Below are 112,009 nucleotides of genomic sequence, written 5' to 3' on the forward strand. Positions count from 1 at the left end.
CTCATGATCGACCCCGCGGCATCCGACGATGCGCGCACCGATTTCGCCGACACGTTCAGCGAGATCGATCCCTCCGCTCCGGCGCTCACCGTGGGGGAGTTGAGCACGCAGCGCGGCGACGGGATCTTCGAGTCGATCGGAGTCGTCGACGGTCATGCGCAGGAGGTCGAGCCGCACCTCGCGCGGCTGGCTCATTCCGCGGAGATCTGCGAGCTGCCCGCGCCGAACCTCGAGCAGTGGCGCGAGGCGATCATCCGCGCGCAGGCGGCGTCGGGCGAGGGCGAGGCGGTCATCAAGCTGATCCTGAGCCGCGGTGTGGAGCACGGCCCCACCCCGACTGCGTGGGTGACGGTCGCGCCGGCGGCGGACTTCACGAAGCCGCGCACCGAGGGGATCGCCGTGGCGGTCCTCGATCGCGGATACAGCATCGACCTGCCCGGGCGGGCGCCCTGGCTCCTGCTCGGCGCGAAGACGCTGTCGTACGCCGTGAACATGGCGGCGATCCGCGAGGCGAAGCGCCGCGGTGCCGATGACGCGGTGTTCGTGAGTTCCGATGGCTTCGTGCTCGAGGCGCCGACCGCCTCCCTCATCATCCGGCGAGGCGACACGTTCGTCACGCCGGCGCCGAACGGCGGCATCCTTCACGGGACCACCCAGCTGAGCCTGTTCGACCACCTCGCCGAGCGCGGCTTCGAGACCGCGTACGAAACCCTGCCCGTGTCGGCGCTCCACGACGCGGATGCCGCCTGGCTCGTCTCGAGCGTCCGCCTCGCCGCGCCCATCACGGCCGTCGACGAGCGGTCCCTGCCCGTGGACGCCGAACTCACGGCATCCTTCAACCAGTACCTGCTCAGCCCGCGCGACTGACCCGTCGGCCCCGTCAGCGGGTTCGCGGATGCAATAGTCCCGCCCCGACACGCCGAGTGGCGGGCCCCGGATGCCGCGTGTCGCCGCCGATCCATTGCATCCGCACACGGCGGCCCGGTCGCTCACAACCCCGCGAGCGCCCCGAGGATCGCGCGCTCGACAATGTCCCAGTCGTGCACGATCAGCGCGTAGTCGAACCGAAGGGTCAGGTACCCCCACATCGCCGCGTTGGCGTCGCGCACGAGGTCCTTGTGGCGCAGCGACGGCCCGTTGTGGTTATCGCGACCGTCGACTTCGATGATCAGTCGGTCGCCGATCAGCGCGTCGACCACGCCGACGCCGGCGATGCGTACCTGCGTCTGCACGCGCAGCCCGCGCTCCCGCAGCCGCCAGCGCAGCATCGATTCGAGTCCGCTGTCGGCGTCGTCCCGGCTGAGCGCCAGCGCATCCCGCCCGTCCTGATTCACGTTCCGGCTCAGCCAGCGCATGTCGTCGCCGTCGAGCAGATCCTGCCGTCGCGCGGATTCCAGCGCGACGAAGAACGCCTCACCGCCGTGGCACGTCAGGATCTGTCGCAGGATCCTCGCCAACGACGGTTCCCGTCGGTCCTCCCCAGGGCCGGCGGCATCCCAATGCTCGGTGCAGTCGCAGGAGTCGTCGTACGTGCGCTGCCCGGGCCGCATCCAGACATGCGGCATCCGATCGTCGTCCAGCACCCAGAGCCCGCGGTGCCGCGCCGCCGTCACGCACGCCAGCGCCCCGCCGTGCTTCGCAGCCAGGCGGGCTTCCGCACACGTCTCGGGCCAGGCGTACACGCCGATCCGCACCCGCACGAGCTCGCCGGAACGCAGCGCTCGCTGCACCCGCCGTTGCGACCACCCGGCATCCAGCAGCTGCCGCAGACGGACGATCGGATGCCGGAGCTCGCACATACCCGCGAGCCTCGCCCGCGCCCGACCCACTCGTGCCTCACCCAGCGCTGGTCGGGGAGAACCGGCATCCCACCCCCGCGGGGGAGAAGTCCGCGGATGCAATAGTCCCGCCGCGACACCCCGCCGTTCAGGCTCGGGATGCCGCGTGTCGCCCGCCACATATTGCATCCGCGAACGCCACGCCGCCCACGCCACGCCACGCCCGAACGCTACGCCGCCCGCACCCCCACAAACCACAACGAGGGACACCACGCTCCCGCGCAGCATCCCTCGTCCCGAACTACGGGATCACCCGAAGCGACCCGAGACGTAGTCCTCGGTGGCCTGCACGGACGGCTTGGTGAAGATGGTGCCGGTCTCGTCGTATTCGATGAGCTTGCCGGGCTTGCCGGTGCCGGCGATGTTGAAGAACGCGGTCTTGTCCGAGACGCGCGACGCCTGCTGCATATTGTGCGTGACGATGACGATCGTGTACTCGCTCTTGAGCTCCTGAATGAGCTCCTCGATCGCGAAGGTCGAGATGGGGTCGAGGGCCGAGCAGGGCTCGTCCATCAGCAGCACGTCGGGTGACACGGCGATCGCACGTGCGATGCAGAGGCGCTGCTGCTGACCGCCCGACAGGCCCGAGCCGGGCTTCTCGAGTCGGTCCTTGACCTCGTTCCAGAGGTTCGCACCCCGCAGCGACTTTTCGACGAGGGCGTCGGCGTCGGACTTCGAGATGCGCGAGTTGTTGAGCTTCACACCGGCGAGCACGTTGTCGCGGATCGACATCGTGGGGAACGGGTTCGGACGCTGGAAGACCATGCCGATCTGACGGCGCACGAGCACGGGGTCGACGCCGGGACCGTACAGGTCCTCGCCGTCGAGCAGCACCTCGCCCTCGACGCGGGCGCCTGGGATGACCTCGTGCATGCGGTTGAGTGTCCGCAGGAACGTGGACTTGCCGCATCCGGACGGCCCGATGAAGGCGGTGACGCTACGGGGCTCGATGTCGAGGGACACGCCCTCCACGGCGAGGAACTCGCTGTAGTAGACGTTGAGGTCGTTGACTTCGATGCTCTTGGACACTTCGGGGTGCTTTCTGTCGGATGCCGCGGGTCAGCGGCCGAACTTGGGGGCGAACTTCTTCGCGACGAAGCGTGCGATGAGGTTGAGCGCCATGACGATGATGATGAGCGTGAGCGCTCCGGCCCAGGCCCGCTCGAGCGCGGCGGGAATGTTCGTGCCGGGGTTCTGGAACTGGTCGTAGACGAACACCGGGAGCGTCATCATAGGGCCGTCGAACGCGTCCATGTTCAGCGACTGGGTGAACCCGGCCGTCAGCAGCAGGGGCGCGGTCTCACCGATCACGCGCGAGATCGACAGCATGATGCCCGTCGTGATGCCGGCGATCGAGGTGGGGAGGACGACCTTCACGATCGTCAGCCACTTCGGCACACCGAGGGCGTAGCTCGCCTCGCGCAGCTCGTTCGGGACGAGGCGCAGCATCTCCTCGCTGGAGCGCACGACGACGGGGATCATCAACACCGACAGGGCGAGCGAGCCCATGAAGCCCGTGTTGAGGCCCGGCCCGAACAGCAGCGCGCAGACGGCGACGATGAACAGACCCGCGACGATCGACGGGATGCCGGTCATCACATCCACGAAGAAGGTGATGAGCTTCGCGACCCGGCCGCGCCCGTACTCGACGAGGTAGATCGAGGTCATGAGACCGATCGGCACCGAGATGACGGTGGCCCAGCCGGTCACGATGAGCGTGCCCCAGATCGCGTGCACGGCGCCGCCGCCTTCACCCACGATGTTGCGCATCGAGTTGGAGAAGAAGGTCGGGTCGAACCGGGCGATGCCGTTGACCACGACGGTGAACAGCAGTGAGATGAGCGGGAGCAGCGCGATCGTGAAGGCGATCGACACCAGCACGGTCGCGAGCCGGTCGGCTGCGCGGCGCCGCGTCTCGACGACGCTCGACAGGATGACGAGGACGATCGCGAACAGCACGACACCCACGAAGGTGGCACCCGCGATGTTGAACTCGGCCACGTCGCCGCTGCTGTTCATGATGGCGAACAGGATGCCGGAGAGCACGAGCGCGCCGGCGAGCAGCACCCACGGCATCCACTTCGGCAGCTGTCCCGCGGTGAGCGAGTTGCCCACGGGCGTGCGGGTCTCGGAGCGGGTGAGGGTGGTCATCAGTTCGCTCCAGAGAACTCGGCACGGCGGTTGACGACCCACCGGGCGATCGCGTTGACCGCGAAGGTCACGATGAAGAGGATGAGGCCCGTCGCGATGAGGACGTTGACGCCGTCGCCGTACGCCTCACCGAAGTTCAGGGCGATGTTCGCAGGGATGGGCGTCGGGTTGCTTGAGTTGAGCACCTGGAAAGTGACCGCGCCGGTGGCCGAGAGGACCATCGTGACGGCCATCGTCTCGCCGAGGGCACGGCCGAGGCCGAGCATCGCACCCGAGACCATGCCGCCGCGGGCGAAGGGGAACACGGCCATCCGGATCATCTCCCAGCGCGTCGCGCCGAGGGCGAGTGCCGCCTCTTCGTGGAGGACGGGAGTCTGCAGGAAGACCTCGCGCGTGATGGCGGTCATGATCGGGAGGATCATCACCGCGAGGACGAGGGATGCGGTCAGGATCGTGCGGCCGCCGGGAGAGACCGCGCCGGCGAAGAACGGGATCCAGCCGAAGTTCTCGTTCAGCCAGACGTAGAACGGCTGCAGGAGCTGCGAGAACACCAGCGCACCCCAGAGTCCGTACACGACGGAGGGGATGGCGGCGAGCAGGTCGATGACGTAGCCGAGCACCGAGGCGAGCCGCCGCGGTGCGTAGTGCGAGATGAAGAGGGCGATCCCGATCGCCAGCGGCGTCGCGACGACGAGCGCGATGACCGAGGCCCAGAGGGTGCCGAAGACGAACGGCCAGACGTACTGCCAGAACGGTTCCCCGTTCAGGAACTGCGTCTCATCGGGTTTCGCGGTGAAGGCCGGGATGCTCTCCACGATGAGGAAGAGCGTGACGGCGGCGAGGACGATGAGGATGATGATGCCCGCGCCCAGCGCGGTGCTCGAGAAGACGAGATCGCCGCGTCGGCGCACCGGTCGCCGGGCGGTGTCCTGGTCGGCGACCAGATCGGTGGTGGGGGGCATCGCAGTCCTCGGGTCGGAAGCGGGGCGGACGTGAGTGCTGCTGGTGGCTCCCGACGAGCGGGAGCCACCAGCAGCGAGGGTCTTACTTCTTGGCGCTGATCATGTCGATCGCGGTCTGGGCCTTCTCGGCGACCTCGGTCGACAGCGGAGCGGAACCGGCGGCCTCGTTGGCGACCTTCTGGCCCTCTTCGCTGACGATGTAGGAGAAGTACGCCTTGACGATGTCGGCGGTCTCGGGCTTCTCGTACTGCGCGCAGCCGATGAGGTAGCTCACCAGAGCGATCGGGTACGAGCCGGCGGGAGCCTTCGCGGGGTCGACCTGGAAGACGAGGTCACCGCCGTTACGGCCCTCCTCGAGGGGCGACGATGCGACGAGCTCGGCGGCGGCCTCCGAGGAGAACGGCACGAAGTCGTCGCCGACCTTGATGGCGGCGGAGCCCAGCTCGCCGACGCGCGAGGCGTCGATGTAGCCGATGGTGCCCTTGCCGCCGTTGACGGTCGCTTCGACGCCCGAGGTCTGCTGTGCGGCCTCGGAGCGCGTGGTCTTGACGGGCCAGGCGTCGTCGTCCTCGTACGGCCACTCCGTCGGGGCGACCGAGGCGAGGTACGAGGTGAAGGTGCCGGTGGTGCCCGACTCGTCACCGCGGAAGACGGGCGTGATGGCGAGGTCCGGGAGCGTGACGTCCTTGTTCAGGTCGGCGATCGCCGGGTCGTTCCACTTCTCGATCTTCTCGTTGAAGATGTCGGCGATGACCTCGGGGGTGAGGTTGAGCTTCTTCACGCCGTCCAGGTTGAAGACGACCGCGACGGGCGAGATGTACGCGGGGACCTCGATGATGTCGGGGGTCGCGCAGGCGCCGAACTTGCCGGCGGCGATCTCGTCGGCCGTGTACGCGCGGTCCGAGCCGATGAAGTTGCTGGAGCCGGCGATGAAGTTGTCGCGGCCCGTTCCCGATCCGGTCGGCTGGTAGTTGATCGTGACGTCCGGGTTCGCCTTCTGGAAGGCGGCGGTCCATGCCTGCTGGGCGGCGCCCTGCGAGGAGGCGCCGGTGGCCTTGACGGTGCCCGACAGAGCGGTTCCGCCGTCGGAGGGCTGGCTGCCGCCAGCGGGGGTGCCCTCGTTCGCCGCGCAAGCGGAGAGCGACAGAACGGCGACTGCTGCGACAGCGCCCACGCGGGCGATGCGGTTGAGCTTCACGTGTGATTTCCTTCGGGTGATCGGGACACCCCGGGTGCGGGGCTGGCTCGACGCTAAGAGCCGCCGGTGACCAGGTTCCGCTCCAGAGGTGAACGACAGGTGAACGAACCCGGTCCGAACGGATTCGTCTGGCCGATCACACCTGGGGGGCGTGCGTCTCGATCGCCACGATCCCCGATCCGGGGTTGGTGGCCGAGAGATGGACCACGGAGAACGCACCCGGCTCGAGGGCGGAGGACTCGCCCAGATAGGAGCCCTTCACCGTGCCCGTCGCGAGGGCGATCTCGTGCATCAGCTCGGGCAGGACGGGCCGGTGCGAGCACAGCACGGCGGACTTGCGCGCGCGCACCCGCTTGCCGACCAGCGTCCGCGGATCCGCATCGCCGGCATCCCAGGCGTCCTGCGAGATCGTCGAGGTGCGGTGGATGTCGCGGCGCAATGCTTCCGCCAGCGGTGCGACGGTGTCGACGCAGCGCACCGCGTCGCTCGAGTACACGCGCCGCACGCCGAAGGCGCGGAGCGGTCCGACGATCGACTTCGCCTGCTTCTTGCCGCGACCGGCGAGGGGACGCTCGGCATCCGCTCCCGACCATTCCTCCCGCGGCGTCGCCTTCGCGTGACGGAGGACGACGAGGGGGAAGGTCTCGAGCACGCCGTCGTCGACGAGGCGCAGGAAGTTCTCCAGGATCTCCACGTCGACCGGGTAGCTCATCTTCGCGAGGGCTTTTCGCGCCGGCATCCATTCGACTGCGGCGATCTCGCGATTCGGGACGAACGCCGATTCGCGGATGGCCTTCCCGGTGGCCTGCGCGCTCCAGTAGTGCACGATCTTCGTCCGCTTGCTGGGCATGCGGTACGTCGAGACGCCGACGGGGACCCCGAGGTTGACGCGGATGCCGGTCTCCTCGTGGATCTCGCGCACGGCAGTCTCGGCGAGCGTCTCGCCGGGATCGACCTTGCCCTTCGGCAACGTCACATCGCGGTACTTCGTGCGGTGGATGGCGAGGACGAGGAGCTTGCCGTCGAGCATCCGCCACACCACGCCGCCTGCGGCGTAGACCGCGGTCTCCGTCATCGCACCGCCCGCTGGCGTCGCCGACGGAGCACCGCCGCCATGGTCTTCTCCTGCAGGTCCACCAGCGGCGTGCCGTCGGCGGCCAGGTGATGACGCGTCCACTCGCCCTCGGAGCCGAGGTGCCACGAGCTGGTCGAGTCGTCCATCGCGAGGTCGAACAGCTCGATGAGCTCGTTCACGTGGGCGGGCGCGGTCACTCGTACGAGCGCCTCGACGCGGCGGTCGAGGTTGCGGTGCATCATGTCGGCGCTGCCGATGAAGACCTGCGGCTCGCCGCCGTGGCCGAACGCGAAGATCCGGGAGTGCTCGAGGTAGCGACCGAGGATCGAGCGGACCGTGATGTTATCGCTCACCCCGGGCAGATCGGTGCGCAGCGAGCAGATGCCGCGCACCCACACGTCGACCTTCACCCCCGCCTGGCTGGCGCGGTACAGGGCGTCGATGATCTGCTCGTCGACCATCGAGTTGACCTTGATGCGCACGTACGCGGGCTTGCCGTCGAGCGCATTGCGACGCTCGGCGTCGATGAGACGCAGCAGCCCCTTGCGCAGGTGGAGGGGAGCGACGAGGAGCCGCTTGAACTTCTTCTCGATCGCGTACCCGCTGAGCTCGTTGAACAGACGGGTGAGGTCGCGACCGACCTGCTCGTTCGCGGTGAACAGGCCGTAGTCCTCGTAGATGCGACTCGTCTTCGGGTTGTAGTTGCCCGTGCCGATGTGGCTGTAGCTGCGGAGCGCGCCGTCTTCTTCTCGGATGACGTGCAGCAGCTTGCAGTGGGTCTTCAGGCCCACGAGGCCGTAGACCACGTGAACGCCGGCCTTCTCGAGCGTGCGCGCCCAGCCGATGTTCGCCGCCTCGTCGAAGCGCGCCTTCACCTCGACCAGGGCCAGCACCTGCTTGCCGTTCTCGGCCGCGTTGATGAGCGCCTCGACGATGGGGCTGTCGCCCGAGGTCCGGTAGAGGGTCTGCTTGATCGCCAGCACGTGCGGATCGCGCGCGGCCTGCTGCAGGAACGAGACGACGCTCGTCGTGAACGACTCGTACGGGTGGTGGACGAGGATGTCCTCCTTGCGGATGGCCGCGAACAGATCCGCCCGGCCGTTCTGCTCCGCGGGCTGGAACGGTGTCGCCGTCTTCGGCACGTGCGCCGGGTAGCGCAGGTCGGGCCGTTCGATCTGCGACAGCGAGAACAGGCCGCGGAGGTCGAGCGGGGCGGGCAGACGGTAGACGTCGTTGTCGGTGATGTCGAGCTCGTCGAGCAGCAGCGACAGCGTCACGTCGTCCATGTCCTCGGTGATCTCGAGGCGGATCGGCGGGCCGAACCGGCGACGCAGCAGCTCGGCCTCGAGCGCCTGGATGAGGTTCTCGGTCTCATCCTCCTCGATGACGACGTCCTCGTTGCGGGTGAGGCGGAACGTGTGGTGCTCGAGGATCTCCATGCCGGGGAAGAGGTCGCCGAGGTTCTCGGAGATCAGCTCTTCGAGGGGGAGGTACCGGACGGTGTTGCCGTCCTTCCGGACCTCGACGAGTCGCGGCATCATCGGGGGCACCTTCAGACGCGCGAACTCCTGGCGGCCGGTGCGCGCGTTGCGGATGCGGATCGCGAGGTTGAGCGAGAGTCCCGAGATGTACGGGAACGGGTGCGCCGGGTCGACCGCAAGCGGCATGAGGACCGGGAACACCTGCGAGGAGAAGTAGTCGTAGAGGATCTCGCGCTCCTCGTCCGAGAGGTCGGCCCACGAGACGACCTCGATGCCGGACTCGGCGAGCGCGGGACGCACCTGCTCCGACCAGACCGCGGCGTGTCGCTCCTGGAGGGCGTGTGCGGCGGTCGCGAGGTCGGTGAGCACGTCGAGCGGTGCGCGCCCCACGTTGGTGGGGATCGCGAGTCCGGTGAGGATGCGGCGCTTCAGTCCGGCGACCCGCACCATGAAGAACTCGTCGAGGTTGCTGGCGAAGATCGCCAGGAAGTTCGCGCGCTCGAGGGTCGGCAGGTTCGGATCCTCCGCCAACTCCAGAACCCGCTGGTTGAAGGCGAGCCAGCTGAGCTCGCGGTCGAGATAGCGGTTGTCGGGGAGCTGCGAGTCGTACGCTTCGACGACGTCATCGAAGTCGTCGTCGTCCGCGTCGCCCAGTCCGGAGTCGTGAACCTGGGTGTCGATCATCCCCACATCATTGCAGGGGGACGTGTCCCGTGCGTGAACACGACGAGCGGATGCCGCTGTGTCGCGCTCAGGCGGGGGAGCCTGGCAGCTGCTCGTCCTCGTACACGTTGAAGCGGTAGCCGACGTTGCGGACCGTCCCGATGAGCTGTTCGAGGTCGCCGAGCTTGGCGCGCAGCCGCCGCACGTGGACGTCCACGGTCCGGGTGCCGCCGAAGTAGTCGTAGCCCCAGACTTCGCTCAGGAGCTGTTCGCGGGTGAAGACGCGGGACGGATGCGTCGCGAAGAAGTGCAGGAGCTGGAATTCCTTGTACGTGAGGTCGAGCGGTCGGCCGTGGACCTTCGCGGAATAGGAGGACTCGTCGATCGTGATGCCGGAGGTCTGGATGCGGGTCGAGACCTGCTCCTTGGACACGCGCCCCACGGCGAGGCGGATCCGGGCATCGACCTCAGCGGGGCCGGCGGCCACGAGGATGACGTCGTCGATGCCCCAGTCGGGCGAGACGGCGGTCAATCCGCCCTCGGTCACGACGAGGATGAGCGGTGCATCGTGCCCGGTGGTCGTGAGGATCTTGCAGAGCGACTTCGCTCCGACGAGGTCTTTCCGCGCGTCGACGAAGACGACGTCTGCGTGGGGGGCGTTGACGAGCTGCGCCGCCTCTGCAGGGATCTGCCGGACGCGGTGGCTCAGCAGTTCGAGAGCGGGCAGGACGGAGTCGCCGCCGGCGGCGGAGCTCAGAACGAGCAACTGTGCCAAGGGGGACCCTCCGGTGCGGACTCGGAACCGCGTCTCATCTTAGGGGTAGCCCCGGTGCCGCCTGCGCCGCGTCCCTGCGCACCGCCGGGACGTGCGCAACAATGGGGGGATGACCTCGCCCGAGATCCTTCCCCGCTCGCGGGCCGCCGGTGTCATCGCCGTCTGGGTGGCGGCGGCTCTCATCGCCCTGGCCATCGGGATCTTCGTCGAACCGGACTGGCGCGGGGCATGGCTGCTCGTGGGCCTCGGGCTCTCCTTCTTCCTGGCTTTCGCCGTCCAATTGGCGACGGGGCGCTCGCAGGGCTTCATCCTCCGGATCTCGGCCAGTGTGCTCGGCGCGCTGGTGGTCATGGGGCTGCTGGGCGCGGGCTTCGCGCTGGCCGAACTCCTTGCCTCGGTGTGACCGCGTCGTCCGCCGACCGTGAGGCCGCATCCGGCCGCTAAAGTGGACGGCATGGATCTCGTCGCACTCGAACTCTTCTTCGTCGGGCTGCTCGGCCTCGCATCGCTCGCGATCGCGTTCGTGTCCGGCGTCGTCGTCTGGAACCTCTACCGCGGTCAGCGCTGAGCTCGTGATCGATCTGCCGACGGACCTTCCGGCTGATCTGGTCCCGCTCTCCTGGTTGCTGGGTGTCTGGGAAGGCACCGGCGTTCTCGAGTACGACGCGCAGGGCCGGACGATGTCGGGTGAGTTCTCGCACCGCGTGAGCTTCAGCCACGACGGCGACGACGCCCTGAACTACTCGGCGACTGCCTGGTTCGAGGATGCCGACGGTAACCGCACCGACCTCGTCGCCGAGACCGGCTACTGGCGCCTCTCGCGTCCTGCGACCGAGGCGGACGCCGGTCCCGCGCTCCTTCCGGCCCTCGCCCCTCGCTCCGAGCCGCGCTCCGTCCATGACGTCGAGGAGCTTCGCACCGAGGCGGGCGGCTTCGAGATCACGGTGGCCCTCGTCCACTCCGACGGGATCAGCGAGCTCTACCTCGGTCAGGTCCGCGGACCTCGGATCGACATCGCGACGGACGCCATCGTGCGCCCCGCCGGCGCCAAGGAGTACGCGTCGGCGACCCGGATGTACGGGCTCGTCGACGGGCACCTGCTCTGGGCGTGGGACGTCGCCGCCCTCGGGTCCGCACTCTCGTCGCACGCCTCCGCTCGGCTCGCGAAGGTCCAGTGATGAGCGACGCCTTCGCGGCCGTCCCCGGCGCCGTCGTCGATGACCGGGGCCTCGCCCACCTCGGGAACCCGGTCCGCGAGCAGCGCGAGCTCGCCGCCGGTGCGGCGATCGTGCCCCTTGAGGACCGGGTCGTCCTGACCGTCGCCGGTGAGGATCGGCTCACGTGGCTGGATTCGATCACCTCGCAGGCGCTGACCTCGCTGGCCCCCGCCGTCGGCACCGAGCTGCTCGTGCTCGACCCGCAGGGGCACGTGGAGCACGCGGCATCCGTCGTCGATGACGGGGAGCGGACGTGGCTCATCGTCGACCGGGACCGCGCCCAGGGGCTGCTGACCTGGCTGACGCGCATGCGGTTCCGGCTGCGCGTGGATCCGCAGGATGCGTCGGCCGACTTCGGCGTCGTGGCGGGTACCGGTGCAGCGGTCGGCGTGCTCGGTGCCGCGGTCGTCTGGCGTGACCCATGGCCGAACGTCGGCGTCGGCGGGTGGGGGTACGCGGCGACGCAGCCGCATCCCGGGGCGGACCGAGACTGGGCCGAAGCCGTCGTCCCGCGCGCCGCCTGGGACGATCTCGCCGCGGCGGCCGTCCGCGGCGACGTCCGACTGGCCGGCTACCTTGCGGCCGACGCGCTGCGCGTCGCGGCCTGGCGCCCGAGCGCGAGCGCCGAAGCCGACGGACGCACCCTTCCGCACGAGGTCGACTGGCTGCGCACGGCCGTCCACCTCGACAAGGGCTGCTATCGCGGGCAGGAGACGGTGGCGAAGGTCCACAACCTCGGGCATCCGCCGCGTCGCATGGTCTTCCTCCAGCTCGACGGGTCGGATGCCGAGCTCCCGACCGTCGGCAGCGCCGTCCGCCTCGACGGTGCCGACGTCGGCGCGGTCACCTCGGTCGCCCGTCACCACGAAGAAGGTCCCATCGCGCTGGCGATCGTGAAGCGCTCGGTGCCCGTCGACGCCGCACTGACCGTCGAGGTCGGCGACGGCGAGGTCGCTGCCGCGCAGGAGGTCGTCGTGCCACCGGATGCGGGGCGCGCGGCATCCGTCCCTCGTCTGCCCCGACTCTCCCAGCGCCGCTGACGATGACGGGGGAACCGACCGCCACGGCTCCGGTGCCCACCGTCCGGAAGTATCCGCGGGAGGGCTGGGCGCGCCTGCGCGGGTCGGCCGTCGCGATCGTGCAGTTGGTCGTCGCCGCGAGCGCTGCGTTCTCGATCGCGCATTACGGGCTGGGGCATCCTGCCCCGCTGATCGCGGCGACCGTCACGATCTCGAGCCTCGGCCTGGTCCGCGACGCCCGGCCGTGGCGGGTGCTCGAGACCGTCATCGGGATGGTGCTCGGCGTGTTCGTCGCGGAGCTCGTCGTCGTCACCGCCGGGAGCGGCTGGTGGCAGCTGGCACTGACGCTCGCGGTGAGTCTGTCGATCGCCCGGTTCGTGTCTCCGCAGGCGGGGTTCGCGATCGCGGCGGCGATCCAGTCGATCATCGTCGTCGTCGTACCGGCGCAGGTGCCGTTCCTCCGTCTTCTCGACGCCCTCATCGGCGGGGCGATGGCCCTTCTGGTGACCGCCCTCATCCCGCGGAGCCCTGTCCGCACCGCGCTGACCGACGCGGCCCGGCTGTTCGACGCGTTCCAGGGCGCGGCGGGCACCGTCGCGCAGGGGCTGCGTCGCGGCAGTCGTGTGCGCGCGGAGCGCGGGCTCGAGAAGGCGCGGAGTCTGCAGACGCTCGTCGACGACTGGCGGACGTCCGTCGAATCCGGCATCGCCATCGCGCGCATCTCGCCGTTCCTCCGGCGGCAGCGGTTCGAACTCGCACGCTACGAGCGGATGCGGATCAGCATGGACCTCGCGGTGCGAAACCTCCGCGTCGTCGCCCGTCGTTCGGTGTACCTCGTCGACGACGGTCGCACGCGCGACGTCGCAGCGGATCTGCTCCTCGACCTCACGCGTGGCGCCGATCTCCTGCAGTCCTCCCTGACCGACATCACCTTCGAGCCCGCCGCGCGCGAGCTGCTCACCGCCGTCGCCGCCCGCCTCGACCCGGTGGCGCTCGTGCCCGACGGTTCGCTGGGCGATCAGACTCTCGTCACCGCGCTTCGCCCTCTCGCGACCGATCTCCTGTGCGCGGCCGGGCTGAGCCCGGCCGACGCGAGGGCGCTGCTCCCGCGAGTGTGACACGCACACCGCGTCACCGCGGTGCGACGGCCTCCCGCACCCCGTCACCGCGGTGCGACGGCCTCCCAGGGCACGGTGAACTCACCCAGCCGCCAGCGCGAGCGCGAGCCGATCGGCCAGCCGGCGCCGGCCAACGCCTCGAGAGTCGAGCGCCATCGCTGGACGGGACCGAACGACGAGGCCGCGACGGCGCGCGTCCACTCCCGCTCGAGCGCATCGATCACCTCGTGCACGCGCTCGCCGGGGACGTTCCGATGGATCAGCGCCTTCGGCAGACGCTCGGCGGCGATCGCGGGGGAGTCGAGCTCCGCGAGTCGCAAAGAGATCGTGAGGCTGCGGGGTGCGGCATCCGGTCCCACTTCGATCCACGTCGAGATGCGCCCCAGCTCGTCGCACGTCCCCTCGACGAGCATGCCGTCGGGACGCAGTCGCGCCGCCATTCGTGCCCACGCCCCGGGGACGTCCTGCTCGTCGTACTGCCGCAGCACGTTGAACGCTCGGATGACGGCGGGCCGACGGTCTCCCGGCACCGGCACCTCGAAGCCACCGCGCGCGAACGACACCCGCGCGTCCGGGGCGAAAACCCCGTCGCCGGCTCGCACGCGCGCGAGCTGCTCCCGCGCCCGAGCGACGCGCGCCGGTTCGATCTCGAGCCCCAGCACCTCGACGTCGGGCCGAGCGTGGCGGAGCCTCGCCTCGAGCTCGAACGCGGTCACGCCGCTCGCCCCGTAGCCGAGGTCGACCACGAGCGGATCCGCCGTCCGTCGCAGGATCGGATGCCGCGCGATCCAGCGGTCCACACGGCGAAGCCGGTTGGTGTTCGTCGTCCCTCGGGTCACCTGCCCCACGACCGGCTCGGAACGCGTCATGACCCCATGATCCCATCGCCTGCGCCGGTAGGATTGCGAGCATGACAGCCCCCTACACGTTGATCCTTCTTCGGCACGGTCAGAGCGAGTGGAACAAGTCCAACCAGTTCACCGGCTGGGTGGACGTCCGCCTCACCGACCAGGGCAAAGCGGAGGCCCAGCGCGGCGGCGAGCTGCTGAAGGAGTCGGGCCTGCTCCCCGACATCCTCCACACGTCGGTGCTGTCGCGAGCCATTCAGACCGCCAACATCGCGCTCGACGCGGCCGACCGTCTCTGGGTCCCGGTCAAGCGCTCGTGGCGTCTCAACGAGCGTCACTACGGCGCGCTGCAGGGCAAGGACAAGGCCCAGACCCTCGACGAATTCGGCGAGGAGCAGTTCATGCTGTGGCGCCGGTCGTTCGACGTGCCGCCGCCGGACATCTCCGACGACGACCCCTACACGCAGGTGGGCGACGTCCGGTACGCCGGCATCGACGGCGAGGTTCCGCGCACCGAGTCGCTCAAGATCGTCATCGACCGTCTGCTTCCCTACTGGCAGAGCGAGATCGTCCCCGACCTGAAGTCCGGAAAGACCGTCATGGTCACCGCCCACGGCAACTCGCTGCGCGCACTGGTAAAGCACCTCGACGGCATCAGCGACGACGACATCGCCGAGCTGAACATCCCCACCGGCATCCCGCTGGTGTACCGCCTCGACGAGAACCTCGAGCCCCTCGGGCCGGGCGAATACCTCGACCCCGAGGCCGCCGCCGCCGGCGCCGCCGCGGTCGCCTCGCAGGGCAAGAAGTAAGCCGCACACCTCGGAAGACACGAAGAGCGGATGCCTCGCGGCATCCGCTCTTCGTCGTCCGGGCGGACCCGGAGCGAGATCAGACCTCGGCGTCGACACCTTCAGGGTCGGCCGCCCACGTGCCGGTCGCCAGGTATGAGACCTTCTTGGCGACGGAGAGGGCGTGGTCGCCGAAGCGCTCGTGGTAGCGCGAGGCCAGGGTGGCGTCGACCGTCGCGGAGGCCTCGCCCTGCCAGTTGTCGCTCAGCACCTTCTCGAAGACGGCGAGGTGCAGGGCGTCGAGCTGGTCGTCGAGTTCGTGGAGGCGGTTCACGAGCGAGAGGTCCTCGGTGCGGAGGAGATCGGCCAGTGTGCGGGCCACCTCGGTGTCGATCTCGCCCATCTTCGTGAACGTGTTCTTGAGCCCCTTGGGGACGGCGCGCTCTGGGAAGCGCATGCGCGTCAGCTGGGCGATGTGCTCCGCGATGTCGCCCATCCGCTCGAGCGACGCGCTGACGCGGAGCGCGGCGACGACGATGCGCAGGTCGCGCGCGACCGGCTGCTGGCGGGCGAGGATCTCGATGGCGAGCTCATCGAGCTCGATGGCCCGGTCGTCGATCACCTTGTCGTTGTCGATGACCTCTTCGGCCAGGGCGACGTCGCTCGTCGCGAAGGCGCGGGTCGCCTGCTCGATCGCGACGGTGACGAGGTCGGAGATCTCGACGAGACGGGTCTGCACGTCCTCGAGGGACTGGTGGAAAACTTCGCGCATGGAGCACCTTCTCTTCGTGCGGGCGGGTGAGGGGCGCGACCTGTCGCGCGGAGACCTCGGCGATCCTCCCGCGCTCAGGTTAACGGTCGGTGCCGACACGGTGAACAGTCGGCGGTGCGGGGCGCACGGCCCGATATCCGTCCGATTGCGGGGGTGCGACCACCTTACGCTGGGGGCATGGATTCGACGCAGCTCGAGCTGCTGGCGCTCGTCGTGGGGCTCCTGGTCGGCGCCGGCGCCGTGGGCCTCGTCGTCTACGCCGTACGGGCGCGAGAGCGCACCCGACTGGTGACGTCGACGGATCTGCCGGAGGGCACGGCCTCGGTCCTGCAGGGGATGGATGACGCGGCCGTCGTCGTCGATCCGTCGATGCTCGTCCTCGCCGCGTCGGCGACCGCCGAGGTCTTCTCTCTGCGCGTGAACGACAGCCTGGACTCGGATCGACTGCGCCTGCTGGTCCGGAACGCCCGTCAGACGGGTCTTCCGGCCTTCGAGAACATGACGCTCAAGCGTGGCGTCGAGCCGCGTGTCGTGGCTGCCCGCGCCAGTGTCATCACCCCGCGGCTCACCCTCATCGTCATCCGCGACATCACCGAGCGCGAACGTGTGGAGCAGATGCGGCGCGACTTCGTCTCGAACACGTCCCACGAGCTGAAGACGCCGGTCGGCGCGGTGACGCTGCTGGCCGAGGCGATCGAGTCGGCCTCGGACGACCCGGAGCAGGTGCGTCACTTCGCGCGCCGTCTCAGCGCCGAGGCGAATCGCCTCGGACAGCTCACCTCCCGCATCATGAACCTGTCCCGCCTGCAGTCCGCCGACGAGATCGCCGAGATGCGCGACGTCTCGGTCGACGAGGTGGTGCGGTCGGCCATCGAGTCGCAGGCGGTCACCGCCGAATCCGCCGGCATCACTGTCGCGCGCGGCGGCGACAAGGGCTTGTTCGTCCGCGGCGATCCGCAGATCCTCACCGAGGCCGTCAGCAATCTCCTCGCCAACGCGATCGCCTACTCGCCGGCGGGAGCGCAGGTGGGCGTCGGGGTCCGCACGGCGGACGGAGCGGTCGAGATCGCCGTGGCGGACCACGGCATCGGCATCCCCGAAAGCGATCAGCAGCGCATCTTCGAGCGGTTCTACCGCGCCGACCAGGCACGATCCCGCCGCACGGGCGGGACGGGCCTCGGTCTCTCGATCGTGAAGCACGCCGTGCAGCGACACGGCGGCTCCGTCGAACTGTGGTCCCGCCCCGGACGGGGGTCGACTTTCACCATCCGCCTGCCTCTCGTCGCCACCTCCGAGCTCACCATCCCCCGCAAGCACAAGAAACCGAAGAAGACCGGCGCGAAGGCGCCCGCCAGAAGGAACGCACCATGACCCGAGTCCTGATCGTCGAAGACGAACCCGACCTCGCCGACCCGTTGGCCTACCTCCTCCGTCGGGAGGGTTTCGAGGTGGAGATCGCCGAGGACGGCGGCCTGGCCCTCGACGCCTTCACGTCCCGGGGCGCCGACATCGTCCTCCTCGATCTGATGCTCCCCGGGATGCCGGGAACCGAGGTGTGCCGCGTCATCCGATCCACCTCGAAGGTGCCGATCATCATGCTGACGGCCAAGGACAGCGAGGTCGACATCGTCGTCGGTCTCGAGCTGGGGGCGGACGACTACATCACGAAGCCCTACTCCTCGAGGGAGCTGCTGGCGCGCATGCGGGCGGTCCTCCGCCGCAGCGAGAGCGACGACCTCGACGTCGACGACCGCGTCATCGAGGGGGGTCGGGTGACCCTCGACATCGACCGTCACACGGTCTCCGTCGCCGGCAAGGAGATCTCCATGCCGCTGAAGGAGTTCGAGCTCCTCGAGCTCCTCATGCGCAACGCCGGCCGTGTCCTCACCCGCGGGCAGCTCATCGACCGAGTGTGGGGGAGCGACTACTTCGGCGACACGAAGACGCTCGACGTGCACATCAAGCGCATCCGATCGCGGATCGAGGAGAACCCGAGCGAGCCGGTCATGCTTCTGACGGTACGCGGCCTCGGATACCGATTCGAGTCCTGATCGCCCGACACGAAGTAGGCCCCCACCGCTGCGGTGGGGGCCTACTTCGTGTGCGCGCGGGTCAGCTCGCGGGCGTCGCCGTCGCGGCCGGGGTCGGAACGAACTGCGTGTAGTAGGGGAGCGTGCCGTCCAGGATCGGCACGCTGATGCGGACGCCTTCACCCTCGCCGGACTGGAAGGACACGTCGACATCCGCGCCGGGCTTGCCCACGTCGTCGAAGAGCATGGCGGCCGAGTCGACGCCGAGCGAGACGGACGAGTTCGCACCGACCTCGAGCTTCTGCGCCTGGCCGTCGATCGAGACGTTCAGCGTCAGGTCGTCCTCGGTGCTGTTGACGACGGCGGCGACCAGGTTGCCGAGCGTGCCGTCCTCGTTCGCGATGATCAGAGCGTTGCGCACCTTGAGCGGGCCGGAGTCGGGGACGTTGACGCCGTCGGACGCGGAGTACTGGATGGTCGTCGCCTGCGGTGCCAGCATGTTGCAGCCGGTGGTGCCCAGAACGACAGCAGCGCCCAGGGCGAGGGACGCGATGAGACGCGATTTCACGGATCCTCCAGATGACACGAACGGCGACCCTCTCATCCTATGGGGTCGCGGCGAGGGCGTCGGGCAGGAGGGCGGCGAACTCTAGCGTATGTCGCCTGTGGTATTCTGGAGGTTGCCGAAAGGACACAACTGCATGCTTTTTGAGGTTGGCGAAACCGTCGTCTATCCGCACCATGGCGCTGCGACCATCATCGAGGTCAAGGATCGCGTCATCAAGGGCGAGACGAAGAAATACCTGAAGCTCAACGTCACCCAGGGAGACCTCATCATCGAGGTCCCCGCGGACAACGTGGATCTCGTGGGCGTCCGTGACGTGATCGGGAAGGACGGGCTCGAGAAGGTCTTCGACGTCCTTCGCGCTCCCTTCACCGAGGAGCCGACCAACTGGTCGCGTCGCTACAAGGCGAACCTCGAGAAGCTCGCGTCGGGTGATGTCATCAAGGTGAGCGAGGTCGTGCGCGACCTCTGGCGCCGTGATCAGGACCGCGGTCTCTCCGCGGGTGAGAAGCGGATGCTCGCGAAGGCGCGGCAGATCCTCATCTCCGAGATCGCCCTGGCTCTGAAGGCCGACGAGGAGAAGGCATCCGCCGTCCTCGACGAGGTCCTCGCCTCCTGAGACGTCGACAGAACGGCCGGCCCACCAGCCGGCCGTTCTTCGTTGTCCGGGCGCATTCCGATGCGGAGTGAGCAGGGGACCGGCATGATGAGGCGGTGACCACCCGCGCCGCGCCCGCCGCCGTCGACCTCTCACGCCGCGATCTCACGCTCGATCTCGCGCGGGTCGTGTGCGTCCTGTTCGTCATCGTCGTCCACCTCGTGCAGGTGGGGATCGGCCCCGGACCGGACGGCGGCCTCGTGGCATCCCGTCCCGCCGAGGAACAGCCCTGGTTCAACGCCGCGACCTGGGTCGGGCAGATCATGCCGCTGTTCTTCGTCGTCGGGGGTTTCGCCGCCGCGACCGGATGGCGGTCGTGGACGACGAAGGGCGGGGATGCCGCGGGCTTCATCCGCACCCGCACGCTCCGACTCGCTCAGCCGGCCCTGCCGCTGTTCCTCTTCTTCGCGATCGTCCTCGGCGTCGCGACCGCTGCCGGTCTGCCGCCGCAGTTGGTGGCCGACGCCGCGATCGGCGCGGGATCGCCCCTCTGGTTCCTCGCGGCGTATCTGCTGTGCCAGGCCGCGGTTCCGTTCCTCGCCGCGTGCCACGCGCATCGTCCCGTCCTCACCCTCGCGGTCCTCGCCGCCGGGGTCGTCCTCGTCGATGCGGCCCGTTTCTCGATCGGCATCCCCGAGATCGGTCTCCTCAACCTGCTCTTCGTGTGGCCGCTCGTCCAGCAACTTGGGTTCTGGTACGCGGACGGATGGTTCGACCGTCGGCATCCGCTCGTCCTGGTCGGCGTCGCGGCCGCGTGCTACGCGGCGCTCTGGCCGCTCACCGCGATCGGGCCGTACTCGGCGAGCATGCTCGGCAACCTGAACCCTCCCACCGTGCCGCTGGTCGTGCTGGGCGTCGCGCAGGCATGCCTGCTCAGGCTGCTCAAACCGCTCCTCACCCGCCTCATGTCGCTCCGGCCGATGCAGGGTGTCGTCTTCGTGCTGGGGTCGCGCCTCATGACGATCTACCTGTGGCACCTGCCCGTCATGCTCGCTCTGACCGGTCTCAGTCTGCTGATCCCGGGCGCGGCTCCGACTCCGGCCTCCGCGGAGTGGTGGTGGTCGCGACCGGTCCTGTTCGTCGCGGTGCTCGGGGTGCTCCTGGCGTTGTCGCTCGCGATCGCGAAGTGGGAGGCTCTCGGCACGCTCGGTCCCACCCCGCATCCGATCGTCGTCGGCCTCGCGTGGGTGTGCGCCTTCCTTCCGCCGTTCGCGGTCATGGAGTGGTTCCTCGATCTGCCGATCGCCGCGGTCGGCGCACTCCTCCTGGGCGTCGCCGTCCTGCTCCTGCGCCGCCGTCCGTCGCCCGATCGCTCGGTACGCTCGAAGGCATGAGCATCATCCCCGTTCCGCGTGTGGCCGTGATCGTCGTCGCGGCGGGATCGGGGACGCGTCTTGGAGCAGGGTCGCCGAAGGCCTTCGTCGGCATCGACGCGCACACGATCCTCCGTCACGCCCTGCGCGGCGTCTTCGACGCTCCCGAGGCGCAGGTGATCGTCGTCGCCCCGGACGACCGCGTCGGCGACGCCACGACGGAGGCCCTGGGCGCGGCCGGTGGGCGCCGTGATCTGGTGTCGGTGGTGGCAGGCGGGGCGACGCGTCAGGAATCGGTCGCGGCGGGCCTCGCCGCGGTCTGGGCGGATGTCGAGATCGTGCTGGTCCACGATGCGGCGCGGGCGCTCACCCCGCCGGACGTCTTCGCGCGCGTGATCGACGCCGTCGCGGAGGGTTCGGACGCGGTCATCCCGGTCCTCCCGGTCGTGGACACGCTCAAGCGCGTCGCGGACGATGTCGTCGTGGAGCCGGTCGACCGCTCCGTCCTCGCCGCGGCGCAGACGCCCCAAGGGTTCCGACGCGCGGTCCTCGACGGCGCGTATCGGGATGCCGCAGCCGACCACACCGACGATGCGGCCCTCCTGCAGTCCGCCGGCACGCAGGTGCGTACGGTGCCGGGAGACGAGCGAGCGTTCAAGATCACGACGACCGCCGACCTGGACCGCGCCCGCGCGCTCGTCGAGCCGGTCCCTCGCGCCGCGTCGCCGGCCTCGCCCTCGATCCCGCGCGTCGGGATGGGGACGGACGTGCACGCGTTCGGCGGTGACGACACGCTCTGGCTGGCCGGTCTGGAGTGGCCGGGCGAGCCCGGGCTCAAGGGGCACTCCGACGGGGATGCCGTGGCCCACGCCATCGTGGACGCGGTTCTCGCCGCGGCCGGGCTCGGCGACATCGGCACGCATTTCGGGACGGCTCAGCCCGAGTACGCCGGGGCGCACGCGGCGGCGTTCCTCGCGCGGACGCGCGCCCTCGCAGCCGAGGCGGGGTGGGTGGTCGGCAACGTCAGTGTCCAGGTGCAGGCCAACCGTCCGCGCTTCGCCGCCCGCCGGGTCGAAGCCGAGCGAGTGCTCTCCGAAGCCCTCGGGGCACCGGTCTCGGTGTCGGCGACCACGACCGACGGGCTCGGTTTCACCGGCACCGGCGACGGTGTCGCGGCCTTCGCGGTGGCTGTCGTCTTCCCCGCCTGAGCGGACGGGTCAGAGCGCCCGCGTCATGAACGTCGACGCCGGATCGGGCAGGTAGTCGCCGAACGCAGGGCACTCGATGAACCCCTCGCTGGCGTACAGCGTGCGCGCGGCCAGGAACCCGGCATCCGATCCCGTCTCGAGCCACACCCGGGTGAGCCCGCGCGACCGAGCATCGGTGAGGATGTGGCGGAGGATCGCGCGACCCACACCGGTGCCGAGGTGGGCGGCGGCGACGCGCATCGACTTCAGTTCGCCGTCGGTGTCGCCGAGGAATGCGAGGGCACCGATCCCGGCGAGTTCTCCGCCGCGCCAGGCGGACCACACCGTGACGGACGGCTCCTGCAGCTGCGCGACACCGAGCGCGTGGACGCTCTCGGCGGGGCTGAGTTCGTGCATGCCCGCCAGGTGCTGCCGGACGAGTGCGACGGATGCCTCCCCGGTGAGGTCGTCCACGCGGATGTCGAGATCCTCGGGCGCGGCCACCTCAGGCCTCCACGGCGTACGGTCGAGGGTCGCGAGGGCGGCGGGACCCCCACGCGAGCGTCGCGAGTCCGACGGCGAGGACCGCGAGGCCTGCGACGGCGAGCGGTGACAGGGTCTCGCCGAGCGCGGTGACGCCCAGCACGGTCGCCGTGAGCGGTTCGGCGAGGGTCAGTGTTGCCGCGGTCGCCGCCGTCAGACCCTGCAGTCCCCAGGTGAAGAGCGCGTAGGCGACGGCGATCGTCGCGAGGCCGAGCCACAGCGCCATCGCGATGCCGGGGGGCGTGAGGGCCCACGACAGATCCACGAACGGGATGACGGCCGCGCACACGAGCGCAGAGCCGACGCCCATGGCTCCGACGACGGTGAAGGCGTCCCAGCCGGCGTCGAGCAGACGACGCTGGGCGTTCGCGATCACCGCGAAGCACGCGCCCGCGCCGACGGCGGCGGCGAGGCCGAGCGCGTCGACACCGCCCGTGCCGCCTCCGCCTCCGAGGCCGAGCAGGACCACCCCGATCGCGGCGAGGGCGGTCGCGGCCATCCACAGGGGCGACGGCACACGGCGCGAGAGTATCCATTCGAGGATGCCGGCAAGGACGGGCGCGGAGCCGAGCGCGATGACCGTGCTCACCGCGACACCGTTCGTCTGCGTCCCGAGGAAGAAGAGGGGCTGGTAGAGGCTGAGAGCCACTCCGGTGACGGCCATCAGAGCCAGCGGTCGCCAGGACAGGGCGGGCCGCGGCCCGTGTGGCGCCCGGCGGCGATGGGCGGCGGCGAGCCCGAAGGCCAGGACGGCCAGGGCCGTCCCGCCGACCACCGAGCGCGCGACGCCGACGGAGAGCGCGGACGCCCCGTCGGGGCCGAGTGCTCGGGCGGTTCCCGTCGTCCCGAACAGGAGGGCGGCGGCCAAGACGGCGAACACGTGCAGCACCCGTCCTTTCTATCGTCTCGGAGCGGGCTCGGATGCCACCCCCCGGTAGCATGGACCGGTGACGGTTCGGCTCTACGACTCCCAGGCTCAGGCGCTGCGCGACTTCGCGCCCGCCGACCCCGAGAACGTCACGATGTACGTCTGCGGGCCGACGGTGCAATCCGGCCCGCACATCGGCCACGTCCGCGCGGCGCTGAGCTTCGACATCCTCCGCCGGTGGCTCGCGCACCGGTTCGGCCGGGTCACCTTCGTGCGGAACGTGACCGACATCGATGACAAGGTCCTCGCGAACGCGAGCGATGCCGAGCCGTGGTGGGCACTGGCTTACCGGATGGAGCTCGAGTTCTCGCGCGCGTATGCCGCGGTCGGCATCCTGCCCCCGACGTACGAGCCGCGGGCGACGGCATCCATCCCGCAGATGCAGGAGCTCATCGAGCGGCTCATTCAGGCGGGACACGCGTACGCGGCAGCCGGCGACGTGTACTTCGAGGTGCGCTCCTGGCCGCAGTACGGAGCCCTCACGCACCAGTCGGTCGACGCCATGGAATCGGCTGCCGACGCCGATCCGCGCGGCAAGCGGGACCCGCGCGACTTCGCGCTCTGGAAGGGGACGAAGGCCGACGAGCCCGCGGACGCCGCATGGGACTCTCCCTGGGGCTCAGGACGACCGGGCTGGCACATCGAGTGCTCGGCGATGAGCCGCCGTTACCTCGGCCCGGAGTTCGACATCCACGGCGGTGGCCTGGACCTCCGCTTCCCGCACCATGAGAACGAGCTCGCACAGTCGACCGCGGCCGGTGACGCTTTCGCCCGTTACTGGGTGCACAACGGTCTCGTCACCGTCGGCGACCAGAAGATGTCGAAGTCGCTCGGCAACTTCCTCCTCGCCGACGACGTCCTCCGCGACACCGACCCGTTCGTGGTCCGTTATGCGCTCATCTCGGCGCACTACCGCTCGAACCTCGACATCACCGAGTCGACGTTCGCCGAAGCGGATGCTGCGCTCGGCCGCATCCGCTCGTTCCTGCAGCGCGCCATCCGCGCCGGTGACGGATCCGTCGGGTGGTTCGCGGGAGCGGACCTTCCGGCCGAATTCGCGGCCGCGTTGGACGACGACCTCGGCGTGCCGCAGGCTCTCGCGGTCCTCCATGAGACGGTGCGCCGCGGCAACGCGGCCCTCGACGCGGGGGATTCCGTCGCCGCGGACGACGCGCTCCGTCAGGTGACGGCGATGATCCGCCTCCTCGACATCGACCCCATGGATGCGAAGTGGTCGGGGGCAACGGCGCAGTCCATGGCCACCGCCCTGGACCGCCTCGTCACCACCATGATCCACCAGCGCGCGGACGCCCGCGCGACGAAAGACTGGGCGGCAGCCGACCGCATCCGCGACGCGATCGCGGCGGCCGGTGTCGTCCTCGAAGACGGTCCCTCGGGGACCCATTGGAGTCTGAACAATGGCTAAGCCTGGAAACCCCTCCGCGGGACGCGGCAAGAAGGGCCCCACGAAGGGGACCGGCGGCAAGAACAAGCGCTCGCTCGAGGGGCGCGGCCCGACCCCCAAGGCCGAGGACCGCGCCTGGCACCCCGCCGGCAAGCGCAAGGCCGCCAAGGAGCGCTTCGTCGCGGCGGGCGGCAAGCCGCAGATCCGCCAGACCACGGGCGGCCGCGCGCCCAAGGCGAAGTCCGGGGACGACACCGAGACCGTGACCGGGCGCAACAGCGTCCTCGAGGCCCTCCGCGCCAAGATCCCGGCGACCGCGTTCTACATCGCGCAGCGCGTCGAGATGGATGACCGCGTCAAGGAGATGCTCTCCATCGCGACGAACCGCGAGATCCCCGTCCTCGAGGTCACCCGACAGGAGCTCGACCGCATGGCCGGCTTCGACGGCGTCCATCAGGGCGTCGCGCTCAAGGTCCCGCCCTACGAGTACGCGCACCCGCAGGACCTGCTCGAGCAGGTCATCGAGCGCGGCCAGCTTCCGCTGTTCGTCGCCCTCGACGGCATCACCGACCCCCGCAACCTCGGCGCGATCATCCGCTCGACGGCCGCGTTCGGCGGACAGGCGATCATCCTGCCGCAGCGGCGTTCGGCGGGCGTCAATTCCGCCGCGTGGAAGACCAGCGCCGGTGCTGCCGCCCGCATCCCGGTGTCGATCGCCCCGAACCTGACGACGACGCTCAAGGAGTTCAAGAAGCAGGGCGTCTTCATCCTCGGTCTCGACGGCGGCGGCGACGTGTCGCTGCCCGCGCTCGAGCTGGCCGACCGTCCGGTCGTCATCGTCGTCGGCTCCGAGGGCAAGGGGCTCTCGCGCCTGGTCACCGAGACGTGCGACCAGATCGTGTCGATCCCCATCAACGCGGCGACCGAATCGCTGAACGCCGGGATCGCGGCATCCGTCGCGCTCTACCAGGTGTCCACCCTCCGGGCAGCGAGCGAGTGACGCATCTCCGCCGCCGCTGGGCGGACGGATAGCGCGACCACAGGGAGACGGGTAAGACTGGCACTCGACTGTCCAACCGCAGGAGAGGAACCATCATGACCCGTATCGCCGTCATCGGAGGCACCGGCTACGCCGGCAGCAACATCGTCGCCGAGGGTGTCCGTCGAGGGCACACCGTCGTCTCCGTCGCGCGCAAGGTCCCCGCCGATCGGATCGAGGGGGCGACCTACATCGAGGGCACGATGCTCGACGCCCCGGCCCTCGCGGCGGAACTCGACGGAGTCGACGTCGTCGTCTTCGCCACCTCGCCCCGTGGTGACATGGTCGGCAAGATGCGCGAGGCCGTCGACGGCGTCATCGCGGCTCTGCCGCTGTCCGTGCGCGTCGGTGTCATCGGCGGAGCCGGCGGCAGCCTCGTCGCCCCGGGCGGCCCGCGCGTCATCGACAGCGGCTTCCCCGACGAGATCAAGCCCGAGGCGATGGAAGCCATCGGCATCCTCGAGGACCTCCAGGCCGACACGAGCGGCCGCGACTGGTTCTACATCCACCCGGCCGGCGGCTTCGGTGCCTGGGCACCGGGGGAGCGCACGGGCTCGTACCGCACCGGGGGCGACGTGATCGTCACCGACGACAAGGGAGAGTCCTTCATCTCCGGCGCCGACTTCGCCGTCGCCGTCCTCGACGAGATCGAGTCGCCCGCGCACGTACGGGAGCGGTTCACCGTCGGGTACTGACGCCGTTCAGACGAGGTCGCGCCAGTCGACCTCGTCCTCGTCGTCGTCGCTGACGGGCACGTCGGACGTGATGACCGGGAGCGCCGTCGTCTCGGTCGGCGGGCCCATCACGGTCGCCTCGTCCCGGCGGTGCCGCAGCACGCCGTCGATGTAGGAGGACAGGACCTCCGCGATCGGGATCGAGCGCCCACGCGCCTGCGACATGTACCACCGGTGCTCGAGCACCTGATGGAACACCTCGGCAGGCTCGAGCTTGCTGCGCAGCTCCCAGGGGATCGCCTTGACGACGGGCTCGAAGACGCGGGTGAGCCATTCGTGGGCGACCATCTCCTCGTCGCTGCCGAGACGTGAGACGCGCGCCGCGAACTCGTCGAGGTCGTTCAGCAGCCGCCGGGCCTGGTTCTCTTCGACATCGAGTCCGGTGAGTCGCAGCAGGCGACGCTGGTGGTGGCCGGCATCCACGACCTTCGGCTGGATGAGGACCTTCGTGCCGTCGGCAGTCTCGTCGATCGACATCTCGCCGATGTCGAAGCCGAGGCCGTTCAGGCGCTGCACGCGTTCGGTGATGCGCCAGGTCTCGTTCGCCGCGAACGTCTCGGTCTCGGTCAGGGCACTCCACAGCGACCGGTAGGATGACATGATGCCGTCGGCGATCGCGACGGCATCGACGCCGCCCTCGAGTCGGCCGCCGGCCTCGAGATCCATGATCTCGCCGGCGATGTTCGTGCGCGCGACGTCGAGGTCGTGCTCGCGCTGACCGCGAGTCAGCCCGCCCTCGTGCAGCTCACCCGTCTCGGCGTCGACGAGGTACGCCGCGAAAGCCCCGGCATCCCGTCGGAACAACGTGTTCGACAGCGACACGTCGCCCCAGAAGAAGCCGACGTTGTGAAGACGGACGAGCAGCGCTGCGAGCGCGTCGACGAGACGCGTCGCGGTGTCGGGGCGCAGCGTCTGGGTGAAGAGGGCTCGGTAGGGGAGGGAGAAGCGCAGGTGCGCTGTCACGAGGGCAGCCGGGAGCGGCTCGCCCTTGGAGGTCCGCCGACCGTCGATCACGGCGACGCGACTCACGCAGGGGACATCGAGACGCCCGAGCGACCCGAGCATCTCGTACTCGCGTCGAGCCATCTCGGCGGTGGTCTCCTTCACCGCGACGACGCGGCCCGACAGGCTCGCGAAGCGCACGAGGTGACGGGAGAGTCCCTTGGGGAGTGAGACGATCGCGTCGCTCGGCCACTCGCCGAGGGGCGTCGACCATGGCAGGGCGAGAAGCCCGGCGTCGACGCTGCTGGCGGTGATGCTCAGGGAATGGACCACGCGGGAACCTCCGACTCACGCACCGCGGCGCGGGAGGTCCGGAGACCCACCCGCGCCGCGGTCCTGCTGATGATGACGATCAGGCCGAGACGACCGGCTTGTCGTTGAGGCGTTCGCCCGACTCGATGTCGAACGCGTGCACGTGGCCCGGCTTGGCGGCCAGGGTGACCGTCTCGCCCGCGTTCGGGTGGTTGCGGCCGTCGACGCGAGCGACGATGTCGGTGCGCTTGCCGTTGATGTCGACGTGGCCGTAGAGGTAGCCGTCGGCGCCGAGCTCCTCGACGAGGTCGACCTGGACCGCGAGGCCCTTGCCGTCGGCGGGACCGACCTCGATGTCCTCGGGGCGCACACCGACCGTGACCTGGCTGCCGTTGGCGCGGCCGACCGTGTCGCGGTCGAGGGGAACGACCTCGGAACCGAAGCGGATGCCGCCCTCGGCGAGGTCCGCCGGGAACAGGTTCATGGCGGGCGAGCCGATGAAGCCGGCGACGAACACGTTGTTCGGCTTCTCGTACAGGTCACGCGGGGTGCCGACCTGCTGCAGGAGGCCGTCCTTCAGGACCGCGATGCGGTCACCCATCGTGAGGGCCTCGGTCTGGTCGTGGGTGACGTAGACCGTGGTGACGCCGAGGCGACGCTGGAGCGACGCGATCTGCGTACGGGTCTGGACGCGGAGCTTCGCGTCGAGGTTCGACAGCGGCTCGTCCATGAGGAACACCTGGGGCTGACGCACGATCGCGCGACCCATGGCGACACGCTGACGCTGACCACCCGAGAGTGCCTTCGGCTTGCGGGTCAGGTACTCCTCGAGGTCGAGAAGCTTGGCGGCCTCGAGGACACGCGATGCACGCTCCTCCTTGCCGACACCGGCGATCTTGAGCGCGAAGCCCATGTTCTCGGCGACGGTCATGTGCGGGTAGAGCGCGTAGTTCTGGAACACCATCGCGATGTCGCGGTCCTTCGGCGGGACGTCGGTGACGTCGCGGTCGCCGATCCGGATCGAGCCGGAGTTGACCTCTTCGAGGCCCGCGAGCATGCGGAGCGAGGTGGACTTACCGCAACCGGAAGGGCCGACCAGGACGAGGAACTCGCCATCGGCGACCTCGAGGTTGAGCTTGTCGACCGCCGGGCGGGTGCCACCGGGGTACAGACGGGTTGCGTTGTCGAATGTGACGGACGCCATCGTTTCTTCTCCTTCACCGGCAGGTACGTGCCGGACGATCCGTAGTGAAGCGAGCGGGGGGACTCCCCGCACACCCATCATCGGGTGCGTGTTCAGTATGCCACGGTCGCGGCCAGGGGAGGGATGCGGTCTCGTCAGCCTTTTTCCAGCGCGTCTGACTAACATCGGAGCGTGCGCCACCCCCGGGCGCCGGGCCCGTTGGCCGCACCACAGAACTTTCCCGAGGTTTCATGTCCACCGATTCCGGCGACACTCCGTCATCCGCGACCGACCGTCGCGAAGCCGTGCGCGAGAAGGCGAAGCGCGTTCACGTCCGACAGTCGCGAGCACGCCTGGCTCGCCGCATCTCGCTCGGCGTCCTCGCCACGGGTGCTGTCGCCGCTGTCGCCGCCGTCGTCGTGTGGTCGGTCACGTCGACGATGGGCGGGCGCGACCTGACGCCCGAGACGGCCAGCTCGGACGGGTTCGCCGTGAGCGACGTCACCGGCGTGGCATCCGACCAGGGCGCCATCGACGACAGCGCCGTCGAAGCCACGCCGGGTTCGGACAAGGCGGCCACGCCGGCACCGACGGCATCCGCTACGGCGCCCGTCGACATCCGCGTCTACGTCGACTACCTCTCGCCGGGCGCCCGTGAATGGCAGCTCGCGAACGTCGATCAGCTGACGACGTGGGTCGACGAGGGAGCCGCGACGCTGAGCTACCACCCCGTCTCGATGCTGACGGCCAAGTCGAACGGCACGAAGTACTCGTTGCGTGCCGCTGCGGCCGCCGCCTGCGTCGCGACCCACGACGAGAGCGTGTTCTTCGCTTACAACACCGAGCTGCTCACGCGGCAGCCCGCCATGGACACCGACGGCTTCTCGGACGTCGAGCTCGCCGATCTCGCGCAGGCCGTGGGCGCGGGCGACCCCGACACCCTCCGCTCGTGCATCGAGGACGGCGACTACGTCCAGTGGGCGAAGGACGCCACCGAGCGCGCCATCGCCGGGATCCCCGACACCGACGGACTGCAGCTCACCGGGACCCCGATGATCCTCGTCAACGGCCAGCCGTACATGGGCGCGTTGAAGGATGCCGCGGAGTTCTCGCAGTTCGTGCTGACGAGCGCCAGCGACGCGTTCTACACGGACCAGACCCCGACCCCGACGCCCACCGCTCCGGCAACCCCCGCCGCACCCGCCACGCCCGAAGGCTGACCCCGCGGCCCGGTTAGACTGGGCCCTCTGCCGGCTTGGCGCAATTGGTAGCGCACCGTACTTGTAATACGGGGGTTGCAGGTTCAAGTCCTGTAGCCGGCACCGTCGACACGTCACGCGAGAGAGCCCCCGCTCCTGTTCAGGATGCGGGGGCTCTCTTCGTGCGACGGCTCAGTAGATCTGCGCGTCCGGGACATGCTCACCTCGTCGCGGGTGGCACAGCCGCTCGGTCAGTCCTGGTCGGGGTCGGCGCTTTCGCGCGTCGTGACCCGGACCTCGGCGATCCGTCGACGATCGAGCGCCGTGACCTCGATGGTCGCGCCGTCGACCTCGATCGCGTCGCCGACGACGGCGAGGCGGCCGAGCCGCTCCATGACGAATCCGGCGACCGTGTCGGACGCTCCGCGGGGAAGCACGATGCCCGTCGCCTCCGAGAAGTCCTGCAGGTTCAGACGTCCGTCGATGATCTCGCGGTCCGCGTCGGGCGCGACCGCGGTGTCGTATTCGTCGAAGATCTCGCCCACGACCTCCTCTACGAGGTCCTCGAGGGTGACGATTCCGTCCGTCCCGCCGTACTCGTCGACCACCACCGCGATCTGGTGCCCTTCGGCGCGCATCTTGGTGAGTGTCGGCAGGACGCGCGCCGTCGACGGGAAGTAGGGGATCGGTCGCACGATGCCCGACAAGGGGGCATCCCGACCCTCGGCGACCGCCTCGAAGAGGTCACGGACGTGCACGAACCCGACGATGTCGTCGATCGAGGTGTCCGCGACGGGGTAGCGCGAGAACGGCAGCGCTCGGGCGTGCGCGACCGCCTCGCCGATGGTCGCGGTGTCGTCGAGCGCGGTGACCTCGGGGCGGGGGCGCATGACCTCGCTGAGCTGACGGCCACGCAGCGACAGGACGTCCTCGAGGATGCGGCGCTCGTCGTCGGGCAGCCCTTCGTGACTGGCGACGATGTCTCGGACTTCCTCGTCGGTCATCTCCTCACCCGTCTTGTGCGGGTCGCCGCCCAGCAGACGGACGAGCGCGTTCGTCGAGACGGAGAGCAGCCAGATCACCGGCCGCATGACCTTTGCGAACCCGTCGAGGACGGGCGCGACGGCGTAGGCGAACTGGGCGTTCCGTTGGATCGCGAGCCGCTTCGGCACGAGTTCGCCGAGCACGAGCGAGAGGTAGGCGATAAGCAGCGTGAGGAGAAGCGTCGCCAACGTCAGGGCGAGTCCCGGATCGGCCCCCAGCGACTCGATGAGGGGGGCGACCGATGGGGCGATCGAGGTGGCGCCGTACGCGGCGGACGCGAAGCCCGCCACGGTCACGCCGATCTGTACGGCGGAGAGGAAGGTGTTCGGGTTGCGGGCCAGACCCGCCACCTTCGCTCCTCGCTTGCCCCGTGCGGCGATCGCGTTGATCTGGCTCTCGCGGAGCGTCACGAGCGCCATCTCGGTGGCTGCGAAGACGCCCCCCACCAGGACGAACACCACGACGAGGGCGATGTTCAGGGCGAGGTCGTTCATCGGGTCTCCTCGATGTCTGCGGCCTCAGTGAGGGGCGTCCGCGTATGGTCGCTGTCCATCGGTCAGCTGTGCTCCTTCTTCTGCTCCGGGGTCGACGTGGGCGTTCCGCTCGCGAGAGCCTTCGCGTCGTCGCGACGCGTCTTGGCGAGGCTCGCGACGGTCGCCACGACGATCGTGGCCGCGATAAACAGCAGCGAGAGCCAGATCGGGATCTCGGGTACCCACAGCAGCGGCTCGCCGCCGTTGATGAAGGGAAGCTCGTTGACGTGCAGAGCGTGGAAGAGCAGCTTGACGCCGATGAAGGCGAGGATGACCGCCAGGCCCTGAGCCAGGTAAACGAGACGCTCCAGCAGACCGCCGATGAGGAAGTAGAGCTGACGCAGACCCATGAGGGCGAAGGCGTTGGCGGTGAAGACGATGTACGCCTCGTTCGTGAGGCCGTAGATGGCGGGGATCGAGTCGACCGCGAAGATCAGGTCGACGAATCCGATGGCGACGATGACGAGCAGCATCGGGGTAACGAAGCGCTTGCCGCCCTTCTTCACCGTGAGCTTGTCGCCGTTGTACTCGTCGCTGACGGGCAGGATGCGGCGGACGAACTGCATGAACCTGCCGTTGGCCGGGTCGGAGTCGCCGTGGGCGAACGCCTGACGGTAGGCCAGGAACAGCAGCAACGCCCCGAAGATGTAGAAGATCCACGAGAAGTTCTCGATGAGGGCGGCGCCCACCGCGATGAATCCACCGCGCATGATCAGGGCGATCACGATGCCGATCATCAGCACCTTCTGCTGATAGATCTTCGGCACGGCGAACCCGGCCATCACGATGAGGAAGACGAAGAGGTTGTCGATCGACAGCGCCTTCTCCGTCAGGTACCCGGCGAAGTACTCGCCGGAGTACACCCATCCCCAGCCGGGCACGAAACCGATGACGACGCCGAACAACAGAGCGAGCCCGATGTAGAAGGCCGACCAGCGGGCGGACTCACCGACCGACGGCTCGTGCGGCTTGCGCACGTGCGCGAAGAATTCATAGACGAAGAATGCGATCGTGACAGCGATCGTGATGCCCCAGACAAGGGGGGTGATTTCCACAGGAGTCTCCTCGATGGCGTGAACGAATGACGCCAGAGTCTTCTCCATCCCGAACATTCGAGACCGGTGGTCCGGGATGCGCCTTCACATCCGTAATGACGAACCGACCGTAGCGGAGTACTCCCCCTGGGGATTCCGATTTTATGGGATGCCGGACGCGGAAACTGACAATTGCCTCGACGCGGTCCATCGTGCTATCGGCCGGCGGGCTCTTTGAGGTCGTCGCTGGCGTAGGGAGCCGGAGCGGGGGCGTGCGCGTAGGGGATGAACCAGCTCGCGAAATCCAGGGGAGGCGTGGCGGCCGCGGCATCCCGCTTCGTGGTCTCGTCTTGGTCGGCGAAGAGCGATTCCACGTCGAGGTCCTGGAAGAGGACCGTGTCGAGGTGCTCACGCCAGCCCGAGGGCAGGTCGCCGCCGAGGCGGTCGGCGTTGCGCTGTGCTTCGTCGAGCACGAGCTTGAGCGCGAGTTCGTGGGCGACGGTCGGCGGGTAGACGGGCGAGGCGCTCAAGCGGGACGTCACCTCGATCGTCGCGGCGAGGAACTTCTGAGCGAACATCCGGTCGTAGTGGGTCGCGTACTGGGGCGGCAGCTGCGAGATCACATGGGTCTCGCGCCACGCGGAGCGGTCGTCCGCGGCATCCGCCAACTGCATCACGTCGTCGAACAGGCAGTCCACCACCATGACGGACGCGTTCCAGACGAGACCCTTGATGATGGTGCGCTGACGCAGTTCGGACGCCGAGGCGTCGCCGGTCGCACCACCGAAGAGCTCGTTCAGGGCCCAGTCGATGCCCTCCAGTCGCGCGCCGGCCTGCGCGACCTTCGCCGTGTCGGAGGACCCGGCCGGCACGCTGCCCGACGTCCCCTGCCACTGCGAGTCGACGATCGCGACGCTCGACGATTCGATCCGGACGAGGTCTTCGGCTCCCGGTGCGACGGAGACCCCGATCATCGACAGCAATGCGTCCTCGGCTGTCAGGGCCGACGCCGACATCCGGGATGCGTCGTCCGGGCCGTTCACCAGGTCGTCGGGATGAGCGCAGACGAGGTCGAGATCGATTCTCACCGACGCACGGTATTGAGGATCAATGGGCATGGCGGCATCGTACCCAGCGGGCCGCCGGAATCGCGACGATCAGCCGTTCTCCGCGAGTCCCATCACGTCCAGGAGCCAGGCGAGCTCGAAGGCGCGCTCGCGCCACGAGTTGTACCGGCCGCTCACTCCGCCGTGTCCGGCGACCATCTCGCACTTGAGGAGCGCGTCCGCACCGACCTCGCGCAGACGTGCCACCCACTTCGCCGGTTCGACGTACAGAACACGGGTGTCGTTGAGGGATGTCACCGCGAGGATGCGGGGATAGCGGACCCCCTCCTGCACGTTCTCGTACGGCGTGTACGACTTCATGTAGGCGTACACGTCCGCGTTGTGCAGCGGGTCGCCCCACTCGTCCCATTCGATGACGGTGAGGGGGAGGGATGGGTCGAGGATCGTCGTGAGCGCATCGACGAAGGGCACCCCGGCCAGGATGCCGGCGAAGAGGTCCGGGGCGAGGTTCGCGACGGCGCCCATGAGAAGCCCGCCGGCGGAGCCGCCCTCGGCGACCAGCCGGTCGGGCGACGTGTAGCCCTCGGCGACGAGATGGCGCCCGACGGCGACGAAGTCGGTGAAGGTGTTGCGCTTGCGGAGGAGCTTGCCCTCCTCGTACCACTGCCGGCCCATCTCCCCGCCGCCGCGGACGTGGGCGATGGCGAAGATCACGCCGCGGTCGAGCATCGACAGGCGCGCCACCGAGAAGCCGGGCTCGATGGAGTGCTCGTACGACCCGTAGCCGTACAGGTGCAGTGGTCGGGGCGAGACGCCGGGCTCTCCGAACGAGCGCTTCCAGACGAGGGACACGGGGATGCGGGTGCCGTCGTCGGCGACGGCCCACACGCGTTCCTGGCCGTAATCCGCGGGGTCGTAGCCGCCCAGGACGGGCTGGCTCTTGCGCAGCAGCAGTTCGCCCGTGGCGACCTCGAGGTCGTAGACGGTGCCGGGGGTGGTGAACGAGGCGTAGCCCAGCCGGATGACCGGCGGTGCCCACTCCGACGACCCGCTCGCGCCGACCGCGTACAGCGGCTCGTCGAAGCCGATCTCACGCACCTCGTCGGTGGCGTAATCCAGGATGCCGACCCGCGCCAGGCCATCACGCCGGTACTCGACGACCGCCCAGTCCCGGTAGGCCGAGGCGTCGAGCAGGCGCCGGCCCGGCAGGTGGGGCAGGACGACGTGACGGTCGCCGGTGGGGTCGGATGCCGCGACGCGGACGAGTTCGAAGTCGAGCGCGCCGTCGTTGTGGAGGATGTAGAGGACGTCCTCGCCGTCGACGACCGCGTGGGTAAGCGAGTACTCGACGCCCTCGCGCCGCGGCCACACCGAGCGCGGCTCGGAGGTGAGGTCGTCGGCGGGAACCAGGAACTCCTCGGACGTGATCGACGAGCCGACCCCGATCACCAGGTAGCGGTCGCTTCGCGTGAAGCCCGCTCCGACCCAGTAGCGCTCATCGGGCTCGGTGAAGATCGCCTGATCGGATGCGGCATCCGTCCCCACTTCGTGCAGCCAGACCGTGTCGGGACGCCACGCGTCGTCGACCGTCGTGTAGACGACGTGACGACCGTCGGGGGAGAACACGGCGCCGGAGGAGGTGTTCTCCACGACGTCGGGGAGGTCGTCGCCGGTCGCGAGGTCGCGGATGCGGAGGGTGTAGCGCTCGTCGCCCGCGACGTCGACGCCGTAGAGCAGGCGCGTGCCGTCGTTGGAGACGTCGAGGCTGCCGAGGGAGAAGAAGTCGTGCCCGTCCGCTTCGACGTTGCCGTCGAGGAGGACCTGCTCGCCGGGGACCTCGGTCTCGGGGGAGAGGACGGGCGGGGTCCAGTCGTCCGGGTCGCTGATCGGCGCTCGGCAGTTGATCCCGTACTGCTTGCCCTCGACCGTCCGGCCGTAGTACCACCAGTGGCCGCGCCGCGAGGGGACCGAGAGATCCGTCTCGAGGGTGCGTCCCTTGATCTCGTCGAAGAGGCGGCCCCGGAGTTCCTCGAGGTGAGCGGTGCGTTCGTCGGTGTACGCGTTCTCGGCCTCGAGGTGGCCGATGACGTCCTGGTCGTCCTTCGCGCGCAGCCATTCGTAGGGATCTGAGACGGCGTCGCCGTGGTGGGTCCGGGTGAGGGGGCGGCGGTCGGCGACGGGCGGCGTCACGGCTTCGGAAGTCACCCGACCACGCTAACCGACCCTCGCGGGCGCGCGCGGGTTATGCCGTGGCGGAACCTGTGCGAGGATTTTCCAGGCCCGACTGAACTGCTGATGACGTCTGGGTGAACTTTTCGTTCGCAACGCCGATCGCCGCGGCACCCGTTCCCCCGATTCCCGACGGAAAGCGAACTGTGGAAACCGCAGCACTCATCGTCGTCCTGGTCATCGCACTGGCACTGTTCTTCGACTTCACCAACGGCTTCCACGACACCGCGAACGCGATGGCCACGCCCATCGCGACGGGTGCCCTGAAGCCCAAGGTCGCCGTCCTCCTCGCGGCTTGTCTGAACCTCGTGGGCGCCTTCTTGTCCACCGAGGTCGCTAAGACGATCTCGGGCGGCATGATCCGCGAAGATCAGCTCTCGCAGTCGATCTTCCCGGCCATCATCTTCGCCGGCCTCATCGGCGCCATCACCTGGAACATGCTGACGTGGCTCCTGGGTCTCCCCTCCAGCTCGTCGCACGCCCTGTTCGGCGGCCTCATCGGGGCGACGATCGTCGGTGCCTCGATCAGTGCGATCGACACGGGGGTCGTGCTCTCGAAGGTCGTCCTGCCGGCGCTCATCGCCCCCCTCACCGCCGGGATCATCGCCTTCGTGGCGACCAAGATCGCCTACGTCGTGACCCGCCGCTACGACAACAAGCCCGACGGACGCGACGGCTTCCGCTGGGGGCAGATCTTCACGTCCTCGCTGGTCGCGCTGGCCCACGGCACGAACGACGCGCAGAAGACGATGGGTGTCATCACCCTCGCCCTCATCACGGTCGGCTGGCAGACCCAGTCGGACCCCCAGCTCTGGGTCATCTTCGCCTGCGCGCTCACGATCGCCCTCGGCACCTACATGGGCGGCTGGCGCATCATCCGCACCCTCGGCAAGGGCCTCACCGACGTGAAGCCGGCGCAGGGCTTCTCGGCGGAGGCATCCACCGCCTCGACGATCCTCGCCTCGAGCGCCCTGGGCTTCGCACTGTCCACGACCCAGGTCGCCTCGGGCTCCGTCATCGGCTCGGGTCTCGGACGCCGCGGCGCGATCGTCCGCTGGGGGACGGTCGGGCGCATCACCGTGGGCTGGGTGCTGACCCTCCCCGCTGCCGGCATCGTCGGGGCGCTCGCCGCGTTCCTCATCGTCGGGTTCGAGAACCTGTTCGGCCAGGGCGTCGGCGAACTCATCGGCGTAATCATCGGCGCGGTCATCGCCGTCGCGATCGTCCTCGCGATCTTCCTGCGCTCGCGGCGCAACGAGATCACCGCGGCGAACGCGATGAGCGAGGTCGCCGACTCCGGTGCCGCCGTGGACCTCACCGAGGAACCGCCGCCCACCCGCCGCCAGCAGCGCGTCGCTCAGGCGGCCGCCGCATCCGACGAGGAGAACGCCCGATGAACCTCACCATCGACTGGCTCGCCTTCGTCCAGGTCTTCGTCGCCGCGCTCCTCGCGGCGTCGGTCGTCGTGTCCTTCTACGCCGTCGGGCTGCGCCTGCTCGTGCGCGCCGGACGGGTTCCGGTGGTCATCCCGGCGACCTTCACGGACGCGCTGACGGTGATGACGCCGAAGGAGCAGAAGCGCGCCGCGAAGGCCGCGAAGAAGGCGTCCAAGAAGAACCCGCTCAGTGTCGCGCAGAAGCGTGTCGCCCTGATCGGCGCCTACGCGTCCTTCGCCGTGTGCGGCCTCGTCGTGCTGGGCGGCCTCCTGCTCATCCTCTTCAACCACTGATCGCGCGCCGTCCGCAGCGGTCAATAGGCTGACGGCATGCAGTCCGTCTCCTTCGGCCGGCACGCGCCCGCCCTCCGCTCGATCGTCCATCTGAGCGACACGCACCTGTTGGCCGGCGACCGTCGGCTCGGCGGCGCGTACGACTCGACCGGGGGAGCGGCGGCCGCCCTCGCGGCGATCGAGCGCACCGGCATCCGTCCCGATGCCCTCGTCGTGACGGGTGACCTCACGGACCTCGGCGAGCCCGACGCCTATCGACGGCTGCGCGAGCTCGTGGAGCCCGTGGCGGAACGGCTCGGCACGCCCGTCGTCTGGGTCGCGGGCAACCACGACGAACGGCCGGCGATGCGAGAGGGACTCTTCGACGAACCCGGATCGCTCGAGCCGATCACCGCCGTGCACGACCTCGACGGACTGCGGCTGGTCGTCCTCGATTCCACCGTGCCGGGATGGCACCACGGCGAGATCGATGCGGCGCAGCGCGAGTGGCTCCGCGGCGTCCTCGCCGAGCCCGCCCCGCTCGGCACGCTCCTCGCGCTGCACCACCCGCCACTGCCGAGCCATATCCCGTTCTTCGACATCCTCGAGCTCCGCGATCAGGACGCCCTCGCCGAGGTCATAGCGGGAACGGACGTGCGCGGCATCCTCGCCGGCCACCTCCACTACTCGACGAACGGCACCTTCGCCGGCATCCCCGTCAGCGTGGCATCGGCGACCTGCTACACGATGAATCTGCAGCGTCCCGCGACGGAGGTCAACGGAATGGATGCCGCGCAGTCCTTCCACCTCGTTCACGTGTACGACGACACGATCACCCACACGGTCGTGCCCGTCGTCGACGCCCCGACCGGCGACTACTTCTCCGCCGAGTGGGTCGAGAAGATGGCCGCGCTGAGCCCCCAGGAGCGGCTCGAGGCGTTCTCGCGCAAACCTTCCTGAGCGCCCGCTTGACTTCGAGCGCGCTCGAAGTTCTACCGTGAAGGCATGACCCTCCTCTCCGGCTCCGCCGGCGCCTCGATCGCCGAAGCGGCCGATGCCACCGGCGTGAGCGCACACACCCTGCGCTATTACGAACGCGCCGGGTTGATGCTCCAGCCCGTCGACCGGGCCTCGTCATCCCACCGGCGCTACTCCGACGCGGATCTCGCCTGGATCCGCTTCCTGGCACGGCTGCGGTGGACCGGGATGCCGATCGCCACCATGCGCCGCTACACCGAGCTCGTGCGTGATGGGGAATCGACCGTCGCCGAGCGGCGACGACTGCTGGTGGAGCATCGCGAGGTCGTTCGCCGCCAGCTCGACGAGGTGACCCTGAGCCTCGCCGCCATCGACCACAAGATCGACATCTACGACAAGGAGATCAGCCCCTCATGAAGACCACCACTCTCGGAGCCCACGGACCGCAGGTCGGCCGCATCGGCCTCGGCCTCATGGGCATCAGCGCGTTCTACACCGGTGCCGGCCAAGATGACGCCGGGGGCGAGCGGACCATCCTCGGCGCCCTCGACCGCGGTGTGACCCTGCTCGACACCGCGGAGATGTACGGGCCTCACACGAACGAGGAGCTCCTCGGGAAGACGCTCGCCGAGTCGGGCCGCCGGGATGAAGTCGTGCTCGCCACGAAGTTCGGGATCGTGCGTCATTCGGACGGCCGCTCCGGAGTCGACGGCAGCGTCGAGAACGTCCGGCGCTCGGTCGAGGGATCGCTGCAGCGTCTGCAGACCGACCGCATCGACCTGTACTACCAGCACCGCATGGACCCGGCCGTCCCCATCGAGGAGACCGCGGGCGCGCTCGCCGAGCTGGTGCAGGAGGGCAAGATCCGCGGGTACGGGCTGTCGGAGGCATCCGTCGCCACGATCCGTCGCGCGCACGCGGTCCACCCCGTGACAGCGGTGCAGACCGAGTACTCCCTGTGGACCCGCGATCCCGAGGCCGAGCTGCTGCCGGCACTGCGCGAACTCGGCATCGGCTTCGTCCCGTACTCGCCGCTCGGACGCGGCTTCCTCACCGGCGCCATCCGGTCGGCCGATCAGCTCGACGACGACGACTTCCGTCGCAGCAACCCGCGGTTCGAGGACGAGGCGCTCGCCGCCAACCTGCGGATCGTCGACGTGATCGAGGGCATTGCCGCCGAGGTCGAGGCGACACCCGCACAGGTGGCCCTCGCGTGGCTGCTCGCCCAGGGGGAGGACATCGTCCCCATCCCCGGTACGCGCAAGCTCGAGCGGCTCGAGGAGAACATTGGCGCCGCCGATCTGACGCTGAGCGATGACCAGCTCCGCCGTCTCGGCGACGTCGCGCCCGCGGTCGGGGATCGTTATGCCGACATGTCCAGCGTGAACCGCTGAGGTCCAGGGGTGCGGGGATAGGCTCGATCCATCCCTGCACCCCTGTGACCCACGAGGACACCGCACATGGCATCTGACGCGACGACGCGCACCGAATCCGACTCCCTGGGATCGATGGAGATCCCCGCCGACGCCTACTGGGGCATCCACACGGCGAGAGCGCTGGAGAACTTCCCCATCTCGATGCGACCGATCTCGGTCTACCGCGACCTCGTCGTCGCCCTCGCGATGGTCAAGCAGGCCTCCGCGCGCGCCAACAAGGAGATCGGGGCGCTCGACGCATCCCGCGCCGATCTCATCGACCAGGCGGCCCAGCGCGTCATCGACGGCGAGTTCCACGACCAGTTCGTCGTGGGCGTCATCCAGGGCGGCGCCGGAACCTCGACCAACATGAACGCGAACGAGGTCATCACCAACATCGCGCTCGAGATGGCGGGCCGCGAGAAGGGCGATTACGCGTTCCTCTCGCCCATCGACCACACCAACCGCAGCCAATCCACCAACGACGTCTATCCGACGGCGATCAAGGTGGGGCTCGGGCTCGACCTGCAGTCGCTGCTCGAGGAGCTGGACCTGCTGCGGCAGTCCTTCCTGAAGAAGGCCGACGAGTTCCACGACGTCCTCAAGGTGGGACGCACGCAGTTGCAGGATGCCGTCCCCATGACCCTCGGGCAGGAGTTCCACGGCTTCGCCACGACGCTGGGGGAGGACCACCACCGTCTCCGCGAGAACGCGCACCTCCTCTACGAGATCAACATGGGTGCGACGGCCATCGGCACCGGGATCACGACCCACCCGGATTACTCACGTGCCGTGCTGCGGCACCTGCGCGAGATCAGCGAGCTCGACCTCGAGACGGCCGAAGACCTCGTCGAGTCCACCAGTGACACGGGCGCCTTCATGTCGTTCTCGTCGTCGCTCAAGCGCAACGCGATCAAGCTGTCGAAGATCAGCAACGACCTGCGCCTGCTCTCGAGCGGGCCGCAGGCGGGCTTCGGCGAGATCAACCTGCCGCCTCGACAGGCGGGGTCGAGCATCATGCCCGGCAAGGTGAACCCCGTCATCCCCGAGGTCGTCAACCAGGTCGCGTTCGCCGTCGCCGGTGCGGACCTCACGGTGACGATGGCCGTCGAGGGCGGACAGCTGCAGCTCAACGCGTTCGAACCGGTCATCGCGCATTCGATCTTCCAGTCGATCACATGGATGCGGCGCGGCATGCGCACCCTTCGCGTCAACTGCGTCGACGGCATCACCGCCAACCGCGAACGCCTCGGCACGATGGTCGGGTCGTCCGTGGGCGTCATCACGGCGCTGACGCCGTTCATCGGCTACACCGCCGCGGCCGCGCTCGCCAAGACCGCGCTCTTGACAAAGCGGAACGTGGGCGACCTGGTCGTGGAGGCCGGGCTCATGTCGCGTGACGAGGTCGACAAGCAGCTCTCGCCGGCACGGTTGTCGGGGCTTCAGGCGGTCACCCGAGCGATTCCGATTATCACAAAACCGGGTGCCGTGGAGGGTCCGTGATTGCGGGTTGTCTGAGAGAACGCCGGACGCTAGCGTCGGGGTCGTATCCCGGCCCATCAGCGACCTGAAGGACTTCACATGACCGACCCCAACCAGCCGAACTCGCAGAACATCCCGCCCGCGCCGCCGGCATATGAGGCGCCGGCCTACGGCAACGCACCGCAGTACAACGCCGGCGCTCCGGCTGCCGGCCCCGTCCCGGGGCGCACGATGGCGATCGTCGCCCTGATCCTCGCGATCATCCCCGGAACCCAGCTCATCGGTCTGATCCTCGGCATCGTGGCGCTGGTGCAGAGCCGCAAGGCCGGCACGAAGAATGGTCTCGCGATCGCCGCGATCATCGTGAGCATCGTCCTCATGATCATCGCGATCATCATCATCGTGGTCGTCGTCGCGAGTTTCGCGAACTCCACCGCGGATCTGTACCAGCAGTACCAGACCAACTGTGTCGCTGGTGGATCTGGTGTCGTCGAGTACCTCGGCCAGACCATCCCCTGCGACCAGCTCGACCAGTCGCAGCTCAACAACTGACCTGCGCGACAAGAAGCGGCGGCCACCCTCGGGTGACCGCCGCTTCGTGCTGTCTCGCGTTGTCTCAGTCGGTGATGCGACAGAAGGTCGTCAGTTCGCCGATCCCGTCCACTCCGACGGTCACGGTGGAACGGTCGCGGAGGAAGATCTGCGGGTCGCGCGAATAGCCCGCGCCACCGGGGGAGCCGGTCGAGATCAGGGTTCCCGGCAGAAGGGTCGCGGACTGCGACAGGAACGCAACGAGCTTCGCCACGGGGTGGATCATCTGGTCGGTCGAGGCGTCCTGCACCATCTTCCCGTCGACGATCGCCCAGATGTGCAGATCCTGCGGGTCGGGGATCTCGTCCGCGGTGACGACGAACGGTCCCGTCGGGGTGAAGCCGTCGAACGACTTGCAGCGCGACCACTGCGCCTCGGAGAACTGGATGTCGCGGGCCGTGATGTCGTTGACCACGGTGTAGCCCCAGACGTGGTCGAGGGCATCCTCGAGGGCGACGTCGCGGGCAGGCGCCCCGATGATGACGCCGAGCTCCGCCTCGTAGTCGACGGACTGGCTGAGCGAGCGCGGCCAGGTCGTCGTCTGACGGTGACCCGAGAGCGAGCCCGGCCACAGGATGAAGACCGTGGGCGCCGCGTCGGCCTTGAGGCCGAGTTCGCTCGAGTGTGCCGAGTAGTTCAGCCCGATCGCGATGGTGATGGGGGTGTCGAGTACCGCCGAGGCGAAGACGGGGTCGCCGAGCGGCATCCACTCGGCGGTCGCAGCGCTCTCCCGAACGCGGTCGAGGAGGGCGTCGCCTCCTTCGATGAGCGGCTGAAGACGCGACGGTGCTCCGTCGAAGAGCTGCGACACCAGGGCGGCACGGTCCCCTTCGACCAGGACCAGCTGCGGCTCGTCTACTCCGTCAGGGACAACGTGGGCGAAGCGCATTGGTCCAGGGTATCGCCCTCGCCTGCGGCGGGGCACGATCGGGGGCGCCCTAGGCTGAGCGCATGTCGTTCCCGTCGCCCCTCGCACAACCGGCGCGTACGACGCCCACCGCTCCGCCGCCGGCCCCACCGCGGACCGACCTCCCCGTCCCCGCACCGACCGGCGGCCGCGTGATCCTCTGGATCGTGGCTGCCGTCATCGCCGTCGCGTCGCTCGGCCTGGCGGCTTACTTCCTGGCGTTCCTCGGCACGGCGGCCTCCATCGTCTCGGGGCTCCTCGCCCTCATCCCCTTGGTCCTCGTCCTCGTCGCCATCCGGATGATCGACCGGTGGGAGCCGGAACCCCGCGGCCTCGTCGTCCTCGCGCTCGCATGGGGAGCAGTGGCATCCGTCGTCATCGCGCTCGGGGTCGACCTCGTCATCACGCTGGTCGCGCCGGGCCTTCCCGACACCGTCTCCGCCGTCCTCCAGGCGCCGATCGTCGAAGAGGTGGCCAAGGGCGCGGGAGTCCTGCTCATCTTCGTCGCCGCGAGGCGTGCCTTCGACGGCCCTGTCGACGGTGTCGTCTACGGGGCGCTCGTCGGTGCGGGCTTCGCGTTCACGGAGAACATCCTCTATTTGGCCGACAGCCTCGTCACGGGTGGGGCCGAGAGCGCGGCCTACACGTTCTTCCTCCGCGGCATCCTCTCGCCGTTCGCGCACGTGATGTTCACGGCCGTCACGGGGTACGCGCTGGGGCGCGCCGCACGCCGGGGCGTGTGGGGCGCAGCGGCGCTCGGACCGTGGGCGGTGGGTCTCGGGGGAGCCATCGGACTGCACGCGCTCTGGAACGGATCGGCGGTGTTCGCCGACTTCTTCGTGCTCTACGCGACCTTCCAGATGCCTCTGTTCATCCTCTTCATCGTCGGCCTCGTGCTGCTCAGGCGCGAAGAGGCGCGGCTCACCCGCACGTGCCTCGCCGACTACGCGGCCGCGGGATGGTTCTCACCGGCGGAGGTCGACATGCTCGCGACCGGACGTGGACGCTCGCGAGCCGTCACGTGGGCGCGCTCCCTGCCCGGCGACCGGTCAGCAGCGATGCGGCGTTTCATCGTCGAGGCGACAGCGCTCGCGGCCGCCCGCCACCGTGTGATCGGCGGACGCGATCCGCGCGCCGCGGCGGACGAGAGGGTCTACCTCGAACGCGCCACCCGGGCACGGCGGGATCTGCTCGTCGGCTGAAACGCCCGCAGGGAACCAGCGGCCGGAGAAAGACTCAGCGCCCGGTGCCGCGGCGATGCCTGCGAGTCTTCCGGGCGCTGAGTTGGTGTACAGAAATGATCCCGCCGCCTCCTCGCGGTGTCAAGAGGGGTCGCGCACCGGCGAATCTTCATTCACGGGAATAGGATCGGACGCGGCGACGTTTCGCCCTCTTGACCGCCGGCGCGTGCCGGAACCCCTCCACGAAGGACGATCATGACCGACTCCACCGCCACCCTCGACATCCCCGGCTACAAGGCCGGTACCTGGATCCTCGACGCGTCGCACAGCGAGGTGGGCTTCAGCGTCCGCCACATGATGATCTCCAAGGTCCGCGGCCACTTCAACGTCAAGGAGGCGACCCTGATCGCCCCCGAGAACCCGCTCGAGGCCAAGCTCGATGCCAAGGTCGACGCGGCGTCGCTGGACACCAAGGACGAGGGCCGTGACGGTCACCTCCGCAGCGCCGACTTCTTCGATGTCGAGACCTACCCCGAGATCACCTTCGCCTCGACCGGTGTGCGCATCGAGAACGGCGACTTCCTCGTCGACGGCAACCTGACCATCAAGGACGTCACGAAGCCCGTGACGTTCGGGGTCGACTTCGGCGGCTTCGGCACCGACCCGTGGGGCAACTACAAGGCGGGCGCGACGGCCAAGACCGTCATCAACCGCGAGGACTTCGGTCTCACCTGGAACGCCGCGCTCGAGACCGGCGGCGTGCTCGTCGGCAAGGACGTCACGATCGAGCTCGACCTCCAGGGCTCGATCCAGGCCTGAGTGCGTTTGACCACCGGATGCCGCTCGGTTTGGATGGACTCATGACTGCAGACCGCACCAAGCCCGAGATCGACGCTCCTCAGGGAGCCGCACCCTCCGACCTCGTCGTCCGCGACCTGATCGAGGGCGACGGCACCGAGGCGAAGCCCGGTGACACCGTCACCGTCCACTACGTCGGCGTCGAATACGTCTCCGGCGAGGAGTTCGACTCGTCCTGGAACCGCGGCGAGAGCATCCAGTTCCCGCTCCGCGGCCTCATCCAGGGCTGGCAGGACGGCATCCCGGGCATGAAGGTCGGTGGACGTCGTGAGCTCGTCATCCCGCCGCGCCTGGCCTACGGTCCCGCCGGCGGCCACTTCCTCGGCGGCAAGACGCTGATCTTCATCATCGATCTGCTCGCCGTCGGCTGAGACGCATCGCACACGAGGGCCCGGTCGCTTCGGCGGCCGGGCCCTCGGTCGTCTGCGGGGCGCCTCGTCCTGTAGACTCCTGTGGTTGCCGTTCGATCGGCCGCGGATAAAGAGAGCCCTCGCATCAGGCGTCGGGCGCCGCGCAACGAAGAGGAAGGGGATCACCTATGGCACTGGAAGCAGACGTCAAGAAGGCGATCATCGAAGAGTACGCGACGCACCCCGGTGACACCGGATCCCCCGAGGTGCAGGTCGCGATGCTGACGCAGCGCATCAAGGACCTCACCGAGCACCTCAAGGAGCACAAGCACGACCACCACTCGCGTCGTGGGCTGTTCCTGCTCGTCGGTCAGCGCCGCCGTCTCCTGGGCTACCTCCAGGACGTCGACATCAACCGTTACCGCTCGCTCATCGAGCGCCTCGGCCTCCGTCGATAAGGCATCGCTGCCAGCGTTCAATCGCGCAGAACATTCTTGAGAAGGCCGCCCCACGGTGTGGGGCGGCCTTCATCGTTCCCGGACGGTCTCTGCCGGTCAGACGCGCGCGCTGACGAGGTGGGGGTGCCAGATCTCTGCGACGTCCGGGTGCGCCCGCAGCCGCGACTTCAGGGCGTTCTCGCCGTGAAGACCGTGGATCGGGTTGCGGGGGTCGTTGGAGATCCCGCGGGCCTGCGCCGCGAGCTCGGCGGGCAGCTCGATCGCGGGGAGCTCCGCGTCGAGCGACGGGTTGAAGAAGAACGGCACCGAGATGCGATCCTCGGGGGCGCGCGGCGAGACGACCCGGTGGTTCGTCGCCGTGAGGTAGCCGCCGGTCGCATGCTCGAGGAGTTCGCCGATGTTCACGACGAACGATCCGGGCACCGCGGGAGCGTCGATCCAGTCGCCGTCCTTCTCGACCTGCAGGCCGCCCTTCCCCGGCTCGACCCACAGCAGGGTGAGGACGCCGGCATCCTTGTGCGCTCCGACGCCCTGCTGAGGCTCCGGGGCGCTGGAGCCCGGGTAGCGGACGATCTTCAGCAGGGTCTGCGCCTCGCCGAAGTGGTCGTCGAAGTACGTCTCCGGTGCGCCGAGGGCCTCTGCCCAGGCGCGGAGCAGCTTCCGCCCCACCGCCGACAGGATCGCGGTCCACTCCTCGGCGATCTCACGGAGCTCGGGCTGGGCGCTCGGCCACAGGTTGGGTCCGACGAGGGCGGTGTAGGGGGGAGCGTCGGGGTCCTCGACCGCCGGGCGCTCGGGTCCGATGTCGATCTGCTCGCGCCAGTCCACGAGCCCCTGCGTCCGCTCGCCGCCGATGCGCGTGTAGCCGCGGAAGTGCGGGCTCTTGATGTTCTCGATCTCGAGCTTCGCCTCGTCGGGGAGTTCGAAGAAGGTGCGCGCGGCGCGGTGGAGGCGATCCTCCAGCTCGGGCGAGACCCCGGTGCCGGTCAGATAGAAGAAGCCGACCTCGTGGGTCGCGCGGCGCAGATCGGCTCGGAATTCTTCCGCAGCATCCGGCCCCTCATCGAGGCGGGACAGGTCGAGGACGGGGAGGCTCTGGACAGACATGGTCCGAGGATAAGCAGAGGTTTCAGGGGGTCGGCGCATTGTTTCAAGCGGTTACCGACTCAGTGGAACGGAGCCGCGACCCGGTTGCGGTGGTAGTCGAAGATGATGCTCGTGCGCGTGTTCGCGACGCTGCGCTGCGCTGAGAGGTGCTCGACGACGAAGGCGCGCACATCGCTGGAATCGGCGACGGCGATGTGGATGAGGAAGTCGTCGGACCCGCCGAGGAAGAACATCTGGATCACCTGGGGGAGACCGCGCACCTCGTGTGCGAACTCGGTGATGCTCTCGTGACGGGAGCCCGGGCGCAGCGTCACGTGCACCATCGCCTGCAGGCCCGCGCCCGCGACCCGCTGGTCCACGCTCGCGTGGAAGCCGGTGATCACGCCGCGCTCCACGAGCGCGCGGGTGCGCGCATGGGCGGTGGATGCCGCGACTCCGACTCGCGCGGCGACCTCGGCGTTCGTGAGCCGGGCTTCGGCCGCGAGCTCGTCGACGATGGCGAGGTCCACATCGTCCAGGTCGGCGGGAGGCCGATGATTCTTCGTCGGATCAGACGTGCTCACGGGGATTCATCCTCATTTCGGGGGTGCTGAATCATTTTCGCCGAAGGATCTTCGACTGTCACCTGCTCGTAACGAATGTTCTGCAGGATGTTTCGCACATCACTCGCTGACGAGGAGCGTGACGCCATGCGCATCGGCATCCCTACGGAAATCAAGAACAACGAGAACCGCGTGGCCATCACCCCCGCGGGGGTGGACGCGCTCGTCGCGGGAGGTCACGAGGTGCTCGTGCAGTCGGGCGCCGGCGCCGGCTCGCGGATCGCGGACGAGGCGTTCGCCGCCGCCGGTGCGGTCATCACCCCGGATGCGGCCTCGACGTGGGGGCGGGCGGAGCTCGTCGTCAAGGTGAAGGAGCCCATCGCGGCGGAGTACCCGCACCTGCGCGACGACCTCACCCTGTTCGCCTACCTCCACCTGGCCGCGGATCGGCCCCTGACCGACGCCCTCATCGCCGCGGGGACCACCGCCGTCGCCTACGAGACCGTCCAGACGGCGGACCGGGCACTCCCACTGCTCTCCCCGATGAGCGAGGTCGCGGGTCGCATCTCGATCACGGTCGGTGCGCACACCCTCATGAGCGCGGCCGGTGGCCGCGGCACCCTCCTCGGCGGTGTGGCCGGCACGCCGAAGGCGAAGGTCGTCGTGATCGGCGGCGGAGTGGCGGGCGAGCACGCGGCGGCCAACGCTCTCGGCATGGGAGCCGACGTCACTGTCCTGGACGTGTCGCTGCCGCGTCTACGTGAACTGGAGAAGCGCTACGCGGGCCTCCACACCCGCGCCTCCACCCGCTTCGAGGTCGCCGAGCAGGTGGCATCCGCCGATCTCGTCATCGGATCCGTCCTCATCCCGGGGGCGGCGGCGCCCAAGCTCGTGACGCTCGACATGGTCGCCGGTATGAAGGCGGGCGCGGTGCTCGTCGACATCGCCATCGATCAGGGCGGGTGCTTCGAGGGCTCGCGGCCCACGACGCACGACGACCCGACGTTCGCGGTGCACGACGCGGTCTACTACTGCGTCGCCAACATGCCCGGGGCGGTGCCGGAGACGTCGACGCGCGCACTCACGAACGCGACCCTGCCCTACCTGACGGCGCTCGCGGACCGCGGCTGGGATGCCGCTGCTGCCGCCGATCCCGCTCTGGCCAAGGGCCTCAACGTCCGAGGCGGTCGCGTGACCAACGAGGGCGTCGCGGCGGCGTTCGGGCTCGACTACGAGCCGGCGGTCGTCGCGGTCTGAGGGCGGCGCGATCCTGTCGGCTCGCGTCGGCTGCCCTCGGACCCCACGAGGCCGGGATCGGCGAAGAGCCATCCTGGCCGCGGTTCGACGAGCGGCCGGAAGATGCGGCGCACCGGCGTCGAGGCGAGGGCTGCCGTGATCGCCACCGATAGGACGGCGACGAGGGGCAGCCACAGCCACGTGGGGTCGAGGCCGCGGAGGATCCCCGATTCGCGCAGCGGATACAGCGCGAAGGAGTGCAGCAGGTACACGTACATGGTGGCGCGCCCGATGGCCGTCCAGCGGTACTCCCGACGCGGCATGAGGACGAAGAACGCCACGCTCAGCACGAGTGCGGCCGCCATCAGCAGCAGGCGGATGCCGCCCGCCCACCACTGCGTGCCGCCGAGGTCGGCGTAGTCCTCCTCATAGAAGAGCCATCGGCCGAGTCCCATGGTCCGCAAATCGTCGACGAAGAGCCACGCGCAGACGCCGGCCGCCACCAGGATGGCGCCGGCGGCGAGGCGGAGCGACGTGCGTCGCCGCTCGAGGAGTCGGTGCCGCTCGAGGAATCCGAGCTGGTGCAGCCACCAGCCGAGGGTGAAGAAGGGCAGCAGGCCGAGGGTCCGCGAGAGGGACAGCGTGGAATCGACGTTCGGGAGGTACCCCACCGAGATCGAGACGACGAGGGTCCAGAGGAGCGGCATCCGGAGGAGTGCGAGGTAGGGGAGCACGAGGCGGAAGATCGCGAGGGCGAGCAGGAACCAGAGCGTCCACGACGGCTGCGTGAGGTTCGGGTCGGTGCGTCCCTCGACGACGAGCTTCGTGAGGGTCCAGAGCCCGTCGAAGATGACGTAGGGGAGGACGATGTCGGTGACGATGCGGACCATCCGACGCCGGCTCGGCGGATCGGACCGGGAGAAGTATCCGGAGATCAGCGCGAAGGCCGGCATGTGGAACGCGTAGATCAGGTAGTAGAGGCTCTGCGCGATGTCGGAGTCGTAGGTCAGGCGTTGGATCGCGTGACCGAGGACGACGAGGAGGATGCAGGCGGCCCGGGCGTTGTCCCAGATGGGCACGCGGCGGGTGCGGCCGGGGGTGCTCATTCGGGCCAGCGTACCGGCGGGAATAACGTGGACACTGAGACGTTGACTCCGGTACATTCACTTGCATGAATCGGGCGCGAACCGTCCGGGAATCGAGAGAGACATCGTGAGCGACACCAGCAGCACCGCCAGCTGGCCCGGGGTGCAGTTCGGCATCTTCACCGTCACCGACATCACGCAGGACCCGACCACGGGTCACACGCCCAGCGAGCGTGAGCGCATCTCGGCGACCGTCGAGATCGCCAAGCACGCTGAAGAGGTCGGCCTCGATGTGTTCGCGATCGGCGAGCACCACAATCCGCCGTTCTGGTCGTCCTCGCCGACCACGACGCTCGCGTACATCGCCGCGCAGACCGAGCGTCTGATCCTCTCGACCTCCACGACGCTCATCACCACGAACGACCCGGTGAAGATCGCCGAGGACTACGCGATGCTGCAGCACCTCTCGGGCGGCCGCATGGACCTCATGCTGGGCCGCGGCAACACCGGCCCGGTCTACCCCTGGTTCGGCAAGGACATCCGTCAGGGCGTCCCCCTCGCGATCGAGAACTACGCTCTGCTGCACAAGCTGTGGCGCGAGGACGTCGTCGATTTCGAAGGCAAGTTCCGCACCCCCCTCCAGGGCTTCACCTCCACACCCCGTCCCCTCGACGGAGTGGCGCCGTTCGTCTGGCACGGCTCGATCCGCACGCCCGAGATCGCAGAGCAGGCGGCCTACTACGGCGACGGATTCTTCGCGAACAACATCTTCTGGCCCGCCGAGCACTATCAGCGCCTCATCGGTCTGTACCGCCAGCGCTGGGAGCACTACGGTCACGGCGCCCCCGAGACGGCGATCGTCGGCATCGGCGGACAGGCGTTCATGGCGAAGAACTCGCAGGACGCCAAGGCGCAGTTCCGCCCGTACTTCGACAACGCCCCCGTGTACGGCCACGGTCCGTCGATGGAGGACTTCTCCGAGATGACGCCGCTGACCGTCGGCTCGCCGCAGCAGGTCATCGACCGCTATGCGGGGATGCGCGACCTGTTCGGCGACTTCCAGCGGCAGCTGTTCCTCGTCGACCACGCCGGACTCCCGCTCAAGATGGTCCTCGAGCAGCTCGACTTCCTCGGCGGCGAGGTCGTCCCCGTCCTCCGGAAGGAGCTCGCGAAGGATCGCCCGGCGATCGTGCCCGACGCGCCGACGCACGCCGCGCGCGTCGCGGCCACGTACGGCGACGGTCCCGCACGCGACGCACGTCCCCGCGCCAACCGCGGCGACAACCTGTCGGGCCCGAGCCCCTACCAGGACACCCCGACGCCCGTCGGTGCCGCGTTCGGTCTGGGTGGTGCGCGATGACCGCCCGTCGCATCGCCGTCGTGTCGGCGGGGCTCTCGAACCCCTCGTCGACGCGCATGCTGGCCGACAAGCTCTCGGCCGCCGTGCTGGCGGACCTGCGCGAGCGGGGGGTGGAGGCATCCGTCGACACGTTCGAGCTGCGCGAGTACGCGCACGACATCACGAACAACCTGCTGACCGGCTTCGCGCCGCCCGCGCTCGAGACCATGATCAACACGGTGGTCTCGGCGGACGCGCTGATCGTCGTGACGCCGATCTTCTCTACGAGCTACTCGGGGCTGTTCAAGTCGTTCATCGACGTGCTCGATCCCGACGCGCTGCAGGGGAAGCCCGTACTGATTGGCGCGAACGCCGGCACGGCCCGTCACTCGCTCGCCATCGACTACGCGATCCGGCCGCTGTTCGCCTATCTGCACGCCGAGGCCGTCTCCACCGGTGTCTTCGCCGCGTCGTCGGACTGGGGCGCGCGCGCGGACGACGTGTCGCCGCTGTCGGCGCGCATCGAGCGCGGCGCCCGGGAACTGGCGGATGCCGTGACCCGGCGCCCGGCGGAGGACGCTCTCGACCCCTTCGATCCCGAGTCCTACCTCGGCAAGGGCGGATCGTTCGGACACCTGCTGGGCGGTCTGTCCGGCGAGTGACCTCACCGACGCGCGCGGCGGCCCGACAGGCGGGCCGCCGCGGCGTCGATGACCAGCCCGAGGGCGACCGCGACGACGATCGAGACGATGACGGCGATCACCGGGTCTCCGGGCAGGAGCGCGCCGATCGCGGCGCCCACGACGGCCTGGTAGAGCGCCCACGCGGTGGCAGCCACTGCGACCGCCGCGAAGTAACGGCCCGTCGGCACCCGGGTGGCGCCGGCCGTGAGGTTGACGGCCAGGCGCGCGAACGGGATGAACCGGGCCGTGAACACCACGGTCGCCGTGCTGCGCGCGAGACGCGACCCCGCCCAGGCGAACGCCGATCGGATGCGGGGGTGCCGCATCCACCGCCACCGTTCCACTCCCGCGACACGGCCCACGGCGTAGCACAGCGCATCCCCACAGAAGGCGGCGAGGGCGGCGACAGCCACGACGGCGGCGAGCGGGGGAGTGCCGGTCGCCGCGGCGAGCGCTCCGGTCGCCGTGACGGCCACCTCACCGGGTATCACGACGAGCACCGCGTCCGCCAGGACGAGGGCGAACAGCGCCGGGAGGGCCCACGGGCTCGAGGCCAGACTCGTCAGGAGATCGCCGATCACAGGCCTCTGCGTACCAGCGTCCGGTGAACGCCGCGCGAACGGGGGACGGATGGCGACGCGGCGGTGACCGTACCGGGAGGGGCGGATGAACACTCCGCGATCGAGCCCTTCGAAGCCCCGGCGGAGTCCTCCGCACCGGCACCCTGGTCGTGTGAGAGTCGCGGTCATCACCGAGTCCTTCCTCCCGCACATGAACGGGGTCACCGGATCCGTCCTGCAGATCCGGGAGCACCTCCAGCGTCGCGGGCACGACGTGTTCGTCGTCGCTCCCGGGGTCCGGCGCCACGAGCTCGGGATGCCGGGCCGCGCCGTCGCCTCCTTCCCGCTGCCCCGCTACCCGGCGGTCCGCGTCGCCGTGCCGCCCGCGGCGTCGATCGCCCGCGACCTGGCGCGGTTCGGCGCCGACGTGGTCCACCTCGCCTCGCCGTTCCTCCTCGGGTGGCAGGGCGTGCTCGCTGCAGAGTCCCGGCGGCTGCCGAGCGTCGCCGTGTACCAGACCGACGTGATCGCCTACGCCGCGAGATACGGTCTGCCCCAGGCGACCGCGCTCGCCGAGGCGCAGGTGCGACGGCTCCACCGGCGGGCGACGCTGACCCTCGCGCCCTCTGCGGCGGCGCACTCCCAGCTCCACGCGCTCGGGATCGACCGCGTCGCGCTGTGGGGCCGCGGGGTCGACGGGCAGCGCTTCACCCCGGAGCGCCGTGACGACGCATGGCGTGCGCGCATCGCCCCCGGCGAGGTGATCGTGGGGTACGTCGGCCGACTCGCTCCCGAGAAGCAGGTCGATGATCTCGTCGCCTTGCGGGGGACTCCCGGCATCCGCCTCGTCATCGTCGGCGACGGCCCCGCTCGACCGGCGCTGGAACAGCTCCTCCCCGATGCGGTGTTCCTCGGGCATCTCGAAGGAGATGCGCTGGCGACAGCCCTCGCGTCGTTCGACGTGTTCGTCCACCCCGGCGAGAGCGAGACGTTCGGGCAGACCATCCAGGAGGCCCAGGCCAGTGGTGTCCCCGTGGTCGCGACCGGGATCGGCGGGCCGGTCGACCTGGTCCGCAGCAGCGTGGACGGGTGGCTGTACCGCCCCGGTGACGCCGACGACCTCCGCGCCCGCGTCCTGGACCTCGTCGGCGACGACGCAAAGCGGCGCGCGTTCGCGCAGGCGGCGCGGTCGGCGGTCTCGGGACGCACCTGGGACGCGCTGGCCGATCGCCTGCTCGAGCACTACGACCGGGCCGCCGTTCTGAACCGACGCGATGCCGGGCGCCGAGTCGTGGCGTGGCCCCGCCCGGACGCGGCGGTTCCCGTCCCGCGACGCAGGTGGTCCCGGTACGTCGCGCTGGGCGACTCCATCACCGAGGGCCTCTGCGACGCATCGCGGATGCCGGTGGGTGCGTTCCGTGGATGGGCGGACCGGCTGGCGCACCTGCTGGCCCTCAGCGGCGGCGATGCCCGCCCGTTCCGCTACGCCAACCTCGCCGTCCGGAGCCGCCGTGTGGCGCACCTCGTCGACGAGCAGCTGCCGCGGTGCCTCGGGATGCGCCCCGACCTGGTGTCGGTCCTGATCGGCGCGAACGACCTCGTGCGGATCACCTGCGACCCGGTCGCGCTCGCCGCTCGGGTGGAGGATGCCGTGACCCGGCTGCGCGACTCCGGGTCCGACGTCCTGCTGGCCACCGTCTTCCTCCCCGATCGGGTCGCCGCCCGCGTGTTCACGCGCCGCTTCGCGATGTACAACGCCCGCCTCCGTCAGGTCGCCGCGCGCACCGGCGCGATCCTCCTCGACCTCGCCGACGAGACGGAGCTCGCGCGCGTCGACCTGTGGGCCGACGACAAGGTGCACCTGCGCTCCCGTGGGCACCGCTACGTCGCGTACCGCGCGGCGGAAGCGCTCGGCGTGCCGCACGCGGACGCGCTCGCCGACCTCGACGAGGCCTTCCACGTCGACGAGGACCCGACGTCGCCGGGCTCGTGGCTGCGTCGCGACGCACTCCCGTGGATGTGGCGGCGGTTGCGGGGGCGCACGGCCGGGGACGGTCTCACCGCGAAGGTGCCGGACTACGTGCTGGTCGGTCGAGCGTCGGGGCGGGCCGGTCTGCCGCGGTCGTGACCGCTCAGCGGGCCCAGCGGTACTCGGTCTCGGGACGCCCCGGCGTCCCGTAGCGCTGCGCCCGCTCGGCGCGTCCGGCGTCGGCCAGGTGCTCGAGGTAACGCCGCGCGGCGACCCGCGACATCCCGAGCCGATCAGCTGCCTCCCGTGCGGAGACGGGTCCGGTCCGCAGCATGGCGCTCACGCGGTCGAACGTGTCAGCCGAGAGCCCCTTGGGCAGGGTGGGGGCGGGCGAGGTGCGCAGAGCCCCCAGCATCGCGTCGATCTCGGCCTGCGTCGCCGCGCCGGCGGACTGCATCACCTGCTCGCGGAAGCGGAGGTACTGCCGCATCCGCTCCTGGAAGTCGCCGAAGGTGAAGGGCTTCACGAGGTACTGCGCGGCGCCGAGAGCGATCACCTGCCGTACGACGTCCGCCTCCCGCACCGAGGTGATGGCGATCACGTCGACGGTCCCCGTATGCGCGCGCAGGTGGCGGAGGACGTCGAGGCCAGACCCGTCCGGCATCGTCATGTCCAGGAGCACGAGGTCGATCTCCGGCGCCCTCGGGCTGTCGAGCAGGGCAGCGACCGCCGCGCGCGCCCCGGTGGCTTCGGCGACGACCTCGAAGCCGTCCAGCCGCTCGACGTACCGGCGGTGGAGCTCGAGGGTGAGGGCGTCGTCGTCGACGATCAAGACACCGATCATGCGTCCCGCCGAGGAAGGATCACGCGGAAGGTGGTGGGGTCGGACCGCAGGGAGATCGTCCCCTCGGCCTCGTCGACGATGGCACGGACCAGGGCGAGCCCGACGCCGCGCCCCGCGGCGCCCGCGGGTTTCGTCGAGAACCCGTGCTCGAAGATGCGGTCGACGATCTCGGCCGGGATCCCGGCTCCGCTGTCGGCGACCTCCAGGGCCAGTTCGTCCTCGGTCGTCCGCGTCATCTTCACGTCGACCCACCGAGGAGCGGGACCGGATGCCGCGGCATCCAGTGCGTTGTCGATCAGGTTGCCGACGACCGAGACGGCGTCGACGGGGGAGAGGACCGAGCGCGGGGCATCGGCGTCGATGCGGGCCCGCCATTCGACGCCGCGCTCGCCCGCCTGCGACGCCTTGCCGAGCAGGAGCGCGCCGACGGTGGGATCGCCCTCGCGGCGGGCGGCGACCTGGTCGACGAGGAGCTGACTCTGCCGTGCGTCCTCCGAGAGGATGCCGATCGCCTCGCGCGTGCGCCCGAGCTCGAGCAGCGCGATCGCGGTGTGCAGCCGGTTGCCGTGCTCGTGCGTCTGCGACCGGAGCGCCTCGCCGAGGGTCCGCATCGATTCGTACGACGAGACAGCATCGCGGACGGCCCCCGCCGGCAGGTCGCCGGCGACCCGCCGCGTCGCGCGTCGGGCGAGGAGAGCCCCCGCGAGTCCGGCCGCTGCCAGGACGACGGCGATCGCGACGGCGACGAGGACGCGGGGCCCGAGGGCCTCGGTGATCGAGCCGATCGTGACGCCGACCGATACCCGTCCGACGACCGCGCCCTCGGACAGGACGGGCACGATCGTGCGGACCGAGGGTCCGAGCGTGCCGGTGAACTCCTCGGTGAGCGATGCGGTGCCGGTCGGGATCGTCCCGATGTAGGCCTCGCCGATGCGCGCCGGGTCCGGGTGGGTGATGCGGATGCCGGCCGGGTCCATGATCGTGACGAAATCGACGTCGGCATCCGCCGTGACCGCCTGCATCTCGGGCTGCAGGAGGCGCGTCGCGGCGGCGCGGTCGCCGCGCGCGAGGGCATCGGCGACCCCTGTGCTGTCGGCGATCGTCTCGGCGACGGCACGGGTGACGCGCTCCGCCTCGGCCCGGGCGGCGCGCTGCCCCTCCCAGAGGAGGATGCCCGCGATCGCCAGAGACAGGACGACGACGGCCGCCGCGACGGCCAGGAACACGCGGGATGCCGCGCTCGCGGCGCCGGAACGGGCCACATCGCCTCCTCTCGCCGCTCTGCGACCAATACGACCACAACTGCCGGGGCGCGTGCACACCCGGCACGCTGATCCTCGTCGACACCGCCGTCGACTCCGACAACGACTGTCACCCAGGAGAGATCATGGCCCTCACATCCTCGTTCCGGCTTCCCGGATACAACCCGCGCAGGGGCAAGCAGGCGTGGGACAAGCACACGTGGCTCTACATCTCGGTCATCATCGCCGTGGTCCTCGGCTGCGTCGTCGGCCTCATCTGGCCCGCTTTCGGGGAGTCCCTCGAGCCGGTCGGCAAGGCGTTCGTCAACCTGATCAAGATGATGATCGCGCCGATCATCTTCTGCACGATCGTCGTGGGCGTCGGATCGATCGCGAAGGCGGCGACGGTCGGTCGCATCGGCGGCCTCGCCCTGCTGTACTTCATGGCGATGTCGACGTTCGCACTCGCCATCGGTCTCATCGTGGGCAACATCATCCACCCTGGTGAGGGCCTGAACATGCAGAACGCCCAGTACGACGCGGGCGACGCGACCGAGGCGAAGACCACGACCGAGTTCATCCTCGGGATCATCCCGACGACGTTCTTCTCCGCCTTCACCGGCGAGAGCGTGCTGCAGGTGCTCTTCATCGCACTGCTGGTCGGCTTCGCCCTGCAGAAGATGGGCGCGAAGGCCGAGCCCATCATGACCGCGGTCAAGCACCTCCAGGCCCTCGTGTTCCGCATCCTCGGCATGATCCTCTGGCTCGCCCCGATCGGCGCCTTCGGGGCCATCGCCGCCGTCGTCGGCAAGACCGGGTTCGCGGCGATCGTGAGCCTCGGCATCCTGATGATCGCGTTCTACATCACGTGCATCGTGTTCATCGTGGGCGTGCTCGGCACGATCCTGTACGCCGTCGCCCGGGTCAACATCTTCCAGGTCATGAAGTACCTCGGGCGCGAGTACCTCCTCATCGTCGGCACGTCCTCGAGCGAGTCGGCCCTGCCGCGCCTCATCGCCAAGATGGAGCACCTCGGCGTCTCCAAGCCCGTCGTCGGCATCACGGTGCCCACCGGCTACTCGTTCAACCTCGACGGCACCGCGATCTACCTGACGATGGCCTCGCTGTTCATCGCGACCGGTCTCGGCGCCCCCATGTCGATCCCCGAGCAGATCGGCCTCCTCGTCTTCATGATCATCGCCTCGAAGGGTGCGGCGGGCGTCACCGGAGCGGGTCTCGCGACCCTCGCCGGCGGCCTGCAGGCCTACCGTCCCGACCTGGTCGACGGCGTCGGCGTCATCGTCGGGATCGACCGGTTCATGTCCGAGGGTCGTGCGCTGACCAACTTCACCGGGAACGCCGTCGCCACGCTCCTCATCGGCACGTGGACGAAGCAGATCGACCGCGAGCAGGTGGCGGCGGTCCTCGCCGGTCGTCGCCCGTTCGACGAGGCGACGCTGACGGCCCACGGGGTCTCCGACGACACCGGTGCCGTCGACACCTCGGGCCTGAACGACGCGGCGCTCGCCGAGGCGGAGGCCAAGGAGGACCGGGCGCGGGCACGTCGCGCCGAGCTCGGCAGCTGATACGCGACCGTACGACGAAGGCCCGGACGCCACTCGGCATCCGGGCCTTCGTCCGTTCGGGGTCAGCCGCTCTTGCGTCGGAACTCGCGCTTGGTGACGGCGCCGTGCGTCCCGTGCACCGAGGAGTCTCCGTCGAGGTGGGCTTCACCCTGACGGCTCCGCGAGTTCTTCTTCTCGAGCGCCTCGCGGAACTTCCGCTTCATGTCATCGGATGCCGCGTCCGCGGTCTTCTCGTCGTCGCTCATCCCGCCACGATACGCACAGAAGGGGGTCCGCTGTTAGGCTGGGTCGGGTTGCCCGCGGTTCTCATCGCGGCATCCGCTCAACTTCACAGTGAGCTCATGGAGCAGGCCCGGCAGGAAGCTGGTCCCCTGTGGTGGATTCCCATCCCGTTTCCGGCGGATGGTGGTCTTCGACTGGTGGCCAGCGCAGGCGGACTTCGCGGATGTCTCCGCGCGCCCATATCTGCCTGTTCCTGTTCCTTCGCATGATCTCGTGCGCGAAACGCGCGTGCGAGTCTAAACAAAGAAGGAGAGACCTCTTGGAAGGTCCAGAAATCACCGCCGCCGAAGCCGTTCTCGACAACGGCCGTTTCGGCACCCGCACGGTCCGGTTCGAGACCGGACGACTGGCACAGCAGGCGCAGGGCGCCGTTGCCGCTTACCTCGACGAAGAAACCATGCTCCTGTCGGCCACCAGCGCCGGCAAGCACCCCCGTGAGGGCTTCGACTTCTTCCCGCTGACCGTCGACGTCGAAGAGCGTTCGTACGCAGCAGGCAAGATCCCCGGTTCGTTCTTCCGTCGCGAGGGACGTCCCTCCACCGAGGCGATCCTCGTCTGCCGCCTCATCGACCGGCCGCTGCGTCCGTCGTTCGTCGACGGCCTCCGCAACGAGGTCCAGATCGTCGTCACGGTCCTCTCGATCGCACCCGGCGAGTACTACGACGCCCTCGCGATCAACGCGGCGTCCGCGTCGACGCAGATCTCCGGTCTGCCGTTCTCGGGCCCGATCGCAGGCGTGCGCCTCGCGCTCATCCCCGGCCATGGCGAGCACGCCGACCAGTGGGTCGCGTTCCCGAACCAGGCCCAGGTCGAGGAAGCCGTCTTCGACCTCATGGTCGCCGGTCGCGTCCTCCCTGACGGCGACGTCGCGATCATGATGGTCGAGGCCGAAGCCACCGAGAACAGCTGGAACCTCATCAAGGGCGGCGCCGTCAAGCCGAGCGAAGAGATCGTCGCCGGTGGCCTCGAGGCCGCCAAGCCGTTCCTCAAGCAGCTCGTCGAGGCGCAGGCTCAGATGGCCGCGTCCTCGTCGCGCGAGCCCGGCGTCTACCCGGTCTTCGCGCCGTACAGCTCCGAGGTCTACGACTTCGTCGCCGGCCGCGCGTACGACGACCTGGTGAACGTGTACCAGATCGCCGACAAGCAGGAGCGTCAGGCTGCCGACGACAAGGTCAAGGACCGCGTCAAGGCCGAGCTGATCGCCGCCGTCGAGGCGGACGAGCTCCCCGCCGGTGCGCCGCTCGAGTTCTCGGCCGCATACAAGTCGGTCACCAAGATCGTCGTCCGCGGTCGCATCCTCGCCGAGGGCGTCCGCATGGACGGTCGTGGCCTCGCTGACATCCGTCCGCTCGACGCCGAGGTGCAGGTCATCCCGCGCGTCCACGGCTCGGCGGTCTTCCAGCGCGGCGAGACCCAGATCATGGGTGTCACCACGCTGAACATGCTCAAGATGGAGCAGCAGATCGACTCGCTGTCGCCCACGACGAGCAAGCGCTACATGCACCACTACAACTTCCCGCCCTACTCGACCGGTGAGACCGGCCGCGTCGGCAGCCCCAAGCGTCGTGAGATCGGGCACGGCTTCCTCGCCGAGCGCGCCCTCGTGCCGGTGCTGCCCAGCCGCGAGGAGTTCCCGTACGCGATCCGTCAGGTCTCCGAGGCGCTGAGCTCGAACGGCTCGACCTCGATGGGCTCGGTCTGCGCCTCGACCCTCTCGCTGCTGAACGCGGGTGTGCCGCTGCGCGCCCCCGTCGCCGGTATCGCGATGGGTCTCGTCTCCGACGAGGTCGACGGACAGACGCGCTACGCCGCGCTGACCGACATCCTCGGTGCCGAAGACGCGCTCGGCGACATGGACTTCAAGGTCGCCGGAACGAGCGAGTTCATCACGGCGATCCAGCTCGACACGAAGCTCGACGGCATCCCGTCGTCGGTGCTCGCCGCCGCGCTGACCCAGGCCAAGGAGGCTCGCCTCACGATCCTGAACGTCCTGAACTCGGCGATCGACGCGCCCGACGAGATGGCGCCCACCGCGCCCCGCGTCATCAGCGTCCAGATCCCCGTCGACAAGATCGGTGAGCTGATCGGCCCCAAGGGCAAGACGATCAACGCGATCCAGGACGAGACCGGCGCTCAGATCTCGATCGAGGACGACGGCACCGTGTACATCGGCGCTGTCGACGGACCCTCGGCCGAGGCCGCCCGCGCACAGGTCAACGCGATCGCCAACCCGACCAACCCCGAGGTGGGCGAGCAGTTCCTGGGCACGGTCGTCAAGATCGCGACCTTCGGTGCGTTCGTCTCGCTCCTTCCCGGCAAGGACGGCCTGCTGCACGTCAGCGAGGTCCGCAAGCTCGCCGGTGGCAAGCGCGTCGAGAACGTCGAAGACGTCCTCGGTGTCGGCCAGAAGATCCTCGTGCGCATCACGAAGATCGATGACCGCGGGAAGCTCTCGCTCGAGCCCGTCGTCGAGGAGTCGGCTCCGGCCGGCGACGCGCCGGCAGAGGCACCCGCCGAGGCCTGAGCCACGCTCTGACGAACGCCCGTCCTCTTCGGAGGGCGGGCGTTCGCCGTTCCCCGGGCATTCGTCGGCCGCACGTGCGCGAACCGTTATGGAAACGTCACCCGCCGTCGTGCCTGCAGACGCGCCGTGTCGGAGGGCTGTTCTACCCTCGGAGTGAGCGCATCCGAGGGTGCGTGGGCACGTGAAACCCCCGAGCGCTCCGCGAGGAGACGGGTATGGCAGCGTACGAGACGGCGGATCAGACGTCGCCGACGGTGACGCCCGGTACCCACCCCTCCGGTCCGCTCCCGGTCCACGGGGCACCCGTGGGGCGCGCGATCCGCGTGCCGTTGGGGGAGACGGCCTTCTCCGTGTTCCCGCTCATCCTCGGCGGAGCCGAGTTCGGCTGGCACGTCGACATCGCCGCCGCCCACGCGATCCTCGATCGCTACGTCGAGCGCGGCGGCAACGCGGTCCATACCTCCGACAGCTACGCCGCCGGTCGCAGCGAGCACGTCATCGGGCGATGGATGGCCGGGCGGCGCAACCGCGACGACGTCGTCCTCTCGGTCCGCGTCGGACGCGGCGCCGACAACCCCGGGCTCGGACCCGTCAACCTCGTGCGCGCCGTCGAGTCGTCCCTCATCCGGCTCGGGACGGATCGGATCGACGTCCTGTCGCTCGACGGCACCGCCGATCGCACGACGCTGCTCGAGGACACCTTGGCGACGGCCGAGTGGCTCGTCGAGTCCGGCAAGGTGCGGGCCATCGGAGCGGCCGGGTACCGCGCGACCCAGCTCGTGGAGGCTCGGATCCTCTCGGCTGCGGGCTACCCCCGGTTCACCGTGCTCGACGTTCCCTACAACGTGCTCCGGCGCGACGAGTTCGACGGTGACCTCCGCCTCGTCGCCGGAGCCCAGGGCATCGCGGTGACGCCGTCGCAGGCACTCGAGCACGGGTACCTCTCGGGCGTGCACCGCGAGCGCGACCGCGTCGGAGGGTCGGTGCGCGGGCGTCAACTCGCCGCCAGCATGAACCGGCGCGGCGCGCGCACGCTCCGCGCGCTGGATCGGATCGCGGGGGAGTTGACAGTCCCCCCGGCCGCCGTCGCGATCGCCTGGCTTCTCGCGCAGCGCATCGTCGCCGCCCCGATCGTGAACGCGTACGCCGTCTCGCACGTCGACGAACTCGTCCAAGGCGTCGGAGTGCACCTGAGTCGCGCACACCTCGCCGAGATCGCACGGGCGACGGATTGAGGCTGGTTTAGGGTGGATGTGAGCCCGGGGAGCCCGCGGTGCACCCCGACGAAGCGAGCAATCACGTGACGCACTATCTGTATCTGGTGCGGCACGGCGAACACCTCGACGCCGAACACGGCCTCGCTGACGGACCGCTGTCCCCGCGAGGACGTCGTCAAGCGGAGCTCCTCGCCGACCGCCTCTCGGGGGTCCCGCTCACGGCCGTCTGGCACTCGCCGTTGCTGCGCGCCGCCGAGACCGCGCGAGCGGTCGCCGAGCGGCTGCCGGCCGTCGACCCCGAGCCCACGGCACTCCTCTTCGACTGCGTGCCGAGCGGCATGACGCCCGACACCCCGCACGTCTACGAGCCGTTCTTCGGCGGCGTCACCGAGGCCGAGGCCGACGCGGGATCCGCGCAGATGGCGGATGCCGGGGCGGAGTTCCTCGCGCACCGTCCCCATGCGCACGAGTTGCTCATCACCCACAACTTCGTGATCGCCTGGTTCGTCCGCGAGGTCCTGCAGGCGCCCGAGTGGCGCTGGCTGACGATCAACCAGGCCCACTGCGGCTTGACCGTTCTCGCGCAGCGGCCGGGGCGCCCCTGGTCGCTCGTGTCCCACAACGACCTGGCACACCTCCCCGTGGAGCTGCGGACGGGCCTTCCCGACATCCTCTCGGTGTGAGGTGCTGACCGGTCCTCTGCTCGCCGACTGGCTCCCCGTCTCCGCGAGCGCGCTACTGTTCCTCGTGGTCGCTGCCGGAGTCGCCGGCTGGGTCGACGCCGTCGTGGGCGGCGGCGGCCTCATCCAGTTGCCGGCGCTGGTCATCGGCGTACCGAAGGACGTCGCGACCCCCTTCATCCTCGGAACGAACAAGCTGAGCTCGTTCTTCGGGACGCTGTCGGCCAGCTGGGTCTATCTGCGGCGGGTGAAGGTCCACCTCGTCCTCCTGATCCCGCTCGTCGTCGGCGCCTTCGCGGGGTCTGCCGTCGGCGCCGCGCTGTCGAGGTACGTCCCGCGCGAGGTTCTGACCCCGGTCGTCCTCGTCGCCGTCGTGGCGGTGGGCGTCTACACGCTCCTGCGTCCCCGGATGGGCCTGCATCACGAGCCTCGGCATGCCGAGCGTCGTGCGATCGTCTGGCGCTCGGGAGTCATCGGACTCGGCGTGGGGTTCTACGACGGCATCCTGGGACCCGGAACCGGCTCGTTCTTCGTGATCCTCCTCGTCGGGGTACTCGGCTTCGGCTTCCTGCAGGCGAGTGTCAACGCGAAGATCGCGAACCTCACGACGAACCTCGCCGCGCTGATCGTCTACGGAGTCCACGGCGAGATCATCCTGGTGCTCGGTCTCGTCATGGCGTGCGCGAACATCACGGGCGGGTTCATCGGTGCGAGGATGGCGACCCGCGGCGGCAACGGATTCGTCAGGATCGTCTTCCTCGTCGTCCTGGGTCTGCTGGTCGTGAAGCTCGCGTGGGACACGGTCGCCGCCGTCCTCCCCGCCTAGGCTGGACGCATGACGACGCGCGTGGCCCTGGTGGGCGGGACCGGCAAGCTCGGCAGCATCATCGCCGGGGTCATCGCGGCGACGGAGGGTTTCGATACGGTCGCCGTGCTCGGCTCCGCCAGTGACCTGGCCGAGTTGGACGCCGCCGACCTCGTCGTCGACGCGTCGACCCCCGCCGTGTCGATCGACGTCGTCCGCGCCGCGATCGAGCGGGGCAAGAACGTCCTCGTCGGGACCTCCGGCTGGTCGGCCGAGCGCATCGCCCTCGTTCGTCCCCTGGTGGATGCCGCGGGCACCGGCGCGGTCTTCATCCCCAACTTCTCGCTCGGTTCCGTCATCGGGTCGGCTCTCGCCGCGGCATCCGCCCCGTTCTTCCCCTCGATCGAGATCGTCGAGACCCACCGTGAGACGAAGGTGGACTCCCCGAGCGGCACCGCCGTCCGCACCGCGGAGCTGATCGCGGCCGCCCGCTCCGAGGCCGGCCCCGTCGAGGCGCCGCACGTCGACCAGCGCGCCCGCGGCCAGCAGATCGCGAGCGTCCCCGTGCACTCCCTGCGCCGTCCGGGGGTCGTCGCTCGGCAGGAGACGATTCTGTCGGGACCGGGGGAGTCCCTCATGATCGTCCACGACACGATCGACCCCGCCGCGGCCTATGCCCCCGGCATCCGTGTCGCCCTCGCGGCGGCGCGGGACGCGTCCGGCGTCGTCGTGGGGCTCGACTCGATGATCGACATCGGCATCCGGATGCCGCAGCCCGCCCGCACCGCGCCCGTCGCCGACGGCGACGCCTCCGACCAGGCCGCAGCGGCGACCGCCCGATGAGGACCCGGATCGGCGTCGCGATCGTCGCCGTCACCCTCGCGCTCTACATCTACCTGGTCGGTCAGCGCGCGGTGCTGCTCGTGGCCAGCGGTGATCCGGTCGGCATCGCCATGGGTGTCGCCCTCGTGCTGCTGCCCGTCGTCGCCATCTGGGCCCTGTGGCGAGAGCTGAGTTTCGGTGCCGGAGCGGAGCGCCTGGGGCGGCGACTCGAAGCCGAGGGCGCCCTGCCCGCGGAGGAGCTCACGCTCCGCCCCAGCGGCAGGCCCGTCCAGGCCGAGGTCGACGCCCTCTTCCCCGCCTACCGCGACGCCGTCGAGGCCGACCCGGCTGACTGGCGTGCCTGGTACCGGCTCGGGCTCCTCTACGACGGAGCCGGCGACCGTCGGCGCGCCCGCGGCGCGATCCGTACCGCGATCTCGCACGAGCGCGCCGAGCGCCGCCGCTGACGAAGCGCCGTGCGGCCTCAGACGGCCGCGGCCACGGCGTCCTCGACGGTCGGGTGGTGGAACTCGAACCCTGATTCGAGGAGGACCGCAGGCACGACGTGCGAGTCCGTCGCCAGCAGCGCGTCGACGGCGTCCTTGCCCAGGACGAGCCGGATCGCCCACAGGGGGGCGCGCAGCAGGTAGGGCCGGTTCAGGCGACGGGCGAGCGCGAACCCGAGGTCGTTCGCCGTGGCACGCTCGGGCCCGGTCAAGTTCACGGGTCCCGTGATGCCGTGGTCCACGACGTGACGGATGCCGCGGATCTCGTCATCGAGCGAGATCCACGGCCACACCTGGGTCCCGCGGCCGAGCGGCCCCGACAACCCGAGCTTGGTGAGCATCATGAGCGGCTTCAGCACACCCTCGCGGTGCACGACCGGAGCGGTGCGCAGGAGCGCGGTGCGCGCACCCGACGCGACGGCGGCCGCCTCCCACTCGCCGCAGAGTTCGGACAGGAACGCGTCGCCCCGCGGGCCGGACTCGTCGAACGTGCGCCCATGGCCGTCGGGCGGGTAGTACCCCGACGCCGATGAGCTGACGAACAGCGGCGCGTCGTCTCCGAGCTCCCGGAGTGCCCGGGCGAGCGTCTGCGTCGGGCGCAGACGCGACCAGACCAGCTGCTTCTTGTACGAGGCCGTCCACGGGAAGCGTCCGATGGTCGCCCCGTTGAAGTTGACGACGGCCTCCGCACCGGCGAGCACGGCGGGATCGAGCGGCTTCTCGCCGGGCGCCCAGGTCACCTCATCCGGTCCCTGCGCGGGGCGCCGGACGAGCCGCGTGACGGTGTAGCCGTCGGCGACGAGGGAGTCGATGAGGGCGCGTCCGATCAGGCCGGACGCGCCCGAGACGACGACGCGGCGCTCAGGCAAGCGTCGCCTCGAGCGTGATCTCGATGCCCGACAGAGCGGCCGAGACGGGGCATCCCGTCTTCGCCTCGTTCGCGATGCGGTCGAAGTCCTCCGCCGACAGGCCGGGGACGGTGGCGCTGACGTTCAGGTGCGAGCCGGTGATGCCGGTCCCGGGGATGAAGGTGACGGATGCCGTCGTCTCGACGCTCTCGGGAGGGGTGCCGTTCTCGGCAAGGGCATTCGAGAGGGCCATGCTGAAGCACGACGAATGGGCCGCGGCGATCAGTTCCTCGGGGGTCGTCACCGAGGTCGATCCCTCGCTGCGCGCCTTCCAGTTCACGGGAAGCGGTCCCTGGTTGGAGCTCTCCAGGGCGACCTCGCCCGACCCTTCGAACAGGGTGCCCTTCCAGCTGGTGGTGGCTTCGCTCGTGACGCTCATGGTGTCTCCTCTGTCGTGGTCGTGACCGATCGCTGCCGAGCATATGCCTCGCGATTCAGAGCGGGATATGACTTGACGCGGAGCGAGCCGACCGTCAGGCGGTGCGGCCGACGAGACCGACGCGCTGCAGGAGGAGCCACAACTGGCATCCGAGGCACAGGCCGAACGCCGCGTTCAGGAACGCAGCCATGAAGGCGAGCGCCGCCGCGATGGGGAGGGCGAGCGGGACGCCGAGCACGTGCAGGGCGAGGCCCAGGGTCGTCACGAATAGACCGACGCCCTGCGCGAAGCGGGGCGGGCGGGGATCCTCGAGGTCGGTCGGGGGAGCGAGGCGCGGCTGGATCACCCGGCGGTACAGCACGCCCCACGGTGCGGTTCGCGGCGAGACGACGCCCCAGAGGAACAGGAGCGCGATGACGAGGACGGCGAGGAAGCCGGGGTCTGCGACGCGGGCTCCGACCGGAGCCATCTCGATCGCCCAGGCCCTCCCCGCGACGAAGGCGAAGTCCCCGACGGGCTGGTAGGCGAACCAACCGAACGATGCGGAGCCCTGGGTAGAGATGCCCACGAGAGCCAGCAGCGTCGCGACCAGGAGCAACACTGCGGTGACGGATGCCGCGAAGCGCGGGCCGCGCGGGTCGATCCCTCGCACCTCAGCCACGGTCGGCTCCCGCCGTCACGCGGTCGAGCTCCATCTCGACGACCTGGCGGCCCGGGACACCGCCGAAGCGGGAGCGCACCATGCCGTCCTTGTCGAGGATCAGTGTCGTGGGCGTCTGCAGGACGCGGAAGTGCTGGGCGATGTCGACGCGGTGCGTGAGGTCGACGTTCAGGTGCAGGACGCCGTCGCGGTCGTCGGCGATCTCGCGGAGAGTGCGGTGGACGCCGGGGCACCGGCTGCACATCTCGGTGCTGAACTGCAGCAGTGTCGCCGTCTCGCCGAGTCGTTCGGCCCCGAGACGGGTCGGTTCGACGATCTCGCGCGGGTCGAAGGGACGGGGCCGGTTCTGCCGCCACCGCAGGGTCAGACCGATGCCGACGGTGACCACGAGGAGCGCGGTCAGCACGAGGATGGCGGGGAGGAGTTCCATGACCGCTCCACAGTAGTCCTGCGCGCTGTGGTGCGGTTCGCCCCGCGTCGTTCGTGACGGCCCCGGCGGGTAGTGTGTGAGCCGTGAGTGAGCGCCCCGAGAGCCCCGAGATCGAGTTCCGCAGCGATGTCACGGTCGAGCTGGTGCGCTCGTCGGCAGCGGACAGTGACGTGCTGTTCGCGGCGCGCGTGTCGACGCAGGGCGAGCAGACCCTCGCTTCGGCCGCCGACGGCTCCGAGGCGACCGCCCGCGACCGCGGCCTCATCAACTACCTGATGCGCGACCGCCACGGTTCGCCGTTCGAGCACAACTCGATGACCTTCTACGTGCAGGCGCCGATCTTCGTCTTCCGCGAGTTCATGCGGCACCGGATGGCGTCCTACAACGAGGAGTCGGGCCGCTACCGCGAGCTCCGTCCCGTGTTCTACGTCCCCGCGCCCGAGCGGAACCTCGTCCAGGTCGGCAAGCCCGGCGCGTACCAGTTCCTCCCCGGTTCCGAGGAGCAGGTCGAGCTCGTTGCCCGCGAGACGCGCGAGGCATCCATCGCCGCCTTCGAGAGCTACCAGCGGATGCTGGATGCCGGCGTCGCGCGTGAAGTCGCCCGCATCGTCCTGCCGCTCAACATCATGTCGTCGATGTACGTCACGGTGAACGCCCGGTCGCTCATGAACTTCCTGTCGCTGCGCACGATGCGCGAGGGTACGCACTTCCCGTCGTTCCCGCAGCGCGAGATCGAGATGTGCGCCGAGAAGATGGAGAACGTGTGGCGCGAACTCATGCCGCTCACGTACGCCGCCTTCAACGCGAACGGTCGCGTCGCCCCCTGACCTCCGGCGCGTCCTAGGCTGACGCGCATGACCCGCACTGCACTCGTCACGGGAGCGAGCTCCGGTATCGGAGCGGAGTACGCCCGCCAGCTGGCGGCGCGCGGCGCCGACGTCGTCCTCGTCGCCCGGGACCGCGGCGCCCTGCAGGTCCTGGCCGACGAGATCGAAGGCCGCGGTGGACGTGCCGAGATCCTCGTCGCGGACCTGCTGGACCCCGCTCAGCGACGGCTCGTCGAGGAGCGACTCGAGCAGGGCGTCGATCTTCTCGTCAACAGCGCTGGGTACGGGCTCTCGCTCGGGTTCGCCTCGGGCGACATCGAAGACGAGGCCCGGCACCTCGAACTGCACGTCGAGGTCACGATGAGGCTGACACGGGCCGCCCTGCCGGGCATGCTCGCGCGAGGACGCGGCCGCATCCTGAACATCGCCTCGGTCGCCGCCCTCGTCCCGCGTGGCACCTACGGCGCGGCGAAGGCCTGGGTCGTCAGCTTCAGCCGGTGGGCGAACGCGGTCTACGCCGCGAGGGGAGTGACCGTCACGACGGTCTGTCCCGGCTACGTCCACACGAACTTCCACGAGCGACTCGGCTTGCCGCCGGGGGAGGAGGGGGTCGCCGGCTGGATGTGGCTGACCGCCCCGCAGGTGGTGCGCGCGTCGCTGAAGGATGCCGCGCGCGGCCGGGCCGTCAGCATCCCGTCACTCCGGTACAAGGTGCTCGTCGCCGTGTCACGGCTGCTGCCCGATCGCCTCGTGGTCGCCGCCGCCTCCCGCGGCCGCTGACGCGGAAGACCGCTCCGCCGCGCGACTCGCCTCTGCGATACCGGTCGCCCCGCGACCGCCCCGCCACCCACCCCCAACGAACCCACGACGCGGCCGACGGACCCCGACCGGTACCCTGGGAACCATGACGCACTCCGCCAATCCGTTCGGTCAGGTGCTCGTCGCGCTCGTCACTCCGATGACGGCCGACGGCGAGGTCGATTGGCCGGCCGTAGAGAAGCACATCGACGACGTCATCACCGGCGGTGCCGACGGCATCGTCGTGACCGGCACGACCGGTGAGACCAGCACGCTGACGGATGCCGAGAAGCTCAAGCTCGTCGAGGTGGGCAAGTCCGTCTCCTCCGGCCGCGCGAAGATCATCACGGGCGGCGGTTCCAACGAGACCGCGCACGCGATCGAGCTCTACAAGGCGAGCGAGAAGGCCGGCGCGGACGGCATCATGATCGTCACGCCGTACTACAACAAGCCGACCCAGGCCGGCATCCTGACCCACTTCCGACTCGTCGCGGACGCCACCGACCTGCCGGTGATCCTCTACGACATCCCCGGTCGCACCGGCGTGCCCATCAAGTACGAGACGATCCTCCGCCTCGCCAAGCACCCGAACATCCTCGCGGTGAAGGACGCCAAGGGCGACTTCAGCGAGGTCAGCCGGGTCCTCAACCAGACGGACCTGCTCTACTTCTCCGGCGACGACGCGAACGTCCTCCCGCACCTGTCGATCGGGGCCGCCGGTCTCATCGGTGTCACGGCGAACATCACGTCGGCTCCGTACCGGGCCATCGTGGATGCCGTCAACCGGGGAGACCTCACGACGGCGACCGCCGCCCACCAGAAGCTCGAACCGCTCGTCCGTGCCGTCATGACGCACGTCCCGGGGACGGTCAGCGCCAAGTACATCCTTCACGGCCTCGGCCGCATCTCGAGTCCGCGCGTGCGCTTGCCGCTCGTAGGACCCGAAGAGTGGGAGGCCGCCCTCATCGAGGACGAGCTCGACCTCGTGAAGGACATCGAGGGCGCCGACTTCTCCAACTTCCGACCTGATCGCAATGCCGCTGCCGGCGGCGCCCTTCCGAAGGTGCATGGAACCACTCGATGACAAATACCGTCTCCGCCCCCGCCAAGCTCGCTCCCGGAACGCTCCGGGTGACCCCCGTCGGCGGACTCGGTGAGATCGGTCGCAACATGACCGTCTTCGAGTTCGACGGCAAGCTGCTGATCGTCGACTGCGGCGTGCTCTTCCCCGAGGAGCACCAGCCCGGCGTCGACCTGATCCTCCCGGACTTCGAGGCGATCCGCGGACGCCTCGACGACATCGTCGGCGTCGTCCTCACGCACGGCCACGAGGACCACATCGGTGCGGTCCCGTACCTGCTCAAGCGCAAGGGCGACATCCCCCTCATCGGTTCGCAGCTGACCCTCGCGCTCGTCGAGGCGAAGCTCAAGGAACACCGGATCAAGCCCTACACGCTGACGGTGAAGGAGGGGCAGCGCGAGCAGGTCGGACCGTTCGACCTCGAGTTCGTCGCGGTGAACCACTCCATCCCCGATGCGCTCGCCGTCGGCATCCGCACCCCTGCCGGACTCGTGCTGGCAACCGGTGACTTCAAGATGGATCAGCTGCCGCTCGACGGCCGCCTCACGGACCTCCGCGCCTTCGCGCGTCTCGGCGAAGAGGGCGTCGACATGTTCCTCGTCGACTCGACGAACGCGGACGTGCCCGGGTTCACCCCGCTCGAGCGGGCGATCGGCCCGGTGCTCGACCAGGTCATCGGCAAGGCGCCGCGTCGCGTCATCGTCGCGAGCTTCTCGAGCCACATCCACCGCGTCCAGCAGGTCATCGACGCGGCCGCCGCGCACGGTCGCCGCGTCGCGTTCCTCGGCCGCTCGATGGTCCGGAACATGACGATCGCCGAGCAGCTGGGGTATCTGCACGTGCCCGACGGTGTGCTGATCGACTACAAGAAGGCCAAGGACCTGCCCGACGACCGCATCGTCTACATGTCCACCGGGTCGCAGGGAGAGCCCATGGCGGTCCTGTCCCGCATGGCCAACCTCGACCACGCGATCGAGCCGGGGGAGGGCGACACCGTCATCCTCGCGTCGAGCCTCATCCCGGGCAACGAGAACGCGGTGTACCGCGTGATCGACGGCCTGACGAAGCTCGGCGCCAACGTCGTCCACAAGGCGAATGCGAAGGTCCACGTCTCGGGCCACGCCGCCGCGGGCGAGCTGCTCTACTGCTACAACATCCTGAAGCCGAAGAACGTGCTCCCCGTCCACGGCGAGTACCGGCACCTGATGGCGAACGCGAAGCTCGCCCAGGACAGCGGCGTCCCCGCGGCGAACACGATCATCGCCGAGAACGGCACGGTCATCGACCTCAAGGACGGCGTCGCGACGGTCGTCGGTCAGCTCGACCTGGGCTTCGTCTACGTCGACGGATCATCGGTCGGCGAGATCACGGATGCCGACCTCAAGGACCGCCGCATCCTCGGTGAGGAGGGCTTCATCTCCGTCATCGTGGTGGTGGATGCCGCGACCGGCCGCATCGTCACGGGCCCCGAGATCCACGCGCGCGGATTCGCGGAGGACGACGCCGTGTTCGATTCGGTGAAGCCGAAGATCGCCCAGGCGCTGACCGAAGCCGCCCAGTCGGGCGTCCGCGACCCGCACGCCCTGCAGCAGGTCGTCCGTCGTACGATCGGCCGCTGGGTGAACCAGTCGCTGCGTCGCCGTCCGATGATCGTCCCGATGGTGATCGAGGCCTGACCCGGGCGCTAGCATTCGGGCATGCCCGAGTCGTGGTCGCTTCGTCCTGCCACGCAGGCGGACGGCGTGTTCCTCGGCGACATGGTCGTCGAGGCCGCCAACTGGCGAGCCGGCGCCCCGCGACCGCGGCATGAGATCCTGGCCGATCCCGATCACGGTCGGTACCTCGCCGGATGGATGCGACCGGGCGACGTCGGATTCGTCGCCGTCGCCGGGGCGGAACTGATCGGCGCGGCCTGGTACCGCACCCTCCCTCGGACCGACCCCGGATTCGGCTACGTGGGGACCGGGGTGCCCGAGCTCATCATCGGGGTGAAGGCGCTCTGGCGCTCGCACGGCGTCGGTCGCACTCTGCTGCGCCGGCTGTGCGAGGCGGCTCGAGCCGAGGGCCGCGCGCGCATCTGCCTCTCCGTCGAGCGAGGTAACTTCGCGCAGGTCCTCTATCGCTCGGAGGGGTTCGCGGTGACCCGCAGCGGATTCGGGCGCGACACCATGATCAACCGCCTCTCTTGAGTCCCGACGGTCGCGGGGTCGCGTCAATCCTGGGACATGTCGGTCCCGCGGCTTACCGTGGAGAGTATGCCCAGGAGTAGCAGTCCGACCAGCAAACCCCGCGCGTCCGCGTCGGGCTCCTCGGCGCGCGCGAAGAAGGCCGATCCGGCCCCCCGCCGCAAGGCCGAACCCGCACCGCGCCACTACGTCGATGACGCCGATCGGCCGCCGATCGTCGTCCGCGCGTGGCTGGGCCTCGCGCACATCGCGGGCGGCATGTTCCGGGCGTTCGGATCCGAGTCCCTCGAGAAGGATCAGCGCCGCGACGGGTTCCCGTTCCTCCTGGTGCTCATGGCCGTCGCCGGTGCCGTCGTGGAGTGGTTCCTCATCGGTACCGAGGTCGGGACGAACATCAGCGCCTACTCGGTCGGTGCGCTCATCGGCCGCGAGGCCTTCATCTTCCCCGTCATCCTGCTGATTCTGGCCGGGTGGCTGTTCCGGCATCCGCCGTCCGTCCACGACAACGGGCGCATCGGCATCGGTGCCGGGCTTTTCATCCTGGCGGTGGCCGGTTTCTGCCACGTCGTGGCCGACCGGCCGAAGCCCAGCGAGGGTCTGATGGCGTTGAGCGCCGCGGGTGGACTGTTCGGCTGGGCGATCGGTGAGCCCCTGACGGTGCTGACCGAGGTGGGCGCCGGAATCGTCATGGGCCTGCTCGCCCTGCTGAGCGTGCTCATCCTGACCAAGACGCCGCCCAACCGCATCGGGCGTCGCCTGGGCGACCTCTACGCCTGGATGTTCGACGCCGAGCGGCCCGATCCCGACGCCGCCCCGGCGAAGGGACAGACCGGCCCGACGGTCGCGTTCGACGCTCCCGAGGACGAGAGCGATTCCCTGCCCTGGTGGCGCCGCAACAAGTCCGGCCGTGAGGAGGACGCCGACGGCGGCCTCGGAGCGGACGACCTCACGGCCCTCCTCGAGGCGAGCGGTGACGGCAGCTTCGACAACCCCGTCACGACGCCGACCCCCGAGGTCATGCCCGACGCGGTCACCGAGATCATCGCGCCCGCCGCTCCCCGCACGCCCGGCCGCAAGCGCGACGCCGTGCCCGAGGCGCCGCCGGTTCCGCCGCTGCCCGATTTCGTGGCCGCGAACCTCGACTCCGTCGATCCGGATGCCGCCGACTACCGCCTGCCCTCCGCTGACGCGCTCGCGGCGGGGACGCCCCACAAGGCGCGCTCCGAGGCCAACGACGCCATGGTCCGCGCGATCATGGGTGTCTTCGAGCAGTTCTCCATCGACGCCAAGGTGACCGGGTTCTCCCGCGGCCCGACCGTGACGCAGTACGAGATCTCGCTCGGCTCGGGGGTCAAGGTCGAGCGCATCACGGCGCTCACGAACAACATCGCCTACGCCGTCGCCTCGAACGAGGTCCGCATCCTCGCGCCGATCCCCGGCAAGAGTGCCATCGGCGTCGAGATCCCGAACACCGACCGCGAGATCGTCACCCTCGGCGACGTCCTCCGCTCGCCGAACGCGCAGCAGGCGACGCATCCCATGACGATCGGCATCGGCAAGGACGTCGGCGGCGGGTACGTCGTCGCCAACCTCGCGAAGATGCCCCACCTGCTCGTCGCCGGCTCCACCGGCTCGGGTAAGTCGAGCTTCGTGAACTCCATGATCACGAGCCTCCTGATGCGGGCGAAGCCGTCGGACGTCCGCATGGTCCTCATCGACCCGAAGCGCGTCGAGCTCACGTCGTACGCCGGGGTGCCGCACCTCATCACGCCCATCATCACGAACCCCAAGAAGGCGGCCGAGGCGCTGCAGTGGGTCGTGAAGGAGATGGACATGCGGTACGACGACCTCGCGTCGTTCGGCTTCCGCCACATCGACGACTTCAACAGGGCGGTCGTCGCCAACGAGATCCAGCTCCCCGCGGGCAGTGAGCGCGTCCTCAAGCCCTACCCGTACCTCCTCGTGGTCGTCGACGAGCTCGCGGACCTCATGATGGTCGCGCCCCGCGACGTCGAGGACTCGATCGTCCGCATCACGCAGCTCGCCCGTGCCTCCGGCATCCACCTCGTCCTGGCGACGCAGCGTCCCTCGGTCGACGTCGTCACCGGTCTCATCAAGGCGAACGTGCCCTCGCGTCTGGCCTTCGCGGTGACGAGTGTCACCGACTCGCGCGTCATCCTCGATCAGCCCGGAGCCGATCGCCTGATCGGCCAGGGCGACGGTCTCTTCCTGCCGATGGGCGCCTCGAAGGCGGTCCGCGTGCAGGGTGCCTGGGTGGCCGAGAAGGAGATCGAGAAGGTCGTGGGCCACGTCAAGAACCAGGCGCGTCCCGAGTACCGCAAGGACGTCGAAGCGGTCATCGAGAAGAAGGAGATCGACGCCGACATCGGTGACGACCTCGAGCTCCTCCTGGCGGCCGCCGAGCAGATCATCACGACCCAGTTCGGCTCGACCTCGATGCTGCAGCGCAAGCTCCGCGTCGGCTTCGCGAAGGCCGGACGCCTCATGGACCTCCTCGAGGCGCGCGAGATCGTCGGCCCTTCCGAGGGATCGAAGGCCCGCGACGTCCTCGTGACGCCCGACGAGCTCCCTGCCGTCCTCGCGCGCCTGCGCGGCGAGGAGCCGCCGGAGGATGCCGCGCCCGCCGCCGCCCCTGCGGCTGCGGCCGTCGCGACCGACCCTTACGGGCCGGACGCGGTGACGGAGCAGTTCGAGGGTTACGAGGTCGTCGAGTCCGAGGGCGATGAGGATGCCTGGGGTCTCACCGGCCGCGACTGACGTCGGCTGCGGGGCTCGGTAGGCTCAAGACGTGACGATTCCGAGGCAGCTGCCCAACGCCATCACGATCGTGCGCATCCTGTGCGCACCCGTGTTCGTCTGGCTTCTGCTCGCCGACGGCGGATCGGACGGCGCGCTCCGTTGGTGGGCGGGCGTCCTGTTCATCGTCGCGATCGCGACCGACGGGATCGACGGCTACCTCGCGCGTCGATATGAGATCGTCACGGATCTGGGCAAGCTACTCGACCCCATCGCCGACAAGGTGCTCACCGGCGCCGCGTTCGTGGTCCTCTCGATCCTCGGTGAACTCCCGCCGTGGGTGGTCGTGCTGGTGCTGGTGCGCGAACTGGGCATCACCGTCCATCGCCTCGTGGTCGCGACGGACCACGTCGTGGCGGCTGCGTGGATGGGCAAGCTCAAGACCGTCGCCCAGGCCGTCGCCCTCTCCCTCGCCCTCCTGCCCTTGTGGACGGTCGTGGGGGAGTGGATCCACGTCGTCAATACGGTGACGATGACGATCGCCGTCCTGCTGACCGTTGCGAGTGGTCTCGACTACGTCGTCACGGCCATCCGTTCCCGCACGTCGCGCCGAGCATGATGCGCCGCACCGTCAGCGAACTGCCCGAGGAGCTCGAGGAGACCGCGGTGTCCCGCGGTCCTCGATCGGACTCGGAGCGACTGGTCGAACGGCTCGGGGAACTGGGCTGGACGCTGGGCGTCGCCGAGTCGCTGACCGGGGGTCTGGTCGCGGCATCCGTCGTGTCCGTCCCGGGGGCGTCCTCGGTGTTCCGCGGCGCGATCGTCGCGTACGCCACGGATCTGAAGGAGCGGCTGCTCGGCGTGGACGGGACCCTCCTCGAGGCGCACGGTCCGGTCCACCCCCGTGTCGCCCGTCAGATGGCGGACGGCATCCGTCGTGTCGTCGGCGAGGGGGAGCCGGCCGACGTGGGGATCGCCACGACCGGGATCGCCGGACCGGTCTCCTCGGACGGCCAGCCCGTCGGCACGGTCCACATCGCCGTCTCGACCCCGCTCGGTTCGCGGGTCGAGTCCCTCGCGCTCGAGGGCGATCGGGACGAGATCCGGACGGCCGCAGCGGCCCGTGCGATCGCCCTCGCGGTGGAAGCGCTCTGAGCCGGGAATAGGCCTTGTTCCGAGCGCGTTACGACTCGGTGATTCCCACTCATTCCCCAGCACGCGGGGTCTAGGGTGACATCCAACGTGTTGTACCGTGGTTCCCCCGCAAGGGATTCGGTGGATCGCAGCTGAGGGAGGGCCCACGCATGATCCTGGTTCGTCAAGAGATCGGTGACGTCCTCCGCGACTTCCGGCTGCAGAAGGGTCACACCCTCCGACAGGTCTCCGGCAAGGCGAGCGTCGCACTCGGGTACCTCAGCGAGGTCGAGCGCGGTCAGAAGGAAGCCTCGAGCGAGATCCTCGCCGCCGTGGCCGAGGCCCTCGACGTCCCGATCTCCGCGATCATGCGCGAGGTCGGCGAGCGGATCTCGGTGCTCGAGGGACTGCATTCCCTCTCCGACGTCGTTCCCGACGACCTCGCCTCCCTGGGCGACGAGGTCCCGGCCCCCGAGCTGTCGCTGCGCTGACCGCTCGATGCGTCACAGCGAATTCGATCGCGCCGTCGCCGACGAGTTCGGATCGGGAGGCGCGTCCCTCGTCTCGGACCTGGTGCTGACCGGCGTCGACAATCGGACTGCCCGCGAGGCCTTGGCCGCAGGTGTCGCTCCGCGTGATGTCTGGTATGCCCTGTGCGCCGAGACGGACGTCCCCGTGGACCGCCGTTACGGCGCCGGAAGGCTCGATCCACGCCGGTGAGTCGGCGTGTCGTATCGAAGATGCGTTCGATGCCGGCGTAGTCTCCTGCACAACGGGTGTCGTAGAGACGTCGTTCACGTAAGGGCCGGATCCGGCAGCGATGTCGGAGCCCCCTCCTAACGTGAATGTCGTCAGATGACACCCACGCCCTGTCGCAGCATCCGATCCGTCGGTGAGGAGCGCGACAGCCTACGGGCGACGGAACCGCGAGTATCAAGGAGTACGACATGCCCTCACCTGCAGACCGCGAGAAGGCCCTCGAATCGGCCCTCGCCCAGATCGACCGCCAGTTCGGCAAGGGGTCGATCATGCGACTCGGAAGCGACGAGCGCGCGCCGGTCGAGGTCATCCCGACCGGATCGATCGCCCTCGACGTCGCCCTGGGTATAGGCGGAATCCCTCGCGGCCGCGTCGTCGAGATCTACGGTCCCGAGTCCTCGGGTAAGACGACCCTCACGCTCCACGCCATCGCGAACACGCAGCGGGCCGGCGGTATCGCCGCCTTCATCGACGCCGAGCACGCGCTGGATCCCGGCTACGCCGAGAAGCTGGGCGTCGACATCGATGCTCTCCTCGTCTCGCAGCCCGACACCGGTGAGCAGGCGCTCGAGATCGCCGACATGCTGATCCGCTCCGGTGCCATCGACCTGGTCGTCATCGACTCCGTCGCCGCTCTCGTCCCCGAGGCCGAGATCAAGGGTGAGATGGGTGACTCCCATGTCGGTCTCCAGGCCCGCCTGATGTCCCAGGCGCTCCGCAAGATCACCGGTGGCCTGAACCAGACGAAGACTACGGCGATCTTCATCAACCAGCTCCGCGAGAAGATCGGCGTGTTCTTCGGGTCGCCCGAGACCACCGCGGGTGGTAAGGCGCTCAAGTTCTACGCCTCGGTGCGACTGGACATCCGCCGTATCGAGACCCTGAAGGACGGGTCCGAGGCGGTCGGTAACCGCACCCGCGTGAAGGTCGTCAAGAACAAGATGGCGCCGCCCTTCAAGCAGGCCGAGTTCGACATCCTCTACGGCGTCGGGATCTCGCGAGAGGGAAGCCTCATCGACTTCGGTGTCGAGCACGGCATCGTGAAGAAGTCGGGTGCCTGGTACACGTACGAGGGTGAGCAGCTCGGCCAGGGCAAAGAGAACTCGCGCAACTTCCTGCTGAAGAACACCGACGTGGCTGCCGAGATCGAGAACAAGATCAAGCAGAAGCTCGGCATCGGCCAGCCGAAGGCCGTCGCCGAGGATGCCGCGGTGTCGGACGAGCTGACGGCTCGCCGCCCGGCCTGATCATGACGGATTCGAACGGGGGCGAGCGGGACTCGCTCGCCCCCGTCATCCCGCTCTTCGGACGCCGGACGGAGGCCCCGGCCGACGCGGGCGATGTCACCGGAAACGGCGATGATCCGCAGCCGTGGCATGCGACGTGGATCGCCGAGCGTGCGGCATCCGAGAGGTCCGCGGCCCGTGCCGCGCACCCGGCGACGGGCACCGTGCCCGTCGTGGCTCCGGCGGGTGAGGATGCGCCCGCAGCCGTGGCTGAGCGGATCCTGCTGCGCAAGCTCCGGACGCGATCCCTCTCACTTCGCGAGGCGCGGTCGGTGCTCCGCGAACACGATCTCGACGAGGCCGAGCTCGAGGGCATCGTCGATCGGTTCGTCTCGCTCGGGTACCTCGACGACGCCGCCCTCGCCGAGCAGCTGATCGACAAAGCGACGTCCCGCAAGGCGCAGGGTCGCATGGCGATCGCCCAGGGCCTGTCGCAGCGCGGCATCCCTCGCGACGTGATCGACGAGGCGCTCGATCAACTTCCCGACGATGAGGCCGAGAGGGCTCTCGAGTTCGCACGGTCCAAGGCGCGGGGGCTCGAAGGGCTCGATCGCGATATGGCCCTCCGGCGCCTCGCCGGTCAGTTGGCCCGGCGCGGGTACGGCTCCGTCGCCCTGTCGGTGGCGCGTCGTGCGCTCGACGAGGCGAGCGCACCCCCGCGGCATGGGGTTCGCTTCGAACCGTGACCACGGTTGCGTCCATCTGACAGACTCGCCTTACCCGCGCCCGGCGCGGCCGGAGGAGTGTGCGCATGGCGATCGAGGTCGACGGTCTCGTGAAGTCCTACAAGACCGTCACCGCAGTCGACGGGGTCTCCTTCGCGGTGCCGGACGGCCAGCTGTTCGCCTTCCTGGGAGCGAACGGTGCCGGGAAGTCCACGACGATCGGATGCCTCACGACGCTGCTCCGAGCGGACGCCGGGACGGTCCGCGTCGCGGGGTACGACGTGTCGGCAGAGAGCGAACGGGTGCGGTCGCGGATCGGCGTCGTGTTCCAGCGGTCACTGCTCGATGACGGTCTGACCGTCCGCGAAAACCTCGCCCTGCGAGCCACGCTCTCCCACATCGACCGTCGGCGCTTCGCTGCCAGACTCGACGAACTCTCGCTCCTCGTCGAACTCGACGAGTTCCTCGACCGTCCCTACGGCCGGCTGTCGGGCGGACAGCGTCGCCGCGCGGACATCGCCCGTGCGCTCATGCACGAGCCGTCGATCCTCTTCCTCGACGAGCCGACCGCGGGCTTGGACCCCGCGAGTCGTGTGGCGGTGTGGGCGGCGATCGATCGGCTCCGCTCCGAGCGGGGTCTCACCGTCTTCCTGACGACCCACTACATGGCCGAGACCGAAGAGGCGGATCAGGTCACCATCATCGACGCGGGCCGCGTCGTCGCGAGCGGGACGCCCACAGAACTACGCGCACGCCACAGTCGCAGCGTGCTCACCGTCACCACACGAGATCCGGACACGCTGTCCGCCCTCGCCACCCGAGGCGGACTGACCGCGACTCGCGACGGCGACATCCTCACGATCGAGGTGCCCGACGCGCGGGCGGCACGGACCTTGCTGGCGCAGCACGACGAGGACGTTCTGGACTTCGAGTTCCGGCACGGTCGGATGGACGACGTCTTCCTCGCCCTCACCGGCCGCGGTGAGCTGGTCGTGGACGCCGTATGAGCATCATCGCGGCCGTCGTGCGCCGCAATCTGACCCTGTTCTTCCGCGATCGGATGAACGTCTTCTTCTCGTTGCTGAGCGGGCTCATCCTCTTCTTCCTCTACACGCTCTTCCTCTCCCGGCTGCAGGTCGATGGTCTCGAGCGCACCCTCCCGCGCGCATCGCGCGCCGACATCGAGGCCTTCGTCGACAGTTGGATGCTGTCGGGCATCGTCCTGCTCACGACCGTCACCTCGGGGATCGGAGCGATCTCCGTGTTCGTGGACGATCGCGCCTCGGGCCGGTTCGCCGACTTCCTCGTCGCCCCCATCCGGCGATCGCAGCTGGTGCTCGGCTACCTGCTGTCCTCGGTGTCCGTCGCGGTCGTCATGTCGGGCATCATCCTCATCCTCACCGTGCTCGAACTCGGACTCGTCCGCGGCGCGTGGCTCGGTCCTCTCGAAATCCTGCGGGCGATCGGTGCGATGGTGCTCTGCTGCGTCGCCTTCACCTCCCTCGGAGCCTTCGGGGCCTCCTTCCTGAAGACGACCGGTGCCTACTCCGCGTTCTCGACGGTCGTGGGTACCGTCCTCGGATTCGTCGCGGGTTCCTACATCCCGGTCGGGTCTCTCCCCGATGGCGTCGCGTCGACCATCAACGCCCTCCCGTTCGCCCAAGGAGCCATGCTCCTGCGCCTGCCGTTCACCGACGAGACGATCGCCGCTCTCGCCGGCGGGGACGCCGGCGCCATCAGGGACCTCAAGGAGATCTACGGGATCGATCTCTTCGTCGGCTCGAGCGTCGTCCCCGTGTGGCTCGCCGTCACCGTTCTCGTCGCCGTCGCCGTCACCTTCAGCGCCATCTCTGCGGCCCGCATCCGCTCCCTCCTGCGCTGACACCGCCCGGGGCGTCCCGAGGCGACGCGGCTCGTAGAATGGCCTGATCATGACCAGCCCTTCCGCTGCCCCCACTCTCATCGCCCCGTCGGACGCAGCCGTCACCGCCGACGGCCGCTCCCGCACCTACGAGGTGCGGACCTTCGGGTGTCAGATGAACGTCCACGACTCCGAGCGTCTGTCCGGTTCCCTCGAGTCGGCCGGCTACGTCCGTGCTGACGCGGGAGTCGAGGCCGATGTCGTCGTCATCAACACGTGCGCCGTCCGCGACAACGCCGCGGGCAAGCTCTACGGCACCCTCGGGCACCTGAAGAGCCGCAAGGACAAGCACGACGGCATGCAGATCGCCGTCGGCGGCTGCCTGGCCCAGATGGACAAGGACGCCGTCCAGCAGAAGGCACCCTGGGTCGACGTCGTCTTCGGCACCCACAACATGGGCTCGCTCCCGAGCCTCCTCGAGCGGGCGCGGCACAACGGCGAGGCGGAGCTCGAGATCCTCGAGTCTCTCGAGGTGTTCCCGTCGACGCTCCCCACCAAGCGCGACTCGGCGCACAGCGGCTGGGTCTCGATCTCCGTCGGGTGCAACAACACCTGCACGTTCTGCATCGTCCCCAGCCTGCGCGGCAAGGAGAAGGATCGCCGCCCGGGTGACATCCTGAACGAGATCCGTCTGCTCGTCGACGACGGCGCGATCGAGGTCACCCTCCTCGGCCAGAACGTCAACAGCTACGGCGTCGAGTTCGGCGACCGCCAGGCGTTCAGCAAGCTCCTGCGCGCGGCGGGCGAGATCCCGGGCCTCGAGCGCGTGCGCTTCACGAGCCCGCACCCCGCTGCGTTCACCGACGACGTCATCGACGCGATGGCGGAGACCCCTGCCGTCATGCCGCAGCTGCACATGCCGCTGCAGTCCGGGTCGGACCGCATCCTCAAGGCGATGCGGCGGTCGTACCGCAGCGAACGGTTCCTCGGCATCCTCGACCGCGTGCGCGAGAAGATGCCCCACGCGGCGATCTCGACCGACATCATCGTGGGCTTCCCGGGCGAGACCGACGAGGACTTCGAGGACACCATGCGCGTCGTCGAGCAGGCGCGATTCGCGGGGGCCTTCACCTTCCAGTACTCGATCCGCGAGGGGACACCCGCTGCGACGATGCCCGATCAGGTCCCCAAGGAGGTCGTCCAGGAGCGGTACAACCGCCTCGTCGCCCTGCAGGAGCGCATTTCCCTCGAGGAGAACCAGGCCCAGCTCGGGCGCACCGTCGAGGTTCTCGTCTCGACGGGTGAGGGGAAGAAGGATGCCGCGACCCGCCGCCTGACCGGCCGCGCCGAGGACAACCGCCTCGTCCACTTCGAGGTGCCCGAGGGTTCCCCGACGCCGCGTCCCGGCGACGTGGTCACGACGGTCGTCACGCACGCCGCGCCGTTCCACCTCCTCGCCGACAGCCCGGACGGCGCGCCGCTGCGCATCCGCCGCACGCGCGCCGGGGACGCGTGGGATCGTGCGCAGGCCGACTCCTGCGGTGTCCCGGCCCCGACCGGTGACGCCGGTCCGCGCGCCGTGTCGCTCGGCCTGCCGATGATCCGCACCGCGACGCCCGGACTCTGACCTCGTGGGCGCGGAGCGCCTGTGGGCGATCGTCGGAGCGACCGGGACGGGTAAGACGTCGCTGTCGCTGGACCTCGCCGAGGAGTTGATCCGTCGCGGCCGCGCGGCGGAGATCGTGAACGCCGATGCCATGCAGCTCTACCGCGGCATGGACATCGGGACCGCGAAGATCCCCCTGGCAGAGCGGCGCGGCATCCCGCATCATCTGTTCGACGAGTTCGATGTGACCGAGGACGTCGCTGTCGCCGTCTACCAGGAGAGGGCGCGCGCGACGATCCGCGGCATCCTCGATCGCGGGGCCGACGCGATCCTTGTCGGGGGCTCAGGGCTCTACGTGTCGAGCGTGGTCTTCGACTTCCGCTTCCCGCCCCGCGATCCGGCGCTGCGCGCCCGGCTCGAGGCGGATCTCGACGAGCTCGGAGCCGCGGCGCTGATCGAGCGGATCCGCGACCTCGATCCGGGAGCAGCAGATCGCCTCGATCCGCGCAACAGCCGGCGTGTCGTCCGGGCCCTCGAGGTGCTCCTCCAGGGGGCGGACACCCACGGCGCTGCGCTCCCTGAGGCGCCCGTGCTGTGGCATCCCGCCACCGAACTCGTCGGTGTCCACCTGGACCGTGCAGAGCTGGTCGAGCGCCTCGATGAGCGGGTCCGGGGGATGTGGCGGGACGGTCTGCTCGCCGAGGTCGAGGGCCTCCGGGCCCGGGGTCTCGAGTCCGGTGCGACCGCGCCTCGCGCCATCGGTTACGCGCAGGCACTCGCGCAGCTCGGTGGCCGGATGGACGAAGAAGAGGCCGTCGCCGAGACCCAGGCGCTCACGCGCCGGTACGCGCGGCGTCAGGTCTCGTGGTTCAAGAGGTACCCCGGCCTTCGGTGGGTGGATGCCGGGACTCCCAGCATCCGCCTCCTCGAATCCTTGACAAGCTAAAGCTAATAGCCGTAGCCTGCTCGTATCGAGCACGATGCGAAGGAGACGCCGATGGTCGAGAAGATCCAGGTCCAAGGTGGGGAGATCGCGTTCGACGTGGTCGGGGACGGTCCACTTGTGGTTCTGGCACACGGGATGGGCGACTCCCGGCGCTCCTATCGCTTCGTCGTGCCGGCCCTCGTCGAGGCTGGGTTCCGCGTGGCGAACGTCGACATCCGCGGATGCGGCGAGTCGAGTGCCACGTGGGCGAGCTACAGCCGCGGCGACATAGCCGGTGATCTGCTCGCCGTCATCCGTCATCTCGGCGGTCCCGCGGTCATCGTCGGCCAGTCGATCAGCGGAGGTGCTGCGACGGTCGCGGCAGCGCGCGCCCCGCACGACGTCGTCGGGGTCGTCGAGCTCGCGCCGTTCACCCGCGCGCAGCGGTTCGACCCGGCCGGCCTGATCCGGCACGCCCGTCATCGGAAGGGCATGACCCGCCTGGCGACGATGATGCTCCGTGGGAGTGTGCCCGCGTGGCTCCGCTACCTCGACCTCGCCATTCCGCAGAAGCCCGCCGACTGGGCGCAGGAGCAGGCCGGCATCGCCCGTCACCTCGCGGATCCTGCGCGCATGGCCGCGCTCCGGGCGATGGGGCAGACGAGTCCCGCGGATGCGGGGGAGCAGCTCCCGCACGTGACCGTGCCGGTCCTCGTGGTGATGGGCACGGCCGACCCGGACTGGGCGGACCCTCGATCCGAAGGAGAAGGGGTCATCGCCGCGCTCCGGCCCGGCATCGGCCGGCTGGCGGTCATCGAGGGTGCCGGACACTACCCGCACGTCGAACGGCCGGGGGAGGTCGTCGACCTCGCCGTCCCGTTCCTGCGATCGGCTTTCTCGATCGAGGCGGGGGCGGCGGATGCCTAGGGCCGGCCTCGACGTCGACGCCGTGACGCGTGCCGCAGCCGACCTCGTCGACGAGCAGGGGCTCGCCGCCCTGACGATGACGGCGCTGGCGGAGCGGGTTGGCGTCCGTCCGCCGTCGCTCTACAAGCATGTGCCGGGCGGGCTCGTCGAGCTCACCCATCGGGTGGCGACCCTGGCGGCGCAGGACCTCGCGGGGGTGTTTCGCGCGACGCTGTCGGAACACCGCGGCACCGCCCTCACCGACGTCGCTGTCGCCTTCCGGCGCTATGCACAGGCGCACCCGGGCCGGTATGCCGCGACCGCCGCCGCGGAGCCGTCCGGTGATGACGACCCGCTCGCGCTCGCGCTGCGCGACGGTCTCGACGCCCTCGGCGGAGTGTTCGACAGCTACGGACTGCCGAGACAGGAGCACGTCCACGCCATCCGCATGCTCCGGAGCGTGCTCCACGGGTTCGCTGTCCTGGATGCCGCGCACGGCTTCCGGATGGACATCGATGTCGAGGACAGCGTCGCGTGGTCACTCGATCTCATGGATGCGGGACTCCGCGCGGCGGGGTCGACTCCGCCGCGCTGACCGGCGAAGCGGCATCCACCCGCACCTAGACTGGGCGGGTGTCGACGATCGCATTCACGAAGGGCCACGGGACGGGCAACGACTTCGTCGTCGTCGCCGACCCCGACGGGTCGCTGCACCTGACCGGCGAGCAGATCGCCGCGCTGACCGACCGACGCTTCGGGATCGGAGCCGACGGGCTGTTGCGGGTCGTCCGTTCAGCCGCCATCGATGCAGGCTCTGAGACTCCCGACGCCGAGTGGTTCATGGACTACCGCAACGCCGACGGCTCGATCGCCGAGATGTGCGGCAACGGTGTCCGCGTCTTCGTGAAGTACCTCCTGAGTGCGGGCTACGTGACGCTCGGCGCCGGCGAGACCCTGCGCATCGGAACACGCGCCGGAACCAAGACCGTCACGCTCGCCGACAACGGATTCGAAGTCGACCTCGGCCTGTGGCGTCCGACCTCCGACGAGGTCCTCGTGCGGGCGCACGGTCTTAAGATCGCGCGCCCGGGTCTCGGCATCGACGTCGGGAACCCCCACGTCGTCGTCGCCCTCTCGAGCATCGCCGAACTCGACGGGCTCGACCTGACGGTCCAGCCGATCCTGGACCCCGTCCCGGCAGCCGGCGCGAACGTCGAGTTCGTCGTCCCCGAAGAACCCCTCATCACCGACGGCGTCGGCGCGATCCGGATGCGCGTGTTCGAGCGGGGCGTCGGAGAGACGCTCTCGTGCGGGACCGGGGTCGCGGCATCCGCTCTGGCCGTGCGTCACTGGGCGGGCGCCGGTGCCCCGGACCAGTGGACGGTAGACGTCCCCGGCGGCCGTCTCGGGGTGCGCGTCGTGCGGACGGCTGCCGGTGAGCGCGTCCTGCTCTCCGGTCCCGCGTCGCTTGTCTTCTCGGGCGAGATCACGCTCGCCTGACGTCGCTCAGGGGAGGGTGATCGTCCCCGTCGCGGGCGTGCCGTGCCGGCGGACCTTCAGCACCCGGAATCCTCGCCCGGTCGCGGCACGGGTGACCGAATAGCCCCTGTCGAGGGATGCCGCGAGCCACCGCTGCAGCGAATCGGAACCGAGATTGCGCTGCACGACGAGCCAGGCGTCGCTGCGCTCGGCGAGCCGGGGAATCCACGTCTCGAGCAGTCCGTGCAGGACATCCTTGCCGACACGGATCGGCGGGTTGGACCGGATGGTGCGGAAGGCGACGTCGCTCGGAACATCTTCGGGCAGCACGGCGTTGACGTTATCGAGGCCGAGTTCCGCAGCGTTGCGGCGGACGAGGTCCAAGGCTCGCTCGTTGACGTCGACGGCCCACACCGTCGCGTGAGGCGCGTCGATGGCGAGCGACAGCGCGATGGGACCCCAGCCGCATCCGAGATCGAGAAGATGACCGCCCGCCGGGGGCGGAGGCGTGTTCGCCAGGAGCACCGCCGTCCCGCCGTCCACATGGTCGGGACTGAAGACCCCGCCCGCTGTCGTCACCTCGACGTCGCGACCGGCGAGGGACACACGGATGCGGCGGAGGTTCTCGGAGCTGGACGGGGACGCGCTGAAGTAATGGTCGCTCCCCATGCGACGAGCGTAGCGGAGGCGGTGGAAGCCGCGGGAAGCTAGAGTTCACGGATGGCCGCGAGGCCGCGAAAGGATCACATGACCGACACCACCACCCCTGCCGCGACGGACGAGCCGGTGGACCCGGTAGACCGCGTGCTGGCGCGAGCGGAGTCGCGTTCGGGGGTGCGCGTGTTCGGCGCCGCACAGGCGCTGCAGGACGAGAGCACCGTTGCCTACGGCGACACGGACGGCGACCAGTGGGACCGCGAGGAGCGCGCCGCGCTCCGCCGCGTCCCGGGGCTGTCCACCGAACTCGAGGACGTCACCGAGGTCGAGTACCGCCAGCTGCGGCTGGAGAACGTCGTGCTCGTGGGCGTCTACCCCCAGGGGTCGACGGAGGATGCCGAGAACTCGTTGCGCGAGCTCGCCGCACTCGCCGAGACAGCCGGGGCCGTCGTCCTCGACGGCGTGCTGCAGCGTCGTCCGCATCCCGATCCCGCGACGTACATCGGCCGCGGTAAGGCGGCGGAACTCCGCGACCTGGTCGTCGCCGTCGGTGCCGACACGGTCATCGCCGACACCGAGCTCGCGCCCAGCCAGCGACGCGCCCTCGAGGACGTCGTCAAGGTCAAGGTCATCGACCGGACCACCGTCATCCTCGACATCTTCAGCCAGCACGCGAAGAGCCGAGAGGGCAAGGCGCAGGTCGAACTCGCCCAGCTCGAATACCTCCTTCCGCGCCTGCGCGGCTGGGGTGACTCGATGAGCCGACAGGCCGGTGGCCAGGTCGGCGCCGGCGGCGCCGGTATGGGCTCGCGCGGTCCGGGTGAGACGAAGATCGAGCTCGACCGCCGACGCATCCGCACGCGCATGGCGATGCTGCGCCGTCAGATCCGCGACTTCAAGCCGGCCCGTGAGGCCAAGCGTGCCGAGCGCAAGCGCAACACGATCCCGTCGGTCGCGATCGCCGGGTACACGAACGCCGGCAAGTCGAGTCTGCTCAACAAGCTGACGAGCGCGGGCGTCCTCGTCGAGAACGCGCTGTTCGCGACCCTGGACGCGACCGTCCGTCGCGCGCAGGCGGCCGACGGTCGGGTCTACACGCTCACCGACACCGTCGGGTTCGTCCGCAACCTCCCGCACCAGCTGGTCGAGGCGTTCCGCTCGACGCTCGAGGAGGTCGGCGACGCGGACGTCATCGTGCACGTCGTCGACGGGTCGCACCCCGACCCGGCCGCACAGCTCGCGACCGTCCGCGACGTCATGGGCGATGTGGGGGCGCGCTCGACGAACGAGATCGTCGTCTTCAACAAGGCCGACCTGATCGACCCCGACACGCGCCTCGTGCTGCGCGGCCTCGAGCCGAAGGCGCACTTCGTCTCGTCGCGCACCGGCGAAGGCATCGTCGAGCTGCGCGCGACGATCGAGGACGCTCTGCCGTTGCCGGCCGTCGAGGTCCACGCGCTCGTCCCGTACGACCGCGGCGATCTCGTCAGCGCCGTCCACGAGTCCGGTCATATCCTGTCGACCCGTCATGAGGAGGGCGGCACCGCCGTCCACGCCCACGTGTCGGAGCGGCTGGCGGCCGAGCTCGCGCCGTACGCGCGCTGACCGATCGGCTCGGACTCAGCTGAGCGCGATCGCGGGGACCCCGGGGGTCTCGAAGCCGAACACCTGACCGAGGAAGGCCAGCTCGGATTCGAGCGCGTGCACGACGGTCTCCGCTCGTCGGAACCCGTGCCCCTCGCCGTCGTACAGGACGTAGGCGTACGGCACGCCGCGTCCGGCCAGGGCGTCGCGGATGGCCTCCGCCTGCGTCGGCGGCACGACCGCGTCGTCCGATCCCTGCAGGAGCAGGACCGGCACGCGGAAGCCCTCCGTGTGGCTGAGCGGTGAGCGCTCGAGGTACAACGCCTCCGCCGCGGGGAGCGGCCCGATGAGACCGTCGAGGTAGCGGGCCTCGAAGTCGTGGGTGTCGGTGGCGAGCAGGCGCGCGTCTCCGACGCCGTAGCGGGAGATCCCCGCGGCGAAGACGTCGGTGCCGACGAGGGCCGCGAGCACGGTCCAGCCGCCGGCCGAGCTCCCCGCGATCGCCAGGCGCGCGGCATCCGCTCGTCCCTCCGCGGCGAGACCGGATGCCGCGGCTGCGACATCGTCGCGATCGACGACGCCCCATTGCCCGCGGAGCCGATCGCGATAGGCCCGCCCGTAGCCGGTCGAGCCGCCGTAGTTCACCTCGACGACGCCGATGCCCCGGCTCGTGAAGAAGGTGATCCGGCTGTCGGCCACACCTCCGACGTGGGCCGTCGGGCCGCCGTGCACGAGGGCGATGTACGGCGGAAGTTCGCCCTCGGGCGCCGTGTGGTGCGGGTTGGTGGGCGGGTGATCGAACGCGTGGACGTCGCCGTGGCGGCTGTGCACCGTGAAGGGGCGCGCCGGGGGGATCCACTCGTCGCCGAGGTCGGAGCGCGAGCCCACGACGAGCGTCACGTCGCCGTGTTCGTCGAGCTGCCAGATGCCGGTGACCCCGGGCGCCATCCCCGACACCAGCACGCGGGATCCGAGGGCATCCTCGACGACCGCGCGCGATCGGACGGGGATGCCGGTCGCGCGGGCGGTCCCCTCCGCGTCGATGCGCACCACCTCGTCGGCGCCGTGCGTCCGGACCGCGACGATCCCGCCGTCCGGCAGGAGTGCGTACCACCGGACGCCGAGCACCCACAGCCCGCCTCCGGTGTCGGCGTCCGCGGGGGCGATCGGGTCCGGCGGAAGATCGGATGCCACGTCCCGCCGCCACAGGTTCCACCGACCGGCGTTCGGCCCGGCCGAGGGGTCGTCGAGCCAGACGAGCCGGCCGGAGGCATCCCACTCCGGCTGAAGTGCCGCTGTCTCGCCGGACGTGATCGGGCGCCAGGTCGTCACGGTGCCGTCGGCGAGGTCTCCGACCCGGATCTGCGTGCGGTCCCAGGGCATGTCCGGGTGGTCCCACGCCACCCAGGCGAGGTGCCTGCCGTCGTGCGACAGCGCCGGTTGCGCGAGGAAGTCGCTTCCCCCGACGATCTCGCGCGCCTCGCCGCCGCCCTGGGGGATGGACACGATCGATCGCCGTGGCACGGGGCTGCCGTCGTGCACTTCCCGGATCGCGAGCAGCACCCCGTGCTCCCACCGCAGGCCGCCGTGACGGGCCTGCGGGTCGTCGGGGGTGAGCGGCGTCGGCTCCTCTCCTCTGCGGAGCGACCAGACGCGCTGATCGGACTTCTCGACGAAGTAGAGCCGGCCGTCCTCATCGGTCGTCCACGACCCGCCGCCGTACTCGTGCACGCGGGAGCGCGCGCTCCACGGGGCGGGGAGGAGATCCTCGACCTCGCCGTCGACCGAGCGCCGGATCGACGAGCGACCGCCCTGATCGGGCAGCGACTCTCCCCACCAGACCTCGTCGGCCACGAAACGTGCACCGTCGTAACGCGGCGCCGCGGCGGAGGCGTCCGCAGCGGACAGGGGCGAGATCCACGAACCGTAAGGAGCGACCGTCGTCATGCCCTCACGCTACGCGGTGGCGCCCACCCGGATCACACGGCTCGAAGGACAGCGACGACCTTCCCGAGGACGACCGCGTCGTCGCCGAGGATCGGCTCGAACGCGGAGTTGCGGGGGAGGAGCCAGGTGTGTCCGTCGCGCTGGCGGAACGTCTTGACGGTGGCTTCGCCGTCGAGCATCGCCGCGACGATCTCACCATTGGACGCATCCGCCTGCGAGCGCACGACGACCCAGTCGCCATCGCAGATGGCGGCGTCGATCATCGAGTCCCCCGACACCCTCAGCATGAACAGGTCGCCCTTGCCGACGAGCTGACGGGGAAGGGGGAAGATCTCCTCGACCTGCTGCTCGGCGGTGATCGGTACCCCCGCGGCAATGCGTCCGACCAGGGGGACCATGGCGGCGTCGCCCACGGCGGGCGCGGCATCGGCCGGGTTCTCCCCGGCGGCGCCCGGGAGGTCGATGAGGACCTCCATAGCCCGGGTCTTGCCGGGATCGCGACGGAGGTACCCGCTCAGCTCGAGCTGATTGAGCTGATGGGTGACGCTCGAGAGCGACTTCAAGCCGACCGCATCCCCGATCTCACGCATGCTCGGCGGATACCCGTAGCGAGCGATCGACCGCTGGATCACCTCGAGGATCGCGAGCTGCTTGTCGCTCAGGCTCTTGCGCCGGCGGGTCTGCGGCTTGTCGCTCATGTCGTTCCTTTCACGGCCCTGCGTCCCCGCCGGCTTCCCGGGCGTCGGACGTCGAGCCGGGGGCACTCGCCTTCGAATGTCGGAGGTTGGTGATGGGCTCTGTTCATCGAAACCGTATCCGGTGTCGATGGGATCGTCCCGTAGCCGACCGCGTGTCGTCTTCGATCGATCTGCGGATAACCGCTCTCTTGACAGTGTACGAACATCGAAGATAGATTCGGAAGAGAACTTCGCACCCGCCCGTCCCGGCCGATGGGCGGGGGCGAAGATCTCATCTGACCGGGGTTGCCCCGAGGAGGACACCATGAACTCGATCACCACCATCACGCCCGCCCGTCCGGTTGCTGTCCGCACCCGTCTGCGTCTCACGACGCGTGGGCGCCGCGTCCTCATGACCGTTGCGACTCTGCCTGCCGTCGTCGCCCTGGGTGTCGGCATCCTTTCGGGTGGCGGCGCACTCGCCAGTGGCGATGCGGGCACGCCCGCGGGTTCTTTCAGCACCGTGACCGTTCTGCCCGGCGACTCGCTGTGGACCATCGCCCAGGACATCGCACCCGACAGCGACCCGCGTGACGTCATCGACGAGATCGTCCGCCTCAACGCCCTCCCGTCCACCGCCGTCGACGCCGGCGAGTCCCTCGCGATCCCCGCCTCCTACAGTGCTCAGGCGGCCGAATAAGGCGTCGTGACGCCCTACGATGGCGGGGTGAGTGCGAGTCTCGACGACCTACCCCTCCGTGACGACCTGCGCGGTCAGATCCCGTATGGGGCCCCGCAGGCCTCCCTCCCGGTGACGTTGAACGTCAACGAGAACACCCACCCTGTTCCCGAAGACGTCGCGGACGACATCCTGGATGCTGTCGCTCAGGCGCTCCGCGACATCAACCGGTACCCCGACCGCGAGTTCACGGTGCTGCGAGAGGGGTTCGCCGACTACCTCGGCCACGGTCTCGAACCGGAGCAGATCTGGGCGGCGAACGGTTCGAACGAAGTCCTCCACCACCTGCTGCAGGCGTTCGCCGGCCCGGGGCGGACGGCGTTCGGGTTCTCGCCGACGTACTCGATGTATCCGCTGCTGACGGGGGCGACGGGCGCCACGTACGTCAGCGGCTCCCGCGGCGAGGACTTCACGCTCACCGCGGCCGACGCCGCCGAGCAGGTCGAGCGTGCACAGCCCGATGTCGTGTTCCTCTGCTCGCCGAACAACCCGACGGGCACGCCCCTCTCCCTCGATGTCATCGAGGCGGTCTACGACGCGTCCCAGGGCATCGTGATCGTCGACGAGGCATACCAGGAGTTCGCGCCGCACGACGAGCCCTCGGCGCTGACCCTTCTCCACGGGCGCGAGCGTCTCGTCGTCTCCCGGACGATGAGCAAGGCCTTCGCCTTCGCCGGTGCGCGGGTGGGGTACCTCGCCGCCGACCCTGCGGTGATCGACGCACTCCGGCTGGTGCGCCTGCCGTACCACCTGAGCGCGCTCACGCAGGCGGCTGCGACCGCTGCCCTGCGGCACGCGCCCACGATGCTCCGGATGGTCGATGACATCGTCGCCCAGCGCGACCGGATCTCCGCCACCCTCAGCGCCCTCGGGTACTCGCCCTACGAGAGCTGGTCGAACTTCGTCCTCTTCGGCGGCGTCGATGACCCGCAGGCCACGTGGCAGGGCTTGTACGACCGCGGCATCCTCGTCCGGGACGTCGGGCTGCCGCACACCCTCCGCGTCTCCGCGGGCAGTGAAGAGGAGTCGACGGCATTCCTCGAGGCGCTCGCCTCGCTCTGAGTCGCACCGCGACATCGGGCGGCGGGACGGATGCCGCGCGTCGATAGACTCGACGCATGAGCACCCCCGCGTCCCGCACCGCCTCCGTCCGGCGTGCGACCAGCGAGTCGACGATCGAGCTCGAGCTGGATCTCGACGGCACCGGCCAGAGCACGATCGACACGACAGTGCCGTTCTTCGACCACCTGCTCACGGCTTTCGCGAAACACTCGCTCACCGATCTGACCGTCCGCGCGACGGGCGACACGCACATCGACGCTCACCACACGGTGGAGGACACGGCGATCGTCCTCGGGCAGGCCATCCGTCAGGCGCTCGGCGACAAGGCGGGCATCTCCCGCTACGGCGACGCCCTCGTTCCCCTCGATGAGGCACTCGCCCAGGCGGTCGTGGACATCAGCGGGCGTCCGTACCTGGTTCACTCCGGAGAGCCCGAGGGGTACGAGTTCCACCTCATCGGCGGCCACTTCACCGGCTCGCTCGTCCGCCACGCGTTCGAGGCGATCGCGTTCCACGCGGGTCTGACCGTCCACGTCACGCTGGTCGGCGGACGCGACCCCCACCACATCGCCGAGGCCGAGTTCAAGGCGTTCGCGCGCGCCTTCCGTCAGGCGAAGGCGCTCGATCCGCTCGTCCAGGGCATCCCGAGCACGAAGGGCGCCCTGTGACCGCAGCACCGGTCGTCGCGGTTCTCGATTACGGCTCCGGCAACGTCCACTCGGCTGTCAAAGCGCTGATCGAGGCGGGCGCCGATGCGCGACTGACCAAGGATCGCGGCCTCATCGCGGACGCGGCCGGATTGCTCGTCCCGGGAGTCGGCGCGTTCTCCGCGGTCATGTCCGCACTCCGCGCGAGTCGCGGTGACGAGCTCATCGGTCGCCGCCTGGCGGGCGGGATGCCGGTGCTCGGCATCTGCGTCGGGATGCAGGTCATGTTCGAACTCGGCGTCGAGCGCGGGGTCGACACCGAGGGGATGGGGGAGTGGCCGGGGTCGGTCACCGAACTCCAGGCGCCGGTGCTTCCGCACATGGGGTGGAACACCGTCCGCACGGGCGAGGGCTCCACGCTGTTCGCCGGTCTCGAGGACGAGCGGTTCTACTTCGTCCACTCCTACGGTGCGCAGGACTGGACGCTCGACGTCATCAAGCCGTTCCGCGAGCCGGTGCTGACCTGGTGCGACTACGGCCGGCCGTTCCTCGCGGCCGTCGAGAACGGCCCGCTCTCGGCGACGCAGTTCCACCCTGAGAAGTCGGGGACCGCCGGCATCCGCTTGCTCTCCAACTGGATCTCCTCGCTCCCTGCGTCGGAGTAACCTGTCCCCTTGTGCGCGCGCCCGGCGTGCACCCCATCCCACCCGGAGCCATGAACGAATTCGCATCCACGCCCGAACTGACCCTGCTGCCCGCTGTGGACGTCGCCGACGGCAAGGCCGTCCGACTGACGCAGGGTGAGGCCGGCACCGAGACGAGCTACGGCGACCCGGTCGACGCAGCGCAGGAGTGGGCACGCCAGGGCGCGGAGTGGATCCACCTCGTCGACCTCGACGCGGCCTTCGGTCGCGGCTCGAACGCGTCACTGCTGCGCAAGGTGATCAAATCGCTCCGCGGCGTGAAGGTGGAGCTCTCGGGCGGCATCCGTGACGACGAATCCCTCGACGCGGCGCTCGACTCCGGTGCGACCCGCATCAACCTCGGCACCGCGGCTCTCGAGAACCCCGAATGGGCGGCCGACGTCATCCTCCGCTACGGCGAGGCGATCGCCGTCGGGCTCGACGTCCGCGGGACGACCCTGGCAGCCCGCGGGTGGACCCGTGACGGCGGCGACCTGTGGCAGGTCCTGGACCGTCTCGAGGATGCCGGGTGCAGCCGCTACGTGCTCACCGACGTGACGAAGGACGGCACGCTGCAGGGGCCGAACATCGAGCTGCTGCGGGAGGTCGCCGTCCGCACCGACAAGCCCGTCGTCGCATCCGGTGGGATCTCGAGCCTCGACGACATCGCCGCGCTCCGCGAACTCGTCCCGCTGGGCGTCGAGGGCGCGATCGTCGGCAAGGCCCTGTACGCCGGCGCGTTCACACTGGCCGAGGCGCTGGATGTCGCCGGACACTGACCCCCACTCGAGCAGCGCGGCCGATTCCGCCGGCGTCCCCTGGGAGGGGCGGAGCTTCCAGCCGAACCCCCACAGCGGAGACGACGGCAGCGCTGATCCGGCGCTGCTCGCGGCGCTGACCGCCTTCCACGCGGGTGAGGGGTCGGCGGGAGCCGTCGTCGACGCCTACCGGACGGCTCGCCTCCTCATCCCCTTGGTCGCCGAGAAGGGCGAGGAGGGTGTCGGCCCCACCGGCTTGACCGTCGACAAGACGCAGGAACTCTCGATCGTCACGGTCGCCGCTCCCGACGGCCGTCGCGTGCTGCCGGTGTTCACGTCGGTCGCAGCGATGTCGCGATGGGATGCCGCTGCCCGCCCGGTCCCCGCCGACGGTATCCGGACCGCGCTCTCGGCCGCGGCGGACGACACGGATCTCATCGTCATCGACCCCGGCAGCGAGACGGAGTTCGTCCTGCGCCGTCCCGCGGTGTGGGCGATCGGGCAGGGACTGCCGTGGGAGGCTCCGCACGTGTCGCCGGATGTCTTCGCCGGCCTGCAGGAGTCGATCGGCACCGAGCTCGGTGTCCTGGATCTGTCGGTCGCGACGGGGGACCCCCACTCGCGTCTGCGGGGGCCCGAGCTCGTCGTGAGCCTGCACCTCGTCGACGGTCTCGATCAGCCCGCGCTCGACGCCATCCTGCAGCGACTCGCATCCCGATGGGCGGCGGACGATCGCGTTGCCGTCCTCGTGGACGCCCTGACGGTCAAACTCGTCCGCGCCTGATACGCACGAAGGGGGATGCCGCACGGCATCCCCCTTCGTATCGGTGTCAGTTGACGGGACCGGTCCACTTCTCGCCCGGGCCCTTGCCGATCGGGTCGGGGATCGAGGATGCTTCGCGGAACGCGAGCTGCAGCGTCCGCAGCCCGTCACGGAGCGAGCGCGCGTGCATGTCGCTCACCTCGGGGGCGGCGGCGGTGATCAGGCCGGCGAGTGCGTTGATCAGCTTGCGGGCCTCGTCGAGGTCCTTCTGCTGGTCGGGGTCGTCGGCGAGACCGAGTTTCACGGCGGCGGCGCTCATGAGGTGAACGGACGTGGTGGTGATCACCTCGACGGCCGGGACGTCCGCGATGTCGCGCGTGGCGGACTGTGCGACCCGCTCCTGTTCTTCCCAGCGCGAGAGGCGCTCGGGGTCGTGATCACTGTGGTCGGCCGGAATAGTACTCACGTGCTGCTCTCTGCTAGACTTCTGCGGGCACCGGAGTGTTCTGCTCCGTGTCGAAAGAGGATCACATCCCACCCGCGCTTGCCGCTCCAGGCTACCGGGTCTCGCACTCCGCCTCGCTCGTCGAGGTTGTCCAGGGTGCAGAACAGAACGCCGATGCATGCATCGTGCGGGGTGGACGTGACGATCTTCCGCCCGGCGACACATTTTCCGTGTCACCGGAGGCCGTCCACCGCACGAAGAGGAGTTCCGCATCAGCGATCCCCGCACCAATGACCGCATCCGCGTCCCCGAGGTCCGCCTCGTCGGACCCGCGGGTGAGCAGGTCGGCGTCGTCCGCATCGAGGTGGCCATGCGCCTGGCCCAGGAGGCCGACCTCGATCTCGTCGAGGTAGCCCCGAACTCGAAGCCCCCCGTGGTCAAGATCATGGATTACGGCAAGTTCAAGTACGAGGCTGCGCAGAAGGCCAAGGAAGCGCGGCGCAATCAGGCGAACACCGTCCTCAAGGAGGTCCGGTTCCGTCTGAAGATCGAGGCGCACGACTACATAACCAAGCTCAAGCGCGCCGAGGGCTTCCTCCAGGCGGGCGACAAGGTGAAGGCGATGATCCTCTTCCGCGGTCGCGAGCAGTCGCGCCCCGAGCAGGGTGTCCGTCTCCTCCGCAAGTTCGCCGAGGATGTGGCCGAGTTCGGCACCGTGGAATCCAACCCCACGATCGACGGACGCAACATGGTCATGGTCGTCGCGCCCCACAAGAACAAGTCCGAGGTCAAGACCGAGCAGAACGCCGTTCGCGCGGCGTCCAAGCAGGCAGCGCGCGATGCGCGCGGTGGTCAGGCCGACGACGAACAGACCCCCGCTTCCGCTCCGGCGGAGTAAGCGCACCACAGACTCCCGTCCGCGGGATCCCCAACGAAGGAAGAGATATGCCGAAGCAGAAGACCCACTCGGGTGCCAAGAAGCGTTTCAAGGTCACCGGCAGCGGCAAGCTGATGAAGCAGCAGGCCAACCTGCGCCACAACCTCGAGGGCAAGGCGACCCGTCGTACCCGTCGCCTCGACCAGGAGCAGGTCCTGGCCAAGGGTGACGCCAAGGTCGCCAAGAAGCTCCTCGGCATCTGATCGCCGACGCAGATTTAGGAAGTAGAAGAAATGGCTAGAGTCAAGCGGGCTGTCAACGCCCACAAGAAGCGTCGCGTCATCCTCGAGCGCGCCTCCGGTTACCGCGGACAGCGTTCGCGCCTGTACCGCAAGGCGAAGGAGCAGGTCACCCACTCGCTCGTCTACGCATACCGGGACCGTCGCAAGCGCAAGGGCGACTTCCGTCGCCTCTGGATCCAGCGCATCAACGCCGCTGCCCGCCAGAACGGTGTCACGTACAACCGCTTCATCCAGGGCCTCGGCCTCGCGGGTGTCCAGGTCGACCGTCGCATGCTCGCCGAGCTCGCGGTGAACGAGCCCGCCGTCTTCGCGTCGCTCGTCGCGACCGCCAAGGCTGCGCTGCCGGCTGACGTCAACGCCCCCAAGGCCTGACCGCGTCACCTTTCAGGAAGGGCGTCCTCTTCGGAGGGCGCCCTTTCGCGTGCCCGCCGTACCCGCGCCCTACACTGAGAACGTGCTCGAGAACCCCCGATCGCCGCGTGTCCGCGCTGTTGCGAAGCTGACCAAGCGTGCAGCCCGTCAAGAGACCGGGCTCTACCTGCTCGAAGGTCCGCAGGCGGCGAGGGAGGCTCTCGTCTGGCGGCCGGACACGCTCATCGAGTTGTATGCGACTCCGTCGGCATGGGAGAAGCACCAGGACATTCGCGATGCGGCATCCGACGCGGACGTCGATGTAGAGTTCGCGAGCGAGGCCGTGATCGAGGCGATGGCCGACACCGTGACCCCGCAGGGCATCATCGCGGTGGCCCGGCAGGTGCCGACGTCGGTGCGCGACATCTTCGCCGATGACCCGAAGCTCATCGTGATCTGCGAGGAGGTGCGCGATCCCGGCAACCTCGGCACGATCATCCGAGCAGCGGATGCCGTCGGTGCCGACGCGGTCATCCTCACCGGTCGCACCGTCGACCCCTTCAACCCCAAGGTGGTCCGTGCAACGACCGGCTCGCTCTTCCACCTTCCGGTGGCGGTCGGCATCGAACTGGCGGATGCCGCGGGTCGTGCCCGCTCGGCGGGGCTCCGGATCGTTGCGGCCGATGTCGGGGGAGAGGACTTCGTCGATCACCGCGGGACCCTCGCCGAGCCGACCGCCTGGGTGTTCGGAAACGAGGCCCGAGGCCTCGACGACGATGCGCTGGCGTTGGTCGATCTGTCGCTTCGACTGCCGATCTACGGTCGGGCCGAATCGTTGAACCTCGCCACCGCCGCGAGCGTCTGTCTGTACGAGTCGGCGTTCGCCCAGCGCGCGGGCAACGGACCCGAATGATTACGGAACTGTAAACCCCGCGCAACCAGGCGGGTCTCCGGACGTCATCCCCCATAGGGTCGGAGCATGACCACTCCTGCTGCCGATCCTGCGCCGCGCACGTCGAACATCGACGTCCGCCGAGGCCAGCCGCTCGTCGTCCTGACGAACGTGCAGAAGCACTACGGCGACTTCCAGGCCCTCACCGACATAGACCTGTCGGTCAACCGCGGCGAGGTCGTCGTCGTGGTCGGCCCGTCCGGGTCGGGCAAGTCGACGCTCTGCCGCACGATCAACCGGCTCGAGACGATCACGAGCGGGTCGATCACGATCGACGGCGCTGATCTCCCCGCCGAAGGGAAGGCGCTCGCGGCGCTCCGTGCCGATGTCGGCATGGTCTTCCAGTCGTTCAACCTGTTCTCGCATCTGACGATCCTCGAGAACGTCACGCTCGGCCCGATCAAGGTCAAGGGCATGAAGAAGGCGGATGCCGAGAAGCTCGCCCGTGAGCTCCTGGACCGCGTGGGCGTCGGCCACCAGGCCGACAAGCTCCCCGCCCAGCTCTCGGGGGGTCAGCAGCAGCGCGTCGCGATCGCTCGCGCCCTGGCGATGAAGCCGAAGGTCATGCTCTTCGACGAGCCGACCTCGGCCCTCGACCCCGAGATGATCAACGAGGTCCTCGACGTCATGGTCGGCCTCGCCCAGGACGGGATGACGATGATCGTCGTCACCCACGAGATGGGCTTCGCCCGCAAGGCTGCTGACCGCGTGGTCTTCATGGCCGACGGGCTGATCGTCGAGGAAGCGACGCCGCAGGAGTTTTTCACGAACCCGAAGAGCGACCGCGCGAAGGACTTCCTCTCCAAGCTCATCACCCACTGAGACGTCCGCGCCCTGCACCGGCGCGACGAACGACGAACGACACGAAACCAGGAGGATCACATGCGTAAGACACGACTTGCCGGCGCCTTCGCCGGCATCGCGATCGCGGCACTCGCACTCGCAGGCTGCAACAGCGGCAGCCCGACCGCACCCGGCGGCGCTGCCGGCGGAGACGACGACACCAAGGCCCTCTGGGAGGTCGCGAGCGACGTGAAGCTCGACGGCAGCCCGACATTCGACGCGATGAGCGAGCGGGACAAGGTCGTCATCGGCGTCAAGAGCGACCAGCCAGGCCTCGGCTACGAGGATGCGGCATCCGGCGAGCGCACGGGCTTCGACGTGGACATCGCGCGTTGGATCGCCGCATCTCTCGGATTCGACGAGGACAAGATCGAGTACAAGTCGATTCCGTCGGCCAACCGTGAGCAGTCGCTCGTGAACGGCGACATCGACTACTACGTCGGCACGTACTCCATCACCGACTCTCGCAAGGAACAGATCGACTTCGCCGGTCCGTATTTCGTCACGGGGCAGGGTCTGCTGGTTGCGAAGGACAACACGGACATCACCGGGCCCGACGACTTGGCCGGTAAGGTCGTGTGCTCGGTGACGGGCTCGACGCCGCTCCAGCGGATCCGTGACGAGTACAGCCCGGGTGACACCCGTGAGTACGACACCTACTCCCAGTGCATCGACTCGCTCCTCCAGGGGCAGGTCGACGCCATCACGACGGACGAGGCGATCCTCGCCGGATACGTCGCGCAGCAGCCCGACAAGCTCAAGATCGCCGGCGAGCCGTTCAGCACGGAGAACTACGGAGTCGGTCTGCCCAAGGGCGACACGGTGCTGAAGGATCACATCAACACCCTGTTCACCGACGGTGGGGATGTCTGGACCGCGCTGTTCGACGAGCACCTCGCGCCCGCAGGCATCACTGCGACTCAGCCTGCAGTCGAGAACTGACGACGATCGGGGGCGGCACGAGCCGCCCCCGATCCCGATCCACCGGAAGGAACGCCTGTGGGCGTCATCACCGACAACCTCGACCTCTGGCGCGATGCCCTGGTCGGCACCCTGATCCTGTTCTTCGGAGGCGGCGCATTGGCGCTGGTCCTCGGCATCACCGTCGGGGCGATGCGCGTTTCCCCGGTACCGATCGCCCGTGCGGTCGGCACGCTCTACGTCAACACCATCCGGAACACTCCGCTCACCCTCGTCTTCTTCGGATTCGCGTTCGCGTTGCCCCCGCTCCTCGAGCTGCGGATCGACCCCGTCCAGCTCGGCATCGCTGCTCTGGGCATCTACACGGCGACGTACGTCGCCGAGACCATCCGGTCCGGCATCAACACGGTTCCGGTCGGTCAGGCCGAGGCCGCGCGTGCGCTGGGGCTGAGGTTCGGACAGGTCATGTCGCTCGTGGTCATGCCGCAGGCGTTCCGTTCCGTGATCCCCCCGATGATGAGCGTCTTCATCGCTCTCCTGAAAAACACGACGGTCGCCGCCGGCTTCTCCGTCGTGAACCTCGGTTCAATCCGCGCCTACCTGAGTGAGCGAGGCGAGAGCCAGATGGTCGTGATCATCTGGGTGATGATCATCTTCATCGCTCTCGTGCTCCTGCTGTCGTGGTTGCAGCGACGACTCGAGCTCCGTTGGAAGGTGACGCGATGAGCAGCGTTCTCTATGACGTCCCCGGTCCGAAGGCCATCGCCCGCAACCGCATCATCGCGGGCGTCACGGTCTTGCTCGTCGCCGCGGTCATCGGCTTCTTCGTTTGGCGGCTCGTCGCGACGGGTCAGTTCACCGGGGAGAAGTGGTACGCGTTCACGTTCACCAACGTGTGGATCAACGTCGCCAAGGCCGCCGGCAACACGCTGCTCGCGTTCGGCGCGGCGGCTGTCGGCGCGCTCGTCCTCGGATTCGTCCTCGCGATCGGGCGCCTCTCCGATCACGCGTGGGTGAGGGCTCCGTTCACCGCCGTCATCGAGGTCCTTCGGGCGATCCCGGTCCTCGTCATGATGTTCCTCCTGTACTACGGCCTGCCTGCCGCCGGTGTGCGCCTCGAGCCCTACTGGGCGGTCGTGATCGCGCTCATCGCCTACAACGGGTCGGTTCTCGCCGAAGTCATCCGTGCCGGCGTCGAGTCGTTGCCTCGGGGGCAGAAGGAGGCGGGATACGCCATCGGACTGCGCAAGAGCGGAGTCATGCGGCTGGTACTCCTGCCGCAGGCCGTGCGTGCCATGATGCCGGTGATCATCGCCCAGCTCGTCGTCACGCTGAAGGACACCGCGCTCGGCTACATCATCACGTACGAGGAGCTCCTCTTCTACGCGCGCTTCATCGGGTCGCAGTCGACGTACGGATCGCCGATCGTCCCCGCCACCCTCATCGTCGCGGCGATCTACATCGTCCTGTGCCTCTTGCTGTCGCTCGTCGCGAATCGCGTCGAGAAGCGGCTTCGGCGATCGCCGAGCACCGCAGTGGCGGCGCCGGCCAGACCGATTGCAGAGACCACCGACACCGAGCTCATCGCAGCGCAGAAAGGCGCCGGCAAGTTCGACTCCCACGGGATCTGACGTCCTACCGGCGGGCCGCACTCCGGCCCGCCGGTAGACTCGTCTCTCGTGTCCGACGCACCCGAGATCACCCCCGAGGCGGTGGATGCCGCCGTCGCTGACGCGCTGGCAGCCTTCGCCGCCGCACCCGACACGGCTGCCCTCAAGGCGGCACGATCGGCTCACACCGCGGAGGGGTCACCCCTCGCGCGGCTCAACGCGCAGATGCGGAACGTGCCGAACGACCAGAAGGCCGCGGCGGGCAAGCTCGTCGGTCAGGCTCGCGGTCGCGTCAACCAGGCGCTCGCGGCTCGAGAGGCCGAGCTCGCCGCCGCCGAGACCGCAGCGAAGCTCGAAGCCGAACGCGTCGACATCACGGCGGTCGCCCCGCGCGGACGGGTCGGGGCGCGGCATCCCATCTCCCTCCTCCAGGAGGAGATCGCCGACCTCTTCGTCGGCATGGGGTGGGAGATCGCGGAGGGACCCGAACTCGAGCACGAGTGGTTCAACTTCGACGCCCTCAACTTCGCGCCCGATCACCCGGCGCGGCAGATGCAGGACACGTTCTTCGTCGACCCGGTCGCCCGCCACCTCGTCATGCGCACGCACACGAGCCCGGTGCAGGTCCGCTCGATGCTCGAGCGCGACGTGCCGATCTACATCCTCTGCCCGGGCCGGGTCTACCGCACCGACGAGTTCGATGCGACGCACCTCCCTGCTTTCACGCAGTTCGAGGGGCTCGTGATCGACAAGGGCATCACGATGGCGCACCTCAAGGGCACCCTCGACCACGCCGCGAAGGTCTTGTTCGGTGCCGAGGCGAAGACCCGGTTCCGCACCAACTACTTCCCCTTCACCGAGCCGTCCGCCGAGCTCGACCTCTGGCACCCCACCTTCCCCGGTGGCGCGCGCTGGATCGAGTGGGGTGGATGCGGGATGGTGAACCCCAACGTCCTCCGCGCCGCCGGCATCGACCCCGAGGTGTACTCGGGCTTCGCCTTCGGCATGGGCATCGAGCGGACGCTGATGTTCCGCAGCGATGTGCAGGACATGCGCGACATGGCCGAGGGCGATGTCCGCTTCAGCGAGCAGTTCGGAATGGTGGTCTGATGCGCGTCCCGCTCTCTTGGCTCGGCGAGTACGTCGATGTGGCCGAAGGCACGACCCCCGAGGACGTCCTCGCCTCCTTCGTCTCCGTCGGATTCGAGGAGGAGGACGTCCACGCGTTCGACCTCACCGGTCCGATCGTCGTCGGACGCGTCGTCTCGTTCGAGGCCGAGCCGCAGTCCAACGGCAAGACCATCCGGTGGTGCCAGGTCGACGTCGGCGAGGCGAACGGCGGCGTCCGCGGCATCGTCTGCGGCGCCGGCAACTTCTTCGAGGGCGACAAGGTCGTCGTGACGCTGCCGGGAGCCGTCCTGCCCGGCCCGTTCCCGATCGCGGCGCGGAAGACGTACGGCCATGTCTCGGACGGCATGATCGCCTCCGCCAAGGAACTCGGTCTGGGGGAGGAGCACTCCGGCATCCTCCGCCTGACGGAACTCGGCCTCGACCCCGAGGTCGGGACCGACGCGATCGCCCTCCTCGGCCTCGACGACGTCGCCGTCGACATCAACGTCACGCCCGACCGCGGGTACGCGCTCTCGATCCGCGGTGCAGCACGCGAGTACGCACACGCGACCCGAGCCCGCTTCATCGACCCCGGCCTGCGCCCCTTCGAGGAGCTCGAGCAGCCCACCGGCGGGTTCGACATCTCCGTCGACGACGCGGCTCCCATCCACGGCAAACCCGGTGCGAGCGAGTTCGTCGTGCGCATCGTCCGCGACGTCGACCCGTCCCGGCCGACGCCGCCCTGGATGACCGCGCGCCTGTCGCTCGCCGGCATCCGCTCGCTCGGCATCCTGATCGACATCACCAACTACGTGATGCTCGAACTGGGCAACCCGATCCACGGCTACGACCTCGACACGCTCACCGGCGGCATCACCGTCCGCCGCGCCTCGGCAGGGGAGAAGCTCACGACCCTCGACGGCAAGGAGCGCACCCTCGACGCCGAGGACCTGCTCATCACCGACGAGTCGGGCCCCATCGGCCTGGCGGGCGTCATGGGCGGCGGCAAGACCGAGATGGGGGATGCCACGCGCAACGTCCTCATCGAGGCGGCCATCTTCGACCCGGTGTCGATCGCCCGCACGGCGCGTCGGCACAAGCTGCCCAGCGAGGCGTCCCGGCGCTTCGAGCGCGGCGTCGACCCGCTCATCCCGTTCGTCGCGGCACGCCGCGTCGCCGACCTGATGGTCGAACTCGCCGGCGGCACGCTCGACACGACCACGGGCGGCGCACTCTTCGCCGAGGTTTTCGTCCCGTCCGTCGACCTCCCCGAGTCGTTCGTCAGCGGCCTCATCGGCGTCGACTACACGACCGACGAGATCGTCGGCGCGCTCGAGACCATCGGGTGCGAGGTCATCGACGCCGACGGCGGCTGGGAGGTCATCCCTCCCTCCTGGCGCCCCGACCTCACCGACCGGTGGACGCTCGCCGAAGAAGTCGCGCGCCTGCACGGGCTCGATCGGATCCCGTCCATCCTCCCGACGCCTCCCTCCGGACGCGGTCTCACGGCTGCGCAGCGCGGACGTCGTCGCGTCGCAAACGCGTTGGCTGCCTCCGGTCACGTCGAGGTCGTCGCGTTCCCGTTCACGACCGAGGATCAGAACGACCTGCACGGTTCGGCGGCGGGAGAGCACCTGCCCTCCATCAGGCTCGCCAACCCGCTCGACGGTCAGGCGCCCTTCCTGCGGCGTTCGCTTCTTCCCGGTCTTCTGCAGATCGCGCACCGGAACGTCTCCCGTGGCTTCACCGACGTCGCCCTCTTCGAGACCGGCACGGTGTTCGCACCGGTCGAGGGCGTCGAGTACGGCACCACCACCGTGCCGCCGCTCGCGCAGCTGCCCGATGAGGCCACGCTCGCCGCACTGCACGCATCGATCCCGCCGCAGCCCCGGCATGTCGCCGTCCTGCTGCACGGCAACGCCCTGGTGAAGCGCCCCGGCCAGTCGGCGGTCGCCTTCGACCTCGCCGATGCGCTCGGTGCGGTCCAGACGGTCGCCGCGGCGGCCGGGGTCGCGATCGAGGTCCGCCAGTCCCAGCGTGCGGCGCTCCACCCCGGACGAGCCGGTTCGCTCTTCGTCGGGGACACCGAGGTCGGCTACGTCGGCGAGCTGCTGCCCGCCGTCGCGGAGGCCGCTGACCTGCACGGCCGTGCCTTCGTCGCCGAGCTCGACCTCGACGCGGTGCTCGCACTCACGACTGCACCGGATGCGGCGCCCTCGCTCGCGACCTATCCGGCCGCGACGCAGGACGTCTCGCTCGTCGTGGCCGCCGACCTCGCCGCCGGCGCGGTGCGGGACGCGCTCGTCGACGGGGCCGGCCCCCTCCTCGAGGACATCCGCCTCGTCGACGACTACCGGGGTACCGGTCTGCCGGACGGCTCCAAGAGCCTCACGTTCGCCCTGCGCTTCCGTGCCGACGACCGCACGCTGACCGCCGCGGAGGCGACGGACGCGAAGCTCGCGGGCGTCGCGGTCGCGGCCGAGCGGCATGGAGCCGCGATCCGCGACTGATCCGATCACCCTGCGGGGTGTGCTGCGGTCAGCCGCGATCGAAGCGCATATCGCAGGCATCGGCATCCGCGTCGGGTGCAACGGTGCCGGTCCGCGCGAAGTCAGCCCAGACACGCCGCACCGCGCGCCCGCGCGCGTCGACTTCGGCCCAGGCGTCGGGCGGAACGAGGCTCGTCCGCGTCCAGGCATCGCGGGTTCCGAGCACCAGCGGGACGTCGACGGTGTGTCCGACTCCGATCGGACTGGACGCGGGTGCTGCCTCCAGCAGGTACCGCACGGCGCGACCGCCCGCCGCTCGGTGGCGATCGACGAATGCCCGCACGGGCCGCGTGTAGACGACGCGGGTCAGCGGCCCCACCATCGCGCGCATGAGCAGCGCTCGGAGAGCGCGCCCCAGGACGGGAGCCCGCAGGAGCGGCGCGACCACGGGCAGCGCCGGCAGGTACATCGCGATCTCTTCGCGCGTCGTGCCGATGAGGAGGTCGACGTCCGATGCGACGGCTTGCCACGCGGCATCCCGCTGCGCTTCGGTCGGAAGGGGAGCGTGACCGTAGCGCGGACCCCACGGAAGCCCCGAACGGATGCCGAACGGCCAGGAGGCGCGCTCCGCCCCGGACTGCCGCCGCAGCACCGCATCGGTCGCGGCGTCGGGGGCGAGCGCCCGCGTCACGCGCGCCATCGCTCGGAACATGCGCTCCCGTCCGCCGGTGACGCCGAGGGGCGGGCTCTGCACGATGGCCCTGCGGATGAGTCCGCGCGCCCCCTCGCTGATCAGGAGATGCAGGATCGCGTCGGCGCCCGCGGACTGGCCCATCGCGGTGAGGGTTGTCGGATCCCCACCGAACGCGCCGATCGACGCGTGGATCCAGCGCAACGCTTCGATCTGATCCAGCAGGCCCAGGTTGGCGGGCGGTCCGTCCTGCGGATGCCTCGGGCCGGATCCGCCGCCGCCGAACCCCAGCAGCCCCAACCGCGAGGTCACGGCGACGACGATGACGCGCTGCTCGACGACGAGCGCGCGGGGGTCGTAGATCTCGAGGTCGCCGGCACCCGTCGTGTATCCGCCGCCGTGGAACCAGACGATGACGGGAACGACCTCACCGGGATCGAGGTCCGCCGGCAGCGTGATCGACAGGCGTTGGCAGTCCTCGGACTGGCTCACACCGTCGAGGGCGCCCTCCAGGAGGGTGTCGAGGATCCGCGACGACGGCTGCGGGCAGGCAGGCGCCGGGGTCACCGCGCTGAGCACTGCGCGTCCGGCCGGCGCCGCCACGGGCGCCTCCCCGCGGGCGGCGGTCGCGTAGGGGATTCCCCGGTAGCGGATGACGTCGCCGTCGCGGAGGCCCGTGACGGGCCCGGAGCGCGTCGGGATCGGACCGGGGACGGCGAGTGGCGGCATCCCGTAACGCTATCCGTCGAGGGGGCTGCTCAGCGCCTGCCCCAGTTCCACGGCGGGCCGTCCAATCGGCCCCGTCCCTCGACGGCCGTGCCGTTGCTGTACCGCTCGAGAGAGACCCGGTTGGCATCGGGTATCGCGTCGACGAGCCCGGACGCGTGCGACACCAGGATGACCTGCGTCTGCTCGGATGCCGCCCGCACGAGATGCGCCAACGGTTCGAGCAGGCTCGGGTGAAGGCTCGACTCCGGCTCGTTGAGGACCGTGAGGGGTGCGGGCCTGGCGGGCAGGAGCGCCGCGCACAGGAGCAGGTAACGGAGCGTCCCGTCCGAGAGTTCGGCCGCGTCCAGGGGTCGCAGGAGCCCCGACTGCCTGACGGTGAGTCGCAGCACGCCGTCGGTCGCCTCGACGCGCACGCGACTGCCGGGGAACGCGTCGTCGACGGCGCGATCGAGTTGATGCCCGAAGCCCATGTCGTGGACCGTGGCCCAGACCGCCGCGAGGTTCGACCCGTCGTGGGCGAGGAGCGGCGACCGCGTACCGACCTGGGGACGGCGGGCGGGGGCGTCCGCATCCACCCGGAAGTGGTCGTAGAAGCGCCAGCCGTTCATCATCCGTCGGAGCCCCAGCAGCTCCGGGGCGGTGTCGCCGTCGGCCAGGTCCGTGATGATGCTCTCGAACGGAGCGAGCTTCTGGTCGAGACTCACCCACGCGCCGTCCCGAACGCGCGTCTGCGTTCGGAGCCGGTCGATCAGAAGGGTCGCCGGCTTGGCCAGGGGGCCGGCGAAGACCTGCTCCCGCTTGATCTCGGGGTCACGGGCGAACACGCTCTCCTGGGAGATCTGGGGGATGCCGAGGTCGACGAGGTATCCGAGCTCGTCCGACGCGAACCCGAGCTGCACCGCGATCGGGCCCCGACGCACGGTGCCCTGATCGCCACCTTCCTCCGGCCCAGCCCACAGCAGGGACGGCAGACCTCCCTCGCGTGCGACGGCTCCGACGAGGTCGCCGCGCGCAGCGGATGCCAGTAAACGCAGCGCGCGGTAGAGGTTGGACTTGCCCGAGCCGTTCGGACCCGTCACGACCGTGAGCGCTTCGAGGGGCAGCACGATGTCGCGGAGGGATCGGTAACCGGAGACGGCGAGCGTGCGCAGCATCCCCTCACCCTGCCAGGTGGGGTGGACATCGCGACACGCCCGTTCGCTAGGCTCGCCGCGTGAGCGAGCAACAGAGCGTCCCCGCCCTCCATCTCTCCGGCCTGGTGAAGCAGTTCGGGTCGACTCCGGCGGTCGCCGGCATCGATCTGGTCGTACCGTCCGGCTCGTTCTACGGCCTCGTGGGCCCGAACGGGGCGGGCAAGACCACCACGTTGTCGATGGCGACGGGGCTTTTGCGTCCGGATGCGGGCGGCGCCTGGGTGCACGGGATCGACGTGTGGCGCGACCCGGTCGCTGCCAAGCGCGTGATCGGCAACCTCTCCGACGGCATTCGGCTCTTCGACCGTCTCACCGGGGAGCAGCTCATCACCTACACGGCGATGATGTTCGGGCTTCCGCGCCCGGAGATCGCGCCCCGTGTCTCCGACCTCCTCGACCTCATGGATCTGCGCCCCGCGGCCGGGACGATCGTCGCTGACTACTCGGCCGGTATGACCAAGAAGGTCGCCCTCGCGTGCGCACTGGTGCACGCACCACGACTGCTCGTCCTCGACGAACCGTTCGAATCCGTCGACCCCGTCTCGGCCGCCAACATCGAAGACGTGCTGCGCGGGTACACGGCGTCGGGCGGATCGGTGATCGTCTCGAGCCACTCGATGGACCTCGTCCAGCGCATGTGCGACCACGTCGCGGTCATCGCGGCCGGACGGGTCCTCGCCGCGGGTACGGTCGACGAGGTCCGCGCGGGGCAGACCCTGCAGGACCGTTTCGTCGAGCTCGTCGGCGGCCGTCACACGAGTGAGGGGCCGCAGTGGTTGCGACAGTCCTGAAGCTCCGGTACCGGGCGCTCTTCAACACGCTCGCCCGACGGCCCTGGCAGCTCGTCGGGTTCATCTTCGGCGCCTTGTGGGGTCTCGGGATCCTGGCCTCCGTGACGGCGGGCATCATCTCGCTCAGCATCTTCGGCTCCCTCGACGCCGCGGCCGGCGTCAGCATCCTCGGGGGGAGCGCACTGATCCTCGGATGGGTCGTCGCCCCCATCGTCGCGACCGGCATGGACACTTCGATCGATGCGCGTCGCCTGGCCCCCTTCCCGTTCACGCGACGACAGACGATGCTCGCGCTCGCCGGTACGGGGATCACCGGCATCCCGGGCGTCGTCACGACGCTCGTCGCCCTGATCTCCGTCATCCTGTGGCTGCGCTGGCCGCTGGCGGCGCTCGCGGGCATCCCCGCCGCGCTCATCGGGGTCGCGATCTGCGTCGTCGCCTCGCGACTCGTGGGAGAGCTCTCCGGCGGCATGGGCGGGAATCGGCGCGGTCGGGAGCTCATCGGGACGATCGTGCTCGTGGTCATCATGCTCTCGGGCCCGCTCATCACCGGCATCCTCGCCCTTCTCGACGGGGGGACGGGGTCGTTGGGCGATCGCTTCGGCGCCGCCGCCGCCGTGCTGCCCTGGACGCCGCTCGGCGCCGCCTGGGGTGTGGCGCCGGCGCTCGCCGCGGGCGAGGGAGTGCTCGCGCTCGCTCGGGTGGCTATCGCACTCGCGACCCTCGCCGTCCTCGGGTGGGCCTGGTCCCGCGCCGTCGACCGGTCGACATCCGCCCCGCCGCGGCAGTCGAGCCGGCAGGTGGCCGCCGGCAAGCTCGGTCTGTTCGGCGTCATGCCCACCGGCGGTGTCGGTGCGACGTGGGCCCGTTCGCTCAACGCGTGGCTCCGCGACCCGCGGTACCTCCGGCAGTTGCTCGTGGTCCCGATCTTCCCGATCCTGTTCGCCTTCATCGGCGGCGTCGACGGATTCGGGTTCGCGGCGTCCCCGGTCCTCGTGGCCTTCATGCTCGCGATCGGTGGATACACCGACATCTCCTACGACGGCACGGCGTACGCGACGGTCCTCGCGACGGGCATCCGCGGCCGCGACGACCGTCTCGGACGCCTCCTCGGCGCGGCGAGCCTCGGCATCCCTCTCGTCGTCATCGTCTCGATCGTGAGCTGCGTCCTCAGTGGGGATGCCGGGCGTCTTGCACTCGTGCTCGGCGCATCCCTGGGGGTCCTCCTGGTCGGATACGGGGTGTCGGCGGTGACGTCGGCGATGATCATCGCGCCCGTTGCGGCGCCGGGGGACAGTCCGTTCAAGAGCGTCCCCGGCCAGACCTTCGTCAGCGGACTTCTCGTCTTCGTCGTGTGGGCGGTGATCGGCGTGCTGTCGCTCCCCGTCCTCGTCATCGCGGTCACCGGCATGGTCCAGGGCCCGGGGGAGTGGGGTCTGGCGACCCTCGCGGTCGGCCTCATCGTCGGAGGCGGTGCCGCCGTCCTCGGTGTCTTCCTGGGTGGGCGGACCTTCGACCGGTCCGGCCCCGAGCTCTTCGACCGCATCCGGTCCCTCCCGACGACATGAGCGACCGCGTCCTCGTCCTCGGCGGCACCGGATGGGTGGGCCGGCGGGTGGCCGCGGCCTGGCTCGACCGCGGTGCCCGCGTGACGGTCAGCGGTCGCGGCGGTCGGACTGCACCGGAGGGTGCCGAGCTCGTCGTGCTCGACCGCGCCGAACCGGACGCGTATCGCGTGGTAGCCGGAACCGACTGGGATGAGATCGTCGATGTCTCCTCCGTCCCGGCGCACGTCGCCCACGCGGCATCCGCCGTCGGCGACCGTGCCGCGCACGCGACGTACATCTCCAGCGTGTCCGTCTATGCCGACGCGAGCACCCCGGGCGCCGACGAGGACGCGGGCCTGGTGGAGCCTCTCGGCGAGGACGACCCGGACGACTACGCCCGCGCCAAGGTCGCCGGCGAGCAGGCTGCCGTTGGGCTCGGCACCCGCGTGGCGATCGTCCGTCCGGGGCTCATCGTGGGCCCCGGAGACCCGACGGATCGGTTCGGCTACTGGCCGGCGCGGTTCGCCGCCGCCGGGGCGGAGCCCGTCCTCGTCCCCGAAGGCCCGGACCTCCGCGCGCAGGTGATCGACGTCGACGACCTCGTGTCCTTCGTCGTCGCATCGGGCGCGCGCGGGCTCGACGGCGTCGTCGACGCGGTCGGTCACTCCCACCCCCTCGCCGGCGTCCTCACCCTCGCGCGAGAGGCCGCCGGCCACACCGGGGAGGTGCTGACCGCTCCCACCGATTGGCTCGAACGCCACGGCGTCGCCTTCTGGGCGGGACCGCGGTCGCTCCCGCTCTGGCTCCCGGCCGACGTGCCGGGGTTCGCGTCGCGGAGCGGTGCCGCCTACCGGGCGGCGGGCGGCGGCATCCGTCCCCTGTCCGAGACGATCGACCGCGTCCTCGCGGACGAGCGGGCCCGCGGCGTCGCGCGGTCACGGGCCGCCGGTCTCGAACGCGCCGAGGAGCTCGCCCTCATCGAGGCATTGCGCGCGCAGCGCTGAGCTCGATTTGCGACGACGGATGCCGCGGCGCTACCGTCGCGGTATGTCCTCGCCCGCGACCCTCACCGTCTCGACGGTGGTCCGCGCGCGTCGACGTCTGGGCGACCGCCGACGCTAGGCGACCCCTCCCGCTCTCCGCGCACGGCGGATCGAGCCGCAGGTGTCGCCGTCTTCGGCCCCGCTCACTCCAGACAATAAGGTTGAATCCATGACCTTCTCGGTCGCCGTCTCCGGCGCTTCCGGCTATGCGGGTGGAGAGATCCTCCGCCTCCTCGCGTCGCATCCCGACGTCGAGATCCGCACCGTCACGGCGCACTCCAACGCCGGACAGCCCCTCATCGACCACCAGCCGCACCTCCGGTCGCTCGCGCACCTGACGCTGCAGGACACGACCCCCGACATCCTCGCCGGTCACGACGTCGTCTTCCTCGCCCTGCCGCACGGTCAGTCCGCGCAGTACACCGACATGCTCGAGGGCGTTCCTCTCGTCATCGATGCCGGGGCGGACCACCGGCTCACCGACCCCGCCGCGTGGGACGCGTTCTACGGGGGTGCGTTCTCCGAGCCGTGGGCTTACGGGGTCCCCGAACTCCCCACCGGAACCGCGAAGCAGCGCGACGCCCTCGTCGGCGCGCGGCGCATCGCGGCGCCCGGGTGCAACGCCTCCACCGTCTCCCTGAGCCTCGCCCCCGGTGTCGCCGCCGGCGTCATCGACCCGGGCGACATCGTGACGGTGCTCGCCGTCGGACCCTCGGGGGCGGGCAAGAGCCTCAAGACGAACCTCCTCGCGTCCGAGATCCTCGGCACCGCCAACCCGTACGCGGTCGGCGGCACGCACCGGCACATCCCCGAGATCCGGCAGGCGCTCGCCGCCGCCGCTCCGGCCGAGACGGACATCCGCATCTCATTCACGCCGGTCCTCGTCCCCATGGCCCGCGGCATCCTCGCCACCTCGACGGCCCCCATCGCGCCCGGTGTCACCGATGCGCAGATCCGGGGCGCGTGGGAATCGGCGTACGCCGACGAGTCGTTCGTGCACCTGCTGCCCGAGGGGTCGTTCCCGCGGACGGCCGACGTGCTGGGCGCCAACACGGCGCTCCTCGGACTCGCGATCGACCGGGCCGCCGGACGCGTCGTCGTCGTCGCCGCCGTGGACAACCTCGTGAAGGGCACCGCCGGT

General features: G+C 69.6%; 114 protein-coding genes and 1 tRNA gene (2 of these 115 running past the window's edge). 78 read left to right on the forward strand and 37 right to left on the reverse strand.

Annotated features, from left to right (window positions below; translation table 11 throughout):
* Positions 1–867 carry the 3' portion of an aminodeoxychorismate lyase gene (locus tag H286_RS0111355; RefSeq protein WP_020098256.1) on the forward strand. 18 nt of this gene lie to the left of the window's left edge, so the window shows 867 of its 885 coding nt (coding positions 19–885); its start codon lies beyond the left edge, outside the window; the stop codon is at positions 865–867.
* 122 nt (positions 868–989) lie between these two features.
* Here the strand turns inward: H286_RS0111355 and H286_RS0111360 are convergent, their stop codons facing one another.
* The 8 genes from H286_RS0111360 to H286_RS0111395 all read right to left on the reverse strand — a co-directional run bounded on the left by H286_RS0111360 (position 990) and on the right by H286_RS0111395 (position 10,143).
* Positions 990–1,799, reverse strand: coding sequence for a type IV toxin-antitoxin system AbiEi family antitoxin domain-containing protein (locus tag H286_RS0111360; protein ID WP_020098257.1), 810 nt, complete (start codon positions 1,797–1,799; stop codon positions 990–992).
* A gap of 288 nt (positions 1,800–2,087) precedes the next feature.
* The gene (pstB, locus tag H286_RS0111365) at positions 2,088–2,867 is read right to left on the reverse strand and encodes a phosphate ABC transporter ATP-binding protein PstB (protein WP_018187130.1); all 780 of its coding nucleotides are present in this window, start codon (positions 2,865–2,867) and stop codon (positions 2,088–2,090) included.
* Between the two features lie 30 nt (positions 2,868–2,897).
* On the reverse strand, positions 2,898–3,989 hold the full coding sequence (gene pstA / locus H286_RS0111370) for a phosphate ABC transporter permease PstA (RefSeq protein WP_018187131.1): 1,092 nt from the start codon (positions 3,987–3,989) through the stop codon (positions 2,898–2,900).
* On the reverse strand, positions 3,989–4,951 hold the full coding sequence (pstC, locus tag H286_RS0111375; RefSeq protein ID WP_018187132.1) for a phosphate ABC transporter permease subunit PstC: 963 nt from the start codon (positions 4,949–4,951) through the stop codon (positions 3,989–3,991). The genes pstA and pstC overlap by 1 nt, the downstream gene beginning before the upstream one ends.
* Before the next feature lie 82 nt (positions 4,952–5,033).
* Positions 5,034–6,149, reverse strand: coding sequence for a phosphate ABC transporter substrate-binding protein PstS (locus H286_RS0111380; protein ID WP_018187133.1), 1,116 nt, complete (start codon positions 6,147–6,149; stop codon positions 5,034–5,036).
* Positions 6,150–6,285: 136 nt separating this feature from the next.
* Positions 6,286–7,224: an NUDIX hydrolase gene (locus tag H286_RS0111385; RefSeq protein ID WP_018187134.1), complete on the reverse strand. Its 939-nt coding sequence runs from the start codon at positions 7,222–7,224 to the stop codon at positions 6,286–6,288.
* Entirely contained in the window at positions 7,221–9,389 is a 2,169-nt protein-coding gene (locus tag H286_RS0111390) for an RNA degradosome polyphosphate kinase (protein WP_018187135.1), read from the reverse strand. The genes H286_RS0111385 and H286_RS0111390 overlap by 4 nt, the downstream gene beginning before the upstream one ends.
* Before the next feature lie 67 nt (positions 9,390–9,456).
* Positions 9,457–10,143 carry a response regulator transcription factor gene (locus tag H286_RS0111395; protein WP_018187136.1) on the reverse strand — a complete coding sequence of 229 codons (687 nt, stop codon included), beginning with the start codon at positions 10,141–10,143 and terminating at the stop codon, positions 9,457–9,459.
* A 109-nt stretch (positions 10,144–10,252) separates the two neighbouring features.
* Here H286_RS0111395 and H286_RS0111400 point away from each other — a divergent pair, with 109 nt between their 5' ends.
* The 4 genes from H286_RS0111400 to H286_RS0111420 all read left to right on the forward strand — a co-directional run bounded on the left by H286_RS0111400 (position 10,253) and on the right by H286_RS0111420 (position 13,497).
* Positions 10,253–10,546 carry a hypothetical protein gene (locus H286_RS0111400; RefSeq protein WP_018187137.1) on the forward strand — a complete coding sequence of 98 codons (294 nt, stop codon included), beginning with the start codon at positions 10,253–10,255 and terminating at the stop codon, positions 10,544–10,546.
* 169 nt (positions 10,547–10,715) lie between these two features.
* Positions 10,716–11,321: an FABP family protein gene (locus H286_RS0111410; protein ID WP_018187139.1), complete on the forward strand. Its 606-nt coding sequence runs from the start codon at positions 10,716–10,718 to the stop codon at positions 11,319–11,321.
* Positions 11,321–12,400: a CAF17-like 4Fe-4S cluster assembly/insertion protein YgfZ gene (gene ygfZ / locus H286_RS0111415; protein ID WP_018187140.1), complete on the forward strand. Its 1,080-nt coding sequence runs from the start codon at positions 11,321–11,323 to the stop codon at positions 12,398–12,400. The genes H286_RS0111410 and ygfZ overlap by 1 nt, the downstream gene beginning before the upstream one ends.
* Before the next feature lie 2 nt (positions 12,401–12,402).
* Positions 12,403–13,497, forward strand: a complete 1,095-nt coding sequence (locus H286_RS0111420) for an FUSC family protein (RefSeq protein ID WP_026302891.1) — start codon at positions 12,403–12,405, stop codon at positions 13,495–13,497.
* Positions 13,498–13,541: 44 nt separating this feature from the next.
* On the opposite strand, the gene H286_RS0111425 is transcribed toward H286_RS0111420, so the two are convergent.
* Positions 13,542–14,366, reverse strand: a complete 825-nt coding sequence (locus H286_RS0111425) for a class I SAM-dependent methyltransferase (RefSeq protein ID WP_018187142.1) — start codon at positions 14,364–14,366, stop codon at positions 13,542–13,544.
* 41 nt (positions 14,367–14,407) lie between these two features.
* Between H286_RS0111425 and H286_RS0111430 the strand changes: the two genes are divergently transcribed.
* On the forward strand, positions 14,408–15,157 hold the full coding sequence (locus H286_RS0111430; protein ID WP_018187143.1) for a phosphoglyceromutase: 750 nt from the start codon (positions 14,408–14,410) through the stop codon (positions 15,155–15,157).
* A 79-nt stretch (positions 15,158–15,236) separates the two neighbouring features.
* Here the strand turns inward: H286_RS0111430 and phoU are convergent, their stop codons facing one another.
* Complete coding sequence (gene phoU / locus H286_RS0111435) at positions 15,237–15,908, reverse strand: phosphate signaling complex protein PhoU (RefSeq protein ID WP_018187144.1); 672 nt, start codon at positions 15,906–15,908, stop codon at positions 15,237–15,239.
* A gap of 177 nt (positions 15,909–16,085) precedes the next feature.
* Between phoU and H286_RS0111440 the strand changes: the two genes are divergently transcribed.
* Complete coding sequence (locus H286_RS0111440; RefSeq protein ID WP_018187145.1) at positions 16,086–17,279, forward strand: sensor histidine kinase; 1,194 nt, start codon at positions 16,086–16,088, stop codon at positions 17,277–17,279.
* A complete protein-coding gene (locus H286_RS0111445; RefSeq protein WP_018187146.1) occupies positions 17,276–17,959 on the forward strand; it encodes a response regulator transcription factor in 684 nt (227 codons plus the stop codon). Before H286_RS0111440 ends, H286_RS0111445 begins: the two co-directional genes overlap by 4 nt.
* Before the next feature lie 61 nt (positions 17,960–18,020).
* On the opposite strand, the gene H286_RS0111450 is transcribed toward H286_RS0111445, so the two are convergent.
* Complete coding sequence (locus H286_RS0111450; RefSeq protein WP_020098260.1) at positions 18,021–18,506, reverse strand: hypothetical protein; 486 nt, start codon at positions 18,504–18,506, stop codon at positions 18,021–18,023.
* Between the two features lie 133 nt (positions 18,507–18,639).
* Here H286_RS0111450 and H286_RS0111455 point away from each other — a divergent pair, with 133 nt between their 5' ends.
* From H286_RS0111455 to ispD, 3 genes are all read left to right on the forward strand, one after another.
* Positions 18,640–19,122, forward strand: a complete 483-nt coding sequence (locus H286_RS0111455; protein WP_018187148.1) for a CarD family transcriptional regulator — start codon at positions 18,640–18,642, stop codon at positions 19,120–19,122.
* 95 nt (positions 19,123–19,217) lie between these two features.
* On the forward strand, positions 19,218–20,495 hold the full coding sequence (locus tag H286_RS0111460) for an acyltransferase family protein (protein WP_020098261.1): 1,278 nt from the start codon (positions 19,218–19,220) through the stop codon (positions 20,493–20,495).
* Complete coding sequence (gene ispD / locus H286_RS0111465) at positions 20,492–21,682, forward strand: 2-C-methyl-D-erythritol 4-phosphate cytidylyltransferase (RefSeq protein WP_020098262.1); 1,191 nt, start codon at positions 20,492–20,494, stop codon at positions 21,680–21,682. Before H286_RS0111460 ends, ispD begins: the two co-directional genes overlap by 4 nt.
* 9 nt (positions 21,683–21,691) lie before the next feature.
* On the opposite strand, the gene H286_RS0111470 is transcribed toward ispD, so the two are convergent.
* Both H286_RS0111470 and H286_RS0111475 read right to left on the reverse strand, forming a co-directional pair.
* Positions 21,692–22,165 (reverse strand): GNAT family N-acetyltransferase, encoded by a 474-nt coding sequence (locus H286_RS0111470; protein ID WP_020098263.1) that lies wholly within the window; start codon positions 22,163–22,165, stop codon positions 21,692–21,694.
* A gap of 1 nt (position 22,166) precedes the next feature.
* Positions 22,167–23,093: a DMT family transporter gene (locus tag H286_RS0111475; protein WP_020098264.1), complete on the reverse strand. Its 927-nt coding sequence runs from the start codon at positions 23,091–23,093 to the stop codon at positions 22,167–22,169.
* A gap of 58 nt (positions 23,094–23,151) precedes the next feature.
* Here H286_RS0111475 and cysS point away from each other — a divergent pair, with 58 nt between their 5' ends.
* From cysS to H286_RS0111490, 3 genes are all read left to right on the forward strand, one after another.
* Positions 23,152–24,558: a cysteine--tRNA ligase gene (gene cysS / locus H286_RS0111480; protein WP_020098265.1), complete on the forward strand. Its 1,407-nt coding sequence runs from the start codon at positions 23,152–23,154 to the stop codon at positions 24,556–24,558.
* The gene (rlmB, locus tag H286_RS0111485; RefSeq protein WP_018187154.1) at positions 24,551–25,537 is read left to right on the forward strand and encodes a 23S rRNA (guanosine(2251)-2'-O)-methyltransferase RlmB; all 987 of its coding nucleotides are present in this window, start codon (positions 24,551–24,553) and stop codon (positions 25,535–25,537) included. Before cysS ends, rlmB begins: the two co-directional genes overlap by 8 nt.
* Before the next feature lie 95 nt (positions 25,538–25,632).
* A complete protein-coding gene (locus H286_RS0111490) occupies positions 25,633–26,271 on the forward strand; it encodes an NAD(P)-dependent oxidoreductase (protein ID WP_020098266.1) in 639 nt (212 codons plus the stop codon).
* A 6-nt stretch (positions 26,272–26,277) separates the two neighbouring features.
* Here H286_RS0111490 and H286_RS0111495 read toward each other — a convergent pair whose 3' ends face one another.
* The gene (locus H286_RS0111495; protein WP_018187156.1) at positions 26,278–27,585 is read right to left on the reverse strand and encodes a DUF4032 domain-containing protein; all 1,308 of its coding nucleotides are present in this window, start codon (positions 27,583–27,585) and stop codon (positions 26,278–26,280) included.
* Between the two features lie 79 nt (positions 27,586–27,664).
* Entirely contained in the window at positions 27,665–28,768 is a 1,104-nt protein-coding gene (locus H286_RS0111500) for an ABC transporter ATP-binding protein (protein ID WP_018187157.1), read from the reverse strand.
* Between the two features lie 230 nt (positions 28,769–28,998).
* Between H286_RS0111500 and H286_RS0111505 the strand changes: the two genes are divergently transcribed.
* The gene (locus H286_RS0111505; RefSeq protein WP_020098267.1) at positions 28,999–29,967 is read left to right on the forward strand and encodes a DsbA family protein; all 969 of its coding nucleotides are present in this window, start codon (positions 28,999–29,001) and stop codon (positions 29,965–29,967) included.
* Between the two features lie 29 nt (positions 29,968–29,996).
* Positions 29,997–30,069, forward strand: a tRNA-Thr gene (locus H286_RS0111510).
* 128 nt (positions 30,070–30,197) lie between these two features.
* Here H286_RS0111510 and H286_RS0111515 read toward each other — a convergent pair.
* The 4 genes from H286_RS0111515 to H286_RS0111530 all read right to left on the reverse strand — a co-directional run bounded on the left by H286_RS0111515 (position 30,198) and on the right by H286_RS0111530 (position 35,814).
* On the reverse strand, positions 30,198–31,484 hold the full coding sequence (locus H286_RS0111515) for a hemolysin family protein (protein WP_020098268.1): 1,287 nt from the start codon (positions 31,482–31,484) through the stop codon (positions 30,198–30,200).
* Between the two features lie 62 nt (positions 31,485–31,546).
* Positions 31,547–32,578 (reverse strand): TerC family protein, encoded by a 1,032-nt coding sequence (locus tag H286_RS0111520; protein WP_028497499.1) that lies wholly within the window; start codon positions 32,576–32,578, stop codon positions 31,547–31,549.
* Between the two features lie 194 nt (positions 32,579–32,772).
* The gene (locus tag H286_RS0111525; RefSeq protein WP_231370947.1) at positions 32,773–33,645 is read right to left on the reverse strand and encodes a hypothetical protein; all 873 of its coding nucleotides are present in this window, start codon (positions 33,643–33,645) and stop codon (positions 32,773–32,775) included.
* A gap of 69 nt (positions 33,646–33,714) precedes the next feature.
* Positions 33,715–35,814 carry a S9 family peptidase gene (locus H286_RS0111530; protein ID WP_020098270.1) on the reverse strand — a complete coding sequence of 700 codons (2,100 nt, stop codon included), beginning with the start codon at positions 35,812–35,814 and terminating at the stop codon, positions 33,715–33,717.
* 185 nt (positions 35,815–35,999) lie between these two features.
* Here H286_RS0111530 and H286_RS0111535 point away from each other — a divergent pair, with 185 nt between their 5' ends.
* From H286_RS0111535 to H286_RS0111565, 7 genes are all read left to right on the forward strand, one after another.
* Positions 36,000–37,250, forward strand: a complete 1,251-nt coding sequence (locus H286_RS0111535; protein WP_018187163.1) for an inorganic phosphate transporter — start codon at positions 36,000–36,002, stop codon at positions 37,248–37,250.
* Complete coding sequence (locus H286_RS0111540) at positions 37,247–37,582, forward strand: hypothetical protein (protein ID WP_020098271.1); 336 nt, start codon at positions 37,247–37,249, stop codon at positions 37,580–37,582. The genes H286_RS0111535 and H286_RS0111540 overlap by 4 nt, the downstream gene beginning before the upstream one ends.
* Positions 37,583–37,618: 36 nt before the next feature.
* Positions 37,619–38,521 carry a phosphodiesterase gene (locus H286_RS0111545; RefSeq protein WP_020098272.1) on the forward strand — a complete coding sequence of 301 codons (903 nt, stop codon included), beginning with the start codon at positions 37,619–37,621 and terminating at the stop codon, positions 38,519–38,521.
* A gap of 45 nt (positions 38,522–38,566) precedes the next feature.
* A complete protein-coding gene (locus H286_RS0111550) occupies positions 38,567–38,956 on the forward strand; it encodes a MerR family transcriptional regulator (protein WP_018187166.1) in 390 nt (129 codons plus the stop codon).
* Positions 38,953–39,933: an aldo/keto reductase gene (locus H286_RS0111555; RefSeq protein WP_020098273.1), complete on the forward strand. Its 981-nt coding sequence runs from the start codon at positions 38,953–38,955 to the stop codon at positions 39,931–39,933. The genes H286_RS0111550 and H286_RS0111555 overlap by 4 nt, the downstream gene beginning before the upstream one ends.
* A gap of 66 nt (positions 39,934–39,999) precedes the next feature.
* Complete coding sequence (locus tag H286_RS0111560; protein ID WP_018187168.1) at positions 40,000–41,457, forward strand: aspartate ammonia-lyase; 1,458 nt, start codon at positions 40,000–40,002, stop codon at positions 41,455–41,457.
* A 78-nt stretch (positions 41,458–41,535) separates the two neighbouring features.
* Positions 41,536–41,988, forward strand: a complete 453-nt coding sequence (locus tag H286_RS0111565; RefSeq protein ID WP_018187169.1) for a DUF4190 domain-containing protein — start codon at positions 41,536–41,538, stop codon at positions 41,986–41,988.
* 64 nt (positions 41,989–42,052) lie between these two features.
* On the opposite strand, the gene H286_RS0111570 is transcribed toward H286_RS0111565, so the two are convergent.
* Positions 42,053–42,916, reverse strand: a complete 864-nt coding sequence (locus H286_RS0111570) for a fumarylacetoacetate hydrolase family protein (protein WP_020098274.1) — start codon at positions 42,914–42,916, stop codon at positions 42,053–42,055.
* 62 nt (positions 42,917–42,978) lie between these two features.
* Here H286_RS0111570 and H286_RS0111575 point away from each other — a divergent pair, with 62 nt between their 5' ends.
* The 4 genes from H286_RS0111575 to rpsO all read left to right on the forward strand — a co-directional run bounded on the left by H286_RS0111575 (position 42,979) and on the right by rpsO (position 45,781).
* Positions 42,979–44,136 (forward strand): PrsW family intramembrane metalloprotease, encoded by a 1,158-nt coding sequence (locus H286_RS0111575; RefSeq protein WP_020098275.1) that lies wholly within the window; start codon positions 42,979–42,981, stop codon positions 44,134–44,136.
* A gap of 234 nt (positions 44,137–44,370) precedes the next feature.
* A complete protein-coding gene (locus tag H286_RS0111580) occupies positions 44,371–44,934 on the forward strand; it encodes a YceI family protein (RefSeq protein ID WP_020098276.1) in 564 nt (187 codons plus the stop codon).
* A gap of 41 nt (positions 44,935–44,975) precedes the next feature.
* The gene (locus H286_RS0111585; RefSeq protein WP_020098277.1) at positions 44,976–45,344 is read left to right on the forward strand and encodes an FKBP-type peptidyl-prolyl cis-trans isomerase; all 369 of its coding nucleotides are present in this window, start codon (positions 44,976–44,978) and stop codon (positions 45,342–45,344) included.
* Between the two features lie 167 nt (positions 45,345–45,511).
* Positions 45,512–45,781: a 30S ribosomal protein S15 gene (rpsO, locus tag H286_RS0111590; RefSeq protein WP_018187174.1), complete on the forward strand. Its 270-nt coding sequence runs from the start codon at positions 45,512–45,514 to the stop codon at positions 45,779–45,781.
* A 96-nt stretch (positions 45,782–45,877) separates the two neighbouring features.
* Here rpsO and H286_RS0111595 read toward each other — a convergent pair whose 3' ends face one another.
* Positions 45,878–46,888: an isopenicillin N synthase family dioxygenase gene (locus H286_RS0111595; RefSeq protein WP_020098278.1), complete on the reverse strand. Its 1,011-nt coding sequence runs from the start codon at positions 46,886–46,888 to the stop codon at positions 45,878–45,880.
* A 59-nt stretch (positions 46,889–46,947) separates the two neighbouring features.
* Positions 46,948–47,451 (reverse strand): Lrp/AsnC family transcriptional regulator, encoded by a 504-nt coding sequence (locus H286_RS0111600; RefSeq protein WP_020098279.1) that lies wholly within the window; start codon positions 47,449–47,451, stop codon positions 46,948–46,950.
* Positions 47,452–47,577: 126 nt separating this feature from the next.
* Between H286_RS0111600 and ald the strand changes: the two genes are divergently transcribed.
* Positions 47,578–48,687 carry an alanine dehydrogenase gene (gene ald, locus H286_RS0111605; protein WP_018187177.1) on the forward strand — a complete coding sequence of 370 codons (1,110 nt, stop codon included), beginning with the start codon at positions 47,578–47,580 and terminating at the stop codon, positions 48,685–48,687.
* On the opposite strand, the gene H286_RS0111610 is transcribed toward ald, so the two are convergent.
* Positions 48,660–49,772, reverse strand: coding sequence for an acyltransferase family protein (locus H286_RS0111610; RefSeq protein ID WP_020098280.1), 1,113 nt, complete (start codon positions 49,770–49,772; stop codon positions 48,660–48,662). The two genes, ald and H286_RS0111610, sit on opposite strands and share 28 nt — an antisense overlap.
* A gap of 142 nt (positions 49,773–49,914) precedes the next feature.
* Between H286_RS0111610 and H286_RS0111615 the strand changes: the two genes are divergently transcribed.
* On the forward strand, positions 49,915–51,111 hold the full coding sequence (locus H286_RS0111615) for an LLM class flavin-dependent oxidoreductase (protein ID WP_028497501.1): 1,197 nt from the start codon (positions 49,915–49,917) through the stop codon (positions 51,109–51,111).
* The gene (locus H286_RS0111620; RefSeq protein ID WP_018187180.1) at positions 51,108–51,752 is read left to right on the forward strand and encodes an FMN reductase; all 645 of its coding nucleotides are present in this window, start codon (positions 51,108–51,110) and stop codon (positions 51,750–51,752) included. The genes H286_RS0111615 and H286_RS0111620 overlap by 4 nt, the downstream gene beginning before the upstream one ends.
* Before the next feature lie 2 nt (positions 51,753–51,754).
* Here the strand turns inward: H286_RS0111620 and H286_RS0111625 are convergent, their stop codons facing one another.
* Entirely contained in the window at positions 51,755–52,354 is a 600-nt protein-coding gene (locus tag H286_RS0111625; protein ID WP_020098282.1) for a DedA family protein, read from the reverse strand.
* Positions 52,355–52,505: 151 nt separating this feature from the next.
* Between H286_RS0111625 and H286_RS0111630 the strand changes: the two genes are divergently transcribed.
* Positions 52,506–54,461, forward strand: coding sequence for a glycosyltransferase (locus H286_RS0111630; protein ID WP_020098283.1), 1,956 nt, complete (start codon positions 52,506–52,508; stop codon positions 54,459–54,461).
* A gap of 4 nt (positions 54,462–54,465) precedes the next feature.
* Here H286_RS0111630 and H286_RS0111635 read toward each other — a convergent pair whose 3' ends face one another.
* Together H286_RS0111635 and H286_RS0111640 are read right to left on the reverse strand one after the other, a co-directional pair.
* Positions 54,466–55,146, reverse strand: coding sequence for a response regulator (locus H286_RS0111635; protein ID WP_018187183.1), 681 nt, complete (start codon positions 55,144–55,146; stop codon positions 54,466–54,468).
* A complete protein-coding gene (locus H286_RS0111640; protein WP_020098284.1) occupies positions 55,143–56,408 on the reverse strand; it encodes a sensor histidine kinase in 1,266 nt (421 codons plus the stop codon). The genes H286_RS0111635 and H286_RS0111640 overlap by 4 nt, the downstream gene beginning before the upstream one ends.
* 125 nt (positions 56,409–56,533) lie before the next feature.
* Between H286_RS0111640 and H286_RS0111645 the strand changes: the two genes are divergently transcribed.
* Complete coding sequence (locus H286_RS0111645; RefSeq protein WP_020098285.1) at positions 56,534–57,973, forward strand: C4-dicarboxylate transporter DctA; 1,440 nt, start codon at positions 56,534–56,536, stop codon at positions 57,971–57,973.
* A gap of 62 nt (positions 57,974–58,035) precedes the next feature.
* Here the strand turns inward: H286_RS0111645 and H286_RS0111650 are convergent, their stop codons facing one another.
* Positions 58,036–58,218, reverse strand: coding sequence for a DUF5302 domain-containing protein (locus tag H286_RS0111650; protein ID WP_018187186.1), 183 nt, complete (start codon positions 58,216–58,218; stop codon positions 58,036–58,038).
* A gap of 296 nt (positions 58,219–58,514) precedes the next feature.
* Here H286_RS0111650 and H286_RS0111655 point away from each other — a divergent pair, with 296 nt between their 5' ends.
* From H286_RS0111655 to H286_RS0111680, 6 genes are all read left to right on the forward strand, one after another.
* A complete protein-coding gene (locus H286_RS0111655) occupies positions 58,515–60,779 on the forward strand; it encodes a polyribonucleotide nucleotidyltransferase (RefSeq protein WP_020098286.1) in 2,265 nt (754 codons plus the stop codon).
* 215 nt (positions 60,780–60,994) lie between these two features.
* Positions 60,995–62,014 carry an aldo/keto reductase gene (locus tag H286_RS0111660; RefSeq protein ID WP_020098287.1) on the forward strand — a complete coding sequence of 340 codons (1,020 nt, stop codon included), beginning with the start codon at positions 60,995–60,997 and terminating at the stop codon, positions 62,012–62,014.
* A 65-nt stretch (positions 62,015–62,079) separates the two neighbouring features.
* Positions 62,080–62,679: a histidine phosphatase family protein gene (locus tag H286_RS0111665; RefSeq protein ID WP_026302894.1), complete on the forward strand. Its 600-nt coding sequence runs from the start codon at positions 62,080–62,082 to the stop codon at positions 62,677–62,679.
* A 1-nt stretch (position 62,680) separates the two neighbouring features.
* Complete coding sequence (locus tag H286_RS0111670) at positions 62,681–63,502, forward strand: sulfite exporter TauE/SafE family protein (RefSeq protein ID WP_020098288.1); 822 nt, start codon at positions 62,681–62,683, stop codon at positions 63,500–63,502.
* Positions 63,503–63,511: 9 nt separating this feature from the next.
* A complete protein-coding gene (gene dapB / locus H286_RS0111675; protein ID WP_020098289.1) occupies positions 63,512–64,324 on the forward strand; it encodes a 4-hydroxy-tetrahydrodipicolinate reductase in 813 nt (270 codons plus the stop codon).
* Complete coding sequence (locus H286_RS0111680) at positions 64,321–64,770, forward strand: tetratricopeptide repeat protein (protein WP_018187192.1); 450 nt, start codon at positions 64,321–64,323, stop codon at positions 64,768–64,770. Before dapB ends, H286_RS0111680 begins: the two co-directional genes overlap by 4 nt.
* Before the next feature lie 17 nt (positions 64,771–64,787).
* Here H286_RS0111680 and H286_RS0111685 read toward each other — a convergent pair whose 3' ends face one another.
* The 4 genes from H286_RS0111685 to H286_RS0111700 all read right to left on the reverse strand — a co-directional run bounded on the left by H286_RS0111685 (position 64,788) and on the right by H286_RS0111700 (position 67,187).
* Positions 64,788–65,678, reverse strand: coding sequence for a TIGR01777 family oxidoreductase (locus H286_RS0111685; protein ID WP_020098290.1), 891 nt, complete (start codon positions 65,676–65,678; stop codon positions 64,788–64,790).
* Positions 65,671–66,096, reverse strand: a complete 426-nt coding sequence (locus H286_RS0111690; RefSeq protein ID WP_018187194.1) for an OsmC family peroxiredoxin — start codon at positions 66,094–66,096, stop codon at positions 65,671–65,673. The genes H286_RS0111685 and H286_RS0111690 overlap by 8 nt, the downstream gene beginning before the upstream one ends.
* A 94-nt stretch (positions 66,097–66,190) precedes the next feature.
* Positions 66,191–66,757, reverse strand: coding sequence for a DUF4395 domain-containing protein (locus tag H286_RS0111695; RefSeq protein ID WP_020098291.1), 567 nt, complete (start codon positions 66,755–66,757; stop codon positions 66,191–66,193).
* A complete protein-coding gene (locus H286_RS0111700) occupies positions 66,750–67,187 on the reverse strand; it encodes a TlpA family protein disulfide reductase (protein ID WP_020098292.1) in 438 nt (145 codons plus the stop codon). Before H286_RS0111700 ends, H286_RS0111695 begins: the two co-directional genes overlap by 8 nt.
* Positions 67,188–67,270: 83 nt before the next feature.
* Here H286_RS0111700 and thyX point away from each other — a divergent pair, with 83 nt between their 5' ends.
* The 19 genes from thyX (at position 67,271) to dapF (ending at position 85,478) form a co-directional block, all read left to right on the forward strand.
* Positions 67,271–68,014: an FAD-dependent thymidylate synthase gene (gene thyX / locus H286_RS0111705; RefSeq protein ID WP_020098293.1), complete on the forward strand. Its 744-nt coding sequence runs from the start codon at positions 67,271–67,273 to the stop codon at positions 68,012–68,014.
* Positions 68,015–68,041: 27 nt separating this feature from the next.
* Positions 68,042–68,794 (forward strand): SDR family NAD(P)-dependent oxidoreductase, encoded by a 753-nt coding sequence (locus H286_RS0111710; RefSeq protein WP_020098294.1) that lies wholly within the window; start codon positions 68,042–68,044, stop codon positions 68,792–68,794.
* A 124-nt stretch (positions 68,795–68,918) separates the two neighbouring features.
* The gene (gene dapA, locus H286_RS0111715) at positions 68,919–69,896 is read left to right on the forward strand and encodes a 4-hydroxy-tetrahydrodipicolinate synthase (RefSeq protein ID WP_018187199.1); all 978 of its coding nucleotides are present in this window, start codon (positions 68,919–68,921) and stop codon (positions 69,894–69,896) included.
* Positions 69,893–71,569 carry a ribonuclease J gene (locus H286_RS0111720; protein ID WP_028497502.1) on the forward strand — a complete coding sequence of 559 codons (1,677 nt, stop codon included), beginning with the start codon at positions 69,893–69,895 and terminating at the stop codon, positions 71,567–71,569. Before dapA ends, H286_RS0111720 begins: the two co-directional genes overlap by 4 nt.
* A 21-nt stretch (positions 71,570–71,590) precedes the next feature.
* On the forward strand, positions 71,591–72,082 hold the full coding sequence (locus H286_RS0111725) for a GNAT family N-acetyltransferase (protein ID WP_020098296.1): 492 nt from the start codon (positions 71,591–71,593) through the stop codon (positions 72,080–72,082).
* 66 nt (positions 72,083–72,148) lie between these two features.
* The gene (locus H286_RS0111730) at positions 72,149–74,857 is read left to right on the forward strand and encodes a DNA translocase FtsK (RefSeq protein ID WP_020098297.1); all 2,709 of its coding nucleotides are present in this window, start codon (positions 72,149–72,151) and stop codon (positions 74,855–74,857) included.
* A 31-nt stretch (positions 74,858–74,888) separates the two neighbouring features.
* Positions 74,889–75,455 (forward strand): CDP-diacylglycerol--glycerol-3-phosphate 3-phosphatidyltransferase, encoded by a 567-nt coding sequence (gene pgsA, locus H286_RS0111735; protein ID WP_018187203.1) that lies wholly within the window; start codon positions 74,889–74,891, stop codon positions 75,453–75,455.
* A complete protein-coding gene (locus H286_RS0111740; RefSeq protein WP_018187204.1) occupies positions 75,455–75,991 on the forward strand; it encodes a CinA family protein in 537 nt (178 codons plus the stop codon). The genes pgsA and H286_RS0111740 overlap by 1 nt, the downstream gene beginning before the upstream one ends.
* 149 nt (positions 75,992–76,140) lie before the next feature.
* Positions 76,141–76,461: a helix-turn-helix domain-containing protein gene (locus tag H286_RS0111745; RefSeq protein ID WP_018187205.1), complete on the forward strand. Its 321-nt coding sequence runs from the start codon at positions 76,141–76,143 to the stop codon at positions 76,459–76,461.
* 7 nt (positions 76,462–76,468) lie between these two features.
* Positions 76,469–76,690 carry a DUF3046 domain-containing protein gene (locus H286_RS0111750; protein ID WP_018187206.1) on the forward strand — a complete coding sequence of 74 codons (222 nt, stop codon included), beginning with the start codon at positions 76,469–76,471 and terminating at the stop codon, positions 76,688–76,690.
* Positions 76,691–76,917: 227 nt separating this feature from the next.
* Entirely contained in the window at positions 76,918–77,976 is a 1,059-nt protein-coding gene (recA, locus tag H286_RS0111755) for a recombinase RecA (protein WP_018187207.1), read from the forward strand.
* 2 nt (positions 77,977–77,978) lie between these two features.
* Positions 77,979–78,701, forward strand: coding sequence for a regulatory protein RecX (locus H286_RS0111760; protein WP_020098298.1), 723 nt, complete (start codon positions 77,979–77,981; stop codon positions 78,699–78,701).
* A gap of 65 nt (positions 78,702–78,766) precedes the next feature.
* Positions 78,767–79,687, forward strand: a complete 921-nt coding sequence (locus H286_RS0111765) for an ABC transporter ATP-binding protein (RefSeq protein WP_020098299.1) — start codon at positions 78,767–78,769, stop codon at positions 79,685–79,687.
* The gene (locus tag H286_RS0111770) at positions 79,684–80,562 is read left to right on the forward strand and encodes an ABC transporter permease (protein ID WP_020098300.1); all 879 of its coding nucleotides are present in this window, start codon (positions 79,684–79,686) and stop codon (positions 80,560–80,562) included. The genes H286_RS0111765 and H286_RS0111770 overlap by 4 nt, the downstream gene beginning before the upstream one ends.
* A 49-nt stretch (positions 80,563–80,611) precedes the next feature.
* Complete coding sequence (gene miaB / locus H286_RS0111775; RefSeq protein ID WP_020098301.1) at positions 80,612–82,168, forward strand: tRNA (N6-isopentenyl adenosine(37)-C2)-methylthiotransferase MiaB; 1,557 nt, start codon at positions 80,612–80,614, stop codon at positions 82,166–82,168.
* Between the two features lie 4 nt (positions 82,169–82,172).
* Positions 82,173–83,093 (forward strand): tRNA (adenosine(37)-N6)-dimethylallyltransferase MiaA, encoded by a 921-nt coding sequence (gene miaA / locus H286_RS0111780; protein WP_020098302.1) that lies wholly within the window; start codon positions 82,173–82,175, stop codon positions 83,091–83,093.
* Positions 83,094–83,144: 51 nt separating this feature from the next.
* The gene (locus H286_RS0111785; RefSeq protein WP_020098303.1) at positions 83,145–83,999 is read left to right on the forward strand and encodes an alpha/beta fold hydrolase; all 855 of its coding nucleotides are present in this window, start codon (positions 83,145–83,147) and stop codon (positions 83,997–83,999) included.
* Positions 83,992–84,573 carry a TetR/AcrR family transcriptional regulator gene (locus tag H286_RS0111790; protein WP_020098304.1) on the forward strand — a complete coding sequence of 194 codons (582 nt, stop codon included), beginning with the start codon at positions 83,992–83,994 and terminating at the stop codon, positions 84,571–84,573. The genes H286_RS0111785 and H286_RS0111790 overlap by 8 nt, the downstream gene beginning before the upstream one ends.
* 38 nt (positions 84,574–84,611) lie before the next feature.
* The gene (dapF, locus tag H286_RS0111795; protein WP_020098305.1) at positions 84,612–85,478 is read left to right on the forward strand and encodes a diaminopimelate epimerase; all 867 of its coding nucleotides are present in this window, start codon (positions 84,612–84,614) and stop codon (positions 85,476–85,478) included.
* A gap of 6 nt (positions 85,479–85,484) precedes the next feature.
* Here the strand turns inward: dapF and H286_RS0111800 are convergent, their stop codons facing one another.
* Positions 85,485–86,126 (reverse strand): class I SAM-dependent methyltransferase, encoded by a 642-nt coding sequence (locus tag H286_RS0111800; RefSeq protein ID WP_020098306.1) that lies wholly within the window; start codon positions 86,124–86,126, stop codon positions 85,485–85,487.
* Positions 86,127–86,204: 78 nt separating this feature from the next.
* Between H286_RS0111800 and hflX the strand changes: the two genes are divergently transcribed.
* Positions 86,205–87,719: a GTPase HflX gene (gene hflX / locus H286_RS0111805; protein ID WP_020098307.1), complete on the forward strand. Its 1,515-nt coding sequence runs from the start codon at positions 86,205–86,207 to the stop codon at positions 87,717–87,719.
* Positions 87,720–87,734: 15 nt separating this feature from the next.
* On the opposite strand, the gene H286_RS0111810 is transcribed toward hflX, so the two are convergent.
* Together H286_RS0111810 and lexA are read right to left on the reverse strand one after the other, a co-directional pair.
* Positions 87,735–89,645, reverse strand: coding sequence for a prolyl oligopeptidase family serine peptidase (locus H286_RS0111810; RefSeq protein ID WP_020098308.1), 1,911 nt, complete (start codon positions 89,643–89,645; stop codon positions 87,735–87,737).
* Between the two features lie 32 nt (positions 89,646–89,677).
* Positions 89,678–90,343 (reverse strand): transcriptional repressor LexA, encoded by a 666-nt coding sequence (lexA, locus tag H286_RS0111815; protein WP_020098309.1) that lies wholly within the window; start codon positions 90,341–90,343, stop codon positions 89,678–89,680.
* Between the two features lie 304 nt (positions 90,344–90,647).
* Here lexA and H286_RS0111820 point away from each other — a divergent pair, with 304 nt between their 5' ends.
* The 6 genes from H286_RS0111820 to H286_RS0111845 are packed head-to-tail and all read left to right on the forward strand — an operon-like array spanning position 90,648 to position 94,995.
* Positions 90,648–91,022, forward strand: coding sequence for a LysM peptidoglycan-binding domain-containing protein (locus H286_RS0111820; RefSeq protein WP_020098310.1), 375 nt, complete (start codon positions 90,648–90,650; stop codon positions 91,020–91,022).
* Positions 91,023–91,049: 27 nt separating this feature from the next.
* A complete protein-coding gene (locus H286_RS0111825; protein ID WP_018187221.1) occupies positions 91,050–92,123 on the forward strand; it encodes a histidinol-phosphate transaminase in 1,074 nt (357 codons plus the stop codon).
* A gap of 56 nt (positions 92,124–92,179) precedes the next feature.
* Positions 92,180–92,791 carry an imidazoleglycerol-phosphate dehydratase HisB gene (gene hisB / locus H286_RS0111830; protein ID WP_020098311.1) on the forward strand — a complete coding sequence of 204 codons (612 nt, stop codon included), beginning with the start codon at positions 92,180–92,182 and terminating at the stop codon, positions 92,789–92,791.
* The gene (gene hisH / locus H286_RS0111835; protein ID WP_018187223.1) at positions 92,788–93,435 is read left to right on the forward strand and encodes an imidazole glycerol phosphate synthase subunit HisH; all 648 of its coding nucleotides are present in this window, start codon (positions 92,788–92,790) and stop codon (positions 93,433–93,435) included. The genes hisB and hisH overlap by 4 nt, the downstream gene beginning before the upstream one ends.
* A 50-nt stretch (positions 93,436–93,485) precedes the next feature.
* Complete coding sequence (gene priA, locus H286_RS0111840) at positions 93,486–94,232, forward strand: bifunctional 1-(5-phosphoribosyl)-5-((5-phosphoribosylamino)methylideneamino)imidazole-4-carboxamide isomerase/phosphoribosylanthranilate isomerase PriA (protein ID WP_018187224.1); 747 nt, start codon at positions 93,486–93,488, stop codon at positions 94,230–94,232.
* Positions 94,216–94,995, forward strand: coding sequence for an SseB family protein (locus H286_RS0111845; protein ID WP_020098312.1), 780 nt, complete (start codon positions 94,216–94,218; stop codon positions 94,993–94,995). The genes priA and H286_RS0111845 overlap by 17 nt, the downstream gene beginning before the upstream one ends.
* Positions 94,996–95,041: 46 nt before the next feature.
* Here H286_RS0111845 and H286_RS0111850 read toward each other — a convergent pair whose 3' ends face one another.
* Positions 95,042–95,440, reverse strand: a complete 399-nt coding sequence (locus tag H286_RS0111850) for a DUF1844 domain-containing protein (protein WP_018187226.1) — start codon at positions 95,438–95,440, stop codon at positions 95,042–95,044.
* Positions 95,441–95,642: 202 nt separating this feature from the next.
* Here H286_RS0111850 and infC point away from each other — a divergent pair, with 202 nt between their 5' ends.
* From infC to pheT, 10 genes are all read left to right on the forward strand, one after another.
* Positions 95,643–96,317 (forward strand): translation initiation factor IF-3, encoded by a 675-nt coding sequence (gene infC, locus H286_RS0111855; protein ID WP_081626449.1) that lies wholly within the window; start codon positions 95,643–95,645, stop codon positions 96,315–96,317.
* A gap of 47 nt (positions 96,318–96,364) precedes the next feature.
* A complete protein-coding gene (gene rpmI, locus H286_RS0111860; RefSeq protein ID WP_018187228.1) occupies positions 96,365–96,559 on the forward strand; it encodes a 50S ribosomal protein L35 in 195 nt (64 codons plus the stop codon).
* Between the two features lie 30 nt (positions 96,560–96,589).
* Entirely contained in the window at positions 96,590–96,970 is a 381-nt protein-coding gene (gene rplT, locus H286_RS0111865) for a 50S ribosomal protein L20 (protein WP_018187229.1), read from the forward strand.
* Positions 96,971–97,052: 82 nt separating this feature from the next.
* The gene (locus tag H286_RS0111870; RefSeq protein ID WP_028497503.1) at positions 97,053–97,862 is read left to right on the forward strand and encodes a TrmH family RNA methyltransferase; all 810 of its coding nucleotides are present in this window, start codon (positions 97,053–97,055) and stop codon (positions 97,860–97,862) included.
* Positions 97,863–97,928: 66 nt separating this feature from the next.
* On the forward strand, positions 97,929–98,723 hold the full coding sequence (locus tag H286_RS0111875) for an amino acid ABC transporter ATP-binding protein (protein ID WP_018187231.1): 795 nt from the start codon (positions 97,929–97,931) through the stop codon (positions 98,721–98,723).
* Between the two features lie 60 nt (positions 98,724–98,783).
* A complete protein-coding gene (locus H286_RS0111880) occupies positions 98,784–99,686 on the forward strand; it encodes a glutamate ABC transporter substrate-binding protein (protein ID WP_018187232.1) in 903 nt (300 codons plus the stop codon).
* A 57-nt stretch (positions 99,687–99,743) separates the two neighbouring features.
* A complete protein-coding gene (locus H286_RS0111885; protein ID WP_020098314.1) occupies positions 99,744–100,391 on the forward strand; it encodes an amino acid ABC transporter permease in 648 nt (215 codons plus the stop codon).
* Positions 100,388–101,296 (forward strand): amino acid ABC transporter permease, encoded by a 909-nt coding sequence (locus tag H286_RS0111890; protein ID WP_018187234.1) that lies wholly within the window; start codon positions 100,388–100,390, stop codon positions 101,294–101,296. The genes H286_RS0111885 and H286_RS0111890 overlap by 4 nt, the downstream gene beginning before the upstream one ends.
* 48 nt (positions 101,297–101,344) lie before the next feature.
* Complete coding sequence (pheS, locus tag H286_RS0111895) at positions 101,345–102,385, forward strand: phenylalanine--tRNA ligase subunit alpha (RefSeq protein ID WP_020098315.1); 1,041 nt, start codon at positions 101,345–101,347, stop codon at positions 102,383–102,385.
* Positions 102,385–104,895 carry a phenylalanine--tRNA ligase subunit beta gene (gene pheT, locus H286_RS0111900; protein ID WP_020098316.1) on the forward strand — a complete coding sequence of 837 codons (2,511 nt, stop codon included), beginning with the start codon at positions 102,385–102,387 and terminating at the stop codon, positions 104,893–104,895. The genes pheS and pheT overlap by 1 nt, the downstream gene beginning before the upstream one ends.
* 28 nt (positions 104,896–104,923) lie before the next feature.
* Here the strand turns inward: pheT and H286_RS0111905 are convergent, their stop codons facing one another.
* A complete protein-coding gene (locus tag H286_RS0111905; protein WP_020098317.1) occupies positions 104,924–106,294 on the reverse strand; it encodes a carboxylesterase family protein in 1,371 nt (456 codons plus the stop codon).
* A 29-nt stretch (positions 106,295–106,323) separates the two neighbouring features.
* The gene (locus tag H286_RS0111910) at positions 106,324–107,448 is read right to left on the reverse strand and encodes an AAA family ATPase (RefSeq protein WP_020098318.1); all 1,125 of its coding nucleotides are present in this window, start codon (positions 107,446–107,448) and stop codon (positions 106,324–106,326) included.
* A 59-nt stretch (positions 107,449–107,507) separates the two neighbouring features.
* Between H286_RS0111910 and H286_RS0111915 the strand changes: the two genes are divergently transcribed.
* The 4 genes from H286_RS0111915 to argC all read left to right on the forward strand — a co-directional run.
* On the forward strand, positions 107,508–108,278 hold the full coding sequence (locus tag H286_RS0111915) for an ABC transporter ATP-binding protein (protein ID WP_018187239.1): 771 nt from the start codon (positions 107,508–107,510) through the stop codon (positions 108,276–108,278).
* The gene (locus tag H286_RS0111920) at positions 108,260–109,846 is read left to right on the forward strand and encodes a hypothetical protein (RefSeq protein ID WP_020098319.1); all 1,587 of its coding nucleotides are present in this window, start codon (positions 108,260–108,262) and stop codon (positions 109,844–109,846) included. The genes H286_RS0111915 and H286_RS0111920 overlap by 19 nt, the downstream gene beginning before the upstream one ends.
* The gene (locus H286_RS0111925; protein WP_020098320.1) at positions 109,843–110,829 is read left to right on the forward strand and encodes an NAD-dependent epimerase/dehydratase family protein; all 987 of its coding nucleotides are present in this window, start codon (positions 109,843–109,845) and stop codon (positions 110,827–110,829) included. The genes H286_RS0111920 and H286_RS0111925 overlap by 4 nt, the downstream gene beginning before the upstream one ends.
* Before the next feature lie 208 nt (positions 110,830–111,037).
* Positions 111,038–112,009, forward strand: partial view of an N-acetyl-gamma-glutamyl-phosphate reductase gene (argC, locus tag H286_RS0111930; RefSeq protein ID WP_018187242.1) — the 5' portion only. 78 nt of this gene lie beyond the right edge of the window; 972 of the gene's 1,050 nt are visible here — the first part of the coding sequence; its start codon is at positions 111,038–111,040; its stop codon lies beyond the right edge, outside the window.

This window comes from Microbacterium sp. 11MF (assembly GCF_000383475.1).
GTDB lineage: Bacteria > Actinomycetota > Actinomycetes > Actinomycetales > Microbacteriaceae > Microbacterium > Microbacterium aquilitoris.

Bases quoted from the DNA above. Each gene is read 5' to 3' on its own strand.
- H286_RS0111645 (WP_020098285.1), top strand. From the start codon at position 56,534: ATGGCCCTCACATCCTCGTTCCGGCTTCCCGGATACAACCCGCGCAGG.
- H286_RS0111500 (WP_018187157.1), bottom strand. From the start codon at position 28,768: ATGGCGTCCGTCACATTCGACAACGCAACCCGTCTGTACCCCGGTGGC.
- recA (WP_018187207.1), top strand. From the start codon at position 76,918: ATGCCCTCACCTGCAGACCGCGAGAAGGCCCTCGAATCGGCCCTCGCC.
- H286_RS0111660 (WP_020098287.1), top strand. From the start codon at position 60,995: ATGGCAGCGTACGAGACGGCGGATCAGACGTCGCCGACGGTGACGCCC.
- H286_RS0111390 (WP_018187135.1), bottom strand. From the start codon at position 9,389: ATGATCGACACCCAGGTTCACGACTCCGGACTGGGCGACGCGGACGAC.
- H286_RS0111455 (WP_018187148.1), top strand. From the start codon at position 18,640: ATGCTTTTTGAGGTTGGCGAAACCGTCGTCTATCCGCACCATGGCGCT.
- H286_RS0111785 (WP_020098303.1), top strand. From the start codon at position 83,145: ATGGTCGAGAAGATCCAGGTCCAAGGTGGGGAGATCGCGTTCGACGTG.
- H286_RS0111430 (WP_018187143.1), top strand. From the start codon at position 14,408: ATGACAGCCCCCTACACGTTGATCCTTCTTCGGCACGGTCAGAGCGAG.
- H286_RS0111515 (WP_020098268.1), bottom strand. From the start codon at position 31,484: ATGAACGACCTCGCCCTGAACATCGCCCTCGTCGTGGTGTTCGTCCTG.
- pheT (WP_020098316.1), top strand. From the start codon at position 102,385: ATGCGCGTCCCGCTCTCTTGGCTCGGCGAGTACGTCGATGTGGCCGAA.
- H286_RS0111680 (WP_018187192.1), top strand. From the start codon at position 64,321: ATGAGGACCCGGATCGGCGTCGCGATCGTCGCCGTCACCCTCGCGCTC.
- H286_RS0111540 (WP_020098271.1), top strand. From the start codon at position 37,247: ATGAACCTCACCATCGACTGGCTCGCCTTCGTCCAGGTCTTCGTCGCC.
- H286_RS0111550 (WP_018187166.1), top strand. From the start codon at position 38,567: ATGACCCTCCTCTCCGGCTCCGCCGGCGCCTCGATCGCCGAAGCGGCC.
- lexA (WP_020098309.1), bottom strand. From the start codon at position 90,343: ATGAGCGACAAGCCGCAGACCCGCCGGCGCAAGAGCCTGAGCGACAAG.
- rplT (WP_018187229.1), top strand. From the start codon at position 96,590: ATGGCTAGAGTCAAGCGGGCTGTCAACGCCCACAAGAAGCGTCGCGTC.
- phoU (WP_018187144.1), bottom strand. From the start codon at position 15,908: ATGCGCGAAGTTTTCCACCAGTCCCTCGAGGACGTGCAGACCCGTCTC.
- H286_RS0111580 (WP_020098276.1), top strand. From the start codon at position 44,371: ATGACCGACTCCACCGCCACCCTCGACATCCCCGGCTACAAGGCCGGT.
- H286_RS0111810 (WP_020098308.1), bottom strand. From the start codon at position 89,645: ATGACGACGGTCGCTCCTTACGGTTCGTGGATCTCGCCCCTGTCCGCT.
- H286_RS0111740 (WP_018187204.1), top strand. From the start codon at position 75,455: ATGCGCCGCACCGTCAGCGAACTGCCCGAGGAGCTCGAGGAGACCGCG.
- H286_RS0111690 (WP_018187194.1), bottom strand. From the start codon at position 66,096: ATGAGCGTCACGAGCGAAGCCACCACCAGCTGGAAGGGCACCCTGTTC.
- H286_RS0111385 (WP_018187134.1), bottom strand. From the start codon at position 7,224: ATGACGGAGACCGCGGTCTACGCCGCAGGCGGCGTGGTGTGGCGGATG.
- H286_RS0111490 (WP_020098266.1), top strand. From the start codon at position 25,633: ATGACCCGTATCGCCGTCATCGGAGGCACCGGCTACGCCGGCAGCAAC.
- H286_RS0111845 (WP_020098312.1), top strand. From the start codon at position 94,216: ATGTCGCCGGACACTGACCCCCACTCGAGCAGCGCGGCCGATTCCGCC.
- H286_RS0111425 (WP_018187142.1), bottom strand. From the start codon at position 14,366: ATGACGCGTTCCGAGCCGGTCGTGGGGCAGGTGACCCGAGGGACGACG.
- H286_RS0111720 (WP_028497502.1), top strand. From the start codon at position 69,893: ATGACAAATACCGTCTCCGCCCCCGCCAAGCTCGCTCCCGGAACGCTC.
- H286_RS0111565 (WP_018187169.1), top strand. From the start codon at position 41,536: ATGACCGACCCCAACCAGCCGAACTCGCAGAACATCCCGCCCGCGCCG.
- H286_RS0111420 (WP_026302891.1), top strand. From the start codon at position 12,403: ATGACGGGGGAACCGACCGCCACGGCTCCGGTGCCCACCGTCCGGAAG.
- priA (WP_018187224.1), top strand. From the start codon at position 93,486: ATGAACGAATTCGCATCCACGCCCGAACTGACCCTGCTGCCCGCTGTG.
- H286_RS0111790 (WP_020098304.1), top strand. From the start codon at position 83,992: ATGCCTAGGGCCGGCCTCGACGTCGACGCCGTGACGCGTGCCGCAGCC.
- hflX (WP_020098307.1), top strand. From the start codon at position 86,205: ATGACCGACACCACCACCCCTGCCGCGACGGACGAGCCGGTGGACCCG.
- H286_RS0111440 (WP_018187145.1), top strand. From the start codon at position 16,086: ATGGATTCGACGCAGCTCGAGCTGCTGGCGCTCGTCGTGGGGCTCCTG.
- H286_RS0111800 (WP_020098306.1), bottom strand. From the start codon at position 86,126: ATGGGGAGCGACCATTACTTCAGCGCGTCCCCGTCCAGCTCCGAGAAC.
- hisB (WP_020098311.1), top strand. From the start codon at position 92,180: ATGAGCACCCCCGCGTCCCGCACCGCCTCCGTCCGGCGTGCGACCAGC.
- H286_RS0111650 (WP_018187186.1), bottom strand. From the start codon at position 58,218: ATGAGCGACGACGAGAAGACCGCGGACGCGGCATCCGATGACATGAAG.
- H286_RS0111760 (WP_020098298.1), top strand. From the start codon at position 77,979: ATGACGGATTCGAACGGGGGCGAGCGGGACTCGCTCGCCCCCGTCATC.
- miaB (WP_020098301.1), top strand. From the start codon at position 80,612: ATGACCAGCCCTTCCGCTGCCCCCACTCTCATCGCCCCGTCGGACGCA.
- pstA (WP_018187131.1), bottom strand. From the start codon at position 3,989: ATGACCACCCTCACCCGCTCCGAGACCCGCACGCCCGTGGGCAACTCG.
- H286_RS0111730 (WP_020098297.1), top strand. From the start codon at position 72,149: ATGCCCAGGAGTAGCAGTCCGACCAGCAAACCCCGCGCGTCCGCGTCG.
- H286_RS0111400 (WP_018187137.1), top strand. From the start codon at position 10,253: ATGACCTCGCCCGAGATCCTTCCCCGCTCGCGGGCCGCCGGTGTCATC.
- H286_RS0111750 (WP_018187206.1), top strand. From the start codon at position 76,469: ATGCGTCACAGCGAATTCGATCGCGCCGTCGCCGACGAGTTCGGATCG.
- H286_RS0111765 (WP_020098299.1), top strand. From the start codon at position 78,767: ATGGCGATCGAGGTCGACGGTCTCGTGAAGTCCTACAAGACCGTCACC.
- dapA (WP_018187199.1), top strand. From the start codon at position 68,919: ATGACGCACTCCGCCAATCCGTTCGGTCAGGTGCTCGTCGCGCTCGTC.
- H286_RS0111925 (WP_020098320.1), top strand. From the start codon at position 109,843: ATGAGCGACCGCGTCCTCGTCCTCGGCGGCACCGGATGGGTGGGCCGG.
- H286_RS0111560 (WP_018187168.1), top strand. From the start codon at position 40,000: ATGGCATCTGACGCGACGACGCGCACCGAATCCGACTCCCTGGGATCG.
- H286_RS0111820 (WP_020098310.1), top strand. From the start codon at position 90,648: ATGAACTCGATCACCACCATCACGCCCGCCCGTCCGGTTGCTGTCCGC.
- H286_RS0111770 (WP_020098300.1), top strand. From the start codon at position 79,684: ATGAGCATCATCGCGGCCGTCGTGCGCCGCAATCTGACCCTGTTCTTC.
- pstC (WP_018187132.1), bottom strand. From the start codon at position 4,951: ATGCCCCCCACCACCGATCTGGTCGCCGACCAGGACACCGCCCGGCGA.
- dapB (WP_020098289.1), top strand. From the start codon at position 63,512: ATGACGACGCGCGTGGCCCTGGTGGGCGGGACCGGCAAGCTCGGCAGC.
- ald (WP_018187177.1), top strand. From the start codon at position 47,578: ATGCGCATCGGCATCCCTACGGAAATCAAGAACAACGAGAACCGCGTG.
- H286_RS0111905 (WP_020098317.1), bottom strand. From the start codon at position 106,294: ATGCCGCCACTCGCCGTCCCCGGTCCGATCCCGACGCGCTCCGGGCCC.
- H286_RS0111610 (WP_020098280.1), bottom strand. From the start codon at position 49,772: ATGAGCACCCCCGGCCGCACCCGCCGCGTGCCCATCTGGGACAACGCC.
- H286_RS0111360 (WP_020098257.1), bottom strand. From the start codon at position 1,799: ATGTGCGAGCTCCGGCATCCGATCGTCCGTCTGCGGCAGCTGCTGGAT.
- H286_RS0111505 (WP_020098267.1), top strand. From the start codon at position 28,999: ATGTCCACCGATTCCGGCGACACTCCGTCATCCGCGACCGACCGTCGC.
- H286_RS0111445 (WP_018187146.1), top strand. From the start codon at position 17,276: ATGACCCGAGTCCTGATCGTCGAAGACGAACCCGACCTCGCCGACCCG.
- rpsO (WP_018187174.1), top strand. From the start codon at position 45,512: ATGGCACTGGAAGCAGACGTCAAGAAGGCGATCATCGAAGAGTACGCG.
- H286_RS0111570 (WP_020098274.1), bottom strand. From the start codon at position 42,916: ATGCGCTTCGCCCACGTTGTCCCTGACGGAGTAGACGAGCCGCAGCTG.
- H286_RS0111745 (WP_018187205.1), top strand. From the start codon at position 76,141: ATGATCCTGGTTCGTCAAGAGATCGGTGACGTCCTCCGCGACTTCCGG.
- H286_RS0111700 (WP_020098292.1), bottom strand. From the start codon at position 67,187: ATGGAACTCCTCCCCGCCATCCTCGTGCTGACCGCGCTCCTCGTGGTC.
- H286_RS0111575 (WP_020098275.1), top strand. From the start codon at position 42,979: ATGTCGTTCCCGTCGCCCCTCGCACAACCGGCGCGTACGACGCCCACC.
- rpmI (WP_018187228.1), top strand. From the start codon at position 96,365: ATGCCGAAGCAGAAGACCCACTCGGGTGCCAAGAAGCGTTTCAAGGTC.
- H286_RS0111595 (WP_020098278.1), bottom strand. From the start codon at position 46,888: ATGTCTGTCCAGAGCCTCCCCGTCCTCGACCTGTCCCGCCTCGATGAG.
- rlmB (WP_018187154.1), top strand. From the start codon at position 24,551: ATGGCTAAGCCTGGAAACCCCTCCGCGGGACGCGGCAAGAAGGGCCCC.
- H286_RS0111585 (WP_020098277.1), top strand. From the start codon at position 44,976: ATGACTGCAGACCGCACCAAGCCCGAGATCGACGCTCCTCAGGGAGCC.
- H286_RS0111725 (WP_020098296.1), top strand. From the start codon at position 71,591: ATGCCCGAGTCGTGGTCGCTTCGTCCTGCCACGCAGGCGGACGGCGTG.
- ispD (WP_020098262.1), top strand. From the start codon at position 20,492: ATGAGCATCATCCCCGTTCCGCGTGTGGCCGTGATCGTCGTCGCGGCG.
- H286_RS0111635 (WP_018187183.1), bottom strand. From the start codon at position 55,146: ATGATCGGTGTCTTGATCGTCGACGACGACGCCCTCACCCTCGAGCTC.
- ygfZ (WP_018187140.1), top strand. From the start codon at position 11,321: ATGAGCGACGCCTTCGCGGCCGTCCCCGGCGCCGTCGTCGATGACCGG.
- H286_RS0111910 (WP_020098318.1), bottom strand. From the start codon at position 107,448: ATGCTGCGCACGCTCGCCGTCTCCGGTTACCGATCCCTCCGCGACATC.
- H286_RS0111545 (WP_020098272.1), top strand. From the start codon at position 37,619: ATGCAGTCCGTCTCCTTCGGCCGGCACGCGCCCGCCCTCCGCTCGATC.
- H286_RS0111620 (WP_018187180.1), top strand. From the start codon at position 51,108: ATGACCGCCCGTCGCATCGCCGTCGTGTCGGCGGGGCTCTCGAACCCC.
- H286_RS0111710 (WP_020098294.1), top strand. From the start codon at position 68,042: ATGACCCGCACTGCACTCGTCACGGGAGCGAGCTCCGGTATCGGAGCG.
- H286_RS0111880 (WP_018187232.1), top strand. From the start codon at position 98,784: ATGCGTAAGACACGACTTGCCGGCGCCTTCGCCGGCATCGCGATCGCG.
- H286_RS0111875 (WP_018187231.1), top strand. From the start codon at position 97,929: ATGACCACTCCTGCTGCCGATCCTGCGCCGCGCACGTCGAACATCGAC.
- H286_RS0111890 (WP_018187234.1), top strand. From the start codon at position 100,388: ATGAGCAGCGTTCTCTATGACGTCCCCGGTCCGAAGGCCATCGCCCGC.
- H286_RS0111555 (WP_020098273.1), top strand. From the start codon at position 38,953: ATGAAGACCACCACTCTCGGAGCCCACGGACCGCAGGTCGGCCGCATC.